Origin of the sequence: Streptomyces sp. NPDC001222 (assembly GCF_042896945.1) — a bacterium.
Lineage (GTDB): Bacteria > Actinomycetota > Actinomycetes > Streptomycetales > Streptomycetaceae > Streptomyces > Streptomyces gibsoniae.
The window spans coordinates 57672-173014 of sequence record NZ_JBIAXT010000006.1 but is presented as its reverse complement, the minus strand read 5'-3'; the positions used below and the strand labels follow the sequence as shown (position 1 = coordinate 173014).

Here is a 115343-nt window from a genome sequence, read left to right as displayed (position 1 = left end):
ACGGTGCCGGCACCGCCGCCCTGGACGAGGACGTCGAAGCGGGCGCCCGCCGGGATGAGCAGGGTGTCCTGGGAGTAGATCCTCTGCACGGGAATGCCGTCCTGGGCGATCACATGGAAGCGGGTGCCCGGCAGCCGGAGCCGGTAGTAGATGTTGGCGCCGATGTTGGCCAGTCGCCACAGCTGTGTCTCACCCGGCCGCATGGTGATCACCGGATTCTGCTGGCCGTTGACGGTGCGCTGGGTGGGCGCGCCGATGCTCAGGGGGCGGGTCTTCACCGAGTCGCCCTGCACCTGGAAGTCCTTGAGCGCGATCGTGTGCTCGGTGATGCCGCGCAGCGACGCCGGCAGGTACTGCTGCAGGCTGTCGACGATGAGGATGCCCGACTCGCCGCCGGCCACCTGCGGGGCGGAGAGCATGTCGGCGTGGGAGTGGTACCAGTAGGTGCCGATCGGCTGGTTGAGCGGGAGCCGGTAGGAGTAGTGGTACGACTGCTTGTACTTGATGGCGAGGAAGATGTCGTCGGCGGGCGCGCGCGGCGAGACATGCAGGCCGTGCGTGTGCAGATTGGTGTCCTCGTCGATGTTGTTCGTCATGGTGAGGTCGATGCGGTCGCCGGGCCGCACGCGCAGAGTGGGCGGCATGTACGCGCCGTTGTAGGTGGTGGCGTACAACCGGCGGTTGCCGACCTGGACCCTGCGTCGTTCCACGACGAGGTTGACCTTCAGGAGGCCGTCGTGGCTGACCAGTTCCGGGGGGTCCTGCAGCCGTGGGCCCAGGCCAGCGGCCGCGGGACCGTCCTGCCCGGCTGGCTCGTGCGGTCCTTCGATCTGTTCGGTCGGGGACCCGTTCGTGCAGCCGGCCAGCCAGGCCGAGGCAAGGGCCAGGCCGACCACCGAGCGGATCAGCGGAGAACGAGTTTTGGGCCCGAACACATCTCTCCCCAGAAGAGCCGTGCGGCCGGGCGGGTGACGCCCGGCCCGAGGTGCCGACTTGCAATGACGGTCCGTCAGCGGGAGCGTAGGCAGGAGGATGTCCTCGTCCGCGCCGCCGACGCGCGGTCGGCGGCGGCATCCACTCGATCGGCAGTACCCGGGGCCTCCGGTGGTGCGGGCGCCCGGCCCCGTCAGGGATTCCCCCAGCGCGTCAGGACACGGCGTCGACAAGGGCGGCGAGCGCCGACGCGAGGCGGGGCAGTCCCGCTCCCGCGGCCCCTCCCGGCTCCGCCATATAGGTGTCGCGGCGGATCTCCAGCATCAGGGCGGACACCTCGGGCCGCGTGCCGTAGAACTCCAGCGGCACATACGCGCCCGCGAACGGACTGTCGACGCCGGTCTCCGCGAACTTCGCGAACGCCTCGCGCGCCAGGGCCAGAAGCTCGGGCGGCGTGTGGAAGGAGTCGGTGCCCAGACAGACGGGCGGCCGGGGGCCCTCGCCGTGGAGTTCGTAGGGGAGGGGTGCGGTGGGATAGGAGTGCACGTCGAGGACGACCGCGCGCCCCGTGGCCGCCTGCCGGTCCGCCACCGCCGCCGTCATCGCCTGGGCGTACGGGTGGAAGTAGTCGCTGAGCAACGGCTCGGGATCGGTCCCGGCCGCACGCAGGGCCCGACGGTGCGTGGTCCGCGTGTAGACGGCGCCCATGCCCACGGCCAGCATCTCCTCCCGCTCGTCCGGGAACCGTTCCGGGTCTACCACCAGCCGCGACAGCCGGTTGACGAACCGCCAGGGCGTGACCGTGCAGGCATCGGCGGCGTGAGCGGCGAGTTCCGCGGTGTGCGCGTCCGTGATGTGGTCAAGTTCCCGGGCGAGGGCCGTGTCGTCGAGCAGGATGCCGGCGCGTACGGCGGGCGGTATCCGGCGTGCGGAGTGCGGCACATGCAGGATCACGGGTGAGTCGTCTGCACCGGGCAGCAACTCGAACGGTACGGCGGCACGGGACATGGCGGCTCCTCGGGCGCGGTGATCAGCCGACCGTACACACGCCGGGCCGGAGCCGGGTCAGACACCCCTCAGCGCCGCCCGTGCCGCCGCGAGTGCCTGTTCGCCGTAGCCGCGGCCGAACAGGACCGTGTGGACCAGCAGCGGAAACAACTGGTGCAGCGAGACGCGGTCCGCCCAGCCGTCGGCCAGGGGTGCCGTCTGTTGGTAAGCGTCCAGGATCTCGCCGAGATGAGGGCATCCGAAGAGGTGCAGCATCGCCAGGTCGGTCTCCCGATGACCGCCGTGCGCCGCCGGGTCGATCAGCCAGACCTGTCCGTCGGCGCCCCAGAGCACATTGCCGTTCCACAGGTCGCCGTGCAGTCGCGCCGGTGGCTCGGCGGGGCCCGCCAGCCGGGGCAGCCGCTCGCACACGTCTGCGACCACCGCCGCCTCGCCGGGCCGCAGTGTGCCGCAGTCGACGGCGGCGCGTAGGTAGGGGAGTACCCGGTGCTCCGCGTACCAGGTCGGCCAGTCGGTGCCCGGAACATTGCGCATCGGCGCCAGACCGATGGCCGCGTCCTCGGGGCCGTCGGGCGGCGGCGCGCCGAACGCGGGCGCCCCGGCCCCGTGCAGCGCGGCGAGGTCGCGGCCGAAGCGGCCCGCCGCGCGGATGCTCGGCCGGCCGGGCGGAACGCGGTCGGTCACCAGCAGGTGCCGGTCGAGGCCGTGCACGGCGGGGACACGGACCGTACCGGCGTCCGCGAGCCAGCGCAGCCCCGCCGCCTCGGCCCGCAGTGCGCCGGGGTCGTCGCCGCGCTTGACCATCACGACCCGTCCCCGGTCCAGGGTGACCTCGGTGAGCGATCCGGACACCGGGCGTTCACCGGTCACCGGCGATCCGGTGAAGCGGGCCGCGGCGGCTCCCTCCGTGGTCGGCACGCCTCGTCTCCTTCCGGGTGCTCCGGATCCTTCCGGGCTGCCGGGCGTATCCCCCGGGGCGGCCCGGGAACTCATCATGCCTCCGTTGCGGGGGAGTTCTGCGGGGCGGGTGGTTCGAGCCCGCGCGGCGGCCGGGATCGGTCCCCGGGCCGCCGCGTCACGCGTCTGCGGCGCGCAGGGTCACTCGTTCTGGAAGACGGCCTTGCTCGGTGATCTCCTTGGGCGCGTGGTTGTTCTGTGCAACCTGCGTGAGCTGCTGGGCGTCCCACGGGTGATCCGCGCCCGACAGTGCCTTCTGCAGGTCGGTGGGGTGGTTCCTCCCAGGCGCTGAGACGGTTGATTTCCGGTTGGATCGGCGGCGACAAAAGCGCCGGGGCATGAGTACCCATGCCCCGGCGGAACGATGCGGAAGGGGTCAGTCCTTTTGTCCGCGGCCGGTGAGCGCGTCGCGGATCCGGTCGACGAGTCCGGCCCCGGGCGCGAGCAGCTTGTTCGCCGGCGGGGTGTCGGGCGCGGCCGGGTGCGGCCGGGTCGGAGCCGTCTTCTTGGCCCGTCGTACCTTGTCGCCCAACTCGTCCAGCGTCTCCGGGGAGGCGGCTTCCCGCAGCCGGGGGAAGAGGTTCTCCTCCTCGTCGGCGATGTGCGAGCGGACCTCGGCCATGAGCATCCCGATGAGCCGGTCGAATTCCGGATCGTCGGCCTCGTGACCCTCCAGCTCCTTCATGATCCGCTCGGCGTCGGAGTGGTCCTCGATCTCCTTGTCGGCGACGGTGTCCCCGTCGGCCAGATGCTCGCGTACGGCCGGGTAGAGATAGGCCTCCTCGGCCACCGAGTGGCGCACGAGTTCCATGGTGGCCTGGTCGGCGTAGATCTTGCGGTCCTTGTCCCCGGGCGTCAGCGCCTCGATTCGGCCGAACAGCTCCTCGACCTCCCGGTGATCCGTCACCAGCTCGTCGATGACGTTTCCTCCGTGTCCCATGTTCCGCACCTCCACTGCGATATGCGCATACGACGGCGGCCCTGCGACCGGGCCGCTCCGCACGCCGGGTGCCCCGGCCCACGTCCGCCTAACGTGCCCGTCCCGGCAAGGCGCCCGTACGGACTATGCGAGGGGCCCGAGGCCGTGCGGGGCCGTCCGCCGCCTCAGGAGCCTCGCCGGTCCTCCGTGTGCGCGGTCGCCGGACGGCGCTGGAACAGGGCGTACAGCCACCACAGCGACGGGACGAGCAGCACCGCGCCGACCGCGAGCGCGGCCAGGCTCGTGCCGAGCACGGAGGTCTGGGACGCGCTGGCGCCGACTGTCACCGACGGGGGCAGCATCACCGGGTACTGGGCGAGTCCCCAGCTCCACAGGATGCCGGCGACGGCGGCGGCCGCCGTGACCCGTACGAAGGTCAGCTCGGCGCGCCACAGCAGCACCAGACTCGCCGCACCCAGCACGGCGGACACCAGAACCAGGGGCAGCGCCCGGTGGGTGAGCCCGTGGAACAGCTGAGGGGCGTCCGCGTGCAGGATCGCGATGCCGGCCAGTGCCACGACCCCGGTCACCACTCCGGTGGCCAGGGCCCGGTGCCGGAAGTAGTTCGCGAGGTCCGGCTGGCCGGCCCGGGCGGCGTCCCCGCTCAGATAGACCGCCGCCAGATAGGCGCAGGCGAGGACGGCCAGCACGCCGCCGAGCGCCGAGGTCGGATTGAGCCAGCTGGTGATCACATCGCCCGTCGCCAGCCCCGGCGGAACCCTGCCGGAGGCCACGGCCCCGGCGACCGAGCCGAGGAAGTAGGGCGTGACGACCGAGGAGAGCGCGAAGCAGCCTCCGAACAGCCGCTGCTGCCACACCTCCGCGCTGGCCTTGCGGAAGGCGAACGCGGCGCCGCGCGCGATGATCCCGAGGGCGGTCAGGGTCAGCGGGATGTACAGCGTGGACATCACGGCGGCGAACACCGGGGAGAACCCCGTCCACAGCAGGACCACGACGAAGATCAGCCACACATGGTTGGCCTCCCAGACCGGGCCGATGCTGTGCTCGATGAGCCGGCGCGGCGGTCTGCCGTGCGCGCTGCCGCCGGCGAGGAGATCCCACAGGCCCGCGCCGAAGTCGGCGCCGCCGAAGAGGGCGTAGCAGGTCAGACCGATCCACATGACGGCCAGTGCCGTGTTGGCGAGCATCAGCGTCCTCCTGTGTCCGCCGTGCGGGAGGATCCACCACGGCCCAGGAACCCGGCGGGTGAGCGGTCAGACAATGGGGTACTCCTCGACGTCGCTCTCCTGGGGCGCGACGGGGACGGGACGCTCGCGGGTCAGCAGGCGCAGGACGTACACCGTGGCGACCGTCATGAGCGCGTACACCGCGAGCACCAGCCACAGCCCGATGCGCAGCCCCGGAGCGACGTTCACCGCCTCGTGCACGCGCATCAGACCCACGACCACCCACGGCTGACGGCCCTCCTCGGTCACGGTCCAGCCGCACTCCAGGGCCACGACCGCCGCGAGACCGCTGAGGGCCCCGAGGGCGAGGAAGACCCGCAACGGACGGCTCGTTCCCTCCAGCCAGGGGCCGGGACGGCGGCGGTGGCGCAGCGCGAGCACGAGCAGCCAGAGACCGACCGCGATCAGGAACATGCCGCAGCCGACCATGAGGTCGAAGGCGAGATGGACCCCGGTGACGGGGGGCCGGTCACCGGGCGGCACCTGTTCGAGGCCCTTGATCACCGTGCTCGGGCTGAAGCCGACCAGCAGGGACAGGCCGTTGGGGATCTCCAGCCCGTACTGCAGACCGCCCCGGCCGGCGATGCCGCCCAGGGTCAGCGGGACATGGCTCCCGGTGTGGTAGACCCCTTCCATCGCGGCGAGCTTCATCGGCTGGTAGTGGGCGACGAAGCGGGCGGCCCAGTCCCCGACGACCAGCTGGACCGGGGCGACGATCGCGCCCAGGGCCAGCGGCACGGTGAAGCCCAGGCGGTGGTAGCGGTCCTGGCGGCCGCGCAGCATCGCGACCGCGTACACGCTCGCGGTGAGGAAGGACGCCACCATCAGGGCCGCGAGGATCATGTGCGTGGTCTGCGGCGGTGTCGCCGGGTTGAACATGGCCGCCCAGGGGTCCACGTGGACGACCTTGCCGTCGCGGAGGGTGAAACCGCGGGGTTGGTTCATCCAGGCGTTGGCGCACACGACGAAGAACGCCGACGCCACTCCGGCGATGACGATGGGGACGCCGGTGAGCAGATGGAGACGGGGCGACAGCCGGTCCCACGCGTACAGGTAGATGCCGAGGAAGATCGCCTCGATGAAGAAGGCGACGCCTTCCATGGCGAACGGCAACCCGATGACCTGACCGTAGGTCCCCATCAGCCCCGGCCACAGCAGTCCCAGTTCGAAGCTGAGGATCGTGCCGGAGACCGCGCCGACCGCGAAGAGCACCCCCATGCCCCGGGCCCATCGGCGTGCCAGCAGCCGGCACGAGGGGTCCCGGGTGCGCCAGCCCCACCACTCCACGAGCAGGGTCAGCAGGGGCAGTCCGACACCGAGGCAGGCCAGCACGATGTGCCAGGCGAGGGAGAAGCCCATCTGGGCCCGGGCGGCGTTCAGGTCGGCCGGCCTGACGGCCGCGGCGAGTGCTCGCGGCAGCACGAAGACCGGTTCCATCGGACACTTCCTCTCTCCCCACGGGCCACCGACCGACGGCAGTCCCTGACACGGTTGCCGCTCTTGTGGTCCGAAGCGCGCGCGCCGCGCGTGACCTGTCGGTTTTCCCGCGAACGGAGCATCACCGCGGGAGCCCGGGACCGGCGTACCGGCACGAGCGGACGTCCGACGAGCGGGCCCGGGGGGCGGGTGGGGCACAGGGCGCGCGGGTACTCGTCGGGCGCCGTGGCCTGCCGTGGACACGGCGTGGGGAAAGGGGTGAGGCGGGATGAACCACGTTCGGAGTGCTGCCGCGCGCCGGGCCGGCGCCGGCCGGTCGGACCTGCTCGGCATCTACCTCAACGACCATCTGGCGGGCTCGACCGTGGGGACCCGGCGCGCGGCCCACCTGGCCCGGTCGCTGCGCGGCTCTCCGTACGAGGCGGCGCTCGGGACGATCGCAGCCGAGATCGCGGAGGACCGCGCGACGCTGCTCGCGATGATGAGGAAACTCGGGGTGCCCGCGCGCCGCTACAAGGTCCTGGCGGGAGGTGCGCTCGAGCTGGCCGGGCGTCTGAAGAGCAACGGACGGCTCATCGGCCGCTCCCCGCTCACCACGCTGCTCGAACTGGAGCTGCTGCGCCTCGGCGTCGAGGGGAAGGCCGCCGCATGGCGGTCGCTGCGCCGGATCGCGGACAGCGAGAGGCGTCTCGACCCGGAGCGACTGGACCAGCTGATCGAACGGGCGCAGCGGCAGTCGCGGGTGCTGGAGGACCTGCGGCTGCGGCAGTCACAGCAGGCGTTGTCGGCCACCTGACACGGACCGGAGGAGGCACGGATGAGCGAGACCACACCCTCGCAGGCGGAAGGCGAGCGGTTCCCGGACGAGACGGACGCCCCGGACCAGCCGCCACGCACCACCCCCTCGCAGGCCGAGGGCGAGGACTACGACACCGAGGAGGAGGACACCGGCGCTACGGCGGACGACACCCGGACCTGACCGACGGGATTGCCGGGTGCCCGGCCCCGACGGGCGGCGGCCGCCGTCGCGGACCATCTCAGGACGGCGCACTGCGCGTCCAGGACGGCGCAGTACGCCTCCTCGGTAGCCGCGGCGACCCGCTCCCAGCCGTACCTGCGCAGAGCGCGGCGCCGGCCCGCCGCGCCGCACGCCTGCCGGGCCTCGGGGTCGGCGAGCAGCTCGCCGACGGCGCGGGCGAGGGCGTCCGGGTCACCAGGGGGTACCAGCCGTCCGGTGCCCGGGTCCGCGACCGTGTCCAGATGGCCGCCCACGGCGGTGGCGACGACCGGTCTGCCGCAGGCCGTCGCCTCCAGCGCCGAGATGCCGAACGGTTCGTGGTCCCCGGGGCACACCACCACGTCGGCGCCCCGCAGCAGTGCGGGCACCTCGTGGCCGGGCACCCCGCCGAGGAAGCGGACCCGGTCGGCGACGCCGGCGTCCGCGGCGGCGCGGCGCAGTCGGCACACCTCAGGATCGCCGTCGAGCCGGTCTGCGCCCGGGGGCCCGCCGACGACGACGAGTTCGGCGGTGGGCAGCAGGGCCAGCGCGGCGATGGGGACCACCGAGTCCCCGTGCGGGCCGAGGCTGCCCAGCTGGAGCAGTCGATGGCACGCGGTCCCGGGCGCGGCGGCCGGCCCGTGCGGGGTGAACACCCCCGTGTCGACTCCGTACGGCACCACGCTGATCCTGCCGCGGGACATGCCCATGCGGCACAGTTCCACGACCTCGTCCCGGCAGGTGGCGATGATGTGGTCGCAGCCCCGGCCGACCTCCCTCTCATGGGCGATGCGCCTCGGATGGCGGGCTCCCGCCGGCTGCGGATGCCGTCGCGTCACGGTTCCCAGCGAGTGGTAGCTGTGCAGCAGGGGCAGCTCCAGCTCGCGCGCCACTCGCGAGGAGGCGAACCCGGACAGCCAGCCGTGCGAGTGGACCACGTCGGGGGGCCGCACCCGCCAGGCTCCGGCCAGATGGCGTCCCAACTCCCAGAGGTGGGGGAGGAGTTCGTTCATGGACAGGGGCTCGGGCGGCCCTGCCGGGACACGCCGCAACTCGACCCCGTCGCGCAGGGCCACCCGGTCCGGCAGGGCGGGGTCGTCGCGGCGGGTGTAGAGGGTCACCCGGTGGCCCCGACCGGCGAGCGCACCGGCGAGATCGGCGATCTGTGCGTGCCACCCGCCGGTACCGGCGCCGCCGAGTGGGCCGGGATGCGCCGAGACGAGCGCGACGGCCAGGGAGCCGGGAGCGTCCGGGGTGAAGGCGCCGAGGGCGTCCATGGACGACGTCATGAGCAGGCCTCCCTCATCACCCGCTCCCAGTCGGCGAGGAAGCGCTTGAGCCCGTACCGGCCGAGGGCCGCCTGCCGGGCGCGGGCGCCGTCGACCGCCGCGGCTTCCGGCTCGTGCAGATAGTGCCGGGCGGTGCGGGCCAGGACGTCGGGGCGGGTGGACAGCGTGCCGGCACCGCGCGGAACCGCCTCGACCACCTCGGTGGTGGCGAGCCCCACCACCGGCATGCCGAGGTGCATGGCCTCCACGAGCGGCAGTCCGAGGGACGTCCACCGCATCGGATGCAGATAGAACCGGCGCTCCGCCATGGCCCGGTGCAGCTCCGCCTGGGGCAGATCGGCGCTCCGGCACCGCTCCCCGGGCAGGCCGAGGTGGGTGGCCAGGCCCTCGGTGCCCCTGCCGAAGACGTCCAGCGGCACGGCCTCGGCCAGGGCGGGCAGCAGGTCCGTGCCCAGGGCACGGCCGTGCCGCACGGGTTCGTCGACGACGACGGCCGCGCGGGCCAGCAGGCCGGTGTACTGGTGGCCCGGGTCGACGACGCCGTGCTCGATCACCTCGGTGCGGGTGCGGCCGGAGTCCCACAACAGCCGGTTGAAGTGGGTGACGTGCACCAGGGTCAGGTCCGGCCGGTCGGCGAAGGGGTGCCGGGTGCGGGGGACGTCTCCGTCCGGCACGTCGTGCTCCAGATAGACGGCGGGCAGGTCACGGCCGGGGCGGCGGCCGCCGAGCAGCCGCTCGGCCAGCTCCGGCTCGTGCGGCCGTTGCAACAGGACGAGATCCACCTCCGTGGCCGCCAGCTCCTCCGCTGTCACCTGCCGCACCGAGGCGGGCCAGGCGTCCGTACGGGCCCGCCCGGCTGCGTTCGGATCGCGGCCCGGTGTCACGGGGACGAGGTAGGTGTGGGGGCCCTGGACGAACGCCGTCGTCCAGGAGCTGTGCACACGCCACAGCAGGATGTTCATACCGTTGCTCCTCGTCCCGTCTCGGACCCGCCCCGGTCCGGGGCGGGTCGGCGAGCACCTCGGGCCGCTCACCCGTCACGACACGGACGACCCGGTACGGGGACCGCCGGTCGTGCGGAAGGCCGTCCGGTACCCGAACAGCGTCTGCCGCCGGGGCGCCGGAGGCTCGGTGGTGTACGGCATCCGGGTGATGCGCGCGGAGCGAGGACCGGCCGTGCCGCGAAGCAGAACCGAGGGCGCGGGGCACGGTCAGGACGTCACGGGCGGGGTACGGCTCAACCGGTCGCCGGCGTCCTGCGCCCCCTCATGGATGCTCTGCACCACATGGCTCAGCCGCACGACACCCCACACGATGAGCGCGATCCCGACCGCCTCCGGCAGGACCCACCAGCCGGTGCGGATCCGCTCGTCGAACAGCGTGATGCCGAGCAGCAGACTCACCGTGGCGTCCCCGATGGTGAGGGCCGGCTGGGAGGCCGCGAGCCAGCCGGCCTGGAGCGCGTTCTCCAGCAGCAGGATGGCGCAGACACCGGTCACCGCGAAGCCGTAGGTCTGCCAGGCGGTCAGGAACGCGGGCAGCCCGGCCGCCGCGAACGTCCCGGTCGCGGACTTGAGCAACGCGGCGGTCAGGGCGTTGCCGATGGCCGAGGCCGTGGCCAGTACGGCGGCGCGGAACAGCGGCGGCCGCCCGGGGCGGGCCAGCGCGACGGCCGCCGCCATACAGCCCAGACAGACCACAAGGGCCGGGATCCAGCGCACCATGGACGCCTGGTCCCGGACGCCGGAAGGGGCGGCGGCGGCGAGGACCGCCGCGAGACCGGCCACCACGCAGGCGATCGCCCACCAGCCGCTGTTCGGCAGGGGCCGCTGCATGAGGCGGGCGGCGATCATGAGGGCGAACGGCAGTTCCAGCACGAACAGGGGCTGCACCAGGGCGATCGGGCCGTTCACCAGGGCGAGCGCCTGGAACAGCGCGGCACCGACGACTCCGGCGACACCGATCAGCCAGGCGGGCCGGTGCGCGAGCGCGATCACCAGCCGCAGGCCGCCGCCGCGCGAGACCGTGGACGCCGCCTTGCGCTGGAAGGCGGTGCCCATCGCGTTGCTGGCCGCCCCGGTGACCGCGAACACCGCTGCGAGGACGATCACCTCTCCAGCATGCCCCGGCGGGCCGGACCTGGCCTGCGGGCTGCGGCGGTCCGACCCGTCACAGACTCGCCGCGTGGTCGGGCACGTAGGTCTGCAGATCGCGCGGCGGGCGCTGGTAGCCGGTCGACGGCGGCCGCTCCGGCAGCTTCAGCACCGGCGGCGGCACCTCGTGGTAGGGGACGGAGGCCAGCAGATGGGCGATCATGTTGAGCCGCGCCCGGCGCTTGTCGTCGCTCTCGACGACGTACCACGGGGCCTCCGAGATGTCCGTGTGCACCATCATCTCGTCCTTGGCCCGCGAGTACGCCTCCCAGTGCGTGATCGACTCCAGGTCCATCTGCGAGAGCTTCCAGCGTCGTACGGGATCCTCCAGACGGCGGCGGAAGCGCTCCTGCTGGACCGCGTCGCTCACCGAGAACCAGTACTTGCGCAGCAGGATCCCGTCCTCCACCAGCATCCGCTCGAATATCGGGCACTGGCGCAGGAAGAGCCGGTGTTCCTCCTGCGTACAGAAACCCATGACGTGCTCGACACCGGCCCGGTTGTACCAGCTGCGGTCGAACAGCACGATCTCCCCGGCCGCCGGCAGATGCTCCGCATAGCGCTGGAAGTACCACTGGGTGCGCTCGCGCTCGGTCGGCGTGGGCAGCGCGGCGATCCGCGCCACCCGGGGGTTGAGGTGTTCCGTGACCCGTTTGATGGTGCCGCCCTTGCCCGCCGCGTCACGTCCCTCGAAGATCACGACCAGCCGGGCGCCGGCGGCCCGTACCCATCCCTGGAGTTTCACCAGCTCCGTCTGCAGCCGCAGCAGTTCCTGTTCGTAGGTCCTGCGCGGCAGCGTCGCCGTACTGTTGCCGGCCATGGCGCCTCCCGAGGTCGAGGATGTGCGTCGTCCCTCCCGCCCGGTCGGCGTGGGAGCCGGGCGTGCAGGACGCCACCGTACTGATCGGCACGGCGGCCCGCACGATCTCCGCCGCCCGACGTCGGCCCTGTGGACACGCCGTGTGCCACGGGCGGCGTGTGCCGCGACCGGCCGGCCCGGCGCTGCCGTGGGACAGTGGCGGTATGTGCGGCCGTTATGTCTCCAGCCGCGGCCCCGAGGACCTGGTGCGGCTCTTCCACGTCACGGACTGGGGCCCCGCGGAGGCCGTGGCACCGAGCTGGAACGTCGCCCCGACCGACGACGTCTGGGTCGTCCTGGAGCGTGCCCCGCGCACCGCGGACGAGGCGGCGCCGGTACGGCGGCAGCTGCGGCCGCTGCGCTGGGGACTGGTGCCGTCCTGGGCGAAGGACGTGAGGATCGGCGCGCGGATGATCAACGCACGGATGGAGACCGTGCACGAGAAGCCCGCCTTCCGCCGTGCCTTCGCCAAGCACCGCTGCCTGCTCCCGGCCGACGGCTTCTACGAGTGGCAGGAGACGCGCGCCCCGGACACCGGCAGACCCCGCAAACAGCCGTACTTCGTCCACCCCGAGGACGGTCGGGTCATGGCGCTCGCCGGGCTCTACGCCTACTGGCGCGACCCGGCCGTGGAGCATGACGACGATCCCGCGGCATGGCTGACGACCTGCACCATCATCACCACGGAGGCCACCGACGCGGCCGGCCGGATCCACCCCCGTATGCCGCTCGCCATCGCCCCGGACCACTACGACGCCTGGCTCGACCCCCGCCGTCAGGACCCCGACGGACTGCGCGCCCTGCTCACCCGGCCCGCGGACGGCCACCTCGACGCGCGCCCGGTCTCCACGGCCGTCAACGACGTGCACAACGACGGCCCCCGCCTCCTGGAGGAGGCCGCGCCCTGACCGCCCGTGGGCCGGGACCCGCCCGGAGGACCCCCGCGTCGGAGGGGCCCTCCCCGGCCGTCGCGGCCATGGCCACCCGGGATCACCAGTGCTACAAAGGGTCCATGGCGGACCGTTTCGCCCGGTTTCGACGCGTGTCGCCGCGGTCACTGATGGGCAAGAGCCCGCGAAGCGTCGCCGGGCAGGTCTTCGTGCTGCAGGTGGCGCTCGTCGTGCTGCTCGTGGCCTGCGCCGTGTTCGCCCTTGTGCTGCAGTCGGAGCGGGACACCAGCGCCGAGGCCAAGCGCCGTTCCGTGGCCGTGGCCCAGACCTTCGCCCACTCCCCGGGCCTGCTGGCGGCGCTGCAGACACCCGATCCGTCCAAAGTGCTCCAGCCGCTGACCGAGGTCGCGCGCAAGGCCTCCGGCGTCGATTTCATCGTGGTCATGAACACCCAGGGCATCCGCTACACCCACCCCCTGCCGAGCAAGATCGGAAAGCGGTTCGTGGGCACGATCGGGCCCTCGCTGGCGGGCAAGGTCTACACCGAGAGCGTGCACGGCCCGCTCGGGCACGAGGTCCAGGCCATCGTCCCCGTGGAGAATCCCGCCGGAAAGGTGGTGGCCCTGGTCTCCGCGGGCCTCAAGGTGAAGAACGTGGTCAGCGAGGTGGACCGCCAGCTGCCGATCATCTTCGGCGCCGGTGCGGGAGCGCTCGCGCTGGCCACCGGCGGGACGGCGCTGATGGGCAGACGGCTGCAACGACAGACCCACAGCCTCGCCCCGGACGAGATGACCCGGATGTACGAGCACCACGACGCGGTGCTGCACTCCGTACGCGAAGGGGTCCTCATCATCGGCGACGACGGGCGGCTCCTGCTGGCGAACGACGAGGCCCGCAGGCTGCTGGAGCTGCCCCCGGACGTCGAGGGACACCATGTGTCGGAGCTGTCCGGGCTGTCTGGCCTCGACCCGGAGACGGTGGCGCTGCTCTCCTCCGGCCGGGAGGCCACCGACGAGGTCCACTTCGCCGGGGAACGGCTGCTGGCGGTCAACCAGCGGCCCACGGACCGTGGCGGAGGCCCCAAGGGGACCGTGGTCACGCTGCGCGACACGACCGAGCTTCAGGCCCTGTCCGGCAGGGCGCAGGTCGCACGCGAGCGGCTGAAACTGCTGTACGACGCCGGTTTGAGCGTCGGCACCACCCTCGACGTCGTCCGCACCGCCGACGAGCTGGCCCGGGTCGCCGTCCCCCGTTTCGCCGACTTCGTCACCGTGGATCTCGCCGACGCCGTACTGCACGGCGAGGAGCCGGCCGGCACGGCGACGGACATGCGGCGTGTCGCCGTGGCCGGCGTACGCGACGACCATCCGCTGTACGAGAAGGGCCGACTGATCGACTTCCTGCCCTCCACGCCCCAGGCGCGGGGGTACGGCACGGGCCGCTCGGTGCTGGTGACGGATCTGTCCACCGCCAAGGGCTGGCACGCCCAGGACCCCCGGCGGACCAAGGACATCCTGGACTACGGCATCCACTCGCTCATCGCCGCCCCGATCGCGGCCCGGGGCGTCGTGCTCGGCATGGCCAACTTCTGGCGCTCCAAGCAGCACGACGCGTTCGACGACGAGGAGCTGTCGCTGGCGGAGGAGCTGGTGGCCCGTGCCGCGGTCAGCATCGACAACGCCCGCCGGTACACCCGCGAGCACGCCCTCGCGGTCACGCTGCAGCGCAGCCTGCTGCCGCGGGCCCTGCCCGAGCAGACGGCCCTCGACGTCGGTTACCGCTACCTTCCCGCCCAGTCGGGGGTGTCCGGCGACTGGTTCGACGTGATCCCCCTGTCGGGGAGCCGGGTGGCACTGGCCGTGGGGGACGTGGTCGGCCATGGCCTGCACGCCGCCGCCACGATGGGCCGGCTGCGCACCGCGGTGCACAACTTCTCCACCCTGGACCTGCCGCCCGATGAACTGCTCAGCCATCTGGACGATCTGGTCGGACGCATCGACCAGGACGAGGCGGGCACCGACAGCGCCGCGGGCGTGGTGGGCGCCACCTGCCTGTATGCGATCTACGATCCCGTGGCGCGCCGCTGCGCCATGGCGCGCGCGGGTCATCTGGCGCCCGCGCTGGTCCACCCGGACGGCAGCGTCACCTTCGCCGATCTGCCGGCCGGGCCGCCGCTCGGCCTCGGCGGCATGCCGTTCCAGACGGCCGAGCTGGACGTGGCGGACGGCACTCAGCTCGTTCTCTACACCGACGGCCTCATCGAGGACCGCACCCGCGACCTGGACGTGGGCATGGAACTGCTGCGCGACGCTCTGGCCGGCCACCCCGACCGGCCGCCGGAGGAGAGCTGCCAGGCCGTCCTGGACGAGCTGCTGCCCGACCGGCCCAAGGACGACGTGGCACTGCTCATCGCCCGCACCCGGCCGCTGTCGCCCGACCGGATCGCCGACTGGGACGTGCCGGTCGACCCGGCGGCCGTCGCGCGGATGCGCGGGGCCGTGTCCGAGAAGCTCGACGAGTGGGGCCTGTCCGAGCTCGCCTTCATCATGGAGCTGGTCCTCAGCGAGCTGATCACGAATGCGATCCGCCACGGCTCCGAGCCGATCCATGTACGACTGATCCATGACCGCACGCTGATCTGCGAGGTGGCCGACGGCAGCAGCACCTCACCGCATCTGCGCTACGCCGCGACGACCGACGAGGGAGGCCGGGGCCTGTTCCTGGTCTCGCAGCTGACCGAGCGCTGGGGCACCCGGTACATGCCGCAGGGCAAGGTGATCTGGGCCGAGCAGGCGCTCCCGTCCGACCACGGGCACGGCACACTGGCCGCCGAGGCCTTCCTGGCGTTCGGCGACGAGGACTTCGGTGACGAGGACATGCCGGAGGCGCGGGGCTCCGGGGACGGGGCAGACGGCGACACGGGCGAGGCGCAAGGCTCCGGGGGCGCGCCGCACGGCGACAAGGGCGCGGCGCAGGGCCCCGGGGACGAGACGCAGGGCGGGGCCGAGGACCGGGGGCACGGCTCCGGCGACGAGGCGTAGGCGCACCGCACTCGGGGTCAGGGGGCCGAGGCGGTGGGCGGCCCGTCGTCCGATTCGGGGTCCAGCGTCTGTGATTCGGGATCCAGCGTCTGTTCGGCCCAGATGGTCTTGCCCCGGTCGTTGCGGCGGGTGCCCCAGCGATGTGCGAGCTGGGCGACGAGCAGGAGTCCGCGGCCGCCCTCGTCCGTGGCGCGCGAGTGCCGCAGGTGCGGGGCGGCGCTGCTGCCGTCGGTGACCTCGCAGATCAGCGTGCGGTCCCGGATCAGCCGGACCTGGATGGTGCCCCGCGCGTACCGGATGGCGTTGGTGACCAGCTCACTGATGACCAGTTCGGTCGTGAAGGACAGGTCGCCCAGCCCCCAGGAGGCGAGCTGGCGGTCGACCAGGGTGCGGGCGGTCGCCACGATCGCGGGATCGCTGGGGAAGGTCCAGGACGCCACGCGGTCCTCGCTCAGGACGCGGGTGCGCGCGAGGAGCAGCACGACGTCCTGGGGTTGCCGGCCGGACAACTCGGAGTAGATCACCGCGTCACATGCCTCCTGCACGCTCGCGTGCGGCTGGCCGAGGATGCTCTGCAACCGCGCGATCCCGTCGGCCGCCGGACTGCCGACGAGACCCTCGCTGTAGAGCGCGATCAGAGTTCCCTCGGGCAGTTGCGTCTCCCAAGCGGCAAACGGAGCGCTGCCGTTGCCGAGCGGAGGCCCGGAGGGCGCGTCGATCGGTTGCACATGTCCGTCGGGATGGACGAGGACCGGGGGCGGATGTCCGGCGCAGGCCACCTCGGCCCGGTGGTTCGCGGGGTCGTAGATCACACAGGTGCAGCGGGCGGTGGCCGACTGCGTCTCCACGGGATCGTTGGCGGCCTCCGGCCGGGCCTCCTCGCCCAGACGGAGCATCAGATCGTCCAGATGGGCCAGTACTTCGTCGGGCGCCAGGTCCAGGGCCGCCAGGCTGTGGCTCGCGGCGCGCAGCCGGCCCATGGTGGCGACGGCGCGCAGGCCCTCGCCCGCCACGGCCCCGACCAGCAGCGCCACCCGCGCACCGGAGAGCGGGATGACGTCGTACCAGGTTCCGCCGGCGTGACCCGGCAGATAGCTGAACGCCACGTCGACGGCGCTCTGGGTGGGCAGTTGCCGGGGGAGCAGGCTGTTCTGGAGGGTGAGCGCCGTGTTGCGCTCGCGCAGGTAGCGGCGGGCGTTGTCCACGCACAGGGCCGTCTGCGCGGCGAGTTCGGCGGCGACGGTCAGGTCGTCCCGGTCGAAGGGATCGCGTGTCACGGACCGGTAGAGGGTCACCACGCCCAGCACGACCCCGCGCGCGGCGAGCGGTACCACGATCAGCGAACGCACCCGGCCGGCGCGGATGCGGTCCCTCCTGACCGGATCGTGTGCGAGCCACTCGCCGTCCTCGTCGATCCGCGGTATCAGCCGGGGATGCAGATCGGTCAGGGTCTGGGTGAGGGGTGTCGGAAAGGCGTACGTGGCCGTCTCGCCGACCGCGTAGGCGGGCTGGAGGGCGGCCGCCTCGGTCGACCGGAACGCCACGCGCCGGAACGTTATCTCCCCTGCGATCGGGCCCGGTCCGGGCGCCTCCCCCCGGCAGACGCAGTCGAGCACGTCCACGGAGACGGCGTCGGCCACCCGGCCGACCGCGACCTCGACCAGCTCGTCCGCGGTACGGCTGATGTCCAGGGTGGTTCCGATGCGCATGCTGGCGTCGTGGAGCAGTTCGAGGCGTCCTCGGTACTTGTGGCGTTCCGTGACGTCGAGGACCAGGGTGGCCACCCCGAGGGCCTTTCCGGTGCGGTCGCGCAGCCGGAAGGCCGACAGGGAGTACATGTGCTCGTGGGCGTGGTCGGCGGGCGGGTATCCCGGCTGCGTGAGGTCGATGAACGGCCGGCCGGTGTGCAGCACCCGCCTCAGGGCGTCCTCGACGGTGTCGGTCACCACGCTGGGCGCGATGGCGGTGCCGGGCTGTCCGATGACGTCCTCGGCGCGTACGCCGCGCATGCCGGGTGACGCGGTGTTGAACCGCACCACCCTCAAGTCGGTGTCGAGCAGGTGCAGTCCGATCGGTGACTCGGTCATCAGCGCGTCGAGCACGGCCCGGTCGAACTCGCCGCCGTGTGTCCCCTCCGCTCGGGAGAGAAGGACCGCCCAGGTCACCGCCCCCTCGGCGGTGAGGCGCGGGCACATCCGCCACTCGGTGTCGACCGTGCGGCCGGACCGGTCGCGCAGGCGCACCGGACGTTCGTCCTCGGCCGGCGTGTCCGGTTCGGCGGCCGGGTCGGGAGGGACGAGGAGCGGCCACAACGGGCGGCCGACCATCTCCTCGGGGCCGTAGCCCAGCAGGGCTTGGGCCTCCTCGCTCCACTCGGTGATCACACCGTCGGTGTCCAGGAGGATTCTCGCCGGCGCTGTCGCCGGTACGTCAGCGCTGCCCGGCACCTTGTCTGGAGTGGTCATCGCAACCCTCCACTCGCCCGGTGGTCCGTGCTGTCCGCCCGTGACGCGCGTCGCCCGACGCGTGCCGGACGACCGGTACGTCTCTCAGATTGACAGGCGCTCGCGCCGCTCGCTCGGCGGCGCATGATCGACGCCCGGTGAGGCCCGGGCCGGCGCCCGGTGAGGCCGGTGCGTGACGCGGCTCACCCATGTAGTTCATTGTTCAACTACATGCCGCGGCGTAGCGTGAGCGGTGCCGGAACAACGGCGATGGCCACGGTGTTCGCAACCGTGAAACACCGGGGGTGCAAGGAGGAATGACCATGAACAAGCTCGTGCGGCGTATGGCCACTGCGGCGGTTTCCGCCGCGTTCGTCGGCGGCGCCGTCTTCGCTGCCGGAGGCCCCGCCGCGGCGGCCGCCCCCCATCCGGCCGGGCACGTCACCACCCAGGTCGCCGTCGTCCAGGGCGGCCACGCCGGAGCCGCCGAGCACACCACGGTGAACGGCCGTATGAACCCCTGGATCGCTGACCAGCTGGCCATGTTCGCCCCCACCGCGGCGCACCGCACTGTGAAGTCCGACGCCTGGATCGCGGACCAGGTGGCGATGTTCGGCCACTCGGTCGCGCACCGGTCGGTGGCGTCCGACACCTGGATCATGGACCAGGTGAACCAGTTCTCCGGGCACGCCACCCGTCACTGACCTCCGGGTGACTGCCGGGGGCCTTCGGCCCCACTCCGTCCCCCACCGCGGCGGCCACTCGGCCTCACTCCTCGTCGCCGCCCCGCCGCCGTCGCGGCGTTCTCCAGGGCCCGACTGTGGACCGCGACCGGCCTGCCGGCCGTCGGGACCAGCTTCTCCACCGGATCGAGCCCACGTAGCGGCTCCCACCCCACGTCATCCGTCGCGCGCCGGCCGTCGCTGTGCGCCCCGGTCGGGATGTGCTGTGTCGAAGAGGGCGCATCGGGTACTCAGGTGAGCACCGAAGTCGTCCGGAACCGGACAGCACAGGTCAGGGAGCTGCCCGGTGCGGCACATGGAGTGGTCATGACGCAGAACGGGGACGACGTGACGCCGGCCCGGCCCTCCGGGACGTCCGAACTCCGCCTGGCGGCGACACCGGCGGAGCAGCGACCGGGGCGTCACGCCGAGCCGCTCGAGCAGGGCCTGCCCCCCGATCACAGTCAGGCGATCCTGGAGGCGACCAAACGCGTGGGCGCCCTCCTGAAACGGGAGGGGCACATGTTCGCCCTGGCCGGGAGCGTCGCGGTCTACGCCCACGGGGGAAGCGAGCATCTTCAGCACGACGCGGACTTCTGCGTGCGACCCGAGGACGCCGAGGCGGTCGCGGCCACGCTGCAAGACGCGGGACTCACGGTGTACCGACCGCCGGAGGATTGGCTGATGAAGGCCAAGTGCTTCGACCAGGACATCGACGTCATCTTCGAACTGGCACACCGCCCCGTCTCCACGGACATGCTCGGGCGGGCACAGGAACTCCCCGTCGCTTCGGTGCGGATGCCCGTGCTGTCGCCCACGGATCTGCTGTGGAGCCTCGTCGCGGCCTTCTCCGAGCACCACTGCGACTTCGGCGCGGTCCTTCCCGTCGCCCGCGCGCTGCGCGAGAAGGTCGACTGGGATCAGGTGCGGCGGCACTGTGGCGAGGATCCCATGCCTGCCGCCTTCTTCTTTCTCCTCGAACGCCTGAACGTCATCGCCCCGCCGAAGGAGGCGCCATGAGCAACCACGACGCAGGGCGGGCGCGGTCCGGTGCTCCGGCTGCCGGGAACACGGAGTACCGCGTCGCCCACCTTCTCGAACGTCTCGCCGCCGGTCACCCCGGTGAGCTGGGCGTACGGGTCGAGGTCCGCGGTGAGGCGGTGCAGCTGACCGGCACCGTCGCCTCCGCACAGTCCCGTGAGGAGATCCTGGGCATGGTGCGGGAGGAACTGGCGGGAGTCCCGGTCCACAGCGACATCGTGGTGGCGGAGACCTCCGCGCCCGGCCAGGCGGAGGAGCTCGCATGATCCGGGTGGCGGCGGTCGGGGACATTCATATGGGGCCGGATACCCGGGGCGCGCTCCGCCCCGCCTTCGAGTCCCTCCCCGAGTGCGCCGACGTGCTGTTGCTGGCCGGTGACCTGACCCGCCACGGCACCCTGGAGGAGGCCCGGGCGGTGGCGGGGGAGGTCAGGGATCTGCCGGTGCCGGTCGTGGCGGTGCTGGGCAACCACGATCACCACGACGAGCGGCCGGACGAGGTCGCGGCCGTCCTGGAGGACTCGGGCGCCCGGGTCCTCGAAGGGAGCGGAACCGTCCTGAGCGTCGGCGGCACCCGGGTCGGCGTGGCCGGGACCAAGGGATTCGGCGGCGGATTCGTCGGTCGTAGCGCCGGCGAGTTCGGTGAGCCGCTGATGAAGGAGTTCGTACGGTGCTCACGGCGGTGCGCCGACGCCCTGCGGACGGCGCTGGAGGAACTGGACGAGCAGGGCTGTGATGTACGCATCGCCCTCACCCACTATTCCCCCGTGCCGGAGACGCTGGCCGGGGAGCCGCCGGAGATCTACCCCTTCCTGGGCAGCTATCTGCTGGCCGAGGCGATCGACACGGCCGGCGCGGACCTCGCGGTGCACGGGCATGCCCATGCTGGTACGGAACACGGCATGACGAGCGGTGGCGTCAAGGTGCGGAACGTGGCCCAGCCGGTCATCGGGCGGGCCTTTCGTGTCTACCACCTGCATGCGCACGAGCCGCTGACCGCCGGCGTGCCCGGCGCGGCACCGGACTGACACGGCCCGTCGGCCGGTGAGGGGGCGTACGTCGCCCGGAGAGCCCGTGGTGCGCCCGGCGACGTCAGTGAGCGGTCCTGGTCTCGGACTGGGGCCGGCCGCCCTGGTGGGGAACCCTCGGCCGCGGCGGGGCGGGCCGCAGCGTGCCGGTCTCCTCCCCGCGGGGCGTGGACCGGCTCTCCACCCAGGCCACCAGCTCCGGGTCCGCCAGGGTGTCCACCCACAGATCCGCCAGGTCCAGGGCCTCGGGGCCGGGATTCCGGCCCACCCCGATCACCCGCAGTCCCGCACCGACGGCCGCCTTCAGGCCGTTGAGCGAGTCCTCGACCGCCAGGGCGTCGCCGCACGCCACGCCCAGGCGCCGTACGGCCTCGGCATAGGTGTCGGGAGACGGCTTCGGCGCGACTCCGGGCTCCGGCACGACGATATGCCGGAAGTGCTGTCTCAGGCCCACGGACTGGAGGCTGAACTCCACGACGTCGGCGGGACAGTTGCTGGCGACGGCCAGGGGAGTGAACCGGCCCAGACCTGTCACCAGGCCCGGTGCTCCGTGCATGGCCATGGGGCACCGCGCCACCAGTGCGCGGAAGGCGGCCAGGAGTTGCCCGGCCATCTCCTCGCTGCTGTCCGGTTTGCCGATGAGGCGGGCCATGAGGGCGCCGCACTCGGTGTAGTGCAGGCCCTTGCTGCTGTCCGTGAACTCCGGGTCGGGGGCGGCGCCGTTCTCGCGGAGAACGATGTCGCGGGCCTGTTGCCAGTGGCGTTCGGAGTCCACCAGGGTGCCGTCGCAGTCGAAGACGACGGCCTGGGGTGTCCAGTCGAGGATGCGATGGGTGGTCATGTGCGTGCTTGCCGTTCTGGTGCAGGACGGAACTGCCGAAGGGGCGGCACGATCCGCCGGTGGGGGGTTCCGGTGCGCCTGTGGGGGTCGATTCACTGCGGAGAAGAGTGAAACGCGGTGCGACGGTGGCCCGTTCACTCGTGCGGTGGTCGCACACCGCGCACCGCCGTGGTCCCGGGCGCATCCGGAACCAGAAACATAATGAACGCTACGCTCTGATTGACACGTTGGGGAGAATTGCCGACGCAATACCCACGTGTGGGTGACATCTCAGCGATAGCGCAGCATTCCCGTGACGGTCTGCACGCCGCCCTGACGGCAATGGAAAAGGACCGAACGGCCGTACTCGGAACAGTGAATGACGGCGGGCGGCCGGTGTTCCGTGAACCGCAGCGCGGTCATAAGGCAGGAGACCGGCCGTACCAGACGTCCGCCGCTGCGCAGGGCGACGGTCTGCCGTGCCGCCTCCAGCAGGGCCATCCCGGGCACATGGTCCGTGCCGTGGTCGAAGAGGAACGGGTGACGGGGGTCGGCGGGATCCAGCAGGACCTCGCCGCCCTCCAGGGCGACGACGACGTCCGACGCCGACTCGAGCCCCAGCAGGGCCGGTTCGGGCCGAGGTCGCCGGTCCCCGCGCTCGGCCGGGGCGGCGCCGGACCTCAGGGCCGCGTACCGCCCGGCGTCGAGGAACCGCGCCCCGCCCGCCGCGTGCGCGAAGGCCCGGTCCCCGGCGAGGAACGAGACCCGCATCCGCAGGCCCGTCATCCTGGTCCCGCTCCGGTCGGTGTGTACGTCGCTGACGGATGCCAGGCAGGTGATCTCGCTGGCGCCGTGGGGCGCCCGTGGCTCGGTCGCCGGGTCGAGGTCGTAGGCCACGTCGTGGATCAGAAAGCGGGCCGTGGGCGGCACGTCGAAGTGGCGCAGCGGAAGGTAGATGCCGAGTTGGCGCAGTGTCTCCACGATCATCCACGGGCTGTGGCGGTCGTCGCGCCCGCGGGGGAACGTGGGATGCGAGCGCGTCCAGGCGGCTGCCGCGCAGAAGCTGAGCGGTCCACAGCGGCGGACATCCGTGAGCAGGACCTCGGCCACCGAGACCCGGTGCACGCTTTCGCGTGCCACGGTCCTGGACCAACTCAGCGCGGGGCAACAGGCCCCGGAGGCGCCCCGGGTGCATTCGCCGAGCGAGTTCTGCGCGCCCCGTATCGGCTGCCGAGAGTCCATGTAATACAGCTAATAAGACAATTATGGGTTCCGCATGCGCGGCCTCGTGTCCGGGCGACAGGAGGGCTACATTCCTCTCGCGCTCCACCGACAGACAAAGGAACACACGTGCAGGATCGGGCAGAAGAAACCCGCCGAGCCGTCTTGCAGGCGGCGGCTCACCTGTTCTTCGAACGGGGATACGCGGCGACCAGCATCAATGACATCAGCGAACGGTCCGGCCGCACCAGCGGGGCGATCTATTTCCATTACACCAACAAGGAACAGCTCGCCCTGGCCGTGGTCGAAGCGCATTTCGCCGCCTGGCCGGTGCTGGTGGCGCGCCACGAGGCCGCCCTCGAACCCACCCTCCGGAAGCTGGTACGCCTGAGCTTCGCGGTCGCCCGTGCCTTCCGGGACGACGTCCTCGTCCGCGCGGGCGCCCGGCTCTGGGCCGAGCGCCGATCCATCGCCGTGGAGATGCCCCCGCCCTTCGTCGACTGGATCGCCACGGTCGAGCGCTTGCTGACCCAGGCCCGGGTGGAAGGAGATCTCGCCCCGCACGCCGAGCCCAGCCGCGACGCCCCCACCCTCGTGGCCGCGTTCTTCGGACTGCACACCCTCTCCGACGCCCTCGACGACCGCGTACTGATCGAGGACCGCCTGGCCGATCTCTGGCTGCTGCTCCTCCCCGGCCTCCAGTCCTGCCCCGCCCCCCGGGCACTGCTCGCCGAGGTGGGCGCCGGGCCACGGGCCCGGCGGACGGCCCCCACGCCCTGACGGCCCACCGCACGGCCGGACCGCGCGTTCCGGCACCCCGCCCCGGAGTGATCAGCGGTTGAGAAAGGCCCAGCGCGGGAGCAGCCTGGACGCAGTGCTGCGGATGGGCCCGTCGACGACTCCCGGCGGGGCCTGGACGACAGAACGAGGGCGACGACATGGCGCAGGGCTCCGCGACACCGGACAGGCACCGTTCCACGAGGCGGGAGCCCGCGCAGGACGCTGGGGTCATCGTGGATCCACGGGGCACGGTGACCGCGCTGAGCCCGGGCATCTGCCGGCTCCTCGGCTACGAGCCGGCGGACCTGGTCGGCCGGGCCGCGACGGAACTGCTCGCCGAGCCCCCGCCGCCCGCCGTCCTGCGCAGCCACGCCCGGCGGGAGACCTGGAGCGGCCGCATCACCCTCCGGCACCGGGACGGCCACCCGCTGGCGTGGACCCTGCGGGCCGAACCGTTGCGGGACGCGACCGGTAAGACGTACTGGCTCCTCACCGCAGAGGGCGTCGAGCCGTCCGGACTCCCGACCGGGAACGTCGGCGAACCGGACACCGCGCTCCTCAAACAGTGGGCGCTGGACCAGCTGCCCCTGCCCATGGCCCTCTACGACCGCAGGGGAGTGCGGCTGGAGGTCAACACCGCCATGCGGCGCGAGTCGGGCCGGCAGGACCACGAACTCCTCGGCTGGCCCATCGGCGAGTCGAGGTGCGGGAACACCCTGCTGGAGCTGCAGGGCATCGGCGAGGCCATGACGGAGGTCCTGCGCACCGGACGAACGGTGATGTGCGAGGCACACTCGCCCGGCTCCGACACCGCCGTGGCGCGGGTCTGGCTGCTGTCGCTGTATCCCGTACGCGGCCCCGGCGGCCAGGTCTGCGGCATGTCCGCGGCGGCCGTGGACACCACCGAGCAGTACCGCGCACGCCGACGCCTGGCCGTCCTCAACGAGGCGGCGCTGCGGATCGGCACCACCCTCGACCTCAGCCGCACCGCCGACGAGCTGGCGGCGGTCGGCACGGACCACTTCGCCGACTTCGTGCTGGTGGACCTGCTCGACAGCGTCCTCAAGGGCGAGGACACGGTCACCGGACCGCACAGCCTCCTGGTGTTCCGCAGAACCGCCCAACGCTCGGTCCTGCCGCGGTGTCCCGAGTCGGTGGTCCCCATAGGAGGCACCTACAGCTATCCGGAGGACTCCCCGCCCGGACGCGCCCTGGCCGCGGGCCGGGGCGCCCTGCACCGCGCCGAGGACATCACGCAGTGGTGGGCGGAGAGCTCGCCCGCGCGCGCTCGCAAGATCCGCGAGTTCGGGATCCACTCCTTCATGGCCGTACCGCTGCGGGCCCGCGGGGTCACGCTCGGGCTGGCGCTGTTCTTCCGCCACCGCAACCCCGCGCCCTTCGAGGAGGACGATCTGCGGCTCGCCGAAGAGCTGAGCGCCCGTGCGGCGGTCCACGTCGACAACGCCCGCCGCTACAGCCAGGAACGCGCCACCGCGCTCGCCCTGCAGCAGACCATCCTTCCGCACCCCGCGCTGCACCACCCCGCCGTCGAGACCGCCTCCCGGTATCTGCCCGCCCACGCCGGTGCCGGCATCGGCGGCGACTGGTTCGACGTCATCCCCCTGTCCGGGGCCAGGGTGGCCCTCGTGGTGGGGGACGTGGTCGGCCACGGCATCACGGCCTCGGCCACCATGGGCCGGCTGTGCACGGCGGTACGCACCCTGGCCGATGTGGACCTGACTCCCGACGAACTGCTCACCCACCTCGACGACCTCGTGCTGCTCATGGACCGCAACGAGGAGGCCGGCCCCGGCGGGCGCTCCGCCCCGAGCTCGGGCGAGGTCGGCGCCTCCTGTCTGTACGCGGTGTACGACCCCGTCTCCCGGCGCTGCTCCATGGCCCGAGCAGGCCACCCGCTGCCCGTACTGGCCACCCCCGACGGCGAGGTCCGCTTCCTGGACCTGCCCGCCGGACCGCTGCTGGGCCTAGGCGGCCTGCCGTTCGAGGCCGCCGAGTTCGCCGTCCCGGAAGGCAGCGTCCTCGCCTTCTACACCGACGGACTGATCGAGTCACCGGCACGCGACGTGGACGAGGCCTGCGATCTGCTGTGCGCGGCCCTCGCCGACCCCGGCCGTCCGCTGGAGGAGACTTGCGACCGGGCGCTCGGCAGTCTGCTGCCCGAGGCCCGCACCGACGACGTCGTGCTCCTGCTGACCCGGACCAGGGCCCTGAGCGCCGACCGCGTTGCCACCTGGGAGCTGCCGTGCGAGCCCTCCGTCGTCGCCCTGGCCCGCGAACTCGCCTGCGAGCGGCTGTCCACCTGGCAGCTCGGGCACACCGCCTTCGTCGCCGAACTGGTGGTCAGCGAGCTGGTCACCAACGCGATCCGCTACGGCTCCCCACCGGTGCATCTACGGCTCATCCGCGACACGGCCCTGATCTGCGAGGTCGGCGACGCCAGCAGCACCGCACCCCATCTGCGGCGCGCCCGCCTGTCCGACGAGGGCGGCCGCGGCCTGCTCATCGTCGCCCAGCTCTCCCAGCGCTGGGGCAGCCGCCACCACCGCTGCGGCAAGACCATCTGGGCCGAACTCCCGCTCACGCCCGAGATGCAGCCGATCTGAACGGTCGAGAATGGGCGCATGACACGAGGGCGGGCGGTGACGGTCGGCGTCGACCTGGCCGCGAACGCACGGCGTACGGCGGTGTGCCGGGTGCTGTGGCCGGACGAGGGCGGCCTGACGGTGGAGTTCGTCGTGCCACGGGCCGACGGGGAGTTGCTGGAGCTGGTCCGGACGGCGGACAAGACGGGCCTGGACTGCCCGCTGGGCTGGCCGTCGCACTTCGTGGCCACGGTCGCGGCCCATCACCGGGGCGAGCGGCTGCCCGCGCCCGCCAGGTTCACGGAGCGGACGGACGGCAGAGCGGGCCTGGACGCGCTGCGGTTCCGGCTGACCGACGACCTGACCTGGAAGGCGACGGCGACGCGGCCTCCGCTGTCGGTGTCCACCGACCTTCTCGGGGTCGTGGCGCTCAGGGCGGCACATCTGCTGGACCGCCTCGCCGCCGACGGCGCCGCCGTGCCCCGGGACGGATCAGGACCGGTCGCCGAGGTCTATCCCGCCGCGGCGCTGCGGCGGTGGGGGATCCGTCCGGCCCGGAGCTACAAGAGCGGTACCCCCGAGGCGCGTTCCGTCCGGGAGGACATCGTCCGCTCACTCGAAGCGGGCCTGGGAGCGCCCCTGCCCGAGCCGGTGCGCGCGGTCTGTACCGACAGCCATGACCATCTGGACGCCTTCGTCTGCGCCCTGGTCGCGCGTGCCGTCCTCCTCGGGGACACCCGGTGGCCGCACTCCCCGGAGGAACGCGAGGCGGCCCGGCGGGAGGGCTGGATCCATCTGCCCGGCACCGACCTCGCCGCCCTCCGCCGCTGACCGGGTGCCGTACGAGAACCGGCCTACCCGGTCCGGACCGCGAGCAGGGCCACGTCGTCGTGGTCGTCGGGATGGCGCAGCCCGTGCAGCAGGAGGTCGCAGGTCTCCTCCAGGGGCCGTTCCGGCTTGTCGAGGAGGGCCAGGAGCGAGTTGAGCCGGTCGTCGATGGCGTGGTGACGGGTCTCCACGAGACCGTCCGTGTAGAGGACCAGCACGTCGCCCGGGAACAGCTCGACGGTCGTGGTGGTGAACGGCACACCGCCCACGCCGAGCGGTGCGCCGGGGGGCAGGTCCAGCAGCGCGGGTTCCCTGCCCGGACGGGCCAGCGCGGGCGGCATATGGCCCGCATTGGCCAGGTGGCATCGTCTGCTGTGGGGGTCGTACACCGCGTAGACGCAGGTGACGATGTAGTGCTCCAGATCGCAGGTGATCTTGTCGAGATGCTGGAGCACGGTGCCGGGGGCCAGATCGAGGTCCGCGTAGGCGCAGGTGGCGGTGCGCAGCCGGCCCATCGTGGCGGCGGCGTCGATGCCGTTGCCCATGACGTCGCCCACGACGAGCGCGGTCTTGTCGTCGTCGAGCGGGATGACGTCGTACCAGTCCCCGCCGACCTCGCTGGTGGCCTGGGCGGGCTGGTAGCGGTAGGCGAGTTCCAGGCCGGGGTGGTAGGGCGGGTGCTCGGGGAGCAGGCTGCGCTGGAGGGTGAGGGCGGTGTTGCGCACGCTCTGGTACCAGCGGGCGTTGTCCATGGCCACGGCGGCGCGACCGGCCAGCTCGGAGGCGAGGACGACGTCGTCCTGGTCGAAGGGGTGCGGATTGCGGGTGCGTTTGAGGTCGAGAGCGCCGAGCACTTCGCCGCGGGCGATCAGGGGCACCGCCAGATAGGAGTGGACGCCGGCGCCGGCGAGGAGGGAGGCGGCCTCGGGATCGCGGGCGATGCGCCGCAGATCCTGGGGGGCGACCTGACGCACCAGAACCGGCCGGCCGGAGTGCACGCACAGGGTGACCAGCCGGTCCCCGTCGTAGGCGGCGAGGTCACCGGGCGGGTCGGCGGCGCGGAGCGCCACGGTGGGATGGGACGCCTTGAGAGCCAGGGCGCGGAAGAGCTCGGGGCCGCCTCCCGGCCGCCCTGTGCGGCGGCAGGCCAGGGCGGAGTCCAGGACGTCCACGGCGACCACGTCGGCGAGATCGGGGGTCGCGACCTCGGCCAGCTCGCGGGCGGTCTGCTCCACCTCCAGGGTGGTGCCGACGCGGGCGGAGGCGTCCGCGATCAGGGCCAGACGCCGCCGGGCACGATCGGCCTCGATGGCCGCGCGATGCCGCTCGGTGACGTCGACGACCGAGGTGGCCGCGCCGAGGATCCGGCCGCCGGGGTCCTCCAGGCGGTAGAACGACAGGGACCAGGCGTGGTCGGCGTCCGGATCGGCCGGTGTGCGACCGACGGCGTACTGGTCGAGGAGCGGGTCGCCGGTCGCCAGCACCTGGTGCAGGGCGGACTCGACGGTGTCGATGTCGGGGAACGGCAGGGCAGTCTCCCGCAGATGGCGGCCGATGTGCTCCGCGGCGGGTATGCCGTCGATGCGCTCCAGCGCCTGGTTGACCAGGAGATAGCGCAGATCGGGATCCATCAGGGCCAGTCCGATGGGGGACTGGTCGATCAGCCGCTGACACAGGGCCAGATCGGTCTCGACGCGTTGCATCACGCCGTGGTCGGCGGCGATGCCCAGCGCGTAGACGTCGCCGACTCCGTTGAGGAGCCGCATGTTGCGGAACTCCACCAGGCGGGTGTTGCCGTCCCTGTGCAGGATGGGGAAGGCGCCGGACCAGCTGCGGCCCGTCTCCATCACCTCGGCGAACAGACCGAGAATGGTCTGCAGGTGTTCCGGGCGGACCATCAGCCGTCCCGCGAACTCACCGAGGGCCTCCTGCGCCGAGTAGCCGAAGAGATCCTCGGCCTGGGGACTCCAGAACACGATCCGGCCTTTGGCGTCCAGCACCACCGCGGCGATGCTGAGGAGATCCAGCAGACTGCCGACCCGGGGCCGGGCCGGGTCGGTTCGGTCGCCGTCGGCCTGGAAGGGTTCGGTTGTCATCCCAGATCTCCCTCCGCCTGCCGGCGAGGCGCGGGGGCCACTCGCCGGTGTCGGTCACACCCAGGTCCGGCTTCCCGTACCTCCATGCTGCCCCCGGCCGTGTGGCCGTGCCCAGCCCGGAACGCGGTGGGTGGGCGGTCTTGTACGGAGGGTGATGGCGGGCTGACTCATAGGATTGCTCGGTGGTGAGCAGGCCCATCCGCAGTGTGGTGACGGGCGGACGCCTCAGGGGTCGCCGGTCCGCGGCCGGACGGGTCTCAGCCGGACAAGTCTGAGCCGGACAAGTCTGAGCCGGACAGGTCCGGGCCGGGCGGGTCCGGGCCGGGCGGGTCCGGGCCGGGCGGGTCCGGGCCGGGCGGGTCCGGGCCGGGTCTCAGCAGACGACGGCCGCGGCCTCGGTCAGGCCCATGTTCTCGACCAGGCCGCAGACCGCGAACGGGTCGCCGCCCTCGCGCGCCGTGACGATCAGCCCGTGTGCGGCGGCGGGCCTGGCGAACGTGGTGTGACCGGATGCGTACGGCGCCTGGCGCGGCGTGGACGCAGCGGCGGGGCGCCGCCCGGCCCTCACCTGGGTGGCCCGCCGCTCCTGTGGCTCCCCGAGGCGGCGGGCGTCGGGAACGGCCGGCCGCGGTGCGGGGACGGGCCGGCGCTCCTGGGAGGAGGAGCGGAGGCCCGCGGGCGAGGAGGGCGCCGACCACGGACGAGACACGGAACCGGTGCGTACGAGCGCCGCCGCGCCCCGCGGGGGCCGTGGCGCCGAGGGACGCGGAGCGATGGGCGCGGGCGCATGGGCGTCGGCTGCCGCGGCCTGCCGACCGCCGGAGTCGTGCCGTACGGTCACGCACCCGGCGGCGAGCAACGCGACGGCGACGGAGAGGAACGTGCGGCGCATCCGCCCACGGTCGCGCACCGACGGCACGGGAGAGCGGCGACGCGCGGGCGAGACACCAGGACGGGTGAGCGGCCCCGGCCGGGGGGACATGCAGATCCTTCCGAGCGGTGGCCCCGTGTCAGGAGCGCGGGGACGAGCCCGGGTCGGCCGGCAGTCGTACGGTGAAGCAGGCGCCGCCTTCCGGGCCATGGCCCTGGGCGGTGACGGTGCCGCCGAGGAGCGCGGCCAGACGGTGCGCAAGGGCAAGGCCGAGGCCGCTGCCGACCGGGCGGACACCCCGGTAGCGCGTGGTGAGGGTGCCGCGTTCGAAGGCGACCGCCACATCCTCCTCGGTGAGGCCGGGGCCGCCGTCGCGGACCTCCAACCGTGCCCCGGCGCCCTCCTGGCACAGGGCCAGCACCAGGGGCCGACCGGCCGGGGTGACCCGCAGCGCGTTCTCCAGAAGGCCGTCGACGAGCTGGCGTACCCGGAAACCGTCCGTGGTGATCCGTACGGGGTGTCCGGGACGTTCGGCGCGGAAGGCGACGTCGTGCCCGGTGCAGCGGGCCGACCAGACGGTTGCGGCCTGGGCCACGAGCGCGTCCAGGTCGACCTCGTCGGTGTCCAGCCGGAAGTCGTCCGCCTCCAGGCGGGCCAGGGCGAGCAGATCGCCCACGAACCGCTCCAGCCGCTCTATCTCGCCGCCCAGGATCCGGCCCGCCTCGGGCACCTCGTCGCCGATGATCACCTTGTCGGCCAGCGCCTCGGCATAGCCCCGTACGGAGGTCAGCGGGGTGCGGATCTCGTGCGAGACCGACATCAGGAAGTCCCGCTGCCGCTGCTCGCTGTGGGTCAGCGCCGCGTCCAGCAGGTTCAGGGCGGCGGCCAGTTCGGCGACCTCGGCGGGACCTTCCGCCGGCACCCGGAGGCCGCGCTCGCCCTCGGACAGCCGATGAGCGGTGCGGGCGGCCGACACGAGCGGGCGGGCGAGACGCCGGGCCAGCAGCGCCCCAGCCAGGGCGGCACCGGACAGTCCGAGACCCAGGGGCAGCACCAGGGCACCGCGCATCCGGTCCGCGGCCTCGTCCACGGAACTCATGGGCCGGGTCAGCACCAGTCCGCCGCCCGTGCGCGCCGGAACCCCCTCCACCAGCACCTCCTGCCCGTCCAGGAACCCGGTGCCCGACACGTCCCGCCCCGCGAGCAGCACCGTGCGCCAGGCGGCGCCGACCACGGGCGCCGCCGGGCCCCGCGCCGCGCCGGTGGTGCCGACGAGGGCGAGTTCGGTGCCGTTCGGGCCCGCGATGAGCTGCTGCCGGTCCAGCATCAGGGAGGCCAGGGCGGGGGTGCGGGCCATGACCTCCGCCTGACGGGAGAGCTGGTCGCGCTCCTGGGACTCGGCGGTGGAGCGGATCGTCCGCCAGGCGAAGAGAGCCGTCACCAGTACGGCGACCGCCGCCACGGCGGTGGTCAGCAGCACGACGCTCCCGGCCAGGGCGGCGCGGCGGCGCACCGGAGTCACCGGCCGGTGTCCGCGACGCCGTACCCCACCCCGCGCACGGTGCGGATCGGGCTCGCGTCGCCGAGCTTGGCGCGCAGTTGGGAGACGTAGACGTCGATCATGCGCGTGTCCCGGTAGCCGGCGTACCCCCAGACCCGCGCGAGGAGCTGGTCGCGGGAGAACACCTGCCCGGGGTGGCGCATCAGTTCGGCGAGCAGATTGAACTCGGTGGTCGTGAGCTCCACCGGGCAGTCGTCCACCTGAAGGGTGCGGCGCCCGGTGTCCAGCGCGAGACGGCCCACCCGGCGCACGGTGTCGCGCTCCGGCCCCGCGGCGCGCCGCAGCAGGCTCTTGACCCGGGCGACGAGTTCGTGCGGGGAGAACGGCTTGGTGAGGTAGTCGTCGGCGCCCAGCTCCAGCCCGAGGATGCGGTCGGTGACCTCGTCCCGGGCGGTCACGAACACCACGGGAGTCCAGTCGCCGTCCTCGCGCAGCCGTCTGCACACCTCCATGCCGTCCATACCGGGCAGGGCGATGTCCAGCACGATCGCCACCGGACGCATCCGGCGGACGGCGGTGAGCGCCCCGTCGCCGTCGACTTCGACGTGCACACCGAAGCCCTCCCGGGCCAGATAGCGCCGTTGCAGCTCGGCGATGTGCGGCTCGTCCTCGACGACCAGGACGAGGCCCTTGTTCTCCGGCATGTTCCTCTCTCCTCGCACCCCGGTCCCGGGGGCCGCGCTCTCCCCGCACCCGGACCCGAAGGCCGACCCGGGAACGCGGGACGCTCGATGCTAACCAGCGCCGTCGGCGCGGACCTCGGTCGGAGCCGATCCTTACGTCGCCCGAACAATCGCCGAACCTCCCGCTCGTACGCCTCCGTCACGCTGGGGCCGAGATCGAACGACCGGAGGACCACGTGAACAGCAGCGGCACCGCCGCCTCCCCGCCCCGCCCGACGCCGTGTCCGGCGCGTGACGACCGCATACCCGCCCGGGCCGGCGCACCGGCGCGACCGGCGCCCGTACGGGGGGCCACAGCGGGGAGGGAGAGCTGAGCATGGCGTTTCCACATCTGTGGGCCGGACCGGGTCCGACCGCCCCCGCTCAGACCGCGCACCTCGCCGACGCGGCCGCGTCCGGCACCGGCTCCGGAACGCGCGCGCTCCTCGTCCTGGGCATCGTCACGGCCGCCGCACTGCTCCTGGCCGTGACGCTGTTCCTCCTCCGCACCCGCCGTACCCGCCCGCCCGCCGACACCACCGGCCCCCGGCCGGCCGTCGGCCGCCTGCACCGGCTCGGCTTCTGGTGTGCGCGCCGGCCGTGGTGGGTTCTCGGCACCTGGCTGCTGGTCACCCTGGCCGCGCTCGGCGCCGACCGGACCTGGGGCGGCTCGTACGACGACGACTTCTCGCTGCCCGGCACCTCGGTGCAGACCGGCGCCGACCTGCTGGACGCGCACGGCTCGGCCGCCGTGCGCGGCACCGCCTCACCCGTCGTGCTGCACCCCGACCACGGATCACTCGCCGCTCACCGGGCGGCCGTCGAACAGGCCGTCGCCGCCCTGCGGAAGCTGCCCGAGGTGACAGCCGTGGCCGATCCGCTCGCGACGCCCGGCGCGGTCTCCGCGGACGGCTCCACAGGTATCGCAACCGTCCACTTCGCCCGCAACCCCGTCCGCTTCGAGACGTCGTATCTCGACGGGGTCGACGACGCCGTGCGCCCGCTGCGCGCGGACGGCGTCGAGGTCGAGTACGGCGGTCCCCTGGGGCGGCTCGCGCGGCCCAAGGCCGCGGACCGGCTGTCGGAGGCGATCGGTCTCGTCACCGCCGTGGTCGTCCTGCTGACCGGCTTCGGCAGTCTCGCCGCGGCCGGACTCCCGCTGCTCACCGCCGTGATCGGGCTGCTGACCGGCGTCTGCCTCCTCGGTCTGCTGGCCGCCGCCTGGACGTTCGGCACCGCCGCGCCGACGCTCGCCACGATGATGGGCCTGGGCGTGGGCATCGACTACGCCCTGTTTCTCGTCACCCGCCACCGACGGCTGCTGCACGACGTCGACGACCCGGCCGAGGCCGCGGGCCGGGCCGTGGCGACCAGCGGCCGCGCGGTGATCGTCGCCGCCGCGACGGTGGCACTCGCGCTCGGCGGCCTCTACGCGTCGGGCGTGGGCTTCATCGGCACCCTCGGCATCGCCGCCGGTCTGACCGTCGTCGTGGCCGCCGTCGCCGCGCTCAGCCTCACCCCGGCCCTGCTGGGCATCGCGGGCCGCCGTATCGACCGCTGGCGGGTGCGCCCGCCGGTCGACGAGCCCAACGGGACCGCCGACACCTGGCACCGCTGGGCGGGCCTCGTGGGCCGCCGCCCCTGGCCGTTCCTCGTCGGCGGCGTCCTGGTCCTGGCGGTGCTTGCCGTTCCCGCCGCGTCCATGCGCCTGGGCCACATCGACGACGGAGCCGACCCGACCGGCTACACCGACCGCCGCGCCTACGACCTGATCGACGACGGCTTCGGGCCCGGCACCAACGGCCAGTTCACCGTCGTCGCCGCCCTCGGCCGACACCGTACCGACAGCCCCGACACGATCCGGGCCCTGTCCGCCAGCCTGCACGACGCCCTCGCCCGTACCCCCGGCGTCGCCCAGGTGTCCACCCCCGTCGCCACCGACGACCGGACCCTGCTGGTCGCCACCGTCACTCCCACCACCGGCCCCCAGGACCAGGCCACCTCCGATCTGCTCCACCGGCTGCAGGACGACGTCCTCCCCGGCACGCTCGCCGACTCCGGCGCGGTGGGCCATGTCACCGGCACGACCGCGGCCCAACTCACCTTCCGGGACGTAGTGGTGGACCGGCTGCCGGTCATCATCGCGGTCGTGGTCACGGCGGCCTTCCTGCTGCTGCTCACCGTCTTCCGCAGCCCGGTCGTCGCGCTCAAGGCGGCCGTCCTCAACCTGCTGTCCATCGGCGCCGCCTACGGCGTCGTCGTAGCGGTCTTCCAATGGGGCTGGGGCGCCGCACTCCTCGGCGTCCCGGAGCCCGTGCCGGTCGAGTCCTACGTCCCGATGATGATGTTCGCGATCGTCTTCGGACTGTCCATGGACTACGAGGTCTTCCTGCTGTCCCGCATCCGGGAGGCCTGGCTGCACACCGGCGACAACCGACGCAGCGTCGCCGCCGGACTGGCCGGCACCGCCCGGGTCATCACCTGCGCCGCCCTCATCATGACGAGCGTCTTCCTCGCCTTCCTGCTCTCCACCAACGTGGTCATCAAGATGCTGGCCCTGGGCCTCGGCGTCAGCGTCGTCATCGACGCCACGCTGGTCCGGCTCGTCCTGGTGCCGTCCACCATGTATCTGCTCGGCCGGGCCAACTGGTGGCTTCCCCGGCGGCTCGACCGGATCCTGCCCCGCTTCGACCCCGAGGGCCCGTCACCCGCCCCCCTCCACGACCCGGTGGCAGACTCCCGGGACGCGGCCCCCACCGCCCCCGCGAAGGACCGGTGACGATGAGCCGCCCAGCGACCCCGACGACGGCGATGCGCTCGCTCCTACGACGCCACCGCACCGTCACCGCGCTCGCCCTCGCGCTGCTGCTCACCGCTGCGGGCGCCGAACTCACGGCCCGCACCCTGCTCCACGACCGCCTGGCCTCCGTGGCCGGAAGAGTCCTGGGCAAGGGCAGTGACATCCGTGTCGAGGGCGGACCGGCCCTGCTCGACCTCTGGGAGCGGCACTTGGACGCCGTGACCATACGCAGCGATCACGCACGGCTCGGCCGCATCCCCGATGTGGCCGTACTGGCGCGCCTCGACGACATCCGTCTGGCGGGTGGGCAGGCCGGCACCGTCGCCCGCACCCACGCCGAGGTCGCGGTGCCCGCGGCCTCGCTGCAGGCCCTGGCCGCCGCGTCCGGCACAAGGATCCCGGTCACCGGCGTCCGCCCCGACCCCGGGGCCGGCACCATCGCCCTCGATCTCGGCCAGGGCGGCCTGGCCCAGGTGACCCTGCGGCCCCGGCTGAAGGACGGACGCGTGACGCTCGCAGTCGACAGCGCGGAGGTCCTGGGCGGCCCCGCCCCCGTCGCGCTCGTCGACCGCGTCCGCGACACGCTGTCCGACCGCAGTGGCACCGACTATCCCCTGGGCCTCAAGGCCACGGCGCTCGACATCACCGCATCCGGTCTCGACGTGACCCTGGCCGGAGGGCACGCTCGACTGCCGGCACGGAACAACACCCTCTGAGCAGGCGGCCGGTGCCGCGGCGGCCGGCGGCCTACTCGGTCCGCTCCGCCGCCGCGGTGTCGTCGGCCGACGCGGCCTTCTCCTCGGCCTTGTCCGTGGCCTTCTCCGGGGCGCTGTAGAAGACCGAGGCCCCCTGCTTGCTGCGCTGCGCCTGGTTCTTGGCCACGAGGCCTTCGAGCGTCGTGCGGATCACGGTGATCTTGATGGCGCGCTCGGGATGGACCTGGCCGAGACCGCTGGCGATCTCGGCGGCGGAGCGGGGTTCGCTCTGCTCGGAGAGGTGACGGCGGACCAGTTCGACCAGCGTGGGCTCGGACGCCTTCGCCTCGGTGGGCTTCGCCTCGGTGGGCTTCGCCGCGGCCGGCTGGGCCGCGGCCTTCTTGGCAGGCTTCTTGTCGGCGGTCTTCCCGGCCGCGCCACGGCCACGCGCAGGGGCGGTCTTCTTCGGCTTCGCCTGCTTGTCCGTACCGGACTTGGCGGCGGGCTTCCTGCGGGCAGCGGGCACGGTGGCACGGTCCTCCGTGACCGCGGGCGCGACCTGAGGCGGTGTCAGACCGAGGGCCTGCTGCATGTTCACCAGCACCACGTGGTCGTGCTGCAGACCGGCCAGTTGCTGCTGCAGCGCGGTGATCTCCGCGCTGACGCGGTCCTGCTCCTTCACATTGCGTTCGAGGTCGTCGGTCACCTGCGCGGCGTACTGCGATGTCAGATCGGTGGCGGAGGTGGTGGTCTCGGACATGAGGTCGACCTTTCTCGGTTCTTGTGGTGCGGCGCGGAAAGCCACAGGCACATGTTCTGGGGCCGGCTTCCGTGTGACGGCGGCGATAACTACGCGAATACCCCAGCGTAGTGATGGTACGGATGAGTGGAGCTTCTTGCTCTGATGGAGTCATGTCTTTTCCTCGAGCTGAGCTTGAGGATTCAGGCTGTGTGCCGCCTCGCGGGTACATGTGTGCGAGCCGCCGAGAGCCGGAACGGTGTGCCGGCCCTTCCCCTTCGCCGACGTCCGCCCTCACTCCGACGAGGGCATCAGCGCGGCCAGCAGCACGGTTCGGTCGTCCGTGCCACTGATGACCGACGTGTGATGCAGAATCCGTTCACACCACGTGTGCAGGGTGTCGGAGGCCGTGAGGTCGGCGGAGGCGTCAACGGCTTGGGCGAAGAGGCCCGCGAGGCGGGTGATGCCCTGGTCGATGTCGGATTGACGTGACTCGACCATGCCGTCGCTGTAGAGCAGGAGCAGCGCCGGTTCGGGCACCTCGAGCACCGTGGGCTCGTAGGTGCCGGTGCCCAGTCCCAGCGGCAGGCCCGGGCTGGTGAGTGTGACGGGTGCGGCCTGTCCGTCCGGACCTCGGATCAGCGGGGGAGGGTGACCGGCCCCGACGAGGGTGCAGGTGTGGTGTCGTGCGTCCCACTCGGCGTAGATGCACGTGGCGAAGGAGGCACCGGGGATGTCAGAGGCAAGTGTGTCGAGCCGGCGCACCAACTCGGCGGGGGAGATGTCGATACCCGCCAGGGTGCGGGCGGCCGTGCGCAGTTGAATCATCGCCACGGCCGACTCCGGGCCGTGCCCCATGGCGTCGCCGACGACCAGTCCGATCCGGCCGCCCGGCCGCGGCAGCACGTCGAACCAGTCGCCGCCGATGACGGTGTCGTAGCCGGCGGGCGCATAGGCGTGACTGATGTGGCAGCCGTCGAACGAGAGGGCGGTGGCGGGCAGCAGGCTCTGCCGGATGGCCAGCGCGGTCCGGCGTTCGCGTTCGTAGCGGCGCGCGTTGTCCAGCGCCACACAGGCCCGCGCGGCGAGCGCCTCCACGGCCGCGGTGTCGCCCGGCAGGAAGCGGGCCCGGTCCGGGCCGCGGCCGCAGATCACGAAACCGACGGCGGCGCCCCGCAGATGCAGGGGCACGACCAGGAAGGAGGCCGTCCGGAGCAGACGGCCGATACGGGCGTCGTCGCCGCTCGACACGCGCAGCCGCTCGGAGGTGTGGGCGTCGACCGCGTCCAGCAGCTGCGGACGCCTGGTGGCCAGGGAACGCGCGTACGGCGTCTCACGCGGGAAGACGATCACCTCGCCGACCGGCAGTATGCCCTCCCATGTCGCGGAGGTCTCCGCTCCCACGCGCAGCGCCAGCCGACGGGCCTCGATGTGGGGCGGATCCCCGGCCGGGTACGCGTTCTCCTCGACGAGCCAGCGCTCCAGCAGATAGACCGACGCCGCGTCGCAGAAGCCGGGTGTCAGCGTCTGCACGATATGACGGCCGGTCAGATGGAGGTCCAGCTCCGACCCGATGACATTGGCTCCGGACGAGAAGGCCGGCCGACGGCCCGAGCGGGCGGCGGCCGGTGCTGCGTCGAGATGGCTGCGCGCTTGGTTCCGCAGGGTCGTGCCTTTCCGGGTGGGGCCGGTTGTGACCGCTTGGCAGCGGCATTGCCCCGCCGCGGTTCCGGCCGCAACTATATGATGGAACATCAAGATCGTTGTGCGAGGGGAGAGTTGCTGTGCCAGGTGATGAGTTCCTCCCCGAGGGTGTCGACGCCGGCAAGGCCAGCGTGGCCCGGATGTACGACGCCATGCTGGGCGGGGAGCACAACTTCGCGATCGACCGGGAGGCTCTCGCGGCCTTCACCGCCATCGACCCGCAGGTGCGCACCCTGGCGCGGGCCAATCGCGCCTTCCTCCAGAGAGCGGTGCGCTTTCTGATAGAGGCCGGGGTGCGGCAGTTCATAGACCTCGGCTCCGGCATCCCCACCCAGGGCAACGTCCATGAGGTGGCGCAGTCGGCCGCCCCGGGGGCGCGCGTGGTGTACGTGGACAACGACCCGGTCGCCGTGGCGCACAGTGCCTCCCTGCTCGGCGGCAACCCGGACGCGGCCATCGTCGACGCCGACATCCGCCGGCCGGCCGACGTCCTGTCCTCCCCGCAGGTGCAAAAGCTCATCGACTTCGACCAGCCCGTCGCCGTACTGATGGTCACCATCCTGCACTTCATCACGGCCGAGGAGGATCCGGCCGACATCGTCGCCGCCTTCCGGGACGCCCTTCCCGACGACGGCTGGCTGGCGCTCACACACGCCACCAACGAGGACCGCCCGGACACCGCCGCCGCCGTGGGGCAGCTGTACCGGTCCAGGGCCACCTCACCGGTCACCGCGCGTTCCCACGCCGAGATCCTCACCCTGTTCGACGGCTTCGACCTCGTCGAACCCGGCCTGGTCCATGTGCCCCTGTGGCGCCCCGGCCCGAGCGACACGATCCCGGACAACCCGTCGGAGTACTGGGTGTACGCGGGCGTCGGCCGCAAGCATCCGTGACCCGAGCCGGGCACCCGCTGGGTTCGGAGCGCCGAGCGGGCCGCGTGTGCGCCGGCCGGGCATGCGTCGGCAGGTCGGGGAGTGCGTCCTTGACTTCGAGCGCACTCCACGTCGTAGCGTCCACGGCATGGCCCCATCGGGCTCCGTGCCGCCGGGATGCCGGTGCGCGGCATTCACGACTCCGGCGAGTCGGAGGAGCGCGGTGCGGCAGGGAAGAGCACGATCGCAGGGAAAGGCTGGAGACGATCATGAAGCAGCGCAGGCTCCGGGACCTCGAGGTGTCCGCCATCGGTCTCGGCTGCATGGGGATGTCCGCCTTCTACGGCTCGGCCGACGAGGAAGAGGGCGTCAAGACCATCCAGCGCGCCCTCGAGCTGGGCATCGATTTCCTCGACACCGCGCAGATGTACGGCCCGCTCACCAATGAGTCGCTGGTCGGCCGTGCGATCAAGGGGCGCCGTGACGCCTATGTGATCGCTACGAAGTTCAATTACCGCATGGACAACGCCGTCCCGGGCGACATGAGCACGGTCGGGCCGCAGGACGGTTCCGCGGAGCACGTACGCAGCTCGGTCCACGGTTCGCTGAAGCGGCTCGGGACCGACTACATCGACCTCTACTACCAGCACCGGGTCGACCCCAAGGTGCCGATCGAGGAGACCGTGGGCGCGCTCGCGGAGCTGGTCGCGGAGGGCAAGGTGCGCCACATCGGCCTGAGCGAGGCCGCCGCGGAGACGATCCGCCGTGCGCACGCCGTCCACCCGATCACGGCCGTGCAGACCGAGTACTCGCTGTGGACGCGCGACCCCGAGGCCGAGGTGCTGCCCACCTGCCGTGAGCTGGGGATCGGGTTCGTCCCCTACTCGCCGCTGGGCCGTGGCTTCCTGGCCGGGCGGTTCGCCTCTCCCGAAGACCTCGACGAGGGCGACTTCCGGCGCACCGGCCCGCGCTTCACGGGAGAGAACCTCCAGGCGAACCTCAGGCTCGCCGAGAAGGTGAAGGAGATCGCGCAGGAGAAGGGCGTCACCCCGGCGCAGCTCGCGATCGCCTGGGTGCTGGCCCAGGGTGAGGACCTGGTCCCGATCCCGGGCACCAAGCGCCGCACCTACCTGGAGCAGAACGCGGCCGCGGCGGACGTCGAGCTGACGAAGGACGACCTCGCGCGCATCGACGCGGAACTCCCGAAGGTCGCGGGGGAGCGCTACGACGAGGCAGGCATGCGGACCGTGAACCGCTAGGCGGCCCCTGCCGGCTTCGAGCGGGGGTCCCCAGAGCTCTTCGACCAGGGGACCCCCGGTGTGGTGCCGGCCGGGCGACGCGCTCGCCGTCGAGGCTGGTGACTTCGAGGGTCCGCTCCCGCAGCGAGGTAGGGTCGGGACCCACTATGGTTGAAGTTGGACATCGCGATCCCGTCGAGATTGCCTACCGCAATCCCGACCGCCCCCGGCTGGGAATCGAGGTCCTGACGTTCGACGCTCTACGTCGCCGTCTGAAAAGGTCAGTGGCCCGCACCGCAAGTCGGCCGGACTTCCATCAACTGCTTCTCGTGCGGGGCGGTGAGGGAACCGCGATGGTCGATTTCGTTCCCCGGCACTGTGCGCCGCGCACCCTGCTGCATGTGCGGCCCGGGCAGGTGCAGCGGTTCCCGGCCGACCCGACGGGCCGTCCGGCCGAACTCGACGGTGTGCTGGTGCTCTTCACCGGGGCCTTCCCGCCACGCCTGCCCCTGGCCGCCCCTCTCCTCGACGGCTTCGGCCCGGCCGCCTGGACACTGTCGCCGGGCGACTACGCGGCCCTCGACCGGGCCTTGACCGAGATCGCGGCCGAGTACCACGCCATGGAGAGCGATCCGGAGGACACCGACGCCGACCTCACTGTTCAGCTGCTGCGCCAACTCCTCGGCGCGGTGCTGCTGCGCATGGCCCGACTGCCGCAATCGGGCGGCGCCGCCTCGGCGGCCCTGGGCGGCGAGGTCTTCCGTGCCTTCCGATACGAGCTGGAGCGCTCGTTCGCCGCCACCCGCTCCGTGCAGGAGTACGCCGTCCGGACCGGCTGCTCGGCGCGTACGCTGAGCCGGGCGTGCCAGGCCGCCACCGGCCGCACTGCCAAGCAGCTCATCGACGCCCGCGTCGCGTTGGAGGCGCAGCGCCTGCTGGTGCACACCGATCTGTCCGTCGCCGCGATCGGCCGGATGCTCGGATTCTCCGAGCCCACCAACTTCGGGAAGTTCCTCGCCCGCGAGACGGGTCACACCCCCGGCGGCTTCCGCACGGACGAGCGCTAGGGGTGTCGGACAATTCCCGCCGGGCGCGTGACTCGCCCGGCCGGGCGGCTGGGAGGTGCCCAGGCACGGCCCCTCGCCGCGTGGTCGGATCACCCGAGTACGTCCGGTACGCGGATGATCCTCCGCGTTGCGATGCTCCCCCGGCTACCGCTGGGAGGTGCCCCCCGCGCCGGACGCCGCGCGCTGATCCGGCGCGAATTGTCGGACACCCCAGGTGTACCGCGAAAGTCCCGCCTGCCTCGCGACGAGGTGGACCGCGAGGAAGGTGGCGCGGGCCGGCTTCTCGGCCGCGTCCGCGGTGTGACCACGGGTGCGTGGACCGGACCGCCAAGCCGGGGCGGGACCTGGCGGTGGCCCTCTTCAAGTGGGCGGTGTCGCCCCGCTAGTGCGTCGGACGGTGCGTGCCGGGCCGCGGTACGACCGCTCCCGGTTCGGCGCAGGCGCCCGCGGCACACGTGGTGAGCCAGGCGTCGAAGTCGGCGTCGTAGCGCGTGCCGATGTCGGCGGCGTAGACGGCATAGCCGCCCGGGTAGTCGCCGACGCGGAAGCGGGCGAGCATGCGCTCGATGTCCGCCGGGTGCTTCTCGACCATGTAGCGGACCGCGAGATAGCCCCAGGGATAGGTGCGCGTCACGTCACTGTTGGCGTAGGTGCTCTGGAACAGTGTGCTCAGTGTGTAGGTGTGTTTGCCGGCCTCGGCGACCGCCTCGGTGTCGGTGAGGCCCCGGTAGCCGTAGGAGACGTACTCGGCCAGCCCCTCGATCCACCAGATGTCCGGGACCGCCGTCTGCTGTGTGAAGTCGCCCTTCATGTCGTCGCGTGCGTCGAGATAGTGCGTGTACTCGTGATTGAGGTTCCAGATCCGGGCCGTGAAGCCGTCGTCGTACGCCTTCTGGTACATGATCGACAGCGGCTGGTTGTGGGGGTCGGCCGGATCCCCGACGAGGGTGATGCCGCCGTTGTCGGTGCTGACGCCGAAGATCGCCCCGGCGTAGGTCCGGTAGGCGGTCGGACCGGCGAACACCACGAGCTGGACGGTCGACTCGTACTGGCCGGGTATCGGTCCCGCGTCCTTGACGAGGTCGTGCACATACGGGTCCTGACCCAGCACGCTCGCACACGCCGCGTCGAGGTCGGCGGCTGTCAGCGACTGGGCCCGTATGGTGTGCGTGGCGTCGCAGGCGCGGGTGACCGGCAGCGCCGCACTGCTCAACCGGCCCGCGAGGTCGCAGACGTCGTAGTACGAGCAGTCGGCCTTGTCGTACGCGTCCAGCTGGGTCGCGACCGCCACCCACAACTGCGCCGTCGTGCCGGTGATCCGCGAGGAGTCCAACAGGTTCTTGGCGGGCGGCCGGACCAGGGCCGTGAGCGCGGGATGTTCGACATGGCGGGCGAGGCCCATCCCGGCGTTGGAGTCCAGATAGGCACGGTCGGTCCCCAGCAGGTCCAGGTGGTGCAGCGCGAAGGTGTGCAGGGTGCCGATGATGCGCGGGTCGGCCGCGACGGCGTCCACATAGGCGGGGTTCCAGTTTCCGCGCCACAGCGGGGTGTAGACGTCGTTCACGGCGGCCACCATGCTCGCGACGGCGTCATAGGATCCGTCGTATCCGCTGAGCAGGCGCCGATAGGCGGTGAGATAACGGCCCTGCAGATCGGCGCTGTCGGTGAGGATGACGACGTCGCCCAGGACGTCACCGTTGGCCGAGGTGACGTCCCACGCGTGCCGGCGGGCGAAGAAGGCGTCCAGCCCCCGGGCCGTGGCGTCGGTCAGCCGCTCGCTGTAAGGGCCGGTGTCCGACGGGTCGTTGAACTGCACGTAGTACCCGGCCCGCAGGAACAGGACCAACTGCCAGATGCCGGCCGAGTTGTCGCCGCCGTATCTGCGCGCCGTCGTCGTGAAGGCCTTGGCGACGGTGACCATCTGGGACTCTCCGAAGACCGGCCCCGCGTCGGAACCGGTGACGGCGAACAGGCTGTTGACGCACTCCACGGTCGACGCTCTGATGAACGCGACGAGCGCGGGGCCGGTCCTGCTGCCGAAGTCGGCCGGGGAACAGGTGGCCTTCGACGCGGCGACCGGGCCGGCCGCGGAGCCGGGCGCGTGCGGGGGCACGGCGGGCCGCAGCGGCGGCAGCTGGGCGGGAGCCGTCCGCCGGTCCTGCACGGCGTGCCCGGGGGCCGCCTGGGTGGAGCCGGTCGGAGCGGGCGGGGCTGAGTCGGCTACGGCGCCGGGGGCGCCGACGGCGGGAGACGGCGCGGAGTCGTGGACTGTGGTGGGGGTGTAGGTCCGGGCCGGTGACCCGGGCGTGGCGAGGGCAGGTGGCGCCAGCAGGCCGACGAGCGTGACCCCGGCGGCGAGCGCGCCGGCCACGCGTCCGGGCAGGGCGAAGTAGCGCATCCGGACTCCTTCATGGATCGATGCGCCTCGGAAGGGGTGATGAGGCGTGAGAGGCACCATCGCAGTGGCCCCGTGCGCCGACAATGGCGTGTGACATAGCACATTGCACTGTCGTGCCATAACACGCACGGCACACACGGCGGCCGCTGTCCCGGCCCGCCTCTACCGCCCCGCCACGCTCCAGGTCCGCGCGGCCCAGGCCCTCAGATGCGGCGACTGCGCGACGAGCTCACGGTAGGCGGCCGTGGCGGATGAGAACAGCGTCTCCGCCACCTCCCCGGACAGCGCGTCACGCCGCCAGACCAGCACATAGCGGCACCACAACGGTGTGCCGCTCAGGGGCCTCACCAGCACATCGGGGATGGAGCGGAGTGTCGCCTGCACCAGGGACACCCCCAGCCCGTCGGCGATCATGCTCAGCAACTGCTGCCGATCGCCCAGGAACTGATGTACCGTCACGGGCGAGAATCCGGCCGCTTCGCATGCCGCGTAGAAGACGCCCGGCCAGCCGGCCCCGTCGTCGGGGGTCACGAACCACGCGTCCTCGGCCAGGTCGGCGAGCGCGATCTGAGGACGGTGTCTGAGTCGATGGCGGGCCGGCAGGGCCACGAACGTCGGCTCGGTGACGATCCCACGATGCACCAGCGCGGCGGAGTGGCGCAGTTCGCTGCCGGGGTAGTCCGCGGCGACGGCGGCATCCACCTCGCCCCGCTCCAGGAGCTCGACGATCGCCGAGGAGGCGTACACGCTGCTCACTGTGAGCGACACCCCCGGCAGTCGGTCACGGACCCGGGCGACCATGCCGGGCAGGACGGGGGAGTTGGTCGCCGCCAGACGCACCACCGGGCGTGTGCTCGTGGTGCTCGCCGCCCGCCGGTGCCCGATCGCCTCCGCGCGGGCCAGGACATCCCGTGCCTCGGCCACGACCTCCAGGCCGTACGGGGTCAGCGTCGCACCGGACACTCCGCGCTCGAACAGAGGCCTGCCGAAGAAGCGCTCGATGCGCTGGAGCTGGGTGCTCAGAGCCGGCTGGGAGTACCCGAGGTCCGACGCGGCCCGGCCCACGCTCCCCGCGTCGGCGATCGCGCAGAGCACACGCAGATGCCGAAGCTCCAACTCCATCGGCCCGCTTCCCCCTCCTCGTCGTCCGGTCGGTCCGGCGGCCGGCGTCGCACCGGCGGTGGGGAAGCGTTCCATCGTGAACCGCCGGACACAAGGCGGGGATTCCGCCTACCTTCGGCGCCGTGGCCGGTCAGTGCGACGGGCCGGGGGAGGACGGCGGCTCTGCGTCCGCTTCCTCCGCTTCCTCCCGCGCCAGCCAGTGGGCGAGGGTGCGGGCGATGGGCTGGCCGGTCTCCAACTCCACGAAGCCGAACTGTCCCGACTGGTTGCACTCCAGGAACCACCAGATCCCGTCGGTGTCCTCCGCGAAGTCGAAGGCGCCGTAGGCCAGTTCGGCCTGGCGCAGATAGCTGTGCACGGCGGCGGCGATGCACGGCGGGACGTCGGCGGGCTCCCAGGGGCCGGTGGAGGGGGCGAACCGGACGTCCACGTCCTCGGCGTCGGGGACGGCCGGTTTGCGCGCCGCCAGCAGTTGGTCGCCGACGGCGGTGAGACGGATGTCGGCGCGCTTGGGGATCCGCCGCTGCAGCAGCGTGGGGCCGAAGGCCACGGCGGCGAAGTCGGCGTCCGGTGCGACACGGCTGGTGGGCACCGCCCGGGGAGGGTCCTGCGGGTGCGTTCCGGAGACGGGTTTGACCACCAGATCGGGGAAACGCTCGGCGAAGTCCCGAGCGGCCTGCGGAAACGTCGTGATCAGAGTGGCCGGTACGGGCAGTCCGCTGCGCTGGGCGAGATGGAGCTGCCAGGGCTTGCGACGGGCCCGGCGGGCCGCGTCGGGACGGTTCATCCAGCGTGCGCCGATGCCGTGCAGCATTCCGTACAGCGCCTGTGAGGCCTCCTCGGTCAGCCAGGCCGACGGTTCGGGGACCCGGGTGGCCGGAACCCCGGGCCGGCGCACCCAGATGGACCGCAGCCCGCTGGTGCTCACCAGGCGGCCGGCGGCGGAGAGATGGCCCTGGAAGGTGCCGTGCACGTACTCCCCCGAGAGCGCCACGGCGCCCGGAAGGTCCGCCGGGTCGAGCCGGACCACGGGCACACCCGCCGCGTGCAACTCGGCCACCACCATGTCCGCCGTCACATCCTGTTCAGAAGTGAGGATCAGCACGGTCATCGTCGGCGCTCCGCGTTCAGTCGTCGAAGTGGGTCTTCGAGCCCGCGGTGGAGGTCGTGGCTCCCCATTCCCGCAACACCGCGTAGTCATGGGCGGCTATGCGTCCGTTGGGGAGGACGTTCAACTGCAGGGCGGAGTCGTAGGTGTACGGAGTGCTGACCTCCGACTCCTCGGCCGGGCGAGCGTAGTGCAGCGCGAACGGTCGCATCGTCTCTCCTTGTTCCGTGCTTCCTCGGCAGGCGGATGGTGACGCTCCGATATGGCCGCCGGCTGCCGGGTCGCTGTGGCTCCACCCACTTATACGAATCGAACGGGTGAATGGTTGCGTCACGTTGTGTCACGGACCGGCGGCCGGCCCCGGAACGTTCGCCTCCCTCGGGCGAGGCTGTGGCCGCCGGCGAGGCGGACCGGCCTGGGGGCTCTGCGCGGGAACCGGCCGCCCCGCCTGGTCACCCGGCCCGCGAGGCGCCTCCGAGGGCGTCCGCGCGGCGGGGGGTCAGACGGCGAGGTAGAAGCGGATGGTGGTGCCGGGATCGCCGGTGTGGACACGGACGAGATCGGCGACGTGATTGACCAGCAGGAGCCCCCGGCCGCCCGGTCGGCTGGGCGCCTGGGGGCGGCGGCCGGCCAGTGGATCGATCAGCCGGCCCGCGTCGTGCACCTCGCACACGACCTGCCCGCCCTCCGCCCAGATCCGCAGCGTTCCGCCGCCGGCACCGTGCAGGACGCTGTTGGTGGTCAACTCCGCCACCGCGAGCGCCAGATCCTCCAGTTGCGGAACGGACAGGCCCATGCGCGCGCCGTGCCGGACGGCGAACTCACGCGCCCGGGACAGCTGCCCGCTGCTGTCGAAAACGAACTCCGCGGCGCCCGGCGGCGGTACCGCCAGAGGCTCGTTGTAGCGGGCGGCGACCGCCTCGGGGCTGTAGGCGGGGGACGGTGTCTCCCCGTACTCGTCGATCACCACCGGATGGGTGGCCCATGCGTCGTCGAGCACACCGCTGTCGAGCCCGGCGGCGTCGTACGGACACAGGATGGTCACCTCGCGCCCGGTGAACGCCGCGTTGATGAGCGCCTCATGCTGCACGCACGCCGGGTACTCCACCGTGGTGCGGCCGGGCCAGATGGGTTCACCGATGATCCGTACCCGTCCGTCGCCGTGGGCGTCGGCGAACCTGCGCAGTACCCCCGGGATGATCCATCCCGGATTGCGGCCCGCCTGGGTCATGTCCACGAAGCACACCTCGTCGGCATGCGCGCCCAGGCCGTCCCGGATCAGTGCGAGGCGGTCCGGCGGAGCGGCCACGGCGACCGGCTCGCCCGCGGCGAGTCCCGCGAGAAGGAAGGGGACCGTCCCGGCGACGTACTGCTGCGGGCCGCGATAGAACAGGGCCGGGTGGAGGAACGCCTCCCGTGTGGTGACCGCGTCGGTCACGGTGCCACCTCGATCCCGCCCGTTCCGGGCCAGAAGATGTCGAGTACGCGCGTCAACTGCGGCGGCGGCCGGTGGACCACGAGGTGCCGTCCCTCGGGCAGCGACCGCGCGGCCGTCACCAGGTCCGTGACCCCCGCCACGTCGATGAACGCCAGTTCCGACAGCTCCATATGGAGCGGTGTGCCCTCCTGCCGCATCAGCAGGCCGAGCGCCTCCCGCCAGCCGCTTCGTGTGTCGAGGGTGACTTCCCCGACGACCCGTACACCGGGACGTGCCGGCAGGGGGTGGGCCTCCAGTCGGGCCCCGTCGCGCGGCGGGGCGGCCGGGAGTTCCCCGAGTGAGACGTCCACGCTCCACCTTCCTTCGCCCTCGTGCCGGTCCACGCACGAGCACCATAGCCCTGACGGCCCGTCGGCGACGCCTTCGACGGCGCTCGGCGCTGCCTGCCGTCAGGGCCGAGCGGACGCCGGACGCTGCCTGCCGTCCGGGTCGATCGGACGCCGTACGGGGGCTCTGCGGGCAGCGGAAGGGTCCCCGTCCGATGCACGGGGACCCTGGTGCGGGCGTCTCATGTGTCAGCGCTTGAAGACGTCCTTGGTCTTCTCCTTCGCCTGGCGAGCGGCGCCCTTGGCCTTCTCGGCCCGGCCCTCGGCCGTCAGCCTCTCGTTCCCGACGGCGCGGCCGACGGTCTCCTTGGCCTTGCCCTTGGCCTGTTCCATCTTTCCCTTGGCCTTCTGCTCTCCAGCCACCTTTGCTCACTCCACGTCACGTCGACTACGGGGGCAATACATCGAGTGGCCTCGGGTCCGGTATTCAAACCTGGACATCCACCCCGGACGATTTCTATGACAACCGTCATGGAGGTGTGCTATGACAGCGGTCATGACCAGTGTGGTGCGGGGCCTGCGGGTACAGGGGGAGCACAGTGACTGAGGGCCTGTCCCGGATGATGTGGGAGCTGGCGGAGCCGGTGCACGACCTCGTGTACTTCACGCCGGAGGCACGGCAAGCGGCCGACGAGCTCGGTATGCGCGGCTTCTGGATGGGGTATGTCGCCCTGCGCGCCGCGCCGCTCGGACCGGTCCCGCCCGCGGTGGTGACCAGCGCCTTCTATGTGTTCCACCCCAGCCGGGTGACACGGGCACTGCCGGACGCGTGGCGGTACGCGACAGTGACGGACATCCTCGCCGCGCGCCGGCGAGGGGTCGGTCTTGCCATGGGGCGCCTCTTCGGGCAGGACGCCCTGCGCAGTGCCGGGATGGCCGAGGCGGCGGACCTGGCCTGGGCCGCGGCCGAGGCGGCCGACACCGCGGGGCGCGTGCTCGGCGCCGCCAACCAGGCCCTCGACCGCCCGGCCGAGCCCCATGCGCGGCTGTGGCAGGCCGTGACCACGCTCCGTGAGCACCGTGGTGACGGGCATGTCGCGGTGCTGGTGAGCCGAGGCGTCGGCCCGGTCGAGGCGCTGGTGCTCAAGGCCGCGGCGGGGGAGTCGGACGGCGCGTTGCTGCGCGAGGGCCGGAAGTGGGACGCCGGGGCCTGGCACGCCGCCGAGGCCGCGCTGCGGGACCGGGGATGGGTCGAGGACGGCGGGCGGCTGACCGGCCGGGGGGTGGCCGAGCACCGCGCGATCGAGGACGCGACCGACGCGGCCGCCGAGGGGCCGTGGCGCGCTCTGGGCCATGACGCCACGATGCGGCTGGCGGAGCTGCTGGCTCCATGGGCCCGGACGGTGGTGGCGGCCGGAGTCATCCCCTCGGGCAACCCGGTGGGGCTCACCGGCACACTGCACGGTGACTCCGGCGGCGGCCGCTCCGCGACCTGACACACACGGCTCCCGTGCGCGAGCCCGCCCGGGGGCGACGCACACACGGGCGGGCGAAGGTGACCGGCCGCGTCACCTTGGCCGCGGCCGGCCGGGGACGGTCATCCGCGCCGCCACCCGTGACAGCCGAGGGCGTGCTCGACGGCCGCCGCCATCGCCTGCTCCCCCTGGGCGTTGGGGTGCAAGGGTGCGGCGGGCGTGTCCGGGGTGAGGGTCTCGATCCAGCGCTGCCCGGTCGGCCGACACAGGTCGTGCCCGATGGTCGGCGTGTACGTGTCGACGTACCGTGCGCCGTGCCGGTACGCCTCCCTGGCCAGCATCGCGTCGAGCTCCTTCTCCTTGTCCCGGAGATAGGGGAAGTCCCCCGCGGCGAACGGGACCGAGGTGCTCGTACAGCCCACCCCGTTGTCCGGGAACAGGTCCGGGTAGCCCACCACCAGGATCCGGGCGTGCGGCGACCGCTGCCGGATGCCGTGGAGCACACGGGCTATCTTCGGCGCCGTCTGTTCGACCGTCTCAGTGAGCCGGTCGACGCCGCCGCTGGTGAAGTAGGCACGGCACGGGGCACCGGCCGGATCGGAGGAGGTGAGGCGGGCACACGTACCGAGCACGGTGGTGAAGCCGACGTCGTTGCCGCCGATGCTGACGGTCACCAGGCCCGTCCTGCGGCTGAGTGCGGCGAACTGGGCCGGGGCCGTGCCCTGAGGGGCCGTCATCTCGACGGTGGTGGCCCCGGAGCAGGTCACGTCCGTGAGCCGTGCCCGCTCGTGAGCAGCCACCAGGGAGGGGTAGTTGTGGTCGGACCGCTTGCAGTTGGCGTCCACCTGGCCGGGGACCGCCGGTGCCGACGCGTAGGAGTCGCCGAGGGCGACATAGTCGCCGCCCCGCGCGCCCACGGGGGACGCGCTCGCCGGAGCGGCACCCGTGCCCGCCAGGGCGGCGGCGCCGCTGATCACTGCCGCACTGAACGCCAACGCGCGTCTCGCACCGAGACTCCGTGCCTTCTTCGCCACGGCCGGTCCTTTCATGGATGGGCAGGCCCTCCGGCCGGGCGGCCGGAGCGGACGCGAGGCCAACTCGTCCGGCCCGCGCGGTTTCTGAGGATCACAAAGAACACCGGCCCGCGGTACCTGTTGTGCCGTAACGAATCGACGGGCCCGCCCGGCCGCCGCCCCGCTCCCGCCCGGCCCCTCGATCGCGGTGGATAATGCGGATCACCCGGACCCTGCGCGCGGTCCCTCGTCCCACCGTCCGCTGGAGATCGCATGAGTGACAGGATCACCCTGTCGACGTGGCCCACCCCGCTGGAGCCGATGCCCCGCCTCGCGACGGCGCTCGGCCTCGGCGAGGACGATCTGTGGGTCAAGAGGGACGATCTCATCGGCCTCGGGGGCGGCGGCAACAAGGTCCGCAAACTGGAGTGGACCGTCGGAGCCGCCCTGGCGGAAGGCGCGGACACCCTCGTCACCACCGGGGCCGCGCAGAGCAACCACGCCCGTCTCACCGCGGCCGCCGGAGCCCGAGTGGGACTCGACGTCGTCCTGGTCTTCCCCGGTACGGAGGCCGACAGGGCGAACGGCTCCGGCAACCTGGTCCTGGACAGCCTCTTCGGGGCGCGGATCCACTGGGCCGGGGACGGCGCTCCCAGCGCCCTGGGTGATGCCGCCGAGGACGTCTGCGCGCAGCTGCGCGAGAGCGGCGCCCATCCCTGCCTCATCCCCTTCGGCGGTTCGAGCCCCCTGGGAGCACGGGGATACGTGGACGGCGGGGAGGAACTGCTCGCCCAGCTGCCCGCCGTACGGCATGTCGTGGTCGCGCTCGGTTCCGGCGGCACCATGGCCGGGCTGATCGGCGCGCTCGGCGAGGAACGGGTCCTCGGCGTGCACTGTGGCGCGGTGGCCGACCCCGCCGAGACGGTCGCCGGCCTCACGACCGCCCTCACCCGGCGCGACGTCGCACCCGGATCCCTGCGCATCCGTACCGACCAGGTGGGCGCCGGATACGGGACACTGCACGAACCCGTTCTGGAGGCGATGCGGACAGCTGCGACCACCGAGGGCATCGTCCTGGACCCGGTCTACAGCGGTCGTGCCCTGGCCGGTCTGATCAGCGCCGTCCGGGACGGCGACATCCGCCGCGGGGAACGCACCGTGCTGCTCCACACCGGTGGGCTGCCCGGCGTGTTCGGCCATGCGGAGACCGTACGGCGCACCGTCACCGCCCTGCGCTCCCACCCGGCCGGCTGAGACCGACAGCCGGCCGCGTCCGTGGCGCCGTACCGGTGCGCCACGGCGAGTGAATGGGGGACGGCCGCGCGGCTGCCCCGGCCCGCGTGACCAGCCGCGCACCGGGTACGTTGCCCAGGACATGGACGACTACGACCCCCTCGGCCTCGACGACCTCGAGTCCGCTCCTGTAGAGCGGACGATGGAGCGCCTGGCACTGATGAGCCGCGAGGAAGCGGACGATCTGCTACGACTGCTCGCGACGGTCGCCGAGCAGGGCGGCCCGCTGTCCGCGGAGGCGGAACGGCTGGCCCGGGAGATCGCGTCCCGCATCCCCTCGGAGAACTGACCGCCGCGGCCCGCCGCGCTCGGGTGCCCGGCGCGCGCGAGCGCCGGCCGTCACGGCATCGCCGGCGTGCGCAGGGCCAGAACCGCGACGTCGTCGTCGTTGTCGGCCGGACGCGTGCGTTCGAGCAACTCGTCGGCGAACGAGTCCAGCGAGCGGCGGGCCAGCGCGGCGGCGTGCCGGCGCAGCCGGTCGAGTCCCTCGTCGAGGGAGTGGCCCCGCGATTCGATGAGACCGTCGGTGTACAGCAGCAGCGTCGACTCGGGCGGCAGCACCACGGTCGCGTCGCCGCGTCGCCGCCGGGGCCTGATGCCGAGGAGAGGGCCGTGCCCCTCGGTGAGGTACTCGGTCAGGCCCTCACGCGTCACCAGCAGGGGCGGGGGATGACCGGCGTTGGTCCACAGCAGGGTCCAGCGTCCGTCGCTGCCGACCGCCGTCCGGGCGAAGACAGTGGTGGCCATGGAGACATCGGTGAGGCGGGTCATCGCCTCGTCGAGCCACTCCACTATGCGGCTCGGCGGTTCCTTCTGGGACCAGGCGTGGCCACGCAGCATGTTGCGCACCTGCGCCATACCGGCCGCCGCGTCCAGGTCGTGCCCGGCGACGTCCCCGATGGCGAGCGCCGTGTCACCGTCGGCGAGCGCGAAGACGTCGTACCAGTCCCCGCCGACCTGTGAGGCGTCGGGAGCGGGCAGATACCGCGCGGTCATCTCCAGCCCGGGCAGCCGCGGCAGCTGGGGCAGCAGATGGCGCTGCATGGTCTCGGCGACTTTGCGTTGCCGCTGGTAGAGGCGGGCGTTGTCCAGGGCCAGCCCGGTCCGGCGGGTGATGTCCTCCAGCAGTGCGAGGTCGGCGGAGGTGAACGCCTCGGGCCGCTCCGAACGCCCCAGGGTCAGGGCGCCGAGTACCTCACGCAGACCGCGGATCGGGGCGATGGCCGCGGAGTGCATACCGGTCGCCTCGAACAGCCGGCGCTGTGCGACCGCGATCCCCGAGTCCGGCGTGCGCCGGTAGGTCTCGGGGCCCGTGAGGGTCGACGCGACGCCGCGCAGGGCGCGAGACAGCGGCATCGGGGAGTCCTCCGGCACGGGCGGCATCGGCCCCTGCAGATCGTCCCGGTGCACCAGAACACCGTTCTCGCGGTGGACCACCGCCGTGCGCCACACCTCGTCGCGTTCGGTGATCTGGTCGATGACGGCCCAGTCCGCCAGCCGGGGCACCACCAGGGCCACCAGCCGCCTCAGCGCCTCGTCCACGTCGAGCGTCGAGGTCAACTGGGTGGTCGTCTCGGCCAGCAGAGCCAGCCGTTCCAGCTCGGAGAGCGGCGCCGCGATCGGCTCCGTACGGGCGCGGGGGGTGTCGGTGGACGGGTGGAAGAGCACCAGCGTGGCGCCCTGCGGCTCACCGATGTCGTACGGGGTGACCAGCCAGGACACCGGCAGCAGAAAGCCGTCCCCGCGGACGAGCCAGACGGCCTCGGCCTGTGCCGTCTGCCGGCCCAGGAACGCCTGTCTCATCTCACACTGCGCGCTGGGCACCAGTTCCCCATGGCGGTTGCGGTGCAGCAGGTCGTGGGCGTCCTGCCCGAGGAGTTCCCCGGGCGATCGCAGGAGCAGGAGTTCGGCACGGGAGTTGACGGCGACGATGTGCCCCTGCTCGTCGACGACGTACGCGCCGGTGCCGAGGGCGTCGAGCGCCGGTTTCAGAGACTCCTGACCGGTTCGCCGAGAGAGCTCGTCGACGGTGTCGATGCCGTTGAGGTTCATCATGCTCGGCCTCCTCCCCTCCGCGTCGAGGCCGACCGTGCCCGCCCTGCCCGAGCAGGGACCGAAGGCGACCGTATCTGGTGCCGATATTCTCACGGTTTCCGAGCGGAACGCGCACTCCGTTCCGGACTCGGTGAACAGGCCACCACCGGGCCGCACGTTCGGACCGGCCCGTGGAACAGGAGACCAGCGAGCGGCGTTACCGTGACGGCGGTCCAGGAACGATCAAGGCGGTGGGCATGCACGGCGAGTACAAGGTACCCGGGGGCAAGCTGGTGGTGGTCGATCTCGACGACCACGACGGCGTCCTGCGCAATGTCCGCGTCGCGGGAGACTTCTTCCTCGAACCCGATGAGGCCCTGCTCGCCATCGACCGGGCTCTCGAAGGCGCCCCGGTCACCACGGAGGCCCCCGAACTCGCCGAGCGCGTCCGCGCGGGCCTGCCCGAGGGCACCGTCATGTACGGCCTGACTCCCGAAGGCGTCGCGACAGCCGTCCGCCGCGCGCTCGCCCAGGCCACCGACTGGACCGACCACGACTGGCAGCTCATCCACGAGGAGCCCCAGTCGCCCGCCCTGCACATGGCCCTGGACGAGGTCCTCACGGCGGAGGTCGCCGCCGGGCGCAGGCCGGCGACCCTGCGGGTGTGGGAGTGGGGCGGCCCGGCCGTCGTCATCGGCAGCTTCCAGTCGCTGGGCAACGAGGTGGACGCGGAGGCCGTGCGCCGGCACGGGATGACCGTCGTACGGCGCATCTCGGGGGGAGGCGCCATGTTCGTGGAGCCCGGCAACACCATCACCTACTCCCTGTCCGTGCCGGCCTCCCTCGTGTCCGGGCTGTCCTTCGCCGACTCCTACGCCTACCTCGACGACTGGGTGCTGGGTGCCCTGGACGACATGGGCATCAAGGCCTGGTACCAGCCCCTCAACGACATCGCCACCGACGCCGGCAAGATCGCCGGTGCGGCGCAGAAGCGCATGGTCGGCCCCGAAGGCGGTCCGGGCGCGGTCCTGCACCACGTGACCATGTCCTACGACATCGACGCCGACAAGATGGTCCAGGTGCTGCGCATCGGCCGGGAGAAGGTGTCCGACAAGGGCACCCGCAGCGCCAAGAAGCGCGTCGACCCGCTGCGGCGGCAGACCGGGCTGTCCCGGGAGGCCGTCATCGACCGCATGATCCAGTCGTTCCGCACCCGCTACGGCCTCAGCGAGGGCCACATCACCCCGCAGGAGCTGGAGCAGGCCGAGGAACTGGCCGCCACGAAGTTCTCCGCCCCGGAGTGGACCGCGCGCGTGCCGTAGCCGTGCACGGTCGGTGCGTGCGGCCGGCCGGCGTCAGTCCCACAGCGGATACGTGACCACGCGATGGAACCCGTCGGGCCTCCCGGCGGTGTAGACGAGGCTCAGCTGTGTGTAGTGCCGCAGCTGCGGATCCTTCTTCCAGGGCTCCGGCCGGTCGAGCCGTACGACGACCGGGTACGAGTGGAACGTGCCCGCCGCGCAGTACGGGTTGCAGTCGTTGACCACGTTGATACCGCTGGCCGTGGCCGAGCCCGGGTCCCAGTGCGACCAGTGCAGCGAGGACAGGCGGCTGTTGCCGTCACCGCAGGCGAGCATGAAATCGGCGGGCCGCACCTGCGCGTGCCAGAGACAGTCGACGATCACCGGATGAGCCGTCTGCCGTTCGGGGCCGTGTCCGGCCGGTGGGGCGGCGGAGGCCGTGCCCATGGCTGCTGCGAGCAGAGCGACGGCACCCGATGCGACCGCCGTCCTCACCCTGTGGATCCGCATGTTCGCTCCCGGCCGTCCGTGGGCATCTGTGTACCGACGCTACGACCGTGACCGGGGAACGCACCACTTGTACGCGCCGCACATCGTCACCAGAGCTTGTCGATCTCTCCCGGATACAGCTCGATGCGGCTGTCGGTGAACGCTGTCCGGTCCTGTCGGGCCCTGGCCGAGAAGAAGCCGCCCAGGGTGACCTTGTCGAAGCCGGGCAGGTCACTGGGAAACGGGTCCTGCGGTGTGCCGCCGACCAGCACCGTGCCGAAGAGCACCTGCCAGCCCGCGCGCTCGTAGAACGTCCGGAGCGGGCTGTCGCAGGTGAACAGCCCGAGGTCCAGCCGCCGGTCGATCATCGTCTCCCGCGCCGCGGCGACCAGCTGCCGGCCGTGTCCGAGGCCGCGGCTGTCCTGCCGTGTCACCACCGTGCTCAGTCCGCCCGCGGCGTAGCGCGCGCCCGCGTGGGAGATCTCCTTCGACAGGATGTCCAGAGCGGCGAGCACCGTCCCCTGGTCCACGAGCAGCATCGACCAGGGACGCAGCAGGGGATCGTGGGTCGGGGCACCGTCCGGGCCGACCGTGCCCTCCGCGGAGGGCCAGGCCTGCTCCTGGAGGTCGCGCACCTGTGTGCGCAGTTCGACCGGGGTGGCTTCTTCGGGAAACGACAGGATCTGCACCCGCTGATTGTGCTCGCCTGGCGCGTCGGCGCAAGCGCTTTTCGCGGCAGCGGAGCCGCGGACGTCGTCGGGGACGTACGGCCGGAGCCGTCGGTCGGCGGTGGCCGTTCCCCGGCGGCGCGTACGGCGTCTTTTTCCATCGAATTGGTTGAGAAGGACTCTGACGACGGATTTCTGATGTTCGGTCACACCATGTGGGAGCGCTGCAACAGTGTGTTCGGCGGAAAACGGAATGCCCTGCGGCACCGAGGGTCACGACCCCCGGATCCTGCGTTATGCCCCTCAGGGCCTACCAGTTGTCAAATCGCCCGGCTGAATTCACTCGTTCGGACCAGACGCCTATACTTGTCAAACATTCACCTATTGGAGCCGCATGTCACCGAAGCGCGCGGGACGGACCGTGGGAGTGGTGTCGTGGGGAGCCCGGCACGTTTCCTTGTCGCGTTCGGGTCAGGACTTTCTTGGTGGGAGCCAGCGCTCTGACGTGCGGAGATATGGCCGTTGCGCAGAAGGGAGAGCCGCCATCCGAGTGCATGTCACCGTGTTTCCGGGCGGGGCGAGCCCAGGAATACCGGCTCGTTGAGCGATAGTGTCGAGTTGTCGAGATCGATTCCGAGTGGCCTCCCGATCGCGACAGACTGACACTGAAGCGCACGGTTTCAAGCCGGGCGTCAGGACATGGGCCTGACCGTCGTAAGGCGATGGTTAGCGATATATCCGCAAGGAGTTAGCATGGGAGAGAAGTCTGCCGAGGTGTTGATACCCGGCCCGGACGAACCTCCGAACGCCAGGCGAAGCAGCGCAGGCCCGTCGACCATGGAAACCGAGAGGAAATTCGCCGAAGTACTGGCTGATGTCGTGTGCGTCGAACGCGTTTCGGCCGACAGCCACTTCTTCGAGGACCTCGGTGCCAACTCGATGGTGATGGCGCAATTCTGCGCGCGCGTCAGGAAGCGGGCGGATCTGCCCTCGGTGTCCATGAAGGACATCTATCGCAACCCCACGATCCGCAACCTGACAGCGGCTGTCGCGGACGCCATCCCCACTCCCGTGGACGGACACACCCTGACGGCACGGCCGGTGCAACCGGCGGTGACGGCTGCGGAGACTCCGGTGACGCGGGCGAGCACGGCGTCCTATGTCCTGTGCGGCACGCTCCAGTTGCTGTTCTTCCTGGCGTACTCCTTCGCCACCGGACTGGCCGCCGCGCGAGGCTACGACTGGGTGTCCGACGGAACGGGTATCACCGACATCTATCTCCGGTCCCTCATGTTCGGCGGGAGCGGATTCCTTGTCGTGTGCTTCTTCCCGATCCTGGCCAAGTGGACTCTCGTGGGCCGCTGGAAGGCGGGTGAGTTCCCGGTCTGGGGCCTGACCTATGTGCGGTTCTGGATCGTGAAGGCGCTGCTCCATGCCAATCCGATGATTTTCCTCGCCGGCAACCCGCTGTATGTGCTGTACCTGCGGGCTCTCGGCGCCCGGATCGGCAAGGGCGTCACGATCCTCTCCCGCTCCGTGCCGGTCTGCACCGACCTGCTCACGGTCGGCGAGGGCACCGTCATCCGCAAGGACGCGTTCTTCATGTGCTACCGAGCGCATGCCGGGCGTATCCAGACCGGGCGGGTCACCCTCGGCCGCGATGTGCTCGTCGGCGAGAAGACCGTGCTCGACATCGACACCTCGATGGGTGACAGGGCCCAGCTCGGTCACGCGTCCGCTCTGTACCGGGGCCAGTCCGTCCCGGACGGCGAGCGCCGGTACGGATCTCCGGCGCAACCCACGGAGATGGACTTCGTACGGGTCGAGCCGGCCAAGTGCGGCACGCTGCGCCGGGCCTGGTTCGGAATCGCCACCCTGCTGCAGCTCTTCCTGCTGTACGTCCCGCTGCTCGTCGGCGGTATGTACATGGTGTTCAGCTGGGTGCCCGCGCTCGAGGACCGCCTGAGCCCGAACGACGTCGACTCCTTCCCGGAACTCCTGACCGACTCGCTGTTGATCTCCTGCGTTGCGTTCTTCGGTCTCGTCGTCGGCGGCTTCATCGCGGTCTGCACCCTTCCCCGTCTGCTGAACCTGGCCATCAAGCCCGACAAGGTCTATCCGCTCTGCGGTTTCCGGTACGCGGCGCAACGGGGCATCGCCCTCATGACGAACATCAGGTTCTTCACCTGGCTCTTCGGTGACAGCTCGTACATCGTGCACTACCTGAGGGCTCTCGGTTACGACCTGACGCAGGTGGAGCAGACCGGCTCCAACTTCGGCACCGAAGTGGTGCACGAGACCCCGTATCTGGTCTCCGTCGGCAGGGGCACGATGGTGGCCGACGGCCTGTCCATCATCAACGCGGATTTCTCGAGTACGTCCTTCCGGGTGTCCCGGGCGACGATCGGAGCGCACAACTTCATCGGCAACAACATCGCCTATCCCGCGGGAGCCAGGACGGGTGAGAACTGCCTGCTGGCCACCAAGGTGAAGATTCCCCTCGACGGCGAGGTACGCGAGGACGTCGGGCTGCTCGGCTCGCCGAGCTTCGAGATTCCCCGCACGGTCGAGCGCGACTCCCGGTTCGACCACCTCAGGACGGGCAACGAACTACGCAGTCACCTCACCCGGAAGAATCGTTACAACCTGCGCTCCATGGCCTTCTTCCTCTGTGTCCGGTGGCTGCACGCCTTCGTCCTGACAGCGGTCGGTCTCGCCACCCTCAATCTGTACGGAGCGCTCGGGTACATCGTCATCGCCTGCTATCTGACGTTCAGCCTCGCGTTCACCGCGGTGTACTTCGCCCTGGTGGAGCGCTCCATCGCACGGTTCCGTCCGCTGAGCCCTCAGCTGTGCTCCATCTACGACCCGTACTTCTGGTGGCACGAGCGTCTGTGGAAGGTCCCGGACCGCCATGTGATGGTCTTCAACGGCACCCCGTTCAAGAACCTGATCTGGCGAATGATGGGCGTGCGCATCGGCCGCAGGGTCTTCGACGACGGCTTGTATGTGACGGAGCGGACGCTCACCACCATCGGGGACGACTGCACCCTCAACATCGGCAGCAAGATCCAGTGCCACTCCCAGGAGGACGGCACCTTCAAGTCCGACCGCACCACGCTCGGTGCCGGCTGCACGCTCGGTGTCGCCGCACATGTCCACTACGGCGTGATCGTGGGCGACCACGCCGAGCTGGCACCCGACTCCTTCCTGATGAAGGGCGAGGAAGTCCCTCCGTACGCACGGTGGGGCGGCAACCCGGCGGCGGAGAACCCGGACGCTCCCGGCCGACCCTTCGGAGTCGGTCTGGCCGCGACGACAACGACGTCCACGGCACCCGGTGCCGCGCCGACGGTGAGTTGAGGAAGGCCTGCGATGGAAGCGCACCTGAACGCGGACCGGCAGTTCTGGAGCCGCGTGCTGACCGCCGGCGGGAGCACCGCGATCCCCCGGTGGGCGCCGGAGCCGGTCGTCGGTGTCGCCGTGCACGAGGCGGTGGTGCCGGACGAGACGGCCGAGGCGGTGCGCGCGGTGGCGGCCGAGCTGGAGGCGCCGCTCGGCGCGGTGCTGCTGGCCGCCCACGCCAAGGTGCTGGCCGCCCTGTCGGGCGAGCAGGACGTGGTCACGGGATATGTCGCCGGGCCGGGCGAAGACCCGCTGCCCTGTCGGCTGACCGTCGCGCCCCCCACCTGGCGTGACCTGGTCGCGAGCACCCGTCGCGAGGCGGCGGAACTGCTCGCGCACCGGGCGTTCCCGGTGCGGGAACTGCGCCGGGAGCTCCGGGTGGACGGGCCGTCGTACGAGATCGTTCTCGACCCCGAGGGGACCGGGAGCGCACTCGCCGACGACACGGTGCTGGCGGTGGAGTGGGACGACCGGGGCGAACGGACGCTGCTGCGGCTGCGCCATCGCACCGAGGCACTGGATGCCGACTGCGCGGCCCGGATCGGCGGCTACCACCTCACGGCGCTGAGGCTGCTGGCCGCCGACCCGGATGCCGAGCACGCACGACAGAGCCTGCTGTCGGCGGAGGAAGCGGAGCAGCAGCTCGAAGGGCTGGCCGGACCCGCGCGGACGCTGCCCCAGCACCGGGTGCACGAGCTGTTCGAGCAGCAGGCGCGGGCCCACCCCGAGACCGTGGCCGCCGTGCACGGCGACCGCACCTGGACCTACGGGGAGCTCAACGCCCGAGCGAACCGGCTGGCCCGGGCGCTGCTGGCCCGGGGGCTCGCCCGCGAGGACGTCGTCGGCGTGGTCACCGAGCGCAACCTCGACTGGCTGGCCGCCGTGCTGGCGGTGTTCAAGGCCGGGGGCGTGTATCTGCCCATCGAGCCGCACTTCCCGGCCGGCCGTATCGAGGCGACACTCTCACGCGCCGGCTGCCGGCTGGTGCTGACCGAGTCCGGCAGTACACACACCCTCGACAAGGCCCTGGCGCTGCTGCCCGACATCGAGAGGCTGACCGTCGAGACGGCGTACCAGGAACAGCAGGGCGACACCGATGTCTCGGTCAAGGTCACCCCCGACCAGCTCGCCTACATCTACTTCACCTCCGGCTCCACCGGCGAGCCGAAGGGCGCCATGTGCGAGCACGCGGGCATGCTCAACCATATCTTCGCCAAGATCGACGACCTGGGTGTCGGCGAGGGGTCCGTGGTGGCGCAGACGGCCCCGCAGTGCTTCGACATCTCGCTGTGGCAGCTGCTCGCCGCGCTGCTGGTCGGCGGGCGCACCCTGCTGGTCCGGCAGGACGTGATCGTGGACGTCGAGCAGTTCGTCGACACACTGGCCCGCGGCCGCGTCGGTGTCGTCCAGGTCGTGCCCTCCTACCTGGAGGTGGTGGTCTCCTATCTGGAGCAGCACCCCCACGAACTGCCGGACCTGAGGTGTGTGTCCGTGACCGGTGAGGCGCTCAAGCGGGAGCTGGTCCAGCGCTGGTTCACCATCCAGCCGGGGATCAAGCTGGTCAACGCCTACGGGCTCACCGAGACCTCCGACGACACCAACCACGAGGTCATGGACCGGGTACCGGACCGGGTCCTGCTGGGGCGCGCCGTCAACAACGTACGGGTCCATGTCGTCGACGAGCACCTGTCCCTGGTGCCGCTGGGCGCCCCGGGCCTGATCGCGTTCTCCGGGGTCTGCGTGGGCCGCGGGTACGTCAACGACCCCGAGCGGACCCGCGAGGCGTACCTCGACGATCCGTACCGGCCGGGGGAGCGGCTCTATCTGGGAGGCGACTGGGGACGCTGGCATCCCGGCGGCAAACTGGAGTTCCTCGGACGCCGCGACAACCAGGTCAAGATCCGCGGCTTCCGCATCGAGATCGGCGAGATCGAGAACAACCTGCTCAGGGTGCCCGGAGTACGCGACGGCGCGGTGGTCGTCGCGGAACTGGCGGGCCGCAGCGCCCACCTGATCGCCTTCTACACCGGCCGGTGCCAGCCCGCGGACGCGCTGCGCCAGGCGCTCAACGTCGTGCTCCCCGCCTATATGGTCCCCTCGGCCTTCCACTGGCAGCAGAACCTGCCGCTGACCGCCAACGGCAAGATCGACAGGAAGGCCCTGACCACGCTGGCTCAGCAGACCGCCTCGGCCGCGGAAGCGGGCGCCGCGGGGAAGGAGTTCGAGCCCCCGCGGACCTCCTCCGAGCGGAAACTGGCGGCCGCCTGGGCCGAACTGCTGGGCGTCCCCCAGGACCACATCGGCCGACAGGACCACTTCTTCGACTCCGGCGGCACCTCGCTGTCGGCGGTGAAACTCACCATCGCCCTGGGCCGGGCGGTGTCCCTGAAGGACATCACCCGCCACCCGGTGCTCGCCGACCTCGCCGCGCTCCTCGACGGCGCGACCCAGCGGCGCCCCGAGCTGCTCCAGCCGCTGACCGCACCCGGGAGCGGGCGGGAGTGCGCCTTGGTGTGCTTCCCCTACGCGGGCGGGAACGCGGTCAACTTCCAGCCGATGGCCGGAGCGCTGGCAGGCAGCGGGACCGCGGTCTACGCCGTCGACCTGCCAGGCCACGACCTCGCCGCCAAGAACGAGCCGTTCGCGCCGATCACGCGGGTGGTGGAGCAGGTCACCGCTGAGATCGCCGCACGCGGCCTGACCAGGGTCATGCTCTGGGGACACTCCTCGGGCGCCGCCCCGGCGCTGGAGACGGCGAGAAGGCTGCGCGAGGCCGGCGTGGACGTCCCGCGGGTGTTCGTCGGCGCTCAGTTGCCGGGCACCGCCGCCGACCGTCGCTCCGCCATCGCCGAGCTGACCCGGCGGAGCAACGCCGAGATCGCCGCCCAGCTGACCGCGGACAGCGGCTACACCGAACTGGGCGAGCTCAACGCGCAGCACGCCGAGCACGTCGGCTCCGCCTACCGGCACGACTGCGTGTCCGCACACCGCTACTTCGCCGACGCCCTGGACAGCCCGCCGACGGTGAAACTGGCCGCGCCGGTCACCGTCGTCCTCGCCGCCGACGACCCGCACACGCGCGGTGCCCCCGACCGGTACCGCGACTGGCAGCTCCTGGCCGAGCGCGTGGACCTGCACGAACTCGCCGACGGCGGCCATTACTTCCCACGCACCCGGCCGGCCGAAGCAGCACGGGCCGTCCTGGGCGCAGCCGAACTGCTGACCTCCTCCTGAGCCTCCCCCGAGTCTCCCGAGACGCAAGGAAAGGAAACCGAGATGTCGTCCTCATCCCCGGCATCACTGCTCGAGGTGGAGCTGGTCCCGGACAAACCCCCGGTGCTGCACGTCGAGGCACCCGGCGATGCGGCAGGCTGGGCGGCCGAGCACCGGGATGCGCTGCGCGCCCAGGTCACCGAGCACGGGGCACTCCTCGTCCGTGGTCTGGGCGTACGGGAGACGGACCAGGTGGGGGCCGTCTTCGCGGGACTCGCCGACGGCCTGATGACGGAGCGGGAGGCCTTCGCCCCGCGGCAGAGCCTTGGCCCTGGGCTGTACTCCTCCTCGGCCTGGCCGGACAACCAGCCGATGTGCATGCACCATGAGCTGAGCTACACGCTGGAGGTCCCCGGCCTGATGCTGTTCGCGTGTCTGCGCGCGCCCGGCCAGGGCGGCGCGACCGCCGTAGCCGACGCGGAGCGTGTGCTCCAGGCGCTGCCCACCACGCTGAGCGAACGCTTCGAACGTGAGGGCTGGCTGCTCACCCGCAGCTACAACGACGAGATCGGGGCGTCCCTGGAGGAGTCGTTCGGCACCGACGACCGCGCGGCCGTCGAGCGCTACTGCCGCGACCACGCCATCGACTTCGCCTGGCAGCCCGACGGGTCGCTGCGGACGCGGCAGCGCCGTGCCGCCGTGGTGCGGCACCCGGTGACCGGCCGGCGTTGCTGGTTCAACCAGATCGCCTTCCTGAACGAGTGGACGCTGGCCCCGGAGGTGCGCGAGTACCTGGTCGACGAGTACGGGGCGGACGGACTGCCGTTCAACACCTGTTTCGGCGACGGCAGCCCCATCGGCGAGGACGTCGTCCAGTTGCTCAACTCCACCTACGAGGACCACACCCGACGCGAGCCCTGGCAGCCCGGAGACGTGATGCTCGTCGACAACATCCGCACCGCGCACAGTCGCGAGGCCTTCGCCGGAGAGCGCCAGGTGCTGGTCGCCATGGCCGAACCGCAGCGCCTCTCCGACAGCCGCCCGACCTCGGAGGTGAGTCCGCGATGACGACCCTGCCGTCCCCCGCCACCCAGTCCGCCCCGCCGCCCCGGGGCGCCATGCCGACCTTCGCGGTGATCTCCGGAGCGCAGGTGCAGCAAGCACTCGCGGGGCGCGAGAGACAGATCGTGGATCTGGTCGAGACCACCTACCGGCTGCACGGCGCAGGGGACTCGGTCAACCCGCCCTCGTACTTCCTGCGCTTCCCCGACCGCCCGACGGACCGGATCATCGCGCTGCCGGCCTCCATCGGCGGGTCCGTACGGGTCGACGGCCTGAAATGGATCTCCAGCTTCCCGGGCAACGTGTCCGCCGGGCTGCCGAGGGCCTCCGCGGTCCTGATCCTCAACGACCCCGACACCGGCTACCCGCTGGCCTGTCTGGAGAGCTCCATCATCAGCGCCACCAGAACCGCGGCGTCCGCGGCGCTGGCGGCGGACTGGCTCACCCGCACCCGGACCCGCCCCACCAGGGTCGGATTCTTCGGCGCGGGCCTGATCGCCCGGTACATCCACTCGTTCCTCGTCGGCACCGGCTGGGCCTTCGACTCCATCGGCGTGCACGACCTGTCCGCCGACAGCACCGCAGGCTTCTGCGGCTATCTGCGGCAGTCACCGTCCCCCGGCCAGGTCACCGTCCACGACACCGCCGAGGACCTGATCCGCTCCAGCGACCTGGTGGTCTTCGCCACCGTCGCCGGGACACCCCATGTCACCGACCCGGCATGGTTCCGCCACGACCCAGTGGTCCTGCACATCTCCCTGCGCGACCTCGCCCCCCAGGTTCTGCTCGCCTCGGCGAACTACGTCGACGACGTCGAGCACTGCCTGAAAGCCGACACGTCCCCTCACCTCGCGGAGCAGGCAACCGGCAACCGCGACTTCCTGGACGGCACCCTCAACGACGTCATGACCGGACGGTCGACCCCGCCGCCCGACCGGCCGGTGATCTTCTCGCCGTTCGGGCTCGGCGTCCTCGACCTCGCCGTGGGCAAGTACGTCTACGACGAAGCCGCCCGGGCCGGACACCTCCATCTCATCGACGACTTCTTCCACGAACTGCGCCGCTACGGCTGACGACGACCTTCCCTCGGCCCTGGCACCAGGAGGCCACCGTGCCCGTCATAACCGCTCCTCACGCCTTCAACGAAAGCCAGCTGTACGTCGACCTCGAGCCGATCTTCGGGCGTTCTCTGTACCTGAAGTGCGAGGGCTTCAACTTCGCGGGCTCGATCAAGCTGAAGGCCGCCATCGAGATGGTGGAGACCGCCGAACGGGAGGGAGTCCTGAAGCCGGACTCGATCCTCGTCGAGTCCTCCTCCGGAAACCTGGGCGTGGCGCTCAGCATAATTGCGGCCAGCAAGGGCTACCGGTTCCTGTGCGTCACCGACTCACGCTGCAATCTGTCGACCCGACTCCTGATGGAGGCGCTCGGCAGCCAGGTGCACATCGTTGCCGACCTGGATGCCAACGGCGGCTTCCTGGGCGCGCGGATCGACTACGTACGCGAGCTGTGCGCGTCGGACGACCGGTATGTGTGGCTCGGGCAGTACACCAACCCGGGCAACTGGCGCGCGCACTTGCGCACCACGGCACCGGAGATCGCCGAGGAGTTCCCGGAGCTGGACGTGTTGTTCATCGGTGCGGGCACCACCGGCACCCTGATGGGCTGTGCGCGCTACTTCCGGGGGTGGCACAGGCCCGTGCGGATCGTCGCCGTGGACAGCGTCGGATCGGTGGCCTTCGGGGGCAAGCCGGGCCGTCGGATGATCCCCGGTCTGGGCATGAGCATGCGCCCGCCACTGCTGGACGAGTCCTTCGTGGACGAGGTGATCCGGGTCGAGGAGGCGGACACCATCCGTGCCTGCCACCGGCTGGCCCGCCGTGGATTCCTCTTCGGCGGCTCCACCGGCACGGTGGTCAGCGGTGCGATGGACTGGCTGTCCCGCCATGACACCCGCGGTCTGACCGCGGTGGGTATCGCTCCGGACCTCGGCGAGCGCTACCTCGACACCATCTACCAGAGCAACTGGCTGGAGGCGCTGTACGGCGACGAGATCCTCCTCGACGAGGAGGAGACCACGAAGGATCCGCGGGGAGGTGAGCCCCGCTCCCGGGCGTCCCGCCGACGCCCTGACGCCTAGCGCCTGTCCCGAGCCCAGGACGCCGTGGGATGCCCCGCCCTGGGACACCGGTTCGCCGGTGTCCCAGGGCGGATACGTCACGTGGAGGGCGCGTTGCGCCGTCCCTGCGCCTCCTTGGTGCGGGTGTCGGCGGCGGTCGGCCCGTGCTGCGGTGTGCGCTCCGGTGTGGGAGCGTGCCCGCCGCGCAGCGCAGAGGCGAGCGCGGAGACCAGGGCCATGCCCGCGGCCACGGTGAAGACGATGGTCAGCCCGTGGTGGAAGGGACCGGAGACCAGCCGCGGGAAAAAGCTGTGACCGGTCAGGGCGGCACGCTGGGCCGCCGAGAGATGGGAGAGCGTCCCGCCGGAGGCGAGCAGGTGCTCGATGGGGTTGTTGCCGAGGAAGGTGGCGAACAGGGTGCTGACCGGCGGGAGCGACGCCGCGTGCTGCGCCGCGGCGGCCGGGACACCGTGCGCCGTGAGCCCGGACCTGAGGGTCGTGGGCAGCGACGAGGCCAGCCCGGAGACCATCAGCGAGAAGAACACCCCGATGGAGAGGGCGGTCCCCGAGTTCTGGAAGGTCGAGCGCATGCCCGAGGCGACGCCCCGGTACTCCGGCGGCACGCTGCCCATGATCGACGACGTGTTCGGCGAGGAGAACATGCCCTGGCCCAGGCCGTTGAGCAGCAGCAGTGCCGCGAACGTCGTGTAGTCGAAATCGACCGGCAGGGTGAGCAGTCCCAGGAAGGACCCAGCCACGACGAGCAGCCCCGCCGTGGAGAACACCCGGGCGCCGAACCGGTCCGACAGATAGCCGGAGAGGGGACCGGCGATCAGGAAGCCCAGCGTCAGCGGCAGCATGAAGATACCCGCCCACAGCGGCGTGCCTTCGAAGGCGTAGCCGTGCAGCGGCAGCCATATGCCCTGCAGCCAGATGATGAGCATGAACTGCAGCCCGCCGCGCGCGATCGCGGTCAGCAGGGCGGCCACATTGCCCGCGGCGAACGCCCGCACCTTGAACAGGGCCAGCCGGAACATGGGCTCGGCGACGTGCGTCTCCACATAGCAGAAGAGCAGCAGCAGGGCGCCGCCGCCGAACAGCCCGCTGAGCACCCGGGGGTTGCCCCAGCCGGTGGCGCTGGAACCGTAGGGCTGGATGCCGTAGGTGATACCGGCGAGCAGGATTCCCGCGCCCGCCGCGAAGGTGATGTTGCCCAGCCAGTCGATGCGGCCGCGGCGGCCCGCCGCGGTCTCGCGCAGGCTCAGATACGACCAGATCGTCCCCGTGATGCTGACCGGCACGCTCACCCAGAACACGGCCCGCCAGTCCACGGCGGCGAGCAGACCGCCGGCCAGGAGGCCGAGGAACTGACCGGCGAGCGCGGTGATCTGGTTGATGCCGAGGGCCATACCGCGTTGCCGGGCGGGGAAGGCGTCGGTGAGGATGGCGGCCGAGTTGGCGGTCAGCATGGAGCCGCCGAACGCCTGCACGATGCGCCACAGGATCAGCCACAGCGCTCCCGCGCCGGCCCGGAACGGGTCCAGGGACAACGCGACGGACGCGAAGGCGAAGACGAGGAACCCGAGATTGTAGATCCTGACCCGGCCGAACATGTCGCCCAGCCGGCCGAGGACGACGACGAGCACCGCCGACACCAGCAGATAGCCCAGGATCATCCAGAGCAGATAGCCGATGTTGCCGGGCGCGAGCGGGTCCAGGCCGATCCCGCGGAAGATCGCGGGCAGCGAGATGATCACGATGGAGGCGTCCATCGTCGCGATCAGCACACCGAGGGTGGTGTTGGACAGGGCGACCCACTTGTAGCCGGGGCCCGCGGGCAGGTCCCGGCGGCGGCCGATGCCGAGTCGGCCGGCGTCTCCCTGGGCGCCCGCGCTCACAGCCGGGCCGCCAGTCGGTCGAGGAGGGGCACGGCCGACGCGAGCGTCTCCCGCTCCTCGGCCGTGAACTCCTCCAGGGCCGCCGAGAGCCGGTGGACGGACTCCGAACGCCGCTCCGCCAGCATTGCCCGGCCCTCCTCGGTGATCGCCACGACCGCCCGCCGTCCGTCTGCCGCGTCAGGGGTACGACGGACCAGTCCACGCTGCTCGAGCCCGGCCAGGGTGCTGGCCATCGCCTGCGGCCGTACGCGCTCCAGGTCCGCGAGCGACCCCGGCGAACCGGGGCCTTCGGCCGCGAGCCGGGCGAGCACCGACACTCCGGAGAGCGTCACGTCCCCCACGGCGTGCGCCTGGCGCAGCCGCCGGGTCATCCGGCCCACGGCCAGTCGCAGGCCGGAGGCGAGGCTCACGACGTCCGCCTCGACGGCGATGCGATCAGGTTCGGTCTGTTCAGCTGCCTTCACGGGTAATAACACTAGGTTTATCAGCCTGGACTGTTCAATCAAGTGTTAGTAATCGTCGAGCTGCCGCCGGTTGACGCGGTACACCTCGGGGACGCAGAGGTTGAGGACGACGGCGGCGGCGATGAGGGCGGCGCAGGCCAGGAGGACCGTCCGGGTGTCCCACATCCGGGCCGCGAGGGCGGTGAGGAGATACCCGAGGGGGATGGCGAGGCGTTCCCCGACGTTGTTGAACGCCCCCATGCGTCCCTGCTCGGGCGCCGGCACATGCTGCTGGAAGGCCGTGGCCCAGGCGACGATCGAGATGTCGAGCCCGATGCCCGCGAGCAGGGCGGCCGACAGCACCGCGGGCAGCGGCAGGCCCGTCCCCATGGCCACCAGGGGAAGCATGAGCGTGAAGCCGGCCGCGACCGCCACGGCGAGCAGGCGACGGGGCTTCCAGCGCAGACAGACCAGGGTCCCGGCCAGCAGCCCGCCCGCGAAGGCAGCCTGGACGAGCCCCCAGCCGCGGGCTCCGTCGTAGTGCCGCGCGGCCACGAGGGGGCCGAGGAGTTGGAACCCCGCCAGCCAGGCGGCGACGAGGACGGTTCCGGCGGCCGTGTAGGTCCACAGCCAGGTTCGTGACCAGAACCCGGTCCACCCCTCGCGCAGACTGCTCAGCGCGCTGCCGACGGACGGGGGAGCGTCCAGGCGCAGACCGAGGAGCAGCAGGGCCGCCGCGGCGAAGGTGAGGGCGTCCCAGGCGAGGGCCCAGGCGGGACCGCGGGCCGCCACGACGAGACCCCCGATGACGGGGCCCGCGACCTTGACCGCGTTGGTCGGCAGTCGGAGCCACGCGTTGGCCCGCTGAAGGTGTTCCGGGGGGACGATCTGGGCGAGGGCGCCCTGTGTGGCGGGCTGGATGAAGGCCACCGCGACGCCCGAGACCAGACCGCACAGGGCGATGGACGTCGTCGTCGCCCGGCCGGTGCCCACGGTCGCGGCGAGCGTGCCCTGGGCGGCGGCCGCCAGCAGATTGCCGAGGAAGAGGAGCCGGCTGCGCGACAGCCGGTCCGCGAGGACTCCGCCGACGAGGAGGAAGAGGATCGTCGGGACCGTGTTGAGGGCGAGCACCAGACCGAGGGTCCCGGCTCCCGAGCCCTGCCCGATGACGGAGTAGGCCAGCGCGAGGGGTGCCATCGCGGATCCGGTGGCCGACACGAGGCTCGCCAGCCCGAAGCGCCGGAAGGCCGGGACGCTCAAGGGGGTTCGGGAGCGGGCTGCCGGTAAGGCTGTGGCGGTTTTCATGATCTCCCTCGTGATCGGCGAGGGGTGCACCTTATTGCAGAAGCGAGAGTGCGCTGCGCTGCGGGGCAGGACGTCCTCCGCGTCCCGTTTGCCGGGCCCGGCCAGGGTTACCCGCGGGAAGAGGCCGACGGCCGACAGGGAGAGGAGGACCCCGCCGTGAGCAACGCGACGATGGAACGCGAGGAGGCGGCGCGGCTTCCCGAGGGCGACGTGGTCCGCATCCTGCTGGAGCAGCACGCCCGGATCCGAGACCTCTTCACCGAGGTCAAGAGCGCACAGGGGGAGCGGAAGAGAGAGATCTTCGACGAGCTGAGGGCTCTGCTGGCCATTCATGAGACGGCGGAGGAGATGATCCTGCGCCCGACGGCGGAGAGAACTGCCGGAGCGGCCGAGGCCGAGGCACGTAACCATGAGGAGGAGGAAGCCAACAAGGTCCTCGCGCAGTTGGAGAAGGTGGACGTCGCCAGCGCCGAGTTCGACTCCCAGATCGCCGCCTTCGAGCGGTCCGTGATCGACCACGCCGAGCACGAGGAGCAGGAGGAGTTCCCTGCCGTGCGTCAGGGCTGCGACGAGAACCAGCTCAGGGGCATGGGCGCCCTGCTCATGACGGCGGAGAAGCTGGCACCGCCCCATCCGCACCCGCGTGCGGCGGGATCGACCGCCGCCCAGTGGCTGACCGGGCCCTTCGCCTCCATGGTCGACCGCGTCAAGGACGCCCTCACCCGGTCCCGGGGCGGCACCTGACACGGCGAGACCGGCTGCGCTTCGACGGCTGGATCGCCGGGATCGGCACGTCGTCCGGCACACGCGTGGTGGTGGGGCACTGGGCACGGTCGCCGTTCGGGGCGTTCAGTGACGTGATGCTGGAACGGCGGGACGGACATCGGCTCCTGCTGGCTCCCTCCGCGCAGACGGCGGACTTCATCGCCGGCACCTATGTCTTCGACGAGGTGCGGGTGACGGCGGTCCGGGTGGACGCCACCGAGAGGGACTGGACGGTCACGGCCGGCACACTGCGTCTGCGCTTCTGCCTGGGCAGCCGAGGTGCCGTGGGGTGGCTGCTGCGAGCCGTGCCCGGGCCGCTCGCCGCCCGTCCCGCCTGGGCCGCGTGGACGACCCGGCCGGCCTGGCTGCTGCTGGGCGCACGCACCTGCGGCAGCGCGGGCGGCGGCCGCTACGAGTGGTACGGGGCGAAGGACCTGCACCCCATCACCGCCGCCATGGTCCGCTTCGAGGACGAGGACCTCGGCTCCCTCGGCCCGGTCCGGCCGCCCGTGCGATTCGGGTTCGGTTCGACGCCGCGCGGACCCTGTCTGGTGCGCCTCACCACCACGGTGGCCATGGGATGCCGCAGGCGGGCCCGTCTTACCCGACCGTGAACAAGGCGTTACGCAAGTTTGAGTCGTGCTCGGAGGACTCCTGGGGGAAGGTGGAACTGTGACAGCAGGCGCCACGGAACTTGCCCGGGAGTGCGAGCGGCTGCGGGTGGAGAATCGGCAACTGCAGCGTGCCGTGTCCTCTCACGCTCTGGTCGACCAGGCGATAGGCGCCGTGATCGTGCTCGGGCGGATCCGGCAGGACGAGGCCTGGGGGGTACTGCGGGACGTCTCGCAGCGCACCAACACCAAGCTGAGCCTCATCGCCGAACACGTCCTCAAGTTCGCCCAGGGCGGTGACCTGCCCCAGCCGGAGCTGGACGAATTCAGGCGGGCCCTGGAGCGCAGCAGGATCGGCTCCCGCACCGTTCAGTGATCCCCGTAGCGCACCTCGCTGAGTCCCGTGCCGCAGCGCACTGAGCCGCGCACTGCGGGCGCCACCCGGTATCCCTCCCGGGGCCGTCCCGGCGTGTCGAACGGCCGGCCGCGGGCACTGGGAGACGATGAGGTGTCCCGGACAGCCGGAGCGGGGCCGACGAGGGAGGGGCCGCATGGAGCGACAGGCCGCAGCGGACGGCACCGGCGAGCGCAGCGCGACGGCCGCGCTCCGCACGGATGGCCTGTCCCCGCACCGCGACGCCGCCGACGTACGACGGCGGATTCCGCGCACCGACGCCGTACTGCGTGATCCCCGGCTGTCCCGGGCCGCGCGCCGGCTGGGGCCGCGTGTGGTGAAGGAGGCGGTCCGGCGGGCGCAGGAGCAGGCCCGGGCAGGCAGCATCGCACCGGCTCAGGTGGCGGACGCGGCGGTCGCCCTGTTGCCCGCCACGGCCGGCGGACTGCGGTCGGTGATCAACGCCACCGGCGTTCTGTTGCACACCAACCTCGGCCGGGCGTCCCTGTCGGCGGCCGCCCGGCAGGCCGTACACGAGGCCGGCGGACCGACGGACGTCGAACTCGACCTGCACACCGGCGTCCGCGCCCGCCGCGGACGCTCCGCGTTGCGAGCCCTGGGCGACCAGGTTCCGTCCGCCGCCGCCGTGCACGTCGTCAACAACGGTGCCGCCGCGCTGGTCCTCGCCGCCACCGCGCTGGCCGCGGGCAAGGACATTGTCATCAGCCGAGGGGAGATGGTGGAGATCGGGGACGGTTTCCGGCTCCCGGACCTCCTCGTCTCCACCGGGGCGCGGCTCCGCGAGGTCGGCACCACCAACCGCACCACGGTCGCCGACTACGCCGCCGTGATCGGCCCGGAGACCGGCTTCGTGCTGAAGGTGCACCCCTCGAACTTCCGCATCACCGGATTCACCCGCGCCGCCGGGACCGGCGAACTGGCCGCGCTGGGCGTCCCCGTGGTCGTCGACATCGGCTCCGGCCTGCCGGCCCCGCACCCCCTGCTGCCCGAGGAGCCCGATGCCGAGACCCAGTTGCGTGCCGGTGCCTCACTCGTCACCGCGAGCGGCGACAAACTGCTCGGCGGACCGCAGTGCGGCCTGCTCCTCGGGGAGGCGAAGTTGGTCCGCACCCTTTGCCGCCATCCCCTCGCCCGTGCCCTGCGGGTGGACAAGCTGACCCTGGCCGCCCTGGAGGCGACGCTCACCGGGCCGCCGACCCCGACCGCCGCCGCTCTGGCCGCCGACCCGGCCCATCTCATGGACCGCGCCCTCCGACTCACCGACGAGCTGAGCGCCGAGGGCATCGACGTACGGGCTGTGGAGAGCGCAGCGACCGTCGGGGGCGGCGGCGCGCCCGGCGTCACCCTGCCCAGTGCGGCGCTGTCTCTGCCGGAGTCCCTCGCGGCCGCACTGCGCACCGGCCCCGTCCCCGTGGTCGGCCGCCTGGAGGCCGGGCGCTGCCTCCTCGACCTCAGGGCGGTACCGCGCGAGGACGACGAGCGCCTCGCCGACGCCGTGCGGTCGGCCGCGAGGAGGTAGCGCATGCGGGTCCTGGCCACCGCCGGACATGTCGACCACGGCAAGTCCGCCCTGGTACGGGCGCTCACCGGAATGGAACCCGACCGCCTCGAGGAGGAACGCCGCAGGGGTCTCACCCTCGATCTCGGCTTCGTGTGGACCCGGCTCGCCCCGGACGGGGAACACCTCGCCTTCGTCGATGTGCCGGGCCACGAGAAGTTCGTCGCGACCATGCTCGCCGGGGTCGGCCCCGTGCCCGCCGTACTGTTCGTGGTGGCCGCCGACCAGGGCTGGCAGCCGCAGTCGCAGGAACACCTGGCGATCCTCGACGCGCTCGGGGTGCGGCACGCGGTGCTCGCGGTGACCCGCAGCGACCTGGCGGACCCCGAACCGGTACGCGCCGACGCCGTCGAGCGCTTGGCCGCCACCTCACTCGGCAGCGTGCCGTCCGTCACGGTGAGCGCCGTGACCGGCGCCGGACTGGACGAACTGCGCACCGAGTTGGCCCAGCTGGCCGGCAAGTTGCCGGACCCGTCCGTGGATGCGGACACACGGCTGTGGCTGGACCGCGCCTTCACGGTACGCGGCCACGGCACCGTGGTGACCGGCACGCTCGGTGCGGGCACCCTTCGGGTCGGCGACCGCCTGGTGACGGGGGACGGCTCAACGGCGCTGCGAGTGCGGGGACTTCAGTGCCTGCACGAGGAACGGTCCGCGGTCGTCGGGGTGGCGCGGGTGGCCGTCAATGTGCACGGCTCCACGGCCGACGCCCTGCGGCGGGGGCAGGTGCTGCTGGCCCCGGACCGCTGGCTGCTCACCGGGGTGACCGATGTCCGCATCACCGGCGAGCCGGTGAGTGAACTGCCCCGTGAGGTCACCCTGCACATCGGTACGGCCGCCGTCCCCGTGACGGTACGACCCCTGGGCGAGGACACCGCGAGGCTGACCCTGGGCCGCGCACTGCCCCTGCGCGTCGGCGACCGCGCGGTGCTGCGGGAACCGGGCGGCCGACGCCCGCCCTGCGGAGTGACCGTGCTGGATGTGCGCCCGCCCCGGCTGACCCGGCGGGGCGCGGGCCGGGCCAGGGCGGCGGAGCTCGCCGCCATGACGGGCCGTCCGGACGGCCCCGCGGAGCTACGGCGGCGCCGCCTCGTGCGCCGCTCGGAGCTGGTGGCGATGGGCGTGCCGCCGCCTGCCGTGCCCGTGGTCGGGGACTGGCTCGTGGACGAGACCCACTGGGTGGGGTTGCGCAAGCGACTGGCCGCCGAGGTGGAACGCCACGCACAGCGGCACCCCTTGGAGCCGGGCCTGCCGGCCGAGGCGGCGCGGCGCCTGCTCAGCCTGCCCGACAGGGCGCTGGTGGACGCCCTCGCCGAGGCGCCGGGTGCCGTGGAACTGAGGCGGCAGCAGGGCCGGTTGTACGGCCCCGGCCATGACCGGCCCACGCTTCCCCCACCCCTCGCCGCGGCCGTCGACGCCGTACGGCGCGAACTGACGGTGGCACCGTTCCGCGCTCCGGAGGCGGATCGTCTCCGGGAACTGGGCCTCACCCGCAAAGCGCTGGCCGCCGCGGTCTCCGCGGGGGCGCTGCTGGCGGTGGCGGAGGGCATCGTGCTGCTCCCGGGCGCGGACGGCCACGCAGCCGACGTCCTGCGCCGGCTGCCCCAGCCGTTCACCCTCAGTGAGGCCCGCCGAGCCCTGGACACCACCCGCAGGGTGGCCGTGCCGCTGCTGGAGTTCCTGGACGCGCGGGGGTTCACGCACCGGGTGGACACGCAGCGCCGCCGCTGCCGGATTACGAACAGGTGACTACTGTCCCGGACCGGCACAGGCGCCCCAAGCACTCGCTACCGTCGTCGGTCCGACACATTGGGGGGACAGATGACAAACCCGTACACCATGCCGTCTCAACCAGTCAGACCCGCACCGAAATGGGCACGGAAGCGCTATGTGCTTCCCGCACTGGCACTCGCGTTCTTCGTCGGTGTGGGGGCCGGCGGCAGCGGACAGCAGACCAGGACGAAATCCGTAGCCAACGCTGTCCGGCCGACCGCCACCGTCACGGCGACCGCGACGGCCACCGAGACCGCGACGCCTCAGGCGGCACCGACCGTCACCGCCACCAAGACCGTGCAGGTCCACGTCACCGTCACCGCGAAGGCAGTGGCTGCGGGTGGAGGCGCCGGCAGCGACGGCAGCGGCAGTGACGACAGCGGCGGCGGAGGGGGCGGCAGCGTCTACTACGCCAACTGCAGCGCGGCTCGCGCGGCCGGGGTGGCGCCCCTCTACCGGGGCCGGCCCGGGTACGACTCCCATCTCGACCGGGACGGCGACGGCGTCGCGTGCGAGTGAGGACACGGAGCCGCTGAGACGCCGGATGAGCACGAAGCCCGGCCGTGCCCCCACCACGGCCGGGCCGACGTCAGATCAGGACAGCTTCCACTCGGCGGTCTGGTCGGAGAATCCGGAGTCCATCGTGAACTGGACCGTCGCCGTCTTCGAGCCCTTCGGCACCTCGAAGACGATCCAGCCGAGCGCCTTCGCGCCGGGCTTCAGCTTCACGTCGGACGACATGGACGGGCCGGCGGTGATGTCGGCGAACGTCGACTCGAACTGCTGACCCTCGCTGTCGGCGATCTGGGCGCCGTTGGAGGGGCTGTCGCCGTAGACCTTGGTTCCGGTGTTGACGAGCCTGAACTGCACGCCGACGAACCGCTTGCCGGCCTCCGGGGCCGTGAATTCGTCGCTGGACTTCGCGGGGTCGGCGACCTTGACGAGGGTGACGTCGAGCTGGCTGCCGTCCTCCATGCCCTTCGCGGTGATGGTGTCGCCGACCTTGGCCACCTTGGGCGCGGCGCTCTTCTTGGTGGTGTTCTTCGCGGCGCCCTTGCCGGTGTCGGCCTTGGCGGAGGCACTGACCTTCGGCTTGTCGACGACGGAACTGCCCGAGGTGCACGCGGTGAGAGCGAGTGCACCGACGGCGGCGGCGGTGGCGAGTCTGATGTGAGTGCGGGTGCGCATGGGTCCCCCCAGGGTTGTTGTGGTTCGCATGTGAAAGACATGTGAAGGAACCATATGGTTGCACGTTCCACGAAAAAAAAGTTGAGGGCCGGGGGAACCTGAAGGCCGATTCTGTCGTCGCATTGGCGCGGAGGCCGGTGCCTGTGGAGGAGCCGCGGGGATCGCGGTGGGACGTCGCATCGGCGGGACGGGGACGCGGGGTCCCTGCGCTCACGCTCCCTGATGCCCGGTACGCGGGCTCGTGGGGCGACCGTGTTCCGTCCCCGGACGGGCCTGGGCGTGCGAGTGGCTCCGCGTTCGCACCGGTCGGGGCGGATACCTTGGCGGAGGCGGACGGGAATCGAACCCGCCTGCCCGAGATCCTCGGACACCTCGGTTTTGAAGACCGGGAGGGCCACCAGGCACCCACACGCCTCCACCGCCCGCCAGGCTACTGGACGCCTTGCCCCCGCCGGCACCACTGGCGCAGGCGGGTTGGATTCCCGTCCGCCCCGCCGAAATCGGCGGCGGCATGTTCGACCGAGCCCTACGGCGGTACTCCCAGCGCGGTGCGCACACAAGTGGCCGCGACTCACCATCCGACGAAGGAGTCCGCTATGACCTCGACGCGTGAGACACCCCTACGACTCACCCAGTTCGCGCACGGCGGCGGGTGCGCCTGCAAGATTCCGCCCGGTGAGCTGGAGGACATCGTCGGCGCGCTGACGGCGCCGTCGGTCGCGGCCGACAGCTCGCTCCTCGTCGGGCCGGCCACCGGCGACGACGCCGCCGTCGTCACACTGCCCGCCGTCCACGGCACCGCCGAGGCCGCAGTGGTGGCCACGGCCGACTTCTTCACCCCCGTCGTCGACGACCCGTACGACTGGGGGCGCATCGCCGCCGCCAATGCCCTGTCCGACGTGTACGCGATGGGCGGCCGTCCGGTGGTCGCCGTCAACCTGCTGGCGTGGCCGCGCGAGGTGCTGTCCTTCGACCTGGCGCGCGAAGTGCTGCGCGGCGGACTGGACGTGGCGGTCGAGGCCGGCTGTCATGTGGGCGGCGGCCACAGCGTGGACGATCCCGAACCCAAGTACGGCATGGCTGTCACCGGACTCGCCGATCCGTCGCGGCTGCTGCGCAACGACGCCGGGCGGCCGGGTCTGCCGCTGTCGTTGACCAAGCCCCTCGGCCTGGGCGTCCTCAACAACCGGCACAAGGCCACGGGCGAGCGGTTCGAGCAGGCCATCGCCACCATGGTGAGGCTCAACCGGGACGCGGCCACCGCGGCTCTGGACGCGGGTGCCCGCTGTGCCACGGACGTGACCGGCTTCGGCCTTCTCGGTCATCTCCACAAACTGGCGCGGGCGTCCGGCGTGACCGCCGTGATCGACACATCCGCCGTGCCGTATCTCGACGGGGCACGGGAGGCCGTCCGCGACGGGTACGTCAGCGGCGGTACCCGGCGCAATCTGGAGTGGGTCACGCCGTTCACGGACTTCGGCGACACGGACACCGACACCCGGCTGCTCCTGGCCGACGCGCAGACCTCGGGCGGTCTGCTCGTGGCGGGGGAGGTGCCCGGGGCGCCGGTCGTCGGGGAACTCGTCCCGCGCGGCCCTCACTCGGTCGTGCTGAAGTGAGGCCCCCGGCCCGGCCGCCGCGGGGTCACGGCTCCGTACCGGTGTGGTCGTCGATCCCGGCCCGCGCCCGGTAGACCCGCACCAGCTCCACGGCGGCCGGGCCCCGCGGGCGGCGGCCGGGCCGGATGTCGACGGCGAACGCCTTGGTCTCCTGGATATGGGTGTTGGGGTCGAGGGCCATGTGCACCAGCTCGTTGGCCGCATCTCCCGTGCTGTAGCCGTTCGGACCCCAGTGGTAGGGCAGTCCGACCTGATGCAGGGTGCGTCCGTGCACGGTCAGGGGCCGAACCCGGTCGGTGACGAGCACACGTGCCTCGATGACGTTGCGGGCGCTCACGATCGTGGCCCAGCCGGTGTGCTCCAGGCCGCGCTCGGCCGCGAGTTCAGGGGACACCTCACAGAAGAACTCCGGTTGCAGTTCCGCCAGGTAGGGCTGCCAGCGGGACATCCCGCCCGCGGTGTGGTGCTCGGTGAGCCGATAGGTGGTGGCCACGTACGGGAACACCTCCGTTCCCGGCTCGCCGCCGCTCGGCTGGTAGCGGTTGTCGGGGTGCGGGGGCAGCAACTGCCGTACCGGATTGCGCTGCTGTTCGTAGAGCAGGTTGGGGAACGGCGAGTCCTGCGGCTCATAGTGGGCCGGCAGCGGACCGTCGGTCAGCCCGGAGGGCACATACAGCCAGGCCTTGCCGTCGGCCTGCATGACGAACGGATCGGTGCCCGAGAGGGCCTCCGTCCCGGTGGCGTCCGAAGGCGGCTGATAGCGCGGGGACTTGGTGGCGGCGAAGTCGGCGATGTCGTGACCGACCCACCTGGCCCGGTCCTCGTCCCACCACACCAGTGCCTTGCGCTCGCTCCAGGGTTTGCCGTCCGGGTCGGCCGACGCCCGGTTGTACAGGACGCGGCGGTTGGCCGGCCAGGCCCAGCCCCACTCGTTGGCCACCCAGTTCTGTTCCCTGCCCGGTTTGCGGCGCGCCGCCTGGTTGACGCCGTCGGCGTACACACCGCAGTAGATCCAGCAGCCGCAGACCGTGGAGCCGTCGGAGGCGAGCTGCTCGTAGGAGGACAGGGGATTCCCCTCGGCGTCATGGCCGTTGATCTCGGCGAGGACCGCCTCCGCGTCCGGCTCGGCGTGCTCGCCCCTCGTGGGGTAGTCCCATGTCAGGTCGAGCACCGGGCGGTTCATCTCGTCGGTCGACCCGGCGAGCTTCCGGCGGATGACACGGCCGAGGTGGAAGGTGAACCACAGATCGCTACGGGACTCGCCGGGCGGCTCGACGGCCGCGTGATGCCACTGCAGCAGTCGTTGGGTGTTGGTGAAGCTGCCGTCCTTCTCGGTGTGCGCCGCGGCCGGCAGGAAGAACACCTCGGTGCGGATGTCCTCGGTGCGCAGCTCGCCCGTCTCGATCTCCGGCCCGTCCTTCCACCAACTGGCCGACTCGATCAGGGAGAAGTCCCGTACGACGAGCCAGTCGAGGTTGGCCATGCCGAGGCGCTGCATCTTGGCGTCGGCCGAGCCGACCGCGGGGTTCTCGCCGAACAGGAAGTAGCCCTTGCAGGTGCCCTCGAGCTGGGCCATCACCGTGTCGTAGGTGGAGTGTGAGCCGGTCAGCCGCGGGAGGTAGTCGAAGCAGAAGTCGTTGTCGGGGGTGGCGGCGTCGCCCCAGTACGCCTTGAGCAGGCTCACCAGGTACGAGCGCATGTTGCTCCAGTAACCCTTGTGGGCCGCCTCGGCGTTCACGAAGGCGTCCAGGTCCTCGTTCTTGTGCGCGTGCGGCATGGGGATGTAGCCGGGCAGCAGGTTGAACAGGGTCGGGATGTCGGTCGAGCCCTGGATGGAGGCGTGCCCGCGCAGGGCCAGGATGCCGCCGCCCGGCCGGCCGATGTTGCCGAGCAGGGTCTGCAGGATCGCGGCGGCGCGGATGTACTGCACGCCCACCGTGTGCTGGGTCCAGCCGACCGCGTAGGCGAAGGCGGTGGTCCGCTCGCGCCCGGAGTTCTCCGTGACCAGCTCGCACACCTGGCGGAAGAGGTCCTGCGGCACGCCGCAGATCTTCTCCACCATCTCGGGCGTGTAGCGGGCGTAGTGCCGCTTGAGGACCTGGAAGACGCAGCGCGGATGGGTCATCGTCTCGTCGCGTTCGGGCTCGCCCTCGCCGATGACGGCGCCGCCCGCGCCATGGGCCTCACCGCGTGCCGCCTCGGCGACCGACCTACCGCCCTCGGTGCGCTTCTCGTACTCCTGGTCGCGCGCGCCGGAAGCCGCCTGCGTCTCCGTGCCCTCGTACTGCCAACTGCTGTTGTCGTAGCTGCGGCTGTCGGGGTCCAGCCCGGAGAAGACGCCGGCGAGGTCCTCGGTGTCACGGAAGTCCTCCCGCACGATGACCGGCCCGTTGGTGTAGGCCACGACATAGTCGCGGAAGTACTTGTCGTTCTGCAGGACGTAGTTGGTGATCCCGCCGAGGAAGGCGATGTCCGAGCCCGCGCGCAGCGGCACATGAAGGTCGGCCAACGCGCTGGTGCGAGTGAACCGCGGATCGACGTGGATCAGCTTCGCGCCACGGGCCTTGGCCTCCATCACCCACTGGAACCCGACCGGATGGCACTCCGCCATGTTCGAGCCCTGGATGACGATGCAGTCCGAGTTCTGCAGGTCCTGCTGGAAGGTGGTCGCGCCGCCGCGTCCGAACGAGGTTCCCAGACTGGGAACGGTCGAGGAGTGTCAAACACGCGCCTGGTTCTCGATCTGAATCGCTCCCAGGGCGGTGAACAACTTCTTGATCAGGTAGTTCTCCTCGTTGTCCAGCGTCGCCCCGCCGAGGCTGGCGAAGCCCATCGTGCGCCGGGTGCGGGTCTCGTCGACCTCCCACTGCCAGCCCTCGCGACGGGCCGCGATCACCCGGTCGGCGATCATGTCCATCGCCGTGTCGAGGTCGAGGCGCTCCCACTCGGTGGCGTGCGGGCGGCGGTACAGGACATGGTGCTCGCGGGCCTGCCCCGTGGTGAGCTGGAGGCTCGCCGCGCCCTTGGGACACAGACGGCCGCGCGAGATGGGGGAGTCGGGGTCACCCTCGATCTGGGTCACCCGCTCGTCCTGGACGTAGACGTTCTGGCCGCAGCCGACGGCACAGTACGGGCAGACCGACTTGACCACCCGGTCCGCGGTGGCGACCCGGGGTGCGAGCCGTGCGCTGGCGCCGCTCTTGGCCGCGGCCCCGCGCCCCAGGGGATCCGTCCCCGTCAGCTGACGGAAGACCGGCCAGGAGTCGATCCATGTGCGTACGCCCATGCCGTGCGCCCTTTCGGTGGTGCCGTGCCCCTGCGCGGTGCCCGGTGTTCTCCGTCCCTTCGGGACCTGGGCGGTCCCGTTCGTCCTGCGGCAGATTCTTCCGCAGCCGGCCCGGCACGGCATCCTCGAACGCCGCTCGGCCGGTGCAGGGTACCCGTCGGATGCGCGGCCAAACCGGGCGTCCTGGCGAAAGGTGTGAGCCGAGGCTGTGAGAGGACTCCGGCCTGCGGTGTGTCCCCTCGCGGTGCGCACAGCACGCCCGTAGGGTCCGGGTGGCCCTGGTGCGGAAGGTGCGACGGGAGTGGTCGGATTGCTTACCGGTGACGGTCTCCCGGCGACCGGGGGCGGTGCTCTGCGTGCCCCGTGACACTCGGCCGGAGGTCCTCGTCTTCGACGTCAACGAGACGCTCACGGACATGGGCCCGCTCAGTGCGCGCCTGGAGGAGATCGGCCTGCCGGGGCACTTGCTGCCGATCTGGTTCGCCGGGGTGCTGCGCGACGGCTTCGCGGTGACCCTGGCGGGCGGTCATGCCACCTTCGCCGCTGTGGCCCGGGACGGGTTGCGGTCCTTGCTCGCCCGGGAACGGCCCGGCACGCCGGACCCCGGACCGGCCGTGGACCACGTCCTGGCCGCACTGCCCGGACTGCCTGTGCATCCGGACGTGCCCGACGGCGTACGGGCCCTGCACGCGACCGGGCGTCGTCTGGTGACCCTGACGAACGGCTCGGCCGGCACCACCCGGTCCGTGCTGGACCGGGCCGGTCTGGGGGACTGTTTCGAGGCGCACCTCGACGTCGAGGGCGCGGGCCGCTGGAAGCCCGCCCCGGAGGCCTACGCGTACGCGCTGCGCACGGTGGGCGTACCGGCCGAGCGTGCCATGCTGGTCGCGGTGCACCCCTGGGACATCGACGGCGCCGGGCGGGCCGGTCTGGCCACCGCCTGGCTGCGGCGGAGGCCCGATGCCTACCCGGTGGCACTGCGCCCCGCCGACCGGGAGGCCACCGGGATCGCCGATCTCGCCCGGCGACTGGACACCGCTCCCGAGAGGTGACGCCGTACGTCCGGCCGTCAGCGAGAGCGCTGCTCCAGCCGCTCCCGCTGCGGTACGACGGTGTACTTGGGGTCCTCGGCGGACGCCACTCCGGCGTGGAACACCCCGAACCGCAGAGCCGCCGACCCGGTCATCAGTGCCGCTCCCGCCGCCACCGTGAGCAGCCGGCTTCTCCGCCGGCCCGCAAGGACTGCCAGCGCCGCGCCGCCCGCGGTGAGTGCCTCCGCCGAGCGCAGCAGCGTACGCGGCCTGCCCTGCTCGTACGGCTCGGCGGCCAGGCCCATCCGCCGCTTCATCACCTGGAAGGCGCCCAGCTCCAGGACGGAACCCAGCACCGCCATACGGCGCGCGGGCCCGGTCTGCCCGACCGGCGCGCAGGCCAGGGCCAGTCCGGCGGCGGCGCTCGCACCGGAACCCGCGAAGACGAACGGCAACTGACGGTAGCCCTCGTGCCAGGACGGAACCGCGGTGTCGGAGACCAGGACGGCGGTGTAGGTGGCGACGGCCGGGCCGAGGACGGCGGCTCCCGCCGTCGCGGCGGCGCCGACGAGGCGGTGGCGGCGCGCCACATCGGTCGCCGCGGCGACCATGGTGAGCGGCGCGTATCCCGTCAGCAGCCACGAGCCCACGCTCATGGGCGAGGTGGGCTTGAGGACACGGAGCATGTTGAGGAAGCGTGCGGGCCGGCCCAGGTCGTGCACGAGCGCCGCCAGGGACAGGGAGATCGCCCCCACCGCGCCCAGCTTCGCTGTCCGGGCCAGAGCGGGGCGGCCGGTGGCGTGCGCCCCGGCGGCCAGCAGTGAGGACGCGCCGGCGAGACCTCCGAGATACAGGTAGCCCGCGATGTCGAGGGCCGACCACGTCGGCGGCTTCAGGATCGGCAGGCCGTAGTAGGAGGAGAACCGGGCCTCGGGCACCATGCGCTGTTCACCGCGGCCACGGCGGCGACGGCGGCCGGTGTACCCGCCGGGGAGCGCGTCCCGTCCGGGCCGGGCCCCTTCCACCCCGTCGCGGGAGACGCCCGATCCGCTCATCGCAGCCTCCTGGCGAAGGCGGCGACGGCCAGCGCGCCGAGCGACACCGCGGCCACCGCCGCGTGCCGCCACATGGCGGGCAGGTCACGGGTGGTGACCACCGGGTCGGGTGGCAGTCCGTAGACCTCCGGCTCGTCCAGCAGCAGAAAGAAAGCGCCGTCGCCGCCCACGCCGTCGTCGGGGCTCTCGCCGTAGAGGCGGGCGTCGGTGACGCCTGCCGCGTGCAGCCGGGCCACGCGGGCGGCGGCGCGCTCGTGCAGTTCCTCCAGCGGCCCGAACTGGATGGAGTCGGTGGGGCAGGACTTGGCGCAGGCCGGTTCCATCCCGACGCCCAGTCGGTCGTAGCACAGCGTGCACTTCCACGCCCGCCCGTCGACGGGGCGCTGGTCGATGACACCGTACGGGCAGGCGGGCACGCAGTAGCCGCAGCCGTTGCAGATGTCCTCCTGGACGACCACCGTGCCGAACTCGGTGCGGAACAGCGAGCCGGTGGGGCACACGTCGAGGCAGGCCGCGTGGGTGCAGTGCTTGCACACGTCCGAGGACATGAGCCAGCGCAGTTCGGTGCGTCCGTCCGGCGACACCGGCGAGATCTCCTGGTCCGGCGCCCCGGCGGGCGAGGCGTCCGGCGCGGGGGCGGTGGTCCCGAGCTGCCGGGCCGCGTCGAAGACGTCGACGTCCCCGTGGCCGACACCGGGTTGCTGTCCGTCGAGCTGCCTGCGCTGCTCGATGAACTTCACATGCCGCCAGGTGTCCGCGCTGAGCCCCTGCGTGTTGTCGTAGGACATTCCGGTCAGGCGGAGGCCGTCCTCCGGCACGGCGTTCCACTCCTTGCACGCCACCTCGCACGCCTTGCAGCCGATGCAGACGGAGGTGTCCGTGAAGAAGCCCATGCGCGGCGGACTGTCGACGTACCCGGCCGCTCCCGCCACGTCGGGCTGGGGACCGAACAGCTGGTTGCCATGCACCGTGCCCTCGGCCGTGCCGCTCGCCTTCCCGGCGCCGCCCTGCGTCATGCCAGACCTCCCTGCTCGGCTTGCTCGGCTCATGCATCCGCCCGCCCACCGGTCGTCCTCCGCGCGGGGCGCACTCCAGGGCGCGGCGCCGTTTCGAGCCTGGCACGAGTCCCCTGGGGCCGCGCGTTCGAAACGGCCGGAGACGGGCCGGTCCGCGCGCATCGCACAGCCCTCGGACGCGTCCTTCCCCGTGACGGGCCGCCCGGAGGGTCAGCGAGCGCTCTGCCGCAGCGTCGTCCGCGGTGTGCGGCCGTAGGCCTCGCGGTAGAGGGCGGCGAAGCGTCCCGGGTGGTGGAAGCCCCAGCGTGCCGCGATCTCGGTGACCGTGACATCGCCGTCGGGGTCGGCCGAGCGGAGGTCATGGTGGGCGTGGGTGAGGCGGACCCGGCGCAGATACCCCAGGGGAGTGGTGTCCAGGTGCCGGCGGAAGGCGTACTGCAGGGTGCGGATGGTGACGTGGGCGGCGGCGGCCATGTCGGCGAGCGTGATGGCCTGGTCGGCGTGGTCTTCGATGTAGGCCGCGGCGCGCCGCAGGGCCGCGGGACCGGCGTCGGCGCGGTCGGAGCCGGTGGGGTCGGTCTGCGCGGTGGTGGGAAAGGCCGCGAGGACACCGGCCGCCAGATGCTGGGTGAGGGTCGAGACGACCAGCGGCTGGCGGGCCAGGTCGGGTTCCGCGAGAACGGTCTGCAGCCGGGCGATGGTGTACTTCAAGTGCTCCGCGACGGCGGGGGAGTGGGGCCGGTGCCCGGTCAGGCGCACCGGCTCGGGACGTGACCGCGGTACGAGGTCGGCGACCTGGGTGAGCAGGTCGGGGTCGAGCATGGTGATGTTGTAGCGGGCCTGGCGGATGCGTCCGCTGTAGGGCAGCTCCGGCGGGGCGAAGCAGACGACGTCCCCGGGACCGAAGTCGTCCCGGACCCCATGGAAGGCGTGGTCCTCGATGGTGCCGTCGTGCACGACGCAGAGGCAGAGTCTGCCGAGCGGCGTGACGGAGTAGTCCATGTCGAAACGCAGGTCCAGCTCGTCGGTGCTGACCTGGTCCGTGGCATGGCGGATCAATTGTGCGCGGTTGCCCCCCGGGGTCCCGCTGCCGATGCGCATTCTCGCGTAGGCCTGGCTGAAGAACGCCTCGGTCTCCGCGAGGTCGTCGCTGTCGAAGGCCAGCGTGTCCATGACTGGATTCTCCCCTCCCTCAGCGATGTGGATTCTTTCGGACAGGTAAGGCCGGGCCGATCGGAACGGAGTCCCGACACGTTCACGGACTTCATAGATGCACGGTTTTCCGGTCCGCCGGACGGAAAACGTGCGGAAGTCGAAACAGCCGCTCGACACGATCGGCGGGCCCGGCTTTCGTTTCCCGTACTGCGCGGCGTGAGCTGTTCGTTTGATGTATCGCCCCATGGGGCGACCGAGTGCAGAGTGGGACACGAAGAGGCCGAAGCGGTCGTGGCGCGCCTGTGCGGACGTCAGGCCGACGCGTCCCCCGTCTGCCCCGGAGGTGTGTCCATGGCGTTGTCCGGCCTCTACGGGTGTCCTTCCCTGGAGCCACGGTCCGTGACGGAGCTGGCCCGGGACATGCGGCGGCTCTGCGCGGAGAACGAACGACTGCAGCGAGCCATCACCGCGGACGCCGTCCGCAACCAGGCCGTGGGCGTTCTGGCGGTCCTCGGCCGGGTGACGCCCGAGGACGCATGCCGGGCGCTGCGGGAGGTCGCCCGGCGCACCGGCACCGGCCTCGACGACCTTGCCGCAGGCGTGGTGAGGTTCGCGCAGGGCGGCGACCTCCCCGACGAGGAACTGGGCGAGCTGCGGCGGGTACTCGACCGGCTCACGGATGATTCCGGGCGCCGGGAGCAGCCCTCTACAGCAACCTGAGCGTCGTGGCGACCTGAACCGGTCGACGTCGTGGGTACGGGCCCAGGCGACCGCAAACGGTTCCGGTACGTCGTTCACCCGCGCAGGCGTACGACGCCACTCCTTCGGACCGGCCCGGCGGGCCGCGCAGGGGCGAGCACTTGACGCTCGCTGAGGAAGAACCCCTCGGAAGGAGGACCCCCATGAGCGCCACCCGACGCTCTCGCCGCCTGCGCAAGCCTCTGTCCGCCCTGACGGCCCTGGCCACCACCGCAACCCTCGCCGTCGCCGTCCCGGCCCTGGCGACCCCGGCTGCCGCCGCCGCCAAGGACACCTGTGGCGACCCCCGGCAGAACCTGGAGCCGACTGCCCAGGCCTTCCTCGACAAGCTCGCTCAGGCGGGCGGCCCGCCGATCCAGGACATGACGCCGGCCGCCGCCCGCAAGTCGCTGCTGGACCTCCAGGCCGCCTACCCGGTCGAGAAGCTTCCCGCCGACATCACCGAACGCACCATCCCCGTCGGTCCCACCCACTCGGTCTCCATCCGTATCGTCCGGCCGAAGGGCATGACCGGCAAGCTGCCCGTGGTGATGTACTTCCACGGCGGTGGCTGGGTCCTCGGCGACGCCTCCACCCACGACCGGCTGGTACGGCAGATAGCCAACGGTGCCAAGGCCGCGGTGGTCTTCGTCAACTACACCCGCTCGCCCGAGGCCGAGTACGCGACCGCCAACGAGCAGGCCTACGCGGCCACCCAGTGGGTCGCCCGGCACGGCGACGAGATCAACGTCGACGGCTCCCGGCTGGCCGTGGCCGGTGACAGCGTCGGCGGCAACATGACCGCCGCCGTCACCCTGATGGCAAAGCACCGCGGTGGCCCCAAGCTGGCCCAGCAGGTGCTGTTCTACCCGGTCACCGACGCGAACTTCACCACCCCGTCCTACCAGCGCTACGCCAAGGGCTGCTGGCTCACCGCCGCGGGCATGAAGTGGTTCTGGAACGAGTACGCCCCCGACACCTCGGACCGCACCCGGCCCACCGCCTCCCCGCTGCGCGCCACCACCGCCCAGCTGCGGGGCCTGCCCAAGGCGCTGGTGATCACCGACAGCGATGTGCTGTACAGCGAGGGCCGTGACTACGCCGTCAAGCTGCACGCGGCCGGCGTTCCCGTCACCCACGTCCACTACGCGCACATGATCCACGACTTCGTGATGCTCAACGGCCTCGCCGGGAGCCACGCCGCCCAGTCCGCGGTGGCCCAGGCCAACGAGGCCCTGCGGCAGGCTCTGTACGGCTGACGCGGCCCGAGTCCGTCGCCTCGGGCCGTCTCCACGACGCCCGATCGCACCGCCCGGCCGCTCTGTTCCCGTGACGCGGCCGGGCGGTGCTCGGCGCGCCTCGGGTAACGGCGGGCCGGTCGGGCCGGGTTTGCGGGGCGCCCGTGCCCTCATTCACTCGTGGCACGGGTGCGCCGTCGATCGGTGTGGGCCTCGTGGACGTGACGGCCCAGCAGAGGGCCGCCGAAGACGATGAAGCCGACCCCGATCAACCAGGACTGCACGATGAGGACCGCGCCGACCGTGCCGTAGGTGACGGCGTTGTTCACGATGAGCGGGGAGAAGACCTGGTAGGAGAACCAGCGCAGGCCGACGAGGCCCAGCATGGTGGCCGTCGCCCCGGGCAGCAGCGCCCGCCAGCTCACCCGGCTGCCCAGCAGGAAGTGCTGGCCCCACCAGAAGAACAGCATGCCGAAAAAGACGGTGAGGGTGATGCGGACGATGGACGGGACCATACCGCCACGCAGGATCGCGCCGCTCTGCACCTCGGCGAACAGATAAGCCGTCAGGGCAGCAAGCCATACAGCGCGGCGCCACACACTGTGCCAGCGCCCCGCGGGCAGATCCCACACCCGCTCATAGCCCGTCTGGACGCTCGAGGCGAAGGTGAGTCCGAACAGGGCCAGGGCGACGATACTGAAGACGCTGGTCGCGCTGAGTACTTTGCGGGGCGCGGTGAACAGGTGGTTCACCGCGTCCGCCGGGCGCCCCGTCAGGCTCATGCCGTCGGTCACCCAGGAGGCGAAGCCGCGCTGCTGGAAGGGGACCGCGGCGGCGACGACGATCAGCAGCGGCGCGAGGGTGACCAGGGCCAGGGCGGCGAAGCCCATGGCGCGGTGCATCAGTTCCATCTCACGGCCGTGCTGCCAGAGCCGCCCGGTGGACGAACTGTGCCAGCGGGTGTGCCAGCGTGTGTGCCGTCCGCGGTGCTGGGGGCGTTCGTGCGGGGGCGGGCCTGAGGAACCCGTCATGCGTCCCCCCGTTCCCGAGCCACCGTCAGCTGAAACCCCCTGCTCCCGTTGATCACCCTCTGGCGGTGCGACGTGCCGCACATGTGCGATACACTCGATCTAGTGAACGGCGCTGAACTTCGGTGCCCCTTCTCATGCGTTGGTGGTCCAAAGAAAGACGCCCCGCTTCCTGTGGGGAGATGCAGGTGCAAGGCCTGCCCGGCGCTCTACGAGACCCCGCCTCCGCTTACTCCGGAGGCGGGGTCTTCTGCGTGTTCGGGATCCGGCGGGCACCTTGGTCGTCGGCGGGTCGGCGGGTCGGCGGGTCGGCGGGTCGGCGGGTCTGAGCGTCAGTGGCTGTCGTGGCGAGTGACCCGCAGCGGCAGTGCGTTGGGGCGGATCTGCACATGCTCGACGGCACGGACACGGTGCCGGGGGACCGGATGGAGTCGCCACCGCGTCATGATGGCCGCCAAGGTGATCCGCATCTCGTGCCAGGCGAAGGTGTCGCCGATGCATTTGCGGTTCCCGGCCCCGAACGGGATGTAGGCGCCGCGCGGCAGGTCACGCTCGCTCCGGGACAGCCAGCGGTCCGGGTCGAACCGTAGGGGATCGGGAAAGGAAACCGGGTCGCGGTGCAGTGCGGCCGCGCTGAGGATCAGTTCGGCGCCTTCGGGCAGCCGTACCGAGCGGATGGTCGTCGGGCATGCGGTGCGCCGCATCATCAGCCAGTTCGGCTGGTACAGGCGCAGGACCTCGGTCAGGAAGCGGTCCGTGTACGGAGTTGCGGCACCGGGGTCCCCGGCGAGGCCGACGGCGCGGGCCTCCGCACCGATCCGTTCCTGGGCCTCGGGGTCGGTGCTGAGGACGTGCAGCGCCCAGGACAGCGTGGTGGCGGTGGTCTCCGCTCCGGCGATCAGGAGGGTGAGCAGTTCGTCGCGCGCCTGCTCGTCGGTCATGAGGGGGGTGGTGACGCCGGCGCGCCCCAGCATGAGGGACAGCAGATCACCGTCGCCCGCGTGGATCCTGGCGTGCTGGACGGCGCGCTCGGCGAGGGCGCGCAGGGTGGCGGCGGCGGCGAAGAAGCGCCGCCGGCCGCGCGTGGGAAGCGCGGCGACCCGCGTGGGGAGCACCGTGTGCAGGAACATCCCCTTGGTGAGCACATGCAGATACGCGGGGACTTTCTCGCCCATCTCGGCGAGGTCGCGCGGGATCTCGTGCGACGACGCGAACAGCACATGGAGGATGACCCTCGTGGCCAGGCGGCGCATCTCCTCGTCGAGTTGGACGACGGATCCCGGGTGCCAGCTCTCGGCCGTCTGCTCCGCCAGGGCGGCCATGGTGGGCGCGTAGCCGGCGATCCGGGCACGGTGGAAACCCGGCTGGAGGATGCGGCGCTGTCGCCGGTGGAATGCCCCCTCCGAGAGTGCGATGCCATTGCCCATGAAGGGTCGCGCCGTTTGGAAGAGGAGTCCTTTGCCCAGGTCTCTGCTCTTCTCCGTGAGGCTCTCGTGCACGGCGCCCGGTGAGTTGAGGACAAAGGCCGGGCGACTGCCGAGCAGGATCTGGACGACCTCGCCCTGAGGGCGCAGGGAATCGAAGAACCGGGAGCGGCTCGCCGCGAGTTGTGGCAGATGACCGAGGACCGGACACCGGCCCTGGGCGACGGGAGCGAGGGCGCCGGTCCAGTAACTACTGGCCACGATGACTCCGTTCCATGCTCTCCCACAGAGGGATGCGCTCCGGATCTGGGGCGAGAGGAAGGGGATCGGAAACGCTTGGGCTCCCTTGGTTATCGTAACGGCGGCGGCGAACGGCCGTAAAGAGTATGACTGAGAATGCCGTTGGGTTTTCCACGATCACAGGTCACGGGAAAAGAGGATTATATTTTCTTTGACATTCACCCTCAAGGTTTCGTGGCTTTCGTGGAATTGATTGGCTTCTTATCGCAACTTCTGATCGACGTACCGGCGGTACGGCGGGCATCGCATGCGAAATGGCCAGGTCGGCGGGCCCCACGATGGCCGTGCACGGGAAGCCGACCTGCCTCGCCGCCTGTGCGACGGCACTGTGGCGCCTCGTTCCCAGCCGGTCGGTCGGCTGTCCTCGTGCGCTGCCCGCCGATTGTTACTGTCCCGCTCCCGCCACCGGTGCGGCCGCCTCGGCCGCCCGCAGTCCCGTCCCCGGTGCGCCGGAGCCGAGCCTGGTGTTCGTGGGCTCGTGCCGGCCCGACCAGGTCTGATGGCTCTGCACTCCGGTCAGGTGAGCCGGTGCCGGGGCGGCCGGGCCATAGGTACGGGTCGACCGGCCGCCGCGTGCCGTCGCCTCGGTCAGGGTCAGAGCGAGCTGTTCGAGGCGGTTCTCCAGGGTCCGCAGCATCTCTTCGTCCCGCTGGCGCAGTGCCGCGAGCAGGTCCATGGCCTCCTCGTCACCGGCGAGCGCCGCGATGCTCTCACCGGCCCGGCAGGTCGCCAGCGACTGTGCGGCGGCGGCGTACTCGCACTCCGTGATCCTCAGCATCTGGCGGTCGGTCGCCGGACGGCCGCCGAGCAGGACGCCGTCCGCGATCATCGCACCGGCCTCCAGGGGGATGCGCGCGGCGCGGACGGCGACCGACGCGAGCGTCCGGACGATGGCGGTCGCGTCGCTCAGCAGCCGACGGGGTCGCAGAAGGCGGACATGGTCGTCGATACGGTCGATGTGCTCGCGTACGTCGGCGAGAAGGTTCTCCAGGGTGTGGCGGTGCGGATGTGCGGGAGTGACAGCCAAATCCGCCCGCACCATGTGGATGAGGGCGGCGTGGGTCTTCCGGGCGTCCTGTAGCGCCGGTATGAGCGCGTCCGTCGTCACTGCCATTGTGGGTGCTCCCTTTTCTGGGGTCGTGGGACGGCGGGAGGGGCGGATCTGCCTGTCGAGCGGATGTCCGCGTGGGCCGGCCCCAGGGATCAGCGTGTGCGAACCGGCTGAAGATCGCGCGGCGGCCTGGTCCATCCCGGGTGCGGCCGACAGCGGTTCCTCGTGGTGACAGTGCCCGGCGGGATGTCCGACGCCGAGGCGCCCGGCTAGCCCGTCCGGGTGTGCCGTACGCCAAGCGGTGGCGTACCCCCTCGACGCGGGCACGGGAGCCGTGAGCGCCCGGAGTTGAGCCGAGGCGTTCCCCGGGGCCGGTTTCCCGCATCTCCGCCGCGCCGCCGGACCGCCGCCGCACCCCGGGCGAGGGCCGCCTCCGGACCGTGGGTCCTGCCCTCCTGGCGGGGAGTGCCGGCGGGCCGGGCAGGGTGGCGAGCCGCTCCACGAGGGCGTTGTCAGTGGTCACCACTAAGTTCAGCCGTGTCCCGCCGGTCTGGCGTGGACGTCCCCTGGGCGCAAAGGAGATGGTGCGTTGTCGGTTTGGGAGAAGTCGAGTACGGCACGGGTGACACCACCCGCCCGGCCGCGGAAGCTGGCCAAGGTGCCGTTCGTCGAGCTGGCCGACGGACGTCTGCAGGGAGTGGTCTCCAGCGGCTCGGACATCGAGCGGGTGTATGTCTCGTCGGTCGCGGCCGGGACCTACGCGTTCGCCTGCAGCACCAACAACAACCGTCCCTGCGGCGGGGCACGGGGCTCGTTCTGCAACCACATCCGGGCCCTGATCAACGAGGCGGTGCTGCAGTACGGCGCCGAGCGCGTCGCCCGCTATCTGCGCGTGGAGGTCGCGGAGGCGGAACGGAGCGCGGACACCCTCGCCTCGGTCATGACCGGCACCCGTCCGCCACAGGCGGACGCCAAGGCGGCCGCCTCCGTCTTCAGCCGGTTCCTGCGTCACCTGGCCTATCTGGAACTGGCCCCGTCCACCGCGCCGTTGCCCGAGATGCAGTGGTTCCCGCCGACCAGGACGACGGCGGACGTGTCCCCGGGCGAGCGGGCGTCGAGCGCGGGGGAGCGCGCCTACCTGCTCGCCGAACCGATCGCCGGACTGGACGAGGCCCTCGCGGCCGTCGACGCCTTCGACCAGGCTCTCGTGGGTGGACTGCTGCGTCCGCACCCCGGCCAGGCCGCGGGCCTCGACGAACTCGCCCAGGCCGTCGCGGGGACACCACTGGCCTCCAGGACCGCCGAGGCGGCCGGGAAGGCCGCCGCCGGAGCCGCGGGCGAGGACGACCTCGTCGCCCTCGCCGCCGCCCGCACGGCACTGCTCGGAGCCGCGCACGACGCGCTCATTGCGCGCGTCACGGAGACGACCGGCCGGGGACGCGGCGAGACGGAGGCGGTTCCCGGGGCCGATGCCCGGCCGACGGCGAACCTGCCGGCCGCAGCCCGCTCCTGGCTCGCCGATCTGGCGCGCGCCGGATGGCGGGGCATCGACCACGACATGGTCTCCGGGGCGGCACAGGTCGTCTCCGCGATGCTTCCGGACCCGGTCCTGCGCCGCCTGGGCACCCTCCTGGACGGCTTCGCCGCCGAGCTGGCCGCCTCCTGCCCCGGCGCGTCCCTCGAACGGATTCCCGTACGCCGCTGGGCGGACCTGTGGTCGCGGGCGATGCTCCTGACGCTGCCCCGGGCCACCGCCACCCCCATGGCCGGCCACCGGACGCCTGCTGCCCCTCGGCGTCGACGTGCACGAGCACGCGACCGCCGCACAGGCCCAGGTCCACGCGGTCCTCGAACCCGCCGACGGCAGCGCGCCCCGCCTGGTGCGGGCCAGTGTGTCGGTGCCGAAGCCGGACACGGTCCTCGGAGCCGGCGTGTGGCAGCTGATGCGTCCGCACATGTCGCTGCTGGCCGCCCTCGGTGAAGGCCGTTCCATGGACCTCGTGGACATGCCGATCACCGCCGAGGGCGACCTGATCTGGAGTGACGAGCACGGGCGCCCCGGCGAGCCCGCGGACGCCTTCGCCGCCGCCCGGGTCGCCCTGCCCACGGCGACCGTCGCCGAGGCCGCGCCGCTGGACCGGCATCCGGCCCGTATCGCCGTACCCGTGCTGCTGGAGGGCTACGGCGTCCACCAGGACGACGAGGCCCTGACGTTCGAGATCGCCGGTCACCGGCTCGCCGTCGATGCCGACCGTGCCCCGGACGCCGGGCCGCTCGGTCCCGAGGCCGTCGCGCGGTCGAGTGCCTGTATCGGCCTGCTGCGCTGGGACGACGGTGCGTTCAGCGTGCAGCCGCTGGCCGTCGAGACAACCGTGCGGAAGAAGGCGGTGGCGATCCACGCCGGGGCGTGGGCCGGGGGTACGTCGGACAAGGCCGCTGCCAAGGCCGAGAAGGCCGCCACCGACGCCGTCGCCGCGCTGCGGGAGCGCGCGGGAAGGCTGCTGCGGAAATGACCGAGCAGACGAACGCACGGACGAACGGTCAGACCGACGGTCAGGCGGGGCAGTCGACCGCGCGGGTCGGCCGGACGGCCGCGCAGATGGCCCGGACGACTGGGCAGGCGGGCGAGGAGACGCCCGAGGACACGATCGGAGCGACGAGCTCCGAGAATCGCCGTCAGGTTCTGTACTGGCGGCTCCTCGCCCGCCTGTTCGATCACGAGGAGCAGCCGACGCTCGAATCGGCGAGTGTCGCCGTCGTCGAGGACATCGGCCTGCCGCCCGCCCTGCTCGACCCGGCGGCCTCCGTCGACTCGATCGTGCAGCGCCATCCGGAGCTGGCCGCCGAGTTCGAGGGACTCATGGTGCCCGAGCTCGACGACGACGGCGCGCGCGACCGCGCGGCCGAGGTGCGACGTGCGGCACTGGTCTCGAAGGTGCTGCTCAACGTCTTCGCCCAGGGCTCCGGCAGCGTCAGCGCCGCACAGTTGTCGAGCTGGCAGTCCGACGCGGGCTGGCTGGAGCGCGCACTCGGCTGCAAGCCGGGTGACCTGCGCGGTGGCCGTCCCGCGGGAGGCGCCGCAGCGGGCCCGGGTGTCAGTCCGACCGGATCGGGCGGCCGCGGTACGACGCCCGACCTCAGCCGGCTGATCCCGGCGATCGGTCCGGAACTCGGCTCCATCGAGGCCGACCTCGTCAAGAGGATGCATCTGCGCGAGGTCCTCGCGGATCCGCAGCTCGCCGCCCGGCTGACCCCGAGCATGTCGCTGATCGAGCAGCTGTTGCGCGACAAGAACAACCTCTCCGGCGTAGCCCTGGCCAACGCCAAGGCGCTGATCCGCCGCTTCGTCGACGAGGTCGCGGAGGTCCTGCGCACCCAGGTGGAGAAGACCACGGTCGGTGCCCTGGACCGTTCGGTGCCGCCGAAACGCGTCTTCCGCAACCTGGACCTCGACCGCACGATCTGGAAGAACCTCACCAACTGGAGCCCGGAGGAGGAGCGGCTCTACGTCGACCGCCTCTACTACCGCCACACCGCCCGCAAGACGACGCCCCAGCGGCTGATCGTGGTCGTGGACCAGTCGGGCTCGATGGTCGACTCCATGGTCAACTGCACCATCCTGGCGTCGATCTTCGCCGGGCTGCCGAAGGTGGACGTGCACCTCATCGCGTACGACACTCAGGCGCTCGACCTCACGCCATGGGTGCACGACCCCTTCGAGACCCTGCTGCGCACCAACCTGGGCGGCGGCACCGACGGCACGGTCGCCATGGCACTGGCCCAGCCGAAGGTCGCCGAGCCCCGCAACACCGTGGTCGTCTGGATATCCGACTTCTACGAATGGCGCACCGAGCAACTGTTCGAGAGCATGTCCGCCCTGCACCGCTCCGGGGTCAAGTTCATCCCGGTCGGATCGGTGACGAGCTCCGGCCGCGGCAGCGTCAATCCTTGGTTCCGGGAGCGCTTCAAGGACCTCGGCACGCCGGTGCTCTCCGGCCACATCCGCAAGCTCGTCCAGGAACTCAAGACGTTCCTCACCTGATCGTCTGCTGTGTTGTTCCCTCAGTCATCCACTGTGAAAGGCCTTTGACATGTCCGACCTGTTGCGCGCCCCCGCCGAGATCAAGTACGCCGAGGAACTGGACTGGCTGGAGTCCGTCGACGACGGCCCCAAGCCCTTCGCGTGGCGCCTGTCCCCGAAGATGGTCCGTCTGTTCATCCTGGGCTCCGAGCGCGCCGACGGTCTCGACCGGGAGATACCGCAGAAGTGGTTCGGTGACCGCAGCTTCGTCGAGCGCTCCATCGTCACCCTGGCCTCCGACCGCGGTCTGCTGCTCATCGGCGACCCCGGCACCGGCAAGAGCTGGCTGGCCGAACTGCTGTCCGCAGCGATCTGCCGCAACTCCACCATGGTGGTGCAGGGTACGGCCGGCACCACCGAGGACCACATCAAGTACTCCTGGAACGTGTCCATGGTGATCGCCAAGGGGCAGTCGCGGGAGTCGATGATCCCGTCGCCGATCATGACCGCGATGGAGACCGGCGCGATCGGCCGTTTCGAGGAGCTCACCCGCTCCACCAGCGATGTCCAGGACGCACTGATCTCGATCCTGTCGGAGAAGTACATCTCGGTCCCCGAGCTGGACAGCGACAACATCGTCTTCGCCAAGCCGGGCTTCTCCGTCATCGCCACCGCCAACAGCCGAGACCGGGGGGTCAACGACCTGTCCTCGGCGCTCAAGCGCCGCTTCAACTTCGTACGCATCCCGGTGATGACGAACAAGAAGAGCGAGGCGGAGATCGTCCGTTTCCGCACCGAGGAACTGCTGCGCCGCCACAGCATCGAGCTGGACGTGCCGCCGACGCTGCTTGACGTGCTGCTGCAGAGCTTCGCCGATCTGCGCGCCTCGGCCGCCGCGGCCGCCGGTGACGACGAGAAACTGGAGTCCGCGCTGTCCACGGCCGAACAGATCGGTGTGCTCGAGGACGCCATCCTGCACAGCAACTTCTTCGGCGAGCGCGCGCTGACCGCCCGTACGCTCGCCTCCTCGCTCGTGGGATCGCTGGCCCGTCGCGAGCCGGAGGACCTGGCCATCCTCAACAAGTACCTGCACGGAGTCGTCGAGCCGCGCAGCAAGGAAGAAGGCGGATCCTGGCCGGAGTTCCTCGAGGGCGGCCGTGACGCGATTGCCACCCTGTCATGAGCGCCGAGGAACAGGGGACGTTCGACGCTCTGCGCACCCAACTGCAGCGGGCCGCAACGACGTTCGCGGACGGGCCGGACGCCCTGCAGGGCATTCTGCTCGGCATCGTCGACGACGTCGACCGAGCGGTGCGGGAACCACTGGAGATCTTCCCGGTCTGCCACCACTCGCCGGCCTCGGCGACCGCCATGGCACGGCGACTGCGGGAGAAGCAGCCGAAGGTGGTGTACCTGGAGTTGTGCGAGGACATGGCACCGCTGCTGACCGAACTGCGCAACTGCCGACTCCCGGTCGCGGTGCAGGCGTTCGCGTCCGAGGTGGAGGGCTTCCCGGCCGACTGGGCGCCGCTGTCGGTGGTCGCGCCGATCACCGAGGCATCGGCCGAGTACCAGGCGATCGCCTACGCACTGGACACACCCGGTGTCGAGCTGGTGCTCGTCGACCGCTCCTCGGACCATGTGTTCCAGTGGGAGCCGCGCGACGCGGCCGGCGCCGAGCCGGCCGACCCCGACGCGCCGCCCGCCGAGGAGGAGGGCGCGCTGCACGGTGACGCGGTCGGCGTGGAGATCGGCGACCTCCGGCCGCGCTTCGCCGAGCTGGAGGAACACCTGCTGCGCCACGGCCGGGTGAGGCACTGGTCGGAATGGTGGCACCAATACGTCGAGCTGCCGCTCGGCGACAGCGACCATGACACCTACCGGCAGGTCATGCTTCTGATCGGCAGCCTGTTCCGGCGGCTCGCGCCCGGGGATCCGCGGCGGGTGCGCGTGGACGAGGACCGCGAGCGCTACATGTGGACGAGGATGCGCGAGCACCTGGCGGCGACCGGGACGGACCCCGGGGACTGCCTCTATGTGTGCGGCGCGTTCCACGCGGCCAGCCGCGTCGCGGAGTTCGGTGTCCACGGCGCCGACACCTTCGGGATCAGCCCGCCCAGCGCCACCAAGTGGCAGCACGGGCTGATCCCGTCCAGCCACGCGGCGATCGAGGCGCAGTTCGGTCTCGCCGGCGGCTCGGTGTCGATCGCCGCCACGGTGTGGACGAAGAACCTCAAGCGCACGGGGGTACGGCCGTTCCGTCTGGCCGGACAGACGGGCGCGAAGAAGACCGCGGCGGCCGCAAGGACCCCGGCGGCCAGGAGGACGGCGACGGCCGCCGCGACCGGGACGAGCACGGCAGGGGGCGCCCTCGATCCGACCGAGGCGGGCGCGGACAAGCTGTCCGGCTTCCTGCAGCGGCCGCCGGTGCTCGACCGGCTGGACGAGGCCGAACTGCTCGGCTGGTCGGTGGAGATCGTGCGCGCCGCACGCCGTAACGGCTATCTCGCCTCCACCGCCGACGCCATCGCGGTGTTCGAGACATCGATCCTGCTGGCAGGGATGCGCGACCGGGCCAGGCCCACGCCGTACGACTTCCAGGACGCGGCGGTCACCTGCATCGAGAAGGACGCCGTACCGGGCCGACGCGATGTGCGCCGCCTGGTGGAGATCATGATGGGCGGTGACCGTACCGGCCAGGTCGGTTACGACGCCCTGCCACCCCTGGCCCGGGATGTGCACGACCGGCTGGCACCGCTCGACATGAAGCTCGGACAGCGCGGGGTGCAGCGGGCGCTGCTGGACATCGCCGCCCGGCCCGAACTGCGGCAGTGCTCCGACGTGTTGTGGATGCTCCGCCATCTGATGCCCCCGGGCGCCGCACGGCCGATCATGGGCGAGCGGCGGCTCGGCGAGCGGCCCATCCAGGAGTCCTGGGACCTGGCGCTCGGCACCCACCAGCGGGCGCTCATCGAACTCGGCTACGAGGGCGTCAGTGTCGAGCAGGTCCTGGAACAGCGTCTGCGGCGCACGGCGTACGGGCCCCACGCCACGGCGGCGACCGTGCTGGAGACCGTGGAGGACGCGACGCTGTACCTGCGCAGCCGCCGCCTCGCCGACGAGCTGGGGACCCGCGCCCTCGAGGTGCTGTCGAGCGAACGCGGCGTCGACGGCGCGCCGGAGGTGCTGCGCCGGGTGCGGCGGCTGCTGGCCTACTACCGCACCAGCGAACCGGTGCTGCCCCAGTGGATCGAGTCCTTCGTCAAGGCGGGCTACGCCCACTACTGCACGCTGCTGCCGAAGGCGTTCACCGATGACGACGCGACCGTCCGCCAGGTCGCGGCGACGATGGGCTTCCTGTTCGGCATGGAGAGCCTGGCGTTGTCACTGGGCTGCGACCGGACGCAGTTGGAGCTTGCGGTCGCGCAGTCCCATCCGGAGGAGCCGGCGAAGACCGCCCTGTTGTGGGCGGCCCAGGCGCAGCTCGGACACCTCTCCCGGGCGGAACTGCGGGCCAGGTGCGACGAACTGCTGGACAACCCCCTGGTCGTCCCCGCGTATCCGCGGTATCTCAGCGGACTGCTGCATGCGCTGGAGCCGGTCCCGCAGCTGGCCGACTTCGTCGTCGAGGCCGTGTCGAACGCGTTCGCGCGGCTGCCGGACCCGGTGCTGCTGCCCTGGCTGCCGACCCTGATCACCACTTTGCGGTCCGACGGAGCCGAACTGGCACCGCTGCTGATCCGGGAGGCCGGGCGGATCTTCCCCGGCCGACTGCCGGCGCTGGACGGATGGGTGCCGCCGTGGCGGGCCGAGCCGAGTCCGCGGGTGCCACCGCTGGCGGGGCACGCCGGGGGCGCCCGTGGCGTCGCACTGCTGGCCGCCCACCCGGCGACCTGCGATGCGGTGGCGGACCTGCTGGGTTGCGAGGAGGCCTGGGCGTCGGCGGACCCGGGACCGTCAGGCGCGGAGCTGCTCATACGCCACCCCGACACGGCGATCGCGCTTAAGGAGTTGCTGGCCGGCTCCTTGTGATCGCCGCGGGGCGGCCGCTTTGCCGCAGACCGCGTCCCTTCCCTGGCCCGCCGTGACCGACCGGCGGACCAGGGAAGGGCGGATTGCAGGCGTTCGCCGGAATAGGAACCGATGGACGAACGTTTATTCGGTGGGAGGTGAGGTTCGTGGGAACTCCGCACACGTTCCCGCACCAGCATCGGCCTGGCCGCTGCGCGTGGGGAGCAGGTCGGGCGGTCCATCGTCGCACTTGGCTGCTGCCTCACCGCCCCGAGGCCGCGGGGCGGGCCCGCCGTCACGCCCGGAACTTCCTGGAGCGCCGACGGATCGACCAGCCCACCATCGAGAAGGTCCTGCTGCTGGTGTCGGAACTGGTCACCAATGCCGTGGAGCACGCGCGGCCGCCGATCATGCTGCATCTGCAGGTCGGACCGCGACAGGTGCGGGTCGAGGTCACCGACGGCGGACCGGCCCGTCGCGAGGCCGCGTGGACGGCGAGCTGCGGTCCGGACGAGCACGGCCGCGGCCTGTGCATCGTCGACCAGGTCGCCACGGCCCACGGCGACAGCCGTGCCCACCGTCGCACCCTGCACTGGGCGGACCTGACCACGGCCGCCTGACCCGGCCCACCCTGGCTCCCTGTCCGACCGACCGGCCTCGCCCCCTTTGCTCCCCGTCCGTCGGGCCGACCGGGCTCGCCCCCTTCGTTCCACTCCCCGTCCGTCGGGCCGACCGGGCTCGCCCCCCGTCCGGCCGACCGGGCTCGCCCCCCTCGCTCCCCGTCCGGCCGACCGGCCGGCCGACCGGCCTCGCCCCCTTCGCTCCACTCCCCGTCCGTCCGGCCGACCGGGCTCGCCCCCTTCGTTCCACTCCCCGTCCGGCCGACCGACCGGCCTCGCTCCCCGGTCGACCGGGCTCGACCCACCCCCTCACGGCCCGGTCGGCCGGGCCGTGAGCCCCGGTCAGTGGCCTCCCAGGTCCTCGCCGAGCACCTCCTGCACGGTCTCGAGCGCGGTGGCGCGGTCGCCGGGAACCAGCCCGATGCGGGTACGGCGGTCCAGGAGGTCGGCCGCGTCGAGTGCTCCCTCGTGGCGTACGGCCCACAGCAGTTCGGCACGGGTGACCGGGTGACCCGCCAGCACCGGCTCGGCCAGCCGGGGGTCGGCCATGGCCAGGGCGTGCACGGCCGGTGCTTCGGTGCCGTAGCGGCTGATCAGTCGGCGCGGCGCGCTGAGGGCGCCGAGCGCATGGGGCGACGCGGCGCCCACCAGTGGCAGTCCGGCCGTGGGCGAGGGCCCCGCGGGCAGGCGGTGTGCGGCGACCGCGGCGTCGACGGCATCCTCGGCCATGCGCCGATAGGTGGTGAGCTTGCCGCCGACCACGGTGACCACGCCCTCCGGCGAGGTGAGCACGGCGTGCTTGCGGGAGATGTCGGCGGTGTTCGCCGTAGCACCGGAGCCGCCGGCCGGAGTGGTGTCGAGCAGGGGGCGCAGTCCGGCGAACGCGCCCACCACATCGTCGCGGTGGACCGGGATGTCCAGGGCGGAGCCGAGGACGTCGAGCAGGAAGCCGATGTCGGTCTCGGGCACGGAGGGCACGTCCGGGACGTCGTCCACGGGCTCGTCGGTGAGTCCGACGTAGACCCGGCCGTCGCCCTGGGGCAGGACGAGGACGAATCGGTTGGTCTCGCCGGGGATGGGGATGTGCAGACCGGCGGGCAGAAAGCCGAGGTGTTCGGCGCGCAGCACGAGGTGGGTGCCGCGCGAGGGGCGGATCCGGACTCCGTCCACCAGGCTGCCCGCCCATACCCCGGACGCGTTGATCACCGCGCGGGCGCGGATCTCGCCCTCGCGGCCGGTGAGTTCGTCGCGTATGCGGGCCCCGGACGAGGTGAGTTCCAGCGCCCGAACGCGGGTCAGGATCCGCGCCCCCCGCGCCGCGGCCGTGCGCGCGATCGCGGTGACGAGACGGGCGTCGTCGGTGACGCGGCCGTCCCAGGACAGCAGTCCGCCGCGCAGCCCCGCGCCGCGCAGCGCGGGAGCCAGACTGCGTGTCTCCGCCGCGGAGAGCCTGCGCGGCGCGGGCAGTGTCGCCCGGGCCGTGCGTGCGGCCAGACGCAGTGAGTCGCCGGCCCGGAAGCCGGCCCAGGCCAGGGCGGCCTGACCGCGGGAGACCAGCGGGGTGAGCGGCAGCACGAACGGCTGCGCGCGCACCAGATGGGGGGCGGTGCGCTCCATCAGGATGCCGCGTTCACGTGCGCTCTCGTGGGCGACGTCGAACTGGGCGGAGGCGAGGTAGCGCAGTCCGCCGTGAATGAGCTTGGAGCTCCAGCGGGAGGTGCCGAAGGCCAGGTCATGGGCGTCGATGGCGGCGACCGTCAACCCCCGGGCGGCGGCGTCCAGGGCGGCGCCCGCGCCGGTCGCGCCGAGACCGACGACCAGGACGTCCACGGGCGGCCCGTCGATGCTCTCGTCCAGTTCGCGCAGACGACGGGCGGCGGTCAGGGACGTACCCGGAGCGGGCTGCCCCGAGGAGGCCGGGCTGCTGCTGGAGCTCATGGTGTGAGGGTCCTCTCGAGGATGGTCCGCAGTTCTCCGTAGAAGGCCTCGGTGCCCAACTCGGCGTCGTCCTCCTCGGTCATGGTGCGCAGCGACAGAGTGAAGGACTGGGCGACCAGGAGCAGGGATCTGGCCTGCCGCCGGGGGTGACCGGGGCGTACCGAGCCGTCCGCGTGGCCCTCCTCGACGGCGGCGGCGAGCAGTTCGAGGAGGGCGTCCTGGCTCGCTCCGCGCCGGTCGAGCACATAGGGGAGCAGGAGTTCGGGATCCACGTCGATGATCTTGCGGAAGAGCGGATGGCGGCGGAAGGCGTCCACGCCGTTCACCAGCCCTTCCACGATCAGGGTGCGCGCGTCCGCCACCTGGCCCCGCTCGGGCATCGCGCCGGTGGCCGCCTCGATCCACTCCCGCGTCATCAGATCGCCGACCAGTGACCGCACATCGGGCCAGCGGCGGTACAGGGTCATCCGGGAGACACCCGCACGGCGGGCCACATCGGTCAAGGTGGTGCGGCGGACTCCGACGGCCAGGACACAGTCGCGGACGGCGTCGAGCACCGGATCGTTGTCCGAAGCATTGTGACGAATAGGCGTCATGTGTAACAGTGTAACGCGCCCTGCGGCCGCGCAGGAGACCGCTCTGTTCGTGACGACCGGTAAGGACAAGCACCATGGACATGCTGTGGAGCGGCTGGGGCGACCCGGCCCGGGCTACGCCGCTGCCCGACACGGTGATCGGGCTGCTGCGCGACATGCTCGGGGTGAAACCGCGCAGCGCCGAGCCGGTCACCCTGGATGAGATCGCCGTACCCGAGTCGCCGCTGGATCCCTCCGCGCACCGGGCCCTGCTCGCCGTCGTCGGCGACGAGGAGCATCTGCGCACCGACGCCGAGTCCCGTGTCCGGCACACCCGCGGAAAGTCCACCCCGGATCTGCTCCGCATCCGCGAGGGCGACATGAGTGACGTGCCCGCGGCCGTGGTGCTCCCCGGCGGCCACGACGAGGTCCTCGCCGTGCTGCGCGTCTGTGCCGACCACGACCTGGCCCTCGTCCCGTTCGGCGGCGGCACCTCCGTCGTGGGCGGCCTCGCCCCCGAGCGACGACGCCCCTTCGTGGCCCTCGACCTGCGCCGCATGAACGGCCTGCTCGACCTCGACCCGATCTCCCGCACCGCCACCCTGCAACCCGGCCTGCGGGCCCCGCACGCCGAGGCGCTGCTGCACGACCACGGCTTCACCCTCGGCCACTTCCCCCAGTCCTACGAGTGGGCCACCATCGGCGGATTCGCCGCCGCGCGCTCCAGCGGACAGGCGTCCGCCGGGTACGGCCGCTTCGACGAGATGGTCCTCGGCCTCACCCTCGCCACCCCCGAGGGCACCCTGGAGGTGGGCCGCGCCCCGCGTTCGGCCGCCGGACCCGACCTGCGTCAGCTCGTCCTCGGCTCCGAGGGGGCGTTCGGCGTCATCACGTCCGTGACCGTGCGGATCCGCCCCGTCCCGCACACCCGCGTCTACGAGGGATGGCGTTTCGACTCCTTCGAGGAGGGCGCCGCCGCCCTGCGGCGCCTGGCCCAGGACGGGCCGCGGCCGACCGTGCTGCGCCTGTCGGACGAGACGGAGACGCTGATCGGTCTGGCCCAGCCCGACGCCATCGGCGCCTCCGGACTGCCGCAGGCCGCCGGCTGCCTCGCGATCGCCGGCTACGAGGGCACCGAGGAGGACACCACCTACCGCCGGGAACAGGCCGCGGCCGTGCTGCGTGACTGCGGTGGCACCTACCTGGGCCAGGAGCCCGGAGAGCGCTGGGCCCACGGCCGCTACTCGGCTCCCTATCTGCGGGACGCGCTGCTGGACGCCGGAGCCTTCGCCGAGACCCTGGAGACCGCCGCCTTCTGGTCCCGGCTGCCCGCCCTGTACGCCTCGGTCCGCAACGCGCTGACCATCGCGCTCACCGACGCGGGCACCCCGCCCCTGGTGATGTGCCACATCTCCCATGTCTACGAGAACGGCGCCTCCCTGTACTTCACGGTGGTCTCCGCGCAGGGCGACGATCCCGTGGCACACTGGGCGCCCGCCAAGCACGCCGCGGGTGAGGCGATTCTGGCGGCGGGTGGCACGATCAGCCACCACCACGGTGTGGGCACCGATCACCGCGAGTGGTACGTCCGGGAGGCCGGCCCGCTCGGCATCGGCGCCCTCCAGGCGGTCAAGCGCCGACTGGACCCCACCGGCCTGCTCAACCCCGCCGTCCTGCTCCCCGCCGACTGATCCCCCAGCACCCCGACCCGATCGTTTCGTCCACGACCCGTCAGGCGCCCTCGGAGGCACATCGATGCGACAGTTCACCGCCATCGTCAACCCCACCGCCGGCGGATCCGCCGGGGTCGCGGGGCTGCTTCAGGTGGCCCGGCTGCTGCGGGAGGCCGGGGCCGAACTGGAGACCGAGTACAGCCGCAGCCTGGCCCACGCCCAGGAGCTCGCCCGGGAGGCCGGGGAACGGCAGCGGGTCGTTCTGGCCGTCGGCGGTGACGGAATCGTGGGCGGCGTCGGCGGGGCCCTGAGCGGCACCGACACGCTCTTCGGTCTGGTCCCGGCCGGACGCGGCAACGATTTCGCCCGCGCGCTCGGCCTGCCCACCGAGCCGGACGCACTGGCCCGGGTGCTGCTGCACCACGCCCCCCGCTCCGTGGACACCATCGAAGTGGAGTCAGCCCACGGGCGCAGCGTCGCCCTCGGCAGCGTCTATGCGGGCGTCGACGCGCTCGCCAACCGCCATGCCAACCGATCCACCCTCCTGAAGGGGGCCGCCTCCTACTACGCGGGCGGACTGCGGGCCGTCGCCACCTGGCGCCCGGCCGCCTACCGGGTCACCGTCGACGGCGAGGAACTGCCGCACCGCGGCTACACCGTCGTGGCCGCCAACTCCGCCTACTACGGCTCCGGCCGCATCATCGCCCCCGATGCCCGCGTCGACGACGGACTGCTCGACGTGGTGATGATCCGCGAGGCGCCGCGCCGACTGTTCTTCACCCTGATGAACGAGCTGAAGTCGGGGGCCCACGTCCACCGGCCGCAGGTGCGGATCGTGCGGGGCAGTGAGGTCCGCATCGAGGCCGACCGGAGCGTTCCCTACGGCACCGACGGGGAGGTCGATGCCGTCCTCCCCGTCACGGCCAGGGTGCTGCCCGGAGCGCTCGCCGTACTCTGCTGAGGGAACGCGGCCGAGTTTTCCCGGCCGACCGGCCATACGTTGCGTGGATGGGTTCCATCACACATGCCTCTGGCCGGCCGTGGCCCGGACGTTCATGCCGTGGTGCGATGGGCCCATGGAACTGCGGGAGCTGCATGCCTTTGTCGCGGTGGTCGAGGAGGGGGGCTTCTCGGCCGCGGCCCGACGGCTGCATGTCAGCCAGCCGGCGCTGTCCCAGACGGTCAGCAGTCTGGAACGTCAGCTCCGGGTGAAGCTGCTGGTCCGCAGCAGCACCGGGGTGCGGCCCACCGAGGCGGGCGCCGCCCTGCTCGGGGAGGCCCGTGCGGTGCTCGCGCGGCACGATCAGGCGTTGCGCACGCTGGCCCGGTACACCGGAGGGGGAGGCGGGGTTCTGCGGATCGGCATTCCGCTGGAGTTCCCCTCGCGTCTGCTGAGCCCCGCGCTCACGGAACTCACCGAGGCCTGTCCCGACACCCGGGTCGAGGCCCGGCACCTGTCCACGTCGGAGCAACTGGCGGCGCTGCACGCCGGTGAACTCGATGTGGGACTGCTGCGGGAGCGTCCGACCGGGCGGGAGCTCGACGCGATGCTGGTCAACAGGGAGCGGCTGGGTGTGCTGCTGGCCGCGGAGCAGGCGGCGGAGCTGGCCACGGAGGAGGGGATCGCGCTGGATGCGTTGGCCGGTCTGCAGTGGGTGGCCTTTCCCCGTTCGGACAGTCCCGCGTGGCACGACGAGCTGACCGCGATCCTGCGCAGCCACGGCCTGGATCTGGGGGCGCAGGCCCCCGAGGGGCAGCGGCTGATCGCGGAGGTGAAACTGGCGGCCGTCAGCGCGGGCCGGGCCTTCGCGCTGGCACCGCCGGACTGGTCGCAACCCATCCCCGACGGGGTGGCGTGGTCGCCGCTGACCGGCCACCCGCTCGTCCGCCGGACGTGGGCGGTGTGGCCGGCCGACTCACGACGGCAGGACCTGGGCCGACTCGTCGCCGCCTTCGAACAGCCGCCCGGCGACTGATCCGCACCGACGGGCGGGACGGCCGGGACAGCGGTGGCCGTTCCTCTCGGCCCGGCCCCTCCCACCAGGGCGGGACGCTGACTTTCGTCATTGACAGTCAGCCGGTGGGGCAGTTAGCTTCGCCTGCGAAGCCAGACGAGGAGGGCCCCCGGGCATGGGGAGATCACGTACGTACGAATGGGACGACCCCGCGGTCACCGCGGAGGCCGCTGGACGTATGTCCGGGCTCGAGTTCCTGCACGAACTCCTGGCCGGGAGCCTGCCGCCCCCACCCGTCATCGCGACGCTGGGCCTGGTGCTCACCGAGGTGGAGCGGGGGCGTGTGGTCTTCTCGCTGGTCCCGGGTGAGGAGCACTACAACCCGATCGGCAGTGTGCACGGCGGTGTCTTCGCGACCCTCCTCGACTCCGCGGCCGGATGTGCCGTCCACTCCACCCTGCCCCACGGCACGGCGTACACCTCCCTGGATCTGACGGTGAAGTTCCTGCGTCCGGTCACCGTGGACACGGGCGAGGTACGGGCCGTGGGCACCGTGCTCAGCAGCGGCCGGCGCACCGCCCTCGCCCAGGCCCAGCTGCTCGACGGCTCGGACCGTCTGCTCGCCCACGCCACCAGCAGCTGCGTCCTGTTCCCGACGCCCGGGGCCTGAGAGGCGCCGCGCCCATGCGCGGCGCACACCCCGCTCAGTACCCGGGGAACAGTGAGCGCAGATCGGGGAGCGTGGCCGCGCCCGTGGCGGTGACGCCGTCCTCCTCGGGCCGGTTGCGGCCGTAGACCAGGCGCAGTACCGCCTCCGCGGAACCGGACAGTGTGCCCGTCGGCTCGGCGGGCTCGCACGGGTAGAGGTGCAGCTCGCTCTCCAGCAGCAGGCTCAGGGGGCGCGGCCGGTCGATGAGCCGCACCGCGATACGGCCGGGGGCGAGCCGGCCCAGCGTGTGGGGGTCCCGGAAGCGGGTCGCCACCAGGTCCAGCCGCTCCCACAGCAGATCGACCTCCGTGGTGGGGATCACCGCCGCGGGGTGCAGCGCGACCTCCACGTCCCAGGCGTGCACCGACTGTTCGGAGAGCCGGTAGCCGGCGTACTCCCGGACGCCGAGGAGGCCGCTGAAGTAGGGGATCCGCAACGCGGCCCGCGTGGCGTCGTCCAGCGCGTCCAGCAGGCTCAGATGCCGGCCGTCCGCCTCCTGCCAGGCGGCGCGCAGATCCGGCCCGGCCATGGCGTTCCAGCGCTCCCAGACCGGCACGTTGTCCTCCTGCCGGGGAGGCGTGAGGTCACCGGCGAGTCCGCGCGTCACGAGCGCGGTGCAGATCTCCGCGGCACTTCCGAGATGGGACAGCACCTGGGCGATGCTCCATCCCTCGGCGAAGGACGGCCGGGCAAGTGCCTCGTCGGAGAGGCCCTCCACCGCAGCGGCCAGGCGCTCGGAACTGCCACGCAGCGCCGACAGCCAGGAGTCGGGAGCTGTCGTGGCGGGGGTGACGGCTTGTGTCATGGTTCCTCCTTCGCCCCGGTGGGGACAGGGACCTCGCCCCAGCGGGGGTACGGACGGCCGTCACGGAAGGCTGCCGGCCTCGCTACGGCGTGACGGCCGTACGGAAAAAGCCAACATCCCCTCGGGCCACAGGGCATCCCACCAGCCAGAACCATCGCCGAGGGCGGCCATAAGAGACGCCTGTGGCCGTCGGTGGCCGCCGGAGCACGGCCTGTGGTGGCATGGGCCCATCGACCTGACGGGCCCGCCGGGTCCGAGGCACGCGGGCGAGGCCACGCCCACCGACATGCACATGAAGCGTGGGTCGACGACGGTCTCCCGCTCGATCGGACGGCACTTCCGCCGTCCCTCCCCTCAGTTGCCGATTCGAAGAACCGAAATGTGAAAGGCACAGCCATGACTTCTCTGTCTCTGTCTCTGGACGGAAACGTCGCGTTGGTGACCGGCGCGACCAGCGGAATCGGTGCCGCGACCGCGCTCGCGCTGGCCGAGCGGGGCGCCCATGTCCTGGTGGCCGGGCGCGACCGGGCGCGCGGTGAGGGCATCGTCGCCGTCATCCGGGAGCACGGCGGCAAGGGCGACTTCGTCGCCGCCGACCTGGGGAGCGCCGAGGGGGCGCGCCAACTGGCCCGCCGTGCCACCGAGTTGGGCGGCGGCCGGGTGGACATCCTGGTCAACAACGCGGGCGTGTACCCCTTCAAGCCCACGGAGCAGGTCACCGAGGAGGAGTTCGACTCCGTCTACGCGCTGAACGTCAGGGCGAAGTTCTTCCTGGTCGCCGCGCTGGCACCGGCCATGGCGGAGCGCGGCAAGGGCGCGATCGTCAATGTGAGCACGATGGTGTCCGAGTACGGTGTGGCCGGCATGGCGCTGTACGGCTCCAGCAAGGCCGCGGTCAACCTGCTGACCAAGTCGTGGGCCGCCGAGTACGGTCCCCGCGGGGTCCGTGTCAACGCCGTCGCCGTCGGTCCCACGCGCACCGAGGGGACCGCGGCGCTGGGTGAGGGCCTGGACGGTCTTGCCGCTGAGGCCCCGGCCGGACGGCCGGCGTCCCCCGAGGAGATCGCCGCGAGCATCGTCTTCCTGGCGAGCGACACCGCCGGCTTCGTGCACGGCGCGGTGCTTCCCGTCGACGGTGGCCGCACCGCGGTCTGATGTCACAGCCCCCGGTGCCCACCGGATGGTGCGCACCGGGGGCAGGGCCGGGACCCCTGGTGGGCGAAGCGGCCATCCGGGGGGCGTGGTCTCGGAACTCCCGTGCCGGCGCGGCGCCACGGGTACCCAGTCCAGTGCACGCACACGAAAGGGCTGTGACGAGAATGCAGATCGATCTGAAGGGCCGTACCGCACTGGTGACCGCCTCCACACAGGGCATCGGCGCCGCGATCGCCGCCGGACTGGCCCGGGCCGGAGCCCGGGTCGGGGTCAACGGCCGTACCGCCGACCGTGTGGCCGACAGCGTCGCGCGCCTGAACCGCGAGGTGCCCGGAGCCGATGTGGTGCCCGTCGCCGCGGACGTCACCACCGAGGAGGGCGCGCGCCGGGCCGTCGAGGCACTGCCGCACGTCGACATCCTCATCAACAACCTCGGCATCTTCGGCGCCAAGGACGCCCTGGAGATCACCGACGACGAATGGCGGCGCTACTTCGAGGTGAACGTCCTGGCCGCCGTGCGGCTGACCCGTCTGTGTCTGCCGGCCATGTGCGAACGCGGCTGGGGGCGTGTCCAGTACATCGGCAGTGACTCGTCCGTCGCCATCCCCGCCGAGATGATCCACTACGGCATGACCAAGACGGCGCTGCTCGCGGTGGGCCGGGGATTCGCCAAGCAGGCCGCGGGCACCGGCGTCACGGTGAACTGCGTCCTCGCGGGTCCCACCCACACCAAGGGCGTCGAGGACTTCGTCTACGAACTCGTCGACCGTGACCTGCCCTGGGACGAGGCCCAGCGCGTCTTCATGCGTGAGCACCGGCCGCAGTCGCTGCTGCAGCGGCTGATCGAGCCGGAGGAGATCGCCCATATGGTCGTCTACCTCGGCTCCGACCAGGCCTCCGCCACCACCGGCGGCGCGCTGCGTGTCGACGGGGGATACGTCGACGCCATCGTGCCGTGAACCGCCTCCCGCGCGCGGCGCCCTGAGATGCGGAACCCCGGGTGTGCACATAGCGTCTGAACCGCACCTCAGTGGGGGACGGCACCGGGCGCCGCGTCGTTGTGCGTGGTGCCCGTTCGGCATGGGAGGCCGTCGACCATGCGCACCAACAGCATCCGCCGGCGCAGGCTGGCCGGGCCGCCTCTCGTACGGCGGTGGCGAGACACAGCGGACCGTCATCTCACCCCCGTACAGCGTTCGCTGCTGATCACCTGGGTGTCCTTCGGGGTCACCTTCGCCTCTGTGCGGGTCATCACCCATGGCATCCGGGGCGGTTGGCTGCCCTGGGGAAATCTCTCCGCGGGCGGCGAGCATCTGCACCACTACAACTTCGGGATCGTCACGCTCGCCGGTCTGGGACTGGTCGCGGTACGCGGGGACGAGCGGGCCGTCGGACATCCCGCCGTGGCGGCCGCCTACGGCTGCGGAACGGCCCTGATCTGCGACGAGTTCGCGCTGCTGCTGGACCTGCAGGACGTCTACTGGGCCAAGCAGGGCCGGATCAGTGTCGATGTCTCCCTCGGAGTGCTGTCGGCGCTGGGCGTGTATCTGACGGCCAGGCCCTTCTGGCACGAGATCGGCCGTGTCACGGGCCACCACCTCGCCTCCGTCACGAGGGGCGGTGTCCGGACGGCCCGCTGAGGCTCCGCCCCATACCGTCGCGCGCTCCGTCCGGGCATGCCCGACTGCGCCGTGAGGGGCCGCTGCGTGAAGCATGAGGAGGATGCATGAGCCAGAGCAAGCGCCCGACGAATTCCGGACGGCGGAAAACCGCCGGGAGCGGCGCCTCCGACGCGGACCCCGGCCGACAGCGTGAACGCAATCGCCGCCGCGACAGCGCACGGGCGGCCGGGGGCGGGACCCGAGACCGTTCCCCCACCGCGGAGAACGCCCGGCGTGGGCAACCCGGAGAAGACGCCGCCCCGTCGCACGCCCCGCCCGCGGCACAGCCGCCGACCTCCGGCACCATGGCGCCGCAGCATCCGCCCCTCCCGGCGACCGACCGCCTTGCCACGGACGGCCCGCCGGGGAGACCGGAGCGACAGGGCTCACCGGAACGGCAAGCCTCCCCGGCCGCCGGCGGCGCCGACGACGAGGCGGCCAAGGCAGGGGAGGCACCCGGGAGATCCGGCGAACGGCGTCGACGGTGGCAGCCGGTCACCGGCCGCGGACCGCGATGGCGCAGGGTACGGCTGCGGATATCCGGGGCCGAGCCCTGGACGGTGATGAAGACGAGCTTCCTGGTGTCCGCGGGTCTGGGTCTGTGCGTGATCGTCATGGTGGGGGTGGTCGCGATCATGCTGACCGCGCTGGGCCAGGAACCGGTGGTGTCGCTGGGCTGGGAGACCACCGTCGGCCTCACCATCGTCGTCGTCACGGTGGAGGTGGGCCTCGCCACCGCGCTGGCGACACTGGTCGCCTTCCTCTTCAACTGGACGTCGGGCGTCGTCGGCGGGGTCGAGATGACGCTGGCCGAGGAGCCTTCTGGCCGGCCGGAGACGGAGCCCGACGCCGCACCCGGTGAGGACGGCCCCCGGCCCCGGCCATAGCTCGATTGCCGCGTCAGTGAGGTGCCGTGTCGTGGATCTCGGCGATGTAGCCGCCCGGGAACTGCACGAGGGCGCTGTCGCGTCCTTGCGCAGTGACCGGCCCCCACAGCACGGTGGCGCCGGCCGCCCGGGCCTTGGCCAGCGTCGCGGTCAGGTCGCTCACCTCGTAGCCGGTCTGCTCACGGCCGAAGGGGTACGGCAGATGGCCGTTCGTGACGGTCACCACGGTCTTGCCGAATCCCGAGTCGATCGCGATGCGGCGGTACGTCGTCCCGGGCAGACCGATCGCGGCACCGTCGGCCCTGCGCTGGTCCGACGTGATGTGGCCCCGCGTGAAGCGGAGACAGGACCGCAGGAAGGCGGGCGCCGCGGAGGGCGAGACGTAGAGCCGGTTCTCCGGCACGGTCGCCAGGGCCGCGTAGTGCGGCGGGGTGGTGTGCCAGTACAGCTGGGTGTGGATCCCGCCGGGGAACTCGATGACCGCGTCCTTGCCGATGGGATCGTCGAACGGGGCCACCTCGACATCGGCACCTGCCGATTAGCGCCGACTTCACGGCGGTGTCGAGATCCGTCGTCGGCCAGCCGGTGCGCTCCACCCCGAAGGGATAGGGAATCGGCGTCTGGAAGTCGAAGACCGACAGCGTGCCGACGGGGGAGAGCGCCAGTTCCGAGAGGGTACGGCTGGGTGTGGGCGTGACATCGGTGAGCACCGCCGCGGTGTTCGTACCGCCGAAGGTGCTCTCCCGACTCGTGACGAACGTCCGGAGCGAGCCCGGTGTGACATACACGTGTGTCGTGTCGTGCTGCGGGCCCACCGACACCGGGCGGCCCGTGGCCGAGGCATGGGTGGCGGGCGGCGGTGTCGCCTCGGCCGGGACGGACAGGGGCGATGCGGCCGGCGCGGCGGAGAGCAGTAGGACGGCAGAACGCCACCTGGATGTTCCTTTCTGGTGTGCGCCCAAAGCGAGGGTCGGGTTCCCACCGTAGGTATGTGACGGGGTGTCACGTGTCTCGCCGGCGCACGGGTTCATGTCCCAGAGTGAAGACAGGCCGTCGCTCGGACTCCGGACCGCACGAAGAAGCCCCCGGGGCGTTCCCCGGGGGCTTCTTCGTGGCGTCCGTCTGCGACGGCCGTCGCCTCACCTGGAGGTGTAGAGGGCCTCGATCTCGTCGGCGAAGTCCCGGAGCACCACATTGCGCTTCAGCTTCAGGGACGGCGTCAGATGACCGGAGTCCATGGTGAACTGGTGGTCCAGGATGCGGAACTTGCGCACGGACTCGGCCTTGGACACGGCGGCGTTGCCGTCGTCCACCGCGCTCTGGATCTCGGCGAGGAGCTCGGGGTCGTCGCGGAGTTCCGCCAGGGACGCCCCCTCGGGCTTGCCGTTCTGCTCGGCCCAGCGCGGCAGGAACTCCTCGTCGATGGTCACCAGGGCGGCGACGAAGGGCTTGCCGTCGCCGACCACCATGCACTCGGCGATCAGCGCATGGGCCCGGATGCGGTCCTCGATCACGGCCGGAGCGACGTTCTTGCCGCCCGCGGTGACGATGATCTCCTTCTTCCGGCCGGTGATGCGGAGATAGCCCTCGTCGTCCAGGGAACCCAGGTCGCCGGTGTGGAACCAGCCGTCGACGAGGGACGCGGCGGTCGCCTCCTCGTTGTTCCAGTACCCGCCGAAGAGATGCTCGCCCTGCAACAGCACCTCGCCGTCCTCGGCGATGCGCACCGTGCTGCACGGCAGCGGCAGGCCCACCGTGCCGATCTTCTGCCGGTCCCAGGGGTTGAGCGTGGTGGCCGCGCAGGATTCCGCCAGGCCGTAGCCTTCGAGCACGGTGAAGCCGAGTCCGCGGTAGAAGTGGCCGAGGCGTTCACCCAGCGGGGCGCCGCCGGAGATGGCGTGCCGGGCGCGTCCGCCGAGGACCGCGCGCAGTTTGCCGTAGACCAGCCGGTCGAAGAGCTTGTGGCGCAGGCGCAGCGGGAAACCCGGCCCGGAGGAGGTCTCCAGCGCCCTGCTGTACTCGATGGCCGTGTCCACGGCCTGGTCGAAGATCTTGCCCTTGCCGGTCGAACGGGCCTGGGCCCGGGCCGAGTTGTACACCTTCTCGAAGACGCGCGGCACGCCCAGCAGGAAGGTGGGTCGGAAGGAGGCGAGTTCCGCGGTGATGTCCTTGATGTCGCTGACGTGCCCGAGTTTCACCGGCGCCATCATGGCCCCGATCTCGACGACCCGGCCGAGTACGTGTGCGAGCGGCAGGAAGAGCAGTACGGAGGAGTCCTCCGCGAAGATCGGCTTCATCCGGGCGATGGTGTTCCCGCACTCCGCGAGGAAGTTGCGGTGGGTCAGCACGCACCCTTTGGGCCGACCGGTGGTGCCGGAGGTGTAGACGATGGTGGCGAGCGAGTCCGCGCCGGCCGACGCGATCCGCTCGTCGACCTGGTCTTCCGTCACATCGGTGCCGAGCGCGACGAGTTCGTCGACGCCGCCCGCCTCGATCTGCCACACGTTCTTCATCAGGGGGACCCGCTCGCGCACCTGCTCCACGATCCCCTGGTGCACCTCGGTCTCCACCACGCAGGCCACCGAGCCGGAGTCACCGATGACCCACTCCACCTGCTCGGCGGAGGAGGTCTCGTAGACGGGCACGGAGACGCCGCCGGCGGCCCAGATGGCGTAGTCCAGCAACGTCCACTCGTAGCGGGTGCGGGACATGAGCGCCACCCGGTCCCCGGGCTGGACACCGGAGGCGATGAGCCCCTTGGCGACGGCGCGCACCTCGGTGAGGAAGGCGGCCGCGGTGACGTCCCGCCACTGTCCGGACACCTTGCGGGCGAGTACGGCCCGGTCGGGGAACTCGGCCGCGTTGCGGACGACGACCTGGGTCAGATTACCGTCCGGGGGAACGTCGTATAAGGCCGGAACGCTGAACTCGCGCAAGGCTGTTGCTCCTTGTCGGCGTCGACATCGGTGTCGGCTGCGGCATCGGCTGGGCCGTGTCAAGGGCTTGTATGCGACGGCCCGCACGGAACCAGCCGTAAGCGGACCCTACCAGCCGGTAAGTGAGGCGGTACAGATGTCGGACGTGCACACTTCGTGAAGGCCCTTCCGGAGTCTTCATGTTCACATGGCCGGGGGGTTGATCAGGAAGGCCCGATTCCTCTGTCATGGAGGGCATGCCCGATCCTAGTCTGTTCGCATGGTTCCTCTACCGATCGGTAATGACGAACTAGCCTGGTCCTTTCGGCCAGTTGAGGAGGGAGCGTGCGTGTGCCGAGGGGACGGACGGGGGACCGCGCCACGGCCCCCGGCTGCCGGGAACCACCCGGTGCCGCCGCGCCTCAGCGCCTCGACCGGCCCAGGCTCCGGCTCGGGTCGATGTCGGACGGGAGTACTCGCTGTGATCGCGGCTGCATCGTGACGGTTCCGAGAAGGCTTCGGCTCGATCTCGGCGTGGGAGCGGTTCCTTGCGATGGCCGCACGCGCGCCGCGTACGACACCGACCTGCCCTGCGTGAAGATGAGTCCCGTGCTCCGTACCACAGCCGACGACCTTCGACAGGACCGCCCGATCCACGCAGGTGTCGGCAGAACGAAGAACGTTTCAACCGAGAGGTACCACGCAATGTACAGCCAAACAAGAACTGTAGCTTCGGCGAACCGCCACCGCCATCCTCTGGCCGTTCTGCGCTCCAGGGCCGGTTTCACTCACGGCGAGTACGCGCGCCTCATCGCCCGGACGCACGCGGAGCTCGGATTCGGCCAGATGGCCGCACGGCGCGAGAAGGTCTCCCGCTGGGAGTCCGGCCGTGCCGTGCCGGAGCGCACCGCTCAGCTCGCCATAGCGCACATCCACGCGGTCCCCCACGAGGAGGTGTTGAGAATGGACTGGCCGGACTGGCTGCACCTGGCCAACGGGGACGCACGACAGCTGGAATTACCGTGGACGACATCGGCCGTCCCCGAAGCGATACTCGATGCGATCGCCGGGCGCGAGGAGACCCAGCAGGAGTACCTCCTGGCGACCGGCTGGGCCGCCAGGTCACTGATGGAGAACTGGCTGGACGCCATGGCCGAGGAGATGGCCACGACTCCTGCGGATTCCACCCTCCTGGCCGCAGCTCGGGTGCGGGGGCCCGGCCTGGTGGGCGAGAGGGAATCCGTGCTGGAGGCCTGCACCCGGCTGCGCACGCTCCACCGGTTCGCGTCCAGCTTCTCGGCCGGCTGGCTGGTGGCCGCCAGCGAACTCGAACTGCGACATCTCGCGGACCACTTCCTGGCCGCACCGGAGGCCCTGCACAAGGGCCGGGACCTGCTGGTCCTCGCGGCCGAGGGACTGGCGGTGTGCGGATTCATCGCCCGGCTGCAGGGGCAGCACGTCGGTGCGCAGCGGTACTACGTCGCGGCGCTGCGGTGTGCGACCGCCGCCAAGGATCCGGAGACGGCTGCGGCGATC

Annotated in this window: 93 protein-coding genes, 1 tRNA gene and 3 pseudogenes (2 of these 97 cut by a window edge); 50 read left to right on the top strand and 47 right to left on the bottom strand. The window is 71.7% G+C overall.

The window, feature by feature from the left end:
- The 6 genes from ACFY2Z_RS11415 to ACFY2Z_RS11390 form a co-directional block, all read right to left on the bottom strand.
- Positions 1–935, bottom strand: the 5' portion of a protein-coding gene (locus ACFY2Z_RS11415) for a multicopper oxidase family protein (protein WP_390743940.1). The gene continues 559 nt to the left of window position 1, outside the view; 935 of the gene's 1494 nt are visible here — the first part of the coding sequence; its start codon is at positions 933–935; the stop codon falls past the left edge of the window.
- A gap of 211 nt (positions 936–1146) precedes the next feature.
- Positions 1147–1941 (bottom strand): N-formylglutamate amidohydrolase, encoded by a 795-nt coding sequence (locus ACFY2Z_RS11410; protein ID WP_390743939.1) that lies wholly within the window; start codon positions 1939–1941, stop codon positions 1147–1149.
- Between the two features lie 57 nt (positions 1942–1998).
- Entirely contained in the window at positions 1999–2859 is an 861-nt protein-coding gene (locus ACFY2Z_RS11405) for a fructosamine kinase family protein (RefSeq protein ID WP_390743938.1), read from the bottom strand.
- A 415-nt stretch (positions 2860–3274) separates the two neighbouring features.
- Positions 3275–3838 (bottom strand): hemerythrin domain-containing protein, encoded by a 564-nt coding sequence (locus ACFY2Z_RS11400; protein ID WP_390743937.1) that lies wholly within the window; start codon positions 3836–3838, stop codon positions 3275–3277.
- 164 nt (positions 3839–4002) lie between these two features.
- A complete protein-coding gene (locus tag ACFY2Z_RS11395) occupies positions 4003–5025 on the bottom strand; it encodes a cytochrome d ubiquinol oxidase subunit II (RefSeq protein WP_390743936.1) in 1023 nt (340 codons plus the stop codon).
- 66 nt (positions 5026–5091) lie between these two features.
- The gene (locus ACFY2Z_RS11390) at positions 5092–6501 is read right to left on the bottom strand and encodes a cytochrome ubiquinol oxidase subunit I (RefSeq protein ID WP_390743935.1); all 1410 of its coding nucleotides are present in this window, start codon (positions 6499–6501) and stop codon (positions 5092–5094) included.
- A gap of 268 nt (positions 6502–6769) precedes the next feature.
- Here ACFY2Z_RS11390 and ACFY2Z_RS11385 point away from each other — a divergent pair, with 268 nt between their 5' ends.
- The gene (locus ACFY2Z_RS11385; protein ID WP_390743934.1) at positions 6770–7297 is read left to right on the top strand and encodes a hypothetical protein; all 528 of its coding nucleotides are present in this window, start codon (positions 6770–6772) and stop codon (positions 7295–7297) included.
- Between the two features lie 21 nt (positions 7298–7318).
- The gene (locus ACFY2Z_RS11380) at positions 7319–7480 is read left to right on the top strand and encodes a hypothetical protein (RefSeq protein ID WP_311695150.1); all 162 of its coding nucleotides are present in this window, start codon (positions 7319–7321) and stop codon (positions 7478–7480) included.
- Here ACFY2Z_RS11380 and ACFY2Z_RS11375 read toward each other — a convergent pair.
- The 4 genes from ACFY2Z_RS11375 to ppk2 form a co-directional block, all read right to left on the bottom strand.
- A complete protein-coding gene (locus ACFY2Z_RS11375; RefSeq protein WP_390743933.1) occupies positions 7426–8787 on the bottom strand; it encodes a glycosyltransferase in 1362 nt (453 codons plus the stop codon). The genes ACFY2Z_RS11380 and ACFY2Z_RS11375 overlap by 55 nt on opposite strands.
- Positions 8784–9749, bottom strand: coding sequence for a glycosyltransferase (locus ACFY2Z_RS11370; RefSeq protein ID WP_390743932.1), 966 nt, complete (start codon positions 9747–9749; stop codon positions 8784–8786). The genes ACFY2Z_RS11375 and ACFY2Z_RS11370 overlap by 4 nt, the downstream gene beginning before the upstream one ends.
- A gap of 249 nt (positions 9750–9998) precedes the next feature.
- Positions 9999–10898, bottom strand: coding sequence for a DMT family transporter (locus ACFY2Z_RS11365; RefSeq protein WP_390743931.1), 900 nt, complete (start codon positions 10896–10898; stop codon positions 9999–10001).
- 58 nt (positions 10899–10956) lie between these two features.
- Entirely contained in the window at positions 10957–11760 is an 804-nt protein-coding gene (gene ppk2, locus ACFY2Z_RS11360) for a polyphosphate kinase 2 (RefSeq protein WP_390743930.1), read from the bottom strand.
- A 203-nt stretch (positions 11761–11963) separates the two neighbouring features.
- On the opposite strand from ppk2, the gene ACFY2Z_RS11355 reads away from it, so the two are divergent.
- Positions 11964–12707, top strand: coding sequence for an SOS response-associated peptidase (locus ACFY2Z_RS11355; RefSeq protein ID WP_390743929.1), 744 nt, complete (start codon positions 11964–11966; stop codon positions 12705–12707).
- A 104-nt stretch (positions 12708–12811) separates the two neighbouring features.
- The gene (locus ACFY2Z_RS11350) at positions 12812–15730 is read left to right on the top strand and encodes a SpoIIE family protein phosphatase (RefSeq protein ID WP_390743928.1); all 2919 of its coding nucleotides are present in this window, start codon (positions 12812–12814) and stop codon (positions 15728–15730) included.
- A 17-nt stretch (positions 15731–15747) separates the two neighbouring features.
- Here ACFY2Z_RS11350 and ACFY2Z_RS11345 read toward each other — a convergent pair whose 3' ends face one another.
- Positions 15748–18195 carry a SpoIIE family protein phosphatase gene (locus tag ACFY2Z_RS11345; protein WP_390743927.1) on the bottom strand — a complete coding sequence of 816 codons (2448 nt, stop codon included), beginning with the start codon at positions 18193–18195 and terminating at the stop codon, positions 15748–15750.
- Positions 18196–18497: 302 nt separating this feature from the next.
- Here ACFY2Z_RS11345 and ACFY2Z_RS11340 point away from each other — a divergent pair, with 302 nt between their 5' ends.
- From ACFY2Z_RS11340 to ACFY2Z_RS11325, 4 genes are all read left to right on the top strand, one after another.
- The gene (locus tag ACFY2Z_RS11340; protein ID WP_390743926.1) at positions 18498–18878 is read left to right on the top strand and encodes a hypothetical protein; all 381 of its coding nucleotides are present in this window, start codon (positions 18498–18500) and stop codon (positions 18876–18878) included.
- Positions 18879–19223: 345 nt separating this feature from the next.
- A complete protein-coding gene (locus ACFY2Z_RS11335) occupies positions 19224–19916 on the top strand; it encodes a nucleotidyltransferase family protein (RefSeq protein ID WP_390743925.1) in 693 nt (230 codons plus the stop codon).
- Entirely contained in the window at positions 19913–20203 is a 291-nt protein-coding gene (locus ACFY2Z_RS11330) for a BON domain-containing protein (RefSeq protein ID WP_390743924.1), read from the top strand. Before ACFY2Z_RS11335 ends, ACFY2Z_RS11330 begins: the two co-directional genes overlap by 4 nt.
- Positions 20200–20964, top strand: a complete 765-nt coding sequence (locus tag ACFY2Z_RS11325) for a metallophosphoesterase (protein ID WP_390743923.1) — start codon at positions 20200–20202, stop codon at positions 20962–20964. The genes ACFY2Z_RS11330 and ACFY2Z_RS11325 overlap by 4 nt, the downstream gene beginning before the upstream one ends.
- Positions 20965–21028: 64 nt before the next feature.
- On the opposite strand, the gene ACFY2Z_RS11320 is transcribed toward ACFY2Z_RS11325, so the two are convergent.
- The gene (locus tag ACFY2Z_RS11320; protein WP_390743922.1) at positions 21029–21805 is read right to left on the bottom strand and encodes an HAD family hydrolase; all 777 of its coding nucleotides are present in this window, start codon (positions 21803–21805) and stop codon (positions 21029–21031) included.
- Between the two features lie 270 nt (positions 21806–22075).
- The gene (locus ACFY2Z_RS11315) at positions 22076–22924 is read right to left on the bottom strand and encodes a ScbA/BarX family gamma-butyrolactone biosynthesis protein (protein ID WP_390743921.1); all 849 of its coding nucleotides are present in this window, start codon (positions 22922–22924) and stop codon (positions 22076–22078) included.
- A 210-nt stretch (positions 22925–23134) separates the two neighbouring features.
- On the opposite strand from ACFY2Z_RS11315, the gene ACFY2Z_RS11310 reads away from it, so the two are divergent.
- The 3 genes from ACFY2Z_RS11310 to ACFY2Z_RS11300 all read left to right on the top strand — a co-directional run bounded on the left by ACFY2Z_RS11310 (position 23135) and on the right by ACFY2Z_RS11300 (position 27219).
- Positions 23135–23785: a ScbR family autoregulator-binding transcription factor gene (locus ACFY2Z_RS11310; protein ID WP_390743920.1), complete on the top strand. Its 651-nt coding sequence runs from the start codon at positions 23135–23137 to the stop codon at positions 23783–23785.
- Positions 23786–23943: 158 nt separating this feature from the next.
- Positions 23944–26409, top strand: a complete 2466-nt coding sequence (locus tag ACFY2Z_RS11305; RefSeq protein WP_390743919.1) for a SpoIIE family protein phosphatase — start codon at positions 23944–23946, stop codon at positions 26407–26409.
- 18 nt (positions 26410–26427) lie between these two features.
- Entirely contained in the window at positions 26428–27219 is a 792-nt protein-coding gene (locus ACFY2Z_RS11300; protein ID WP_390743918.1) for a DUF429 domain-containing protein, read from the top strand.
- A gap of 23 nt (positions 27220–27242) precedes the next feature.
- Here the strand turns inward: ACFY2Z_RS11300 and ACFY2Z_RS11295 are convergent, their stop codons facing one another.
- The 4 genes from ACFY2Z_RS11295 to ACFY2Z_RS11280 all read right to left on the bottom strand — a co-directional run bounded on the left by ACFY2Z_RS11295 (position 27243) and on the right by ACFY2Z_RS11280 (position 32388).
- A complete protein-coding gene (locus tag ACFY2Z_RS11295; RefSeq protein WP_390743917.1) occupies positions 27243–29312 on the bottom strand; it encodes a SpoIIE family protein phosphatase in 2070 nt (689 codons plus the stop codon).
- A 373-nt stretch (positions 29313–29685) separates the two neighbouring features.
- Positions 29686–30204 (bottom strand): hypothetical protein, encoded by a 519-nt coding sequence (locus ACFY2Z_RS11290; protein WP_390743916.1) that lies wholly within the window; start codon positions 30202–30204, stop codon positions 29686–29688.
- A gap of 118 nt (positions 30205–30322) precedes the next feature.
- Positions 30323–31705, bottom strand: a complete 1383-nt coding sequence (locus ACFY2Z_RS11285) for a sensor histidine kinase (RefSeq protein ID WP_390743915.1) — start codon at positions 31703–31705, stop codon at positions 30323–30325.
- A complete protein-coding gene (locus ACFY2Z_RS11280; RefSeq protein WP_390743914.1) occupies positions 31702–32388 on the bottom strand; it encodes a response regulator transcription factor in 687 nt (228 codons plus the stop codon). Before ACFY2Z_RS11280 ends, ACFY2Z_RS11285 begins: the two co-directional genes overlap by 4 nt.
- Positions 32389–32743: 355 nt before the next feature.
- Here ACFY2Z_RS11280 and ACFY2Z_RS11275 point away from each other — a divergent pair, with 355 nt between their 5' ends.
- Both ACFY2Z_RS11275 and ACFY2Z_RS11270 read left to right on the top strand, forming a co-directional pair.
- Positions 32744–35185 carry an MMPL family transporter gene (locus ACFY2Z_RS11275; protein WP_390743913.1) on the top strand — a complete coding sequence of 814 codons (2442 nt, stop codon included), beginning with the start codon at positions 32744–32746 and terminating at the stop codon, positions 35183–35185.
- A 2-nt stretch (positions 35186–35187) separates the two neighbouring features.
- Positions 35188–35922 carry an LmeA family phospholipid-binding protein gene (locus tag ACFY2Z_RS11270; protein ID WP_390743912.1) on the top strand — a complete coding sequence of 245 codons (735 nt, stop codon included), beginning with the start codon at positions 35188–35190 and terminating at the stop codon, positions 35920–35922.
- A gap of 31 nt (positions 35923–35953) precedes the next feature.
- Here the strand turns inward: ACFY2Z_RS11270 and ACFY2Z_RS11265 are convergent, their stop codons facing one another.
- Positions 35954–36661: a hypothetical protein gene (locus ACFY2Z_RS11265; protein WP_390743911.1), complete on the bottom strand. Its 708-nt coding sequence runs from the start codon at positions 36659–36661 to the stop codon at positions 35954–35956.
- Positions 36662–36934: 273 nt separating this feature from the next.
- On the bottom strand, positions 36935–38173 hold the full coding sequence (locus ACFY2Z_RS11260) for a PP2C family protein-serine/threonine phosphatase (RefSeq protein WP_390743910.1): 1239 nt from the start codon (positions 38171–38173) through the stop codon (positions 36935–36937).
- 251 nt (positions 38174–38424) lie between these two features.
- Between ACFY2Z_RS11260 and ACFY2Z_RS11255 the strand changes: the two genes are divergently transcribed.
- The 3 genes from ACFY2Z_RS11255 (at position 38425) to ACFY2Z_RS11245 (ending at position 41521) form a co-directional block, all read left to right on the top strand.
- Positions 38425–39237, top strand: a complete 813-nt coding sequence (locus ACFY2Z_RS11255; RefSeq protein WP_390743909.1) for an SAM-dependent methyltransferase — start codon at positions 38425–38427, stop codon at positions 39235–39237.
- A 248-nt stretch (positions 39238–39485) separates the two neighbouring features.
- On the top strand, positions 39486–40475 hold the full coding sequence (locus ACFY2Z_RS11250) for an aldo/keto reductase (RefSeq protein ID WP_390743908.1): 990 nt from the start codon (positions 39486–39488) through the stop codon (positions 40473–40475).
- A 332-nt stretch (positions 40476–40807) separates the two neighbouring features.
- Positions 40808–41521 (top strand): helix-turn-helix domain-containing protein, encoded by a 714-nt coding sequence (locus tag ACFY2Z_RS11245; RefSeq protein ID WP_390743907.1) that lies wholly within the window; start codon positions 40808–40810, stop codon positions 41519–41521.
- Between the two features lie 382 nt (positions 41522–41903).
- On the opposite strand, the gene ACFY2Z_RS11240 is transcribed toward ACFY2Z_RS11245, so the two are convergent.
- The 7 genes from ACFY2Z_RS11240 to ACFY2Z_RS11210 all read right to left on the bottom strand — a co-directional run bounded on the left by ACFY2Z_RS11240 (position 41904) and on the right by ACFY2Z_RS11210 (position 48336).
- The gene (locus ACFY2Z_RS11240; RefSeq protein ID WP_390743906.1) at positions 41904–43919 is read right to left on the bottom strand and encodes a collagenase; all 2016 of its coding nucleotides are present in this window, start codon (positions 43917–43919) and stop codon (positions 41904–41906) included.
- A 162-nt stretch (positions 43920–44081) separates the two neighbouring features.
- Positions 44082–45041 carry a LysR family transcriptional regulator gene (locus ACFY2Z_RS11235; RefSeq protein ID WP_390743905.1) on the bottom strand — a complete coding sequence of 320 codons (960 nt, stop codon included), beginning with the start codon at positions 45039–45041 and terminating at the stop codon, positions 44082–44084.
- Positions 45042–45171: 130 nt separating this feature from the next.
- Complete coding sequence (gene tgmB / locus ACFY2Z_RS11230) at positions 45172–46152, bottom strand: ATP-grasp ribosomal peptide maturase (protein WP_390743904.1); 981 nt, start codon at positions 46150–46152, stop codon at positions 45172–45174.
- A 16-nt stretch (positions 46153–46168) separates the two neighbouring features.
- Positions 46169–46360 carry a putative ATP-grasp-modified RiPP gene (tgmA, locus tag ACFY2Z_RS11225; RefSeq protein WP_390743903.1) on the bottom strand — a complete coding sequence of 64 codons (192 nt, stop codon included), beginning with the start codon at positions 46358–46360 and terminating at the stop codon, positions 46169–46171.
- 288 nt (positions 46361–46648) lie between these two features.
- Positions 46649–47587: an anti-sigma factor RsbA family regulatory protein gene (locus ACFY2Z_RS11220; protein WP_390743902.1), complete on the bottom strand. Its 939-nt coding sequence runs from the start codon at positions 47585–47587 to the stop codon at positions 46649–46651.
- Positions 47584–47937 carry an STAS domain-containing protein gene (locus tag ACFY2Z_RS11215; protein ID WP_390743901.1) on the bottom strand — a complete coding sequence of 118 codons (354 nt, stop codon included), beginning with the start codon at positions 47935–47937 and terminating at the stop codon, positions 47584–47586. The genes ACFY2Z_RS11220 and ACFY2Z_RS11215 overlap by 4 nt, the downstream gene beginning before the upstream one ends.
- Before the next feature lie 225 nt (positions 47938–48162).
- Complete coding sequence (locus ACFY2Z_RS11210; RefSeq protein WP_390743900.1) at positions 48163–48336, bottom strand: CsbD family protein; 174 nt, start codon at positions 48334–48336, stop codon at positions 48163–48165.
- A gap of 176 nt (positions 48337–48512) precedes the next feature.
- Between ACFY2Z_RS11210 and ACFY2Z_RS11205 the strand changes: the two genes are divergently transcribed.
- A complete protein-coding gene (locus ACFY2Z_RS11205; RefSeq protein ID WP_390743899.1) occupies positions 48513–49409 on the top strand; it encodes a hypothetical protein in 897 nt (298 codons plus the stop codon).
- A 101-nt stretch (positions 49410–49510) separates the two neighbouring features.
- Here the strand turns inward: ACFY2Z_RS11205 and ACFY2Z_RS11200 are convergent, their stop codons facing one another.
- On the bottom strand, positions 49511–50422 hold the full coding sequence (locus tag ACFY2Z_RS11200; protein WP_390743898.1) for an SGNH/GDSL hydrolase family protein: 912 nt from the start codon (positions 50420–50422) through the stop codon (positions 49511–49513).
- Between the two features lie 252 nt (positions 50423–50674).
- On the opposite strand from ACFY2Z_RS11200, the gene ACFY2Z_RS11195 reads away from it, so the two are divergent.
- Both ACFY2Z_RS11195 and ACFY2Z_RS11190 read left to right on the top strand, forming a co-directional pair.
- Positions 50675–51655 (top strand): D-cysteine desulfhydrase family protein, encoded by a 981-nt coding sequence (locus tag ACFY2Z_RS11195; RefSeq protein WP_390743897.1) that lies wholly within the window; start codon positions 50675–50677, stop codon positions 51653–51655.
- Between the two features lie 121 nt (positions 51656–51776).
- Positions 51777–51983, top strand: coding sequence for a DUF6417 family protein (locus tag ACFY2Z_RS11190; protein WP_390743896.1), 207 nt, complete (start codon positions 51777–51779; stop codon positions 51981–51983).
- Positions 51984–52033: 50 nt separating this feature from the next.
- Here the strand turns inward: ACFY2Z_RS11190 and ACFY2Z_RS11185 are convergent, their stop codons facing one another.
- Entirely contained in the window at positions 52034–53746 is a 1713-nt protein-coding gene (locus ACFY2Z_RS11185; protein WP_390744078.1) for a SpoIIE family protein phosphatase, read from the bottom strand.
- Between the two features lie 239 nt (positions 53747–53985).
- On the opposite strand from ACFY2Z_RS11185, the gene ACFY2Z_RS11180 reads away from it, so the two are divergent.
- A complete protein-coding gene (locus ACFY2Z_RS11180; RefSeq protein ID WP_390744077.1) occupies positions 53986–55050 on the top strand; it encodes a biotin/lipoate A/B protein ligase family protein in 1065 nt (354 codons plus the stop codon).
- A 33-nt stretch (positions 55051–55083) separates the two neighbouring features.
- Here ACFY2Z_RS11180 and ACFY2Z_RS11175 read toward each other — a convergent pair whose 3' ends face one another.
- Both ACFY2Z_RS11175 and ACFY2Z_RS11170 read right to left on the bottom strand, forming a co-directional pair.
- Positions 55084–55539, bottom strand: coding sequence for a hypothetical protein (locus tag ACFY2Z_RS11175; RefSeq protein WP_390743895.1), 456 nt, complete (start codon positions 55537–55539; stop codon positions 55084–55086).
- 86 nt (positions 55540–55625) lie between these two features.
- Positions 55626–56207: a GNAT family N-acetyltransferase gene (locus tag ACFY2Z_RS11170; protein WP_390743894.1), complete on the bottom strand. Its 582-nt coding sequence runs from the start codon at positions 56205–56207 to the stop codon at positions 55626–55628.
- Positions 56208–56939: 732 nt separating this feature from the next.
- On the opposite strand from ACFY2Z_RS11170, the gene ACFY2Z_RS11165 reads away from it, so the two are divergent.
- The 5 genes from ACFY2Z_RS11165 to sbnA are packed head-to-tail and all read left to right on the top strand — an operon-like array spanning position 56940 to position 66006.
- The gene (locus ACFY2Z_RS11165; RefSeq protein WP_390743893.1) at positions 56940–59549 is read left to right on the top strand and encodes a Pls/PosA family non-ribosomal peptide synthetase; all 2610 of its coding nucleotides are present in this window, start codon (positions 56940–56942) and stop codon (positions 59547–59549) included.
- A 12-nt stretch (positions 59550–59561) separates the two neighbouring features.
- Complete coding sequence (locus tag ACFY2Z_RS11160) at positions 59562–62825, top strand: amino acid adenylation domain-containing protein (protein ID WP_390743892.1); 3264 nt, start codon at positions 59562–59564, stop codon at positions 62823–62825.
- A 42-nt stretch (positions 62826–62867) separates the two neighbouring features.
- Entirely contained in the window at positions 62868–63872 is a 1005-nt protein-coding gene (locus ACFY2Z_RS11155; protein ID WP_390743891.1) for a TauD/TfdA family dioxygenase, read from the top strand.
- A complete protein-coding gene (gene sbnB, locus ACFY2Z_RS11150) occupies positions 63869–64939 on the top strand; it encodes a 2,3-diaminopropionate biosynthesis protein SbnB (RefSeq protein WP_390743890.1) in 1071 nt (356 codons plus the stop codon). The genes ACFY2Z_RS11155 and sbnB overlap by 4 nt, the downstream gene beginning before the upstream one ends.
- Before the next feature lie 38 nt (positions 64940–64977).
- Positions 64978–66006 (top strand): 2,3-diaminopropionate biosynthesis protein SbnA, encoded by a 1029-nt coding sequence (gene sbnA / locus ACFY2Z_RS11145; RefSeq protein ID WP_390743889.1) that lies wholly within the window; start codon positions 64978–64980, stop codon positions 66004–66006.
- A 77-nt stretch (positions 66007–66083) separates the two neighbouring features.
- Here sbnA and ACFY2Z_RS11140 read toward each other — a convergent pair whose 3' ends face one another.
- The 3 genes from ACFY2Z_RS11140 to ACFY2Z_RS11130 form a co-directional block, all read right to left on the bottom strand.
- Positions 66084–67757 carry an MFS transporter gene (locus tag ACFY2Z_RS11140; protein WP_390744076.1) on the bottom strand — a complete coding sequence of 558 codons (1674 nt, stop codon included), beginning with the start codon at positions 67755–67757 and terminating at the stop codon, positions 66084–66086.
- A gap of 122 nt (positions 67758–67879) precedes the next feature.
- Positions 67880–68347 carry a MarR family winged helix-turn-helix transcriptional regulator gene (locus tag ACFY2Z_RS11135; protein ID WP_390743888.1) on the bottom strand — a complete coding sequence of 156 codons (468 nt, stop codon included), beginning with the start codon at positions 68345–68347 and terminating at the stop codon, positions 67880–67882.
- 45 nt (positions 68348–68392) lie between these two features.
- Complete coding sequence (locus tag ACFY2Z_RS11130) at positions 68393–69631, bottom strand: MFS transporter (RefSeq protein WP_390743887.1); 1239 nt, start codon at positions 69629–69631, stop codon at positions 68393–68395.
- A gap of 156 nt (positions 69632–69787) precedes the next feature.
- Here ACFY2Z_RS11130 and ACFY2Z_RS11125 point away from each other — a divergent pair, with 156 nt between their 5' ends.
- From ACFY2Z_RS11125 to ACFY2Z_RS11100, 6 genes are all read left to right on the top strand, one after another.
- A complete protein-coding gene (locus ACFY2Z_RS11125) occupies positions 69788–70375 on the top strand; it encodes a hemerythrin domain-containing protein (protein ID WP_390743886.1) in 588 nt (195 codons plus the stop codon).
- A 116-nt stretch (positions 70376–70491) separates the two neighbouring features.
- Positions 70492–71010, top strand: coding sequence for a hypothetical protein (locus ACFY2Z_RS11120; protein ID WP_390743885.1), 519 nt, complete (start codon positions 70492–70494; stop codon positions 71008–71010).
- 58 nt (positions 71011–71068) lie between these two features.
- Positions 71069–71383, top strand: coding sequence for an ANTAR domain-containing protein (locus ACFY2Z_RS11115; protein ID WP_390743884.1), 315 nt, complete (start codon positions 71069–71071; stop codon positions 71381–71383).
- 175 nt (positions 71384–71558) lie between these two features.
- Positions 71559–72941, top strand: coding sequence for an L-seryl-tRNA(Sec) selenium transferase (gene selA / locus ACFY2Z_RS11110; RefSeq protein ID WP_390743883.1), 1383 nt, complete (start codon positions 71559–71561; stop codon positions 72939–72941).
- Between the two features lie 3 nt (positions 72942–72944).
- Positions 72945–74729, top strand: a complete 1785-nt coding sequence (locus ACFY2Z_RS11105) for a SelB C-terminal domain-containing protein (RefSeq protein WP_390743882.1) — start codon at positions 72945–72947, stop codon at positions 74727–74729.
- 72 nt (positions 74730–74801) lie between these two features.
- Positions 74802–75272, top strand: a complete 471-nt coding sequence (locus ACFY2Z_RS11100) for an excalibur calcium-binding domain-containing protein (protein ID WP_390743881.1) — start codon at positions 74802–74804, stop codon at positions 75270–75272.
- A 75-nt stretch (positions 75273–75347) separates the two neighbouring features.
- Here ACFY2Z_RS11100 and ACFY2Z_RS11095 read toward each other — a convergent pair whose 3' ends face one another.
- Positions 75348–75941 (bottom strand): DUF4352 domain-containing protein, encoded by a 594-nt coding sequence (locus tag ACFY2Z_RS11095; protein ID WP_390743880.1) that lies wholly within the window; start codon positions 75939–75941, stop codon positions 75348–75350.
- Between the two features lie 321 nt (positions 75942–76262).
- Positions 76263–76358 (bottom strand) — tRNA-Sec (locus ACFY2Z_RS11090).
- Between the two features lie 179 nt (positions 76359–76537).
- Here ACFY2Z_RS11090 and selD point away from each other — a divergent pair.
- A pseudogene (gene selD / locus ACFY2Z_RS11085) lies at positions 76538–77597 on the top strand (selenide, water dikinase SelD); the annotation flags it as partial.
- On the opposite strand, the gene fdh reads toward selD, so the two are convergent.
- Positions 77586–80846 (bottom strand): formate dehydrogenase, encoded by a 3261-nt coding sequence (gene fdh / locus ACFY2Z_RS11080; RefSeq protein ID WP_390743879.1) that lies wholly within the window; start codon positions 80844–80846, stop codon positions 77586–77588. The pseudogene selD and the gene fdh sit on opposite strands and share 12 nt — an antisense overlap.
- A gap of 356 nt (positions 80847–81202) precedes the next feature.
- Between fdh and ACFY2Z_RS11075 the strand changes: the two genes are divergently transcribed.
- Positions 81203–81898 carry a haloacid dehalogenase type II gene (locus ACFY2Z_RS11075; protein WP_390743878.1) on the top strand — a complete coding sequence of 232 codons (696 nt, stop codon included), beginning with the start codon at positions 81203–81205 and terminating at the stop codon, positions 81896–81898.
- 17 nt (positions 81899–81915) lie between these two features.
- On the opposite strand, the gene nrfD is transcribed toward ACFY2Z_RS11075, so the two are convergent.
- The 3 genes from nrfD to ACFY2Z_RS11060 all read right to left on the bottom strand — a co-directional run bounded on the left by nrfD (position 81916) and on the right by ACFY2Z_RS11060 (position 85121).
- The gene (nrfD, locus tag ACFY2Z_RS11070) at positions 81916–82932 is read right to left on the bottom strand and encodes an NrfD/PsrC family molybdoenzyme membrane anchor subunit (RefSeq protein WP_390743877.1); all 1017 of its coding nucleotides are present in this window, start codon (positions 82930–82932) and stop codon (positions 81916–81918) included.
- Positions 82929–83948 carry a 4Fe-4S dicluster domain-containing protein gene (locus ACFY2Z_RS11065; RefSeq protein ID WP_390743876.1) on the bottom strand — a complete coding sequence of 340 codons (1020 nt, stop codon included), beginning with the start codon at positions 83946–83948 and terminating at the stop codon, positions 82929–82931. Before ACFY2Z_RS11065 ends, nrfD begins: the two co-directional genes overlap by 4 nt.
- Positions 83949–84158: 210 nt before the next feature.
- On the bottom strand, positions 84159–85121 hold the full coding sequence (locus ACFY2Z_RS11060) for a helix-turn-helix transcriptional regulator (RefSeq protein ID WP_390743875.1): 963 nt from the start codon (positions 85119–85121) through the stop codon (positions 84159–84161).
- Positions 85122–85502: 381 nt separating this feature from the next.
- Between ACFY2Z_RS11060 and ACFY2Z_RS11055 the strand changes: the two genes are divergently transcribed.
- Together ACFY2Z_RS11055 and ACFY2Z_RS11050 are read left to right on the top strand one after the other, a co-directional pair.
- Complete coding sequence (locus ACFY2Z_RS11055) at positions 85503–85823, top strand: ANTAR domain-containing protein (protein WP_390743874.1); 321 nt, start codon at positions 85503–85505, stop codon at positions 85821–85823.
- Between the two features lie 182 nt (positions 85824–86005).
- Positions 86006–87100 carry an alpha/beta hydrolase gene (locus ACFY2Z_RS11050; RefSeq protein ID WP_390743873.1) on the top strand — a complete coding sequence of 365 codons (1095 nt, stop codon included), beginning with the start codon at positions 86006–86008 and terminating at the stop codon, positions 87098–87100.
- A gap of 149 nt (positions 87101–87249) precedes the next feature.
- On the opposite strand, the gene ACFY2Z_RS11045 is transcribed toward ACFY2Z_RS11050, so the two are convergent.
- The 3 genes from ACFY2Z_RS11045 to ACFY2Z_RS11035 form a co-directional block, all read right to left on the bottom strand.
- Positions 87250–88110 (bottom strand): ribonuclease BN, encoded by an 861-nt coding sequence (locus ACFY2Z_RS11045; RefSeq protein ID WP_390743872.1) that lies wholly within the window; start codon positions 88108–88110, stop codon positions 87250–87252.
- Between the two features lie 329 nt (positions 88111–88439).
- On the bottom strand, positions 88440–89792 hold the full coding sequence (locus tag ACFY2Z_RS11040; protein ID WP_390743871.1) for a cytochrome P450: 1353 nt from the start codon (positions 89790–89792) through the stop codon (positions 88440–88442).
- Between the two features lie 424 nt (positions 89793–90216).
- Positions 90217–90945 carry a hypothetical protein gene (locus ACFY2Z_RS11035; RefSeq protein ID WP_390743870.1) on the bottom strand — a complete coding sequence of 243 codons (729 nt, stop codon included), beginning with the start codon at positions 90943–90945 and terminating at the stop codon, positions 90217–90219.
- A gap of 487 nt (positions 90946–91432) precedes the next feature.
- Here ACFY2Z_RS11035 and ACFY2Z_RS11030 point away from each other — a divergent pair.
- From ACFY2Z_RS11030 to ACFY2Z_RS11005, 6 genes and pseudogenes are all read left to right on the top strand, one after another.
- Positions 91433–91972, top strand: a pseudogene (locus tag ACFY2Z_RS11030) (hypothetical protein); the annotation flags it as partial.
- A gap of 3 nt (positions 91973–91975) precedes the next feature.
- A pseudogene (locus ACFY2Z_RS11025) lies at positions 91976–93395 on the top strand (hypothetical protein).
- 86 nt (positions 93396–93481) lie between these two features.
- Positions 93482–94924, top strand: coding sequence for a VWA domain-containing protein (locus ACFY2Z_RS11020; RefSeq protein ID WP_390744075.1), 1443 nt, complete (start codon positions 93482–93484; stop codon positions 94922–94924).
- Positions 94925–94973: 49 nt separating this feature from the next.
- Complete coding sequence (locus tag ACFY2Z_RS11015; protein WP_388968444.1) at positions 94974–96086, top strand: AAA family ATPase; 1113 nt, start codon at positions 94974–94976, stop codon at positions 96084–96086.
- Positions 96083–98935: a hypothetical protein gene (locus ACFY2Z_RS11010; protein ID WP_390743869.1), complete on the top strand. Its 2853-nt coding sequence runs from the start codon at positions 96083–96085 to the stop codon at positions 98933–98935. Before ACFY2Z_RS11015 ends, ACFY2Z_RS11010 begins: the two co-directional genes overlap by 4 nt.
- Before the next feature lie 146 nt (positions 98936–99081).
- Complete coding sequence (locus ACFY2Z_RS11005) at positions 99082–99534, top strand: ATP-binding protein (protein WP_390743868.1); 453 nt, start codon at positions 99082–99084, stop codon at positions 99532–99534.
- Positions 99535–99876: 342 nt separating this feature from the next.
- Here the strand turns inward: ACFY2Z_RS11005 and ACFY2Z_RS11000 are convergent, their stop codons facing one another.
- Together ACFY2Z_RS11000 and ACFY2Z_RS10995 are read right to left on the bottom strand one after the other, a co-directional pair.
- A complete protein-coding gene (locus ACFY2Z_RS11000; RefSeq protein WP_390743867.1) occupies positions 99877–101472 on the bottom strand; it encodes a glycerol-3-phosphate dehydrogenase/oxidase in 1596 nt (531 codons plus the stop codon).
- Positions 101469–102068: a TetR/AcrR family transcriptional regulator gene (locus tag ACFY2Z_RS10995; RefSeq protein ID WP_390743866.1), complete on the bottom strand. Its 600-nt coding sequence runs from the start codon at positions 102066–102068 to the stop codon at positions 101469–101471. Before ACFY2Z_RS10995 ends, ACFY2Z_RS11000 begins: the two co-directional genes overlap by 4 nt.
- 74 nt (positions 102069–102142) lie before the next feature.
- On the opposite strand from ACFY2Z_RS10995, the gene ACFY2Z_RS10990 reads away from it, so the two are divergent.
- From ACFY2Z_RS10990 to ACFY2Z_RS10975, 4 genes are all read left to right on the top strand, one after another.
- Positions 102143–103738 carry an FAD-binding oxidoreductase gene (locus ACFY2Z_RS10990; RefSeq protein ID WP_390743865.1) on the top strand — a complete coding sequence of 532 codons (1596 nt, stop codon included), beginning with the start codon at positions 102143–102145 and terminating at the stop codon, positions 103736–103738.
- 64 nt (positions 103739–103802) lie between these two features.
- Positions 103803–104681: a YegS/Rv2252/BmrU family lipid kinase gene (locus tag ACFY2Z_RS10985; protein ID WP_390743864.1), complete on the top strand. Its 879-nt coding sequence runs from the start codon at positions 103803–103805 to the stop codon at positions 104679–104681.
- Between the two features lie 115 nt (positions 104682–104796).
- Positions 104797–105696 (top strand): LysR substrate-binding domain-containing protein, encoded by a 900-nt coding sequence (locus ACFY2Z_RS10980; RefSeq protein ID WP_390743863.1) that lies wholly within the window; start codon positions 104797–104799, stop codon positions 105694–105696.
- A 154-nt stretch (positions 105697–105850) separates the two neighbouring features.
- Positions 105851–106345 (top strand): PaaI family thioesterase, encoded by a 495-nt coding sequence (locus ACFY2Z_RS10975; protein WP_390743862.1) that lies wholly within the window; start codon positions 105851–105853, stop codon positions 106343–106345.
- Between the two features lie 34 nt (positions 106346–106379).
- Here ACFY2Z_RS10975 and ACFY2Z_RS10970 read toward each other — a convergent pair whose 3' ends face one another.
- Positions 106380–107189 carry a maleylpyruvate isomerase family mycothiol-dependent enzyme gene (locus ACFY2Z_RS10970; RefSeq protein ID WP_390743861.1) on the bottom strand — a complete coding sequence of 270 codons (810 nt, stop codon included), beginning with the start codon at positions 107187–107189 and terminating at the stop codon, positions 106380–106382.
- Positions 107190–107585: 396 nt separating this feature from the next.
- On the opposite strand from ACFY2Z_RS10970, the gene ACFY2Z_RS10965 reads away from it, so the two are divergent.
- From ACFY2Z_RS10965 to ACFY2Z_RS10950, 4 genes are all read left to right on the top strand, one after another.
- Positions 107586–108344: an SDR family NAD(P)-dependent oxidoreductase gene (locus tag ACFY2Z_RS10965; RefSeq protein ID WP_390743860.1), complete on the top strand. Its 759-nt coding sequence runs from the start codon at positions 107586–107588 to the stop codon at positions 108342–108344.
- Between the two features lie 164 nt (positions 108345–108508).
- Positions 108509–109303: an SDR family NAD(P)-dependent oxidoreductase gene (locus ACFY2Z_RS10960; protein WP_390743859.1), complete on the top strand. Its 795-nt coding sequence runs from the start codon at positions 108509–108511 to the stop codon at positions 109301–109303.
- A 138-nt stretch (positions 109304–109441) separates the two neighbouring features.
- On the top strand, positions 109442–109984 hold the full coding sequence (locus ACFY2Z_RS10955) for a hypothetical protein (protein ID WP_390743858.1): 543 nt from the start codon (positions 109442–109444) through the stop codon (positions 109982–109984).
- Between the two features lie 86 nt (positions 109985–110070).
- On the top strand, positions 110071–110892 hold the full coding sequence (locus tag ACFY2Z_RS10950; RefSeq protein WP_390743857.1) for a DUF3566 domain-containing protein: 822 nt from the start codon (positions 110071–110073) through the stop codon (positions 110890–110892).
- Between the two features lie 13 nt (positions 110893–110905).
- Here the strand turns inward: ACFY2Z_RS10950 and ACFY2Z_RS10945 are convergent, their stop codons facing one another.
- Together ACFY2Z_RS10945 and ACFY2Z_RS10940 are read right to left on the bottom strand one after the other, a co-directional pair.
- Entirely contained in the window at positions 110906–111409 is a 504-nt protein-coding gene (locus ACFY2Z_RS10945) for a VOC family protein (protein WP_390743856.1), read from the bottom strand.
- A gap of 622 nt (positions 111410–112031) precedes the next feature.
- Positions 112032–113828 carry an AMP-dependent synthetase/ligase gene (locus tag ACFY2Z_RS10940; RefSeq protein ID WP_390743855.1) on the bottom strand — a complete coding sequence of 599 codons (1797 nt, stop codon included), beginning with the start codon at positions 113826–113828 and terminating at the stop codon, positions 112032–112034.
- 684 nt (positions 113829–114512) lie between these two features.
- Between ACFY2Z_RS10940 and ACFY2Z_RS10935 the strand changes: the two genes are divergently transcribed.
- Positions 114513–115343 carry the 5' portion of a transcriptional regulator gene (locus tag ACFY2Z_RS10935; protein WP_390743854.1) on the top strand. Its footprint extends 582 nt past the window's final position, so the window shows 831 of its 1413 coding nt (coding positions 1–831); it begins with the start codon at positions 114513–114515; its stop codon lies off the right edge, out of view.

Bases quoted from the DNA above. Each gene is read 5' to 3' on its own strand.
- ACFY2Z_RS11375 (WP_390743933.1), bottom strand. From the start codon at position 8,787: ATGACGTCGTCCATGGACGCCCTCGGCGCCTTCACCCCGGACGCTCCC.
- ACFY2Z_RS11000 (WP_390743867.1), bottom strand. From the start codon at position 101,472: ATGAGCTCCAGCAGCAGCCCGGCCTCCTCGGGGCAGCCCGCTCCGGGT.
- ACFY2Z_RS10970 (WP_390743861.1), bottom strand. From the start codon at position 107,189: ATGACACAAGCCGTCACCCCCGCCACGACAGCTCCCGACTCCTGGCTG.
- ACFY2Z_RS10950 (WP_390743857.1), top strand. From the start codon at position 110,071: ATGAGCCAGAGCAAGCGCCCGACGAATTCCGGACGGCGGAAAACCGCC.
- ACFY2Z_RS11160 (WP_390743892.1), top strand. From the start codon at position 59,562: ATGGAAGCGCACCTGAACGCGGACCGGCAGTTCTGGAGCCGCGTGCTG.
- ACFY2Z_RS11265 (WP_390743911.1), bottom strand. From the start codon at position 36,661: ATGTCCGAGACCACCACCTCCGCCACCGATCTGACATCGCAGTACGCC.
- ACFY2Z_RS11015 (WP_388968444.1), top strand. From the start codon at position 94,974: ATGTCCGACCTGTTGCGCGCCCCCGCCGAGATCAAGTACGCCGAGGAA.
- ACFY2Z_RS11185 (WP_390744078.1), bottom strand. From the start codon at position 53,746: ATGAACCTCAACGGCATCGACACCGTCGACGAGCTCTCTCGGCGAACC.
- tgmA (WP_390743903.1), bottom strand. From the start codon at position 46,360: ATGCGACCGTTCGCGCTGCACTACGCTCGCCCGGCCGAGGAGTCGGAG.
- tgmB (WP_390743904.1), bottom strand. From the start codon at position 46,152: ATGACCGTGCTGATCCTCACTTCTGAACAGGATGTGACGGCGGACATG.
- ACFY2Z_RS11060 (WP_390743875.1), bottom strand. From the start codon at position 85,121: ATGGACACGCTGGCCTTCGACAGCGACGACCTCGCGGAGACCGAGGCG.
- ACFY2Z_RS11020 (WP_390744075.1), top strand. From the start codon at position 93,482: ATGGCCCGGACGACTGGGCAGGCGGGCGAGGAGACGCCCGAGGACACG.
- ACFY2Z_RS10955 (WP_390743858.1), top strand. From the start codon at position 109,442: ATGCGCACCAACAGCATCCGCCGGCGCAGGCTGGCCGGGCCGCCTCTC.
- ACFY2Z_RS11340 (WP_390743926.1), top strand. From the start codon at position 18,498: ATGAACAAGCTCGTGCGGCGTATGGCCACTGCGGCGGTTTCCGCCGCG.
- ACFY2Z_RS11320 (WP_390743922.1), bottom strand. From the start codon at position 21,805: ATGACCACCCATCGCATCCTCGACTGGACACCCCAGGCCGTCGTCTTC.
- sbnB (WP_390743890.1), top strand. From the start codon at position 63,869: ATGACGACCCTGCCGTCCCCCGCCACCCAGTCCGCCCCGCCGCCCCGG.
- ACFY2Z_RS11240 (WP_390743906.1), bottom strand. From the start codon at position 43,919: ATGCGCTACTTCGCCCTGCCCGGACGCGTGGCCGGCGCGCTCGCCGCC.
- ACFY2Z_RS11120 (WP_390743885.1), top strand. From the start codon at position 70,492: ATGCTGGAACGGCGGGACGGACATCGGCTCCTGCTGGCTCCCTCCGCG.
- ACFY2Z_RS11400 (WP_390743937.1), bottom strand. From the start codon at position 3,838: ATGGGACACGGAGGAAACGTCATCGACGAGCTGGTGACGGATCACCGG.
- ACFY2Z_RS11245 (WP_390743907.1), top strand. From the start codon at position 40,808: ATGGTCGATTTCGTTCCCCGGCACTGTGCGCCGCGCACCCTGCTGCAT.
- ACFY2Z_RS11100 (WP_390743881.1), top strand. From the start codon at position 74,802: ATGACAAACCCGTACACCATGCCGTCTCAACCAGTCAGACCCGCACCG.
- ACFY2Z_RS11355 (WP_390743929.1), top strand. From the start codon at position 11,964: ATGTGCGGCCGTTATGTCTCCAGCCGCGGCCCCGAGGACCTGGTGCGG.
- ACFY2Z_RS11095 (WP_390743880.1), bottom strand. From the start codon at position 75,941: ATGCGCACCCGCACTCACATCAGACTCGCCACCGCCGCCGCCGTCGGT.
- ACFY2Z_RS11390 (WP_390743935.1), bottom strand. From the start codon at position 6,501: ATGGAACCGGTCTTCGTGCTGCCGCGAGCACTCGCCGCGGCCGTCAGG.
- ACFY2Z_RS11370 (WP_390743932.1), bottom strand. From the start codon at position 9,749: ATGAACATCCTGCTGTGGCGTGTGCACAGCTCCTGGACGACGGCGTTC.
- ACFY2Z_RS10990 (WP_390743865.1), top strand. From the start codon at position 102,143: ATGGACATGCTGTGGAGCGGCTGGGGCGACCCGGCCCGGGCTACGCCG.
- ACFY2Z_RS11165 (WP_390743893.1), top strand. From the start codon at position 56,940: ATGGGAGAGAAGTCTGCCGAGGTGTTGATACCCGGCCCGGACGAACCT.
- ACFY2Z_RS11270 (WP_390743912.1), top strand. From the start codon at position 35,188: ATGAGCCGCCCAGCGACCCCGACGACGGCGATGCGCTCGCTCCTACGA.
- ACFY2Z_RS10965 (WP_390743860.1), top strand. From the start codon at position 107,586: ATGACTTCTCTGTCTCTGTCTCTGGACGGAAACGTCGCGTTGGTGACC.
- ACFY2Z_RS11175 (WP_390743895.1), bottom strand. From the start codon at position 55,539: ATGCGGATCCACAGGGTGAGGACGGCGGTCGCATCGGGTGCCGTCGCT.
- ACFY2Z_RS11335 (WP_390743925.1), top strand. From the start codon at position 19,224: ATGACGCAGAACGGGGACGACGTGACGCCGGCCCGGCCCTCCGGGACG.
- ACFY2Z_RS11395 (WP_390743936.1), bottom strand. From the start codon at position 5,025: ATGCTCGCCAACACGGCACTGGCCGTCATGTGGATCGGTCTGACCTGC.
- selA (WP_390743883.1), top strand. From the start codon at position 71,559: ATGGAGCGACAGGCCGCAGCGGACGGCACCGGCGAGCGCAGCGCGACG.
- ACFY2Z_RS11330 (WP_390743924.1), top strand. From the start codon at position 19,913: ATGAGCAACCACGACGCAGGGCGGGCGCGGTCCGGTGCTCCGGCTGCC.
- ACFY2Z_RS11140 (WP_390744076.1), bottom strand. From the start codon at position 67,757: ATGGACGCCTCCATCGTGATCATCTCGCTGCCCGCGATCTTCCGCGGG.
- ACFY2Z_RS10975 (WP_390743862.1), top strand. From the start codon at position 105,851: ATGGGGAGATCACGTACGTACGAATGGGACGACCCCGCGGTCACCGCG.
- ACFY2Z_RS11190 (WP_390743896.1), top strand. From the start codon at position 51,777: ATGGACGACTACGACCCCCTCGGCCTCGACGACCTCGAGTCCGCTCCT.
- ACFY2Z_RS10995 (WP_390743866.1), bottom strand. From the start codon at position 102,068: ATGACGCCTATTCGTCACAATGCTTCGGACAACGATCCGGTGCTCGAC.
- ACFY2Z_RS11380 (WP_311695150.1), top strand. From the start codon at position 7,319: ATGAGCGAGACCACACCCTCGCAGGCGGAAGGCGAGCGGTTCCCGGAC.
- ACFY2Z_RS11305 (WP_390743919.1), top strand. From the start codon at position 23,944: ATGGCGCAGGGCTCCGCGACACCGGACAGGCACCGTTCCACGAGGCGG.
- ACFY2Z_RS11325 (WP_390743923.1), top strand. From the start codon at position 20,200: ATGATCCGGGTGGCGGCGGTCGGGGACATTCATATGGGGCCGGATACC.
- ACFY2Z_RS11300 (WP_390743918.1), top strand. From the start codon at position 26,428: ATGACACGAGGGCGGGCGGTGACGGTCGGCGTCGACCTGGCCGCGAAC.
- ACFY2Z_RS11280 (WP_390743914.1), bottom strand. From the start codon at position 32,388: ATGCCGGAGAACAAGGGCCTCGTCCTGGTCGTCGAGGACGAGCCGCAC.
- ACFY2Z_RS11250 (WP_390743908.1), top strand. From the start codon at position 39,486: ATGAAGCAGCGCAGGCTCCGGGACCTCGAGGTGTCCGCCATCGGTCTC.
- ACFY2Z_RS11195 (WP_390743897.1), top strand. From the start codon at position 50,675: ATGAGTGACAGGATCACCCTGTCGACGTGGCCCACCCCGCTGGAGCCG.
- ACFY2Z_RS10985 (WP_390743864.1), top strand. From the start codon at position 103,803: ATGCGACAGTTCACCGCCATCGTCAACCCCACCGCCGGCGGATCCGCC.
- ACFY2Z_RS11065 (WP_390743876.1), bottom strand. From the start codon at position 83,948: ATGACGCAGGGCGGCGCCGGGAAGGCGAGCGGCACGGCCGAGGGCACG.
- ACFY2Z_RS11035 (WP_390743870.1), bottom strand. From the start codon at position 90,945: ATGGCAGTGACGACGGACGCGCTCATACCGGCGCTACAGGACGCCCGG.
- ACFY2Z_RS11350 (WP_390743928.1), top strand. From the start codon at position 12,812: ATGGCGGACCGTTTCGCCCGGTTTCGACGCGTGTCGCCGCGGTCACTG.
- ACFY2Z_RS11385 (WP_390743934.1), top strand. From the start codon at position 6,770: ATGAACCACGTTCGGAGTGCTGCCGCGCGCCGGGCCGGCGCCGGCCGG.
- ACFY2Z_RS11155 (WP_390743891.1), top strand. From the start codon at position 62,868: ATGTCGTCCTCATCCCCGGCATCACTGCTCGAGGTGGAGCTGGTCCCG.
- ACFY2Z_RS11010 (WP_390743869.1), top strand. From the start codon at position 96,083: ATGAGCGCCGAGGAACAGGGGACGTTCGACGCTCTGCGCACCCAACTG.
- ACFY2Z_RS11290 (WP_390743916.1), bottom strand. From the start codon at position 30,204: ATGCGCCGCACGTTCCTCTCCGTCGCCGTCGCGTTGCTCGCCGCCGGG.
- nrfD (WP_390743877.1), bottom strand. From the start codon at position 82,932: ATGAGCGGATCGGGCGTCTCCCGCGACGGGGTGGAAGGGGCCCGGCCC.
- ACFY2Z_RS10980 (WP_390743863.1), top strand. From the start codon at position 104,797: ATGGAACTGCGGGAGCTGCATGCCTTTGTCGCGGTGGTCGAGGAGGGG.
- ppk2 (WP_390743930.1), bottom strand. From the start codon at position 11,760: ATGGCCGGCAACAGTACGGCGACGCTGCCGCGCAGGACCTACGAACAG.
- ACFY2Z_RS11295 (WP_390743917.1), bottom strand. From the start codon at position 29,312: ATGACAACCGAACCCTTCCAGGCCGACGGCGACCGAACCGACCCGGCC.
- ACFY2Z_RS11105 (WP_390743882.1), top strand. From the start codon at position 72,945: ATGCGGGTCCTGGCCACCGCCGGACATGTCGACCACGGCAAGTCCGCC.
- ACFY2Z_RS11410 (WP_390743939.1), bottom strand. From the start codon at position 1,941: ATGTCCCGTGCCGCCGTACCGTTCGAGTTGCTGCCCGGTGCAGACGAC.
- ACFY2Z_RS11275 (WP_390743913.1), top strand. From the start codon at position 32,744: ATGGCGTTTCCACATCTGTGGGCCGGACCGGGTCCGACCGCCCCCGCT.
- ACFY2Z_RS11050 (WP_390743873.1), top strand. From the start codon at position 86,006: ATGAGCGCCACCCGACGCTCTCGCCGCCTGCGCAAGCCTCTGTCCGCC.
- ACFY2Z_RS10960 (WP_390743859.1), top strand. From the start codon at position 108,509: ATGCAGATCGATCTGAAGGGCCGTACCGCACTGGTGACCGCCTCCACA.
- ACFY2Z_RS11235 (WP_390743905.1), bottom strand. From the start codon at position 45,041: ATGGAGTTGGAGCTTCGGCATCTGCGTGTGCTCTGCGCGATCGCCGAC.
- ACFY2Z_RS11180 (WP_390744077.1), top strand. From the start codon at position 53,986: ATGCACGGCGAGTACAAGGTACCCGGGGGCAAGCTGGTGGTGGTCGAT.
- ACFY2Z_RS11130 (WP_390743887.1), bottom strand. From the start codon at position 69,631: ATGAAAACCGCCACAGCCTTACCGGCAGCCCGCTCCCGAACCCCCTTG.
- ACFY2Z_RS11045 (WP_390743872.1), bottom strand. From the start codon at position 88,110: ATGACGGGTTCCTCAGGCCCGCCCCCGCACGAACGCCCCCAGCACCGC.
- ACFY2Z_RS11345 (WP_390743927.1), bottom strand. From the start codon at position 18,195: ATGACCACTCCAGACAAGGTGCCGGGCAGCGCTGACGTACCGGCGACA.